The sequence below is a fragment of the Hydrogenophaga sp. genome (genome assembly GCF_031426985.1).
Taxonomy (GTDB): Bacteria; Pseudomonadota; Gammaproteobacteria; order Burkholderiales; family Burkholderiaceae_C; genus Hydrogenophaga.
On the sequence record NZ_JASJOY010000050.1, the window covers coordinates 1 to 96,675 of the forward strand.

90 protein-coding genes and 2 pseudogenes are annotated in these 96,675 nt (G+C 63.0%); 49 read left to right on the plus strand and 43 right to left on the minus strand.

Going from position 1 to position 96,675, the window contains the following annotated elements; genetic code table 11:
• From RMP09_RS06785 to RMP09_RS06905, 25 genes and pseudogenes are all read right to left on the minus strand, one after another.
• Window positions 1–385: pseudogene (locus RMP09_RS06785) on the minus strand (ATP-binding protein); the annotation flags it as partial.
• 76 nt (window positions 386–461) lie between these two features.
• Entirely contained in the window at window positions 462–1,679 is a 1,218-nt protein-coding gene (locus RMP09_RS06790; RefSeq protein WP_310565248.1) for a restriction endonuclease subunit S, read from the minus strand.
• A complete protein-coding gene (locus RMP09_RS06795) occupies window positions 1,670–4,087 on the minus strand; it encodes a type I restriction-modification system subunit M (protein WP_310565249.1) in 2,418 nt (805 codons plus the stop codon). The genes RMP09_RS06790 and RMP09_RS06795 overlap by 10 nt, the downstream gene beginning before the upstream one ends.
• A gap of 59 nt (window positions 4,088–4,146) precedes the next feature.
• Window positions 4,147–5,403 (minus strand): DUF1173 domain-containing protein, encoded by a 1,257-nt coding sequence (locus RMP09_RS06800; RefSeq protein ID WP_243721586.1) that lies wholly within the window; start codon window positions 5,401–5,403, stop codon window positions 4,147–4,149.
• Between the two features lie 10 nt (window positions 5,404–5,413).
• Window positions 5,414–6,583 (minus strand): LPD7 domain-containing protein, encoded by a 1,170-nt coding sequence (locus RMP09_RS06805; RefSeq protein ID WP_133156926.1) that lies wholly within the window; start codon window positions 6,581–6,583, stop codon window positions 5,414–5,416.
• Window positions 6,584–6,622: 39 nt separating this feature from the next.
• Window positions 6,623–7,270, minus strand: coding sequence for an OmpA family protein (locus tag RMP09_RS06810; RefSeq protein WP_133156925.1), 648 nt, complete (start codon window positions 7,268–7,270; stop codon window positions 6,623–6,625).
• Complete coding sequence (locus tag RMP09_RS06815) at window positions 7,267–9,327, minus strand: type IV secretory system conjugative DNA transfer family protein (protein ID WP_133156924.1); 2,061 nt, start codon at window positions 9,325–9,327, stop codon at window positions 7,267–7,269. The genes RMP09_RS06810 and RMP09_RS06815 overlap by 4 nt, the downstream gene beginning before the upstream one ends.
• Window positions 9,324–10,463, minus strand: a complete 1,140-nt coding sequence (gene virB11 / locus RMP09_RS06820; protein ID WP_226466619.1) for a P-type DNA transfer ATPase VirB11 — start codon at window positions 10,461–10,463, stop codon at window positions 9,324–9,326. Before virB11 ends, RMP09_RS06815 begins: the two co-directional genes overlap by 4 nt.
• Window positions 10,460–11,779, minus strand: a complete 1,320-nt coding sequence (virB10, locus tag RMP09_RS06825; RefSeq protein ID WP_226466620.1) for a type IV secretion system protein VirB10 — start codon at window positions 11,777–11,779, stop codon at window positions 10,460–10,462. Before virB10 ends, virB11 begins: the two co-directional genes overlap by 4 nt.
• Complete coding sequence (locus RMP09_RS06830; RefSeq protein ID WP_226466621.1) at window positions 11,776–12,696, minus strand: TrbG/VirB9 family P-type conjugative transfer protein; 921 nt, start codon at window positions 12,694–12,696, stop codon at window positions 11,776–11,778. The genes virB10 and RMP09_RS06830 overlap by 4 nt, the downstream gene beginning before the upstream one ends.
• Complete coding sequence (locus tag RMP09_RS06835; RefSeq protein WP_310565250.1) at window positions 12,693–13,463, minus strand: type IV secretion system protein; 771 nt, start codon at window positions 13,461–13,463, stop codon at window positions 12,693–12,695. Before RMP09_RS06835 ends, RMP09_RS06830 begins: the two co-directional genes overlap by 4 nt.
• 23 nt (window positions 13,464–13,486) lie before the next feature.
• On the minus strand, window positions 13,487–14,182 hold the full coding sequence (locus RMP09_RS06840) for a type IV secretion system protein (protein ID WP_310565251.1): 696 nt from the start codon (window positions 14,180–14,182) through the stop codon (window positions 13,487–13,489).
• A gap of 25 nt (window positions 14,183–14,207) precedes the next feature.
• Window positions 14,208–15,275, minus strand: coding sequence for a type IV secretion system protein (locus RMP09_RS06845; protein WP_310565252.1), 1,068 nt, complete (start codon window positions 15,273–15,275; stop codon window positions 14,208–14,210).
• Window positions 15,276–15,287: 12 nt separating this feature from the next.
• Window positions 15,288–15,716, minus strand: a complete 429-nt coding sequence (locus tag RMP09_RS06850; protein WP_310565253.1) for a hypothetical protein — start codon at window positions 15,714–15,716, stop codon at window positions 15,288–15,290.
• Window positions 15,713–18,223, minus strand: coding sequence for a VirB4 family type IV secretion/conjugal transfer ATPase (locus tag RMP09_RS06855; RefSeq protein ID WP_409559692.1), 2,511 nt, complete (start codon window positions 18,221–18,223; stop codon window positions 15,713–15,715). Before RMP09_RS06855 ends, RMP09_RS06850 begins: the two co-directional genes overlap by 4 nt.
• Window positions 18,207–18,539, minus strand: a complete 333-nt coding sequence (locus RMP09_RS06860; protein WP_310565255.1) for a VirB3 family type IV secretion system protein — start codon at window positions 18,537–18,539, stop codon at window positions 18,207–18,209. Before RMP09_RS06860 ends, RMP09_RS06855 begins: the two co-directional genes overlap by 17 nt.
• 18 nt (window positions 18,540–18,557) lie before the next feature.
• Window positions 18,558–18,842: a TrbC/VirB2 family protein gene (locus tag RMP09_RS06865; RefSeq protein WP_234265043.1), complete on the minus strand. Its 285-nt coding sequence runs from the start codon at window positions 18,840–18,842 to the stop codon at window positions 18,558–18,560.
• Window positions 18,839–19,348 carry a lytic transglycosylase domain-containing protein gene (locus tag RMP09_RS06870; protein ID WP_310565256.1) on the minus strand — a complete coding sequence of 170 codons (510 nt, stop codon included), beginning with the start codon at window positions 19,346–19,348 and terminating at the stop codon, window positions 18,839–18,841. Before RMP09_RS06870 ends, RMP09_RS06865 begins: the two co-directional genes overlap by 4 nt.
• Window positions 19,349–19,358: 10 nt before the next feature.
• Complete coding sequence (locus RMP09_RS06875; protein WP_310565257.1) at window positions 19,359–19,568, minus strand: hypothetical protein; 210 nt, start codon at window positions 19,566–19,568, stop codon at window positions 19,359–19,361.
• A 954-nt stretch (window positions 19,569–20,522) separates the two neighbouring features.
• Window positions 20,523–23,660, minus strand: coding sequence for an efflux RND transporter permease subunit (locus RMP09_RS06880; RefSeq protein WP_310565258.1), 3,138 nt, complete (start codon window positions 23,658–23,660; stop codon window positions 20,523–20,525).
• Complete coding sequence (locus RMP09_RS06885) at window positions 23,657–25,276, minus strand: efflux RND transporter periplasmic adaptor subunit (RefSeq protein ID WP_310565259.1); 1,620 nt, start codon at window positions 25,274–25,276, stop codon at window positions 23,657–23,659. The genes RMP09_RS06880 and RMP09_RS06885 overlap by 4 nt, the downstream gene beginning before the upstream one ends.
• Window positions 25,273–26,613, minus strand: coding sequence for a TolC family protein (locus tag RMP09_RS06890; protein WP_310565260.1), 1,341 nt, complete (start codon window positions 26,611–26,613; stop codon window positions 25,273–25,275). Before RMP09_RS06890 ends, RMP09_RS06885 begins: the two co-directional genes overlap by 4 nt.
• 111 nt (window positions 26,614–26,724) lie before the next feature.
• Window positions 26,725–27,081: a hypothetical protein gene (locus tag RMP09_RS06895; RefSeq protein WP_310565261.1), complete on the minus strand. Its 357-nt coding sequence runs from the start codon at window positions 27,079–27,081 to the stop codon at window positions 26,725–26,727.
• Between the two features lie 9 nt (window positions 27,082–27,090).
• Window positions 27,091–28,488 carry a heavy metal sensor histidine kinase gene (locus RMP09_RS06900; protein ID WP_133156911.1) on the minus strand — a complete coding sequence of 466 codons (1,398 nt, stop codon included), beginning with the start codon at window positions 28,486–28,488 and terminating at the stop codon, window positions 27,091–27,093.
• Window positions 28,488–29,174, minus strand: a complete 687-nt coding sequence (locus RMP09_RS06905) for a heavy metal response regulator transcription factor (RefSeq protein ID WP_133156910.1) — start codon at window positions 29,172–29,174, stop codon at window positions 28,488–28,490. Before RMP09_RS06905 ends, RMP09_RS06900 begins: the two co-directional genes overlap by 1 nt.
• A gap of 146 nt (window positions 29,175–29,320) precedes the next feature.
• Between RMP09_RS06905 and RMP09_RS06910 the strand changes: the two genes are divergently transcribed.
• The 10 genes from RMP09_RS06910 to RMP09_RS06955 all read left to right on the plus strand — a co-directional run bounded on the left by RMP09_RS06910 (window position 29,321) and on the right by RMP09_RS06955 (window position 38,752).
• Window positions 29,321–30,430 (plus strand): TolC family protein, encoded by a 1,110-nt coding sequence (locus tag RMP09_RS06910; RefSeq protein WP_133156909.1) that lies wholly within the window; start codon window positions 29,321–29,323, stop codon window positions 30,428–30,430.
• A gap of 13 nt (window positions 30,431–30,443) precedes the next feature.
• Window positions 30,444–31,832 carry a copper oxidase gene (locus tag RMP09_RS06915; protein ID WP_310565262.1) on the plus strand — a complete coding sequence of 463 codons (1,389 nt, stop codon included), beginning with the start codon at window positions 30,444–30,446 and terminating at the stop codon, window positions 31,830–31,832.
• Between the two features lie 70 nt (window positions 31,833–31,902).
• Entirely contained in the window at window positions 31,903–32,394 is a 492-nt protein-coding gene (locus RMP09_RS06920; protein ID WP_105730805.1) for a plastocyanin/azurin family copper-binding protein, read from the plus strand.
• Window positions 32,395–32,443: 49 nt separating this feature from the next.
• On the plus strand, window positions 32,444–32,782 hold the full coding sequence (locus RMP09_RS06925; protein WP_105730804.1) for a copper-binding protein: 339 nt from the start codon (window positions 32,444–32,446) through the stop codon (window positions 32,780–32,782).
• Window positions 32,779–33,282 (plus strand): cytochrome c, encoded by a 504-nt coding sequence (locus RMP09_RS06930; protein ID WP_310565263.1) that lies wholly within the window; start codon window positions 32,779–32,781, stop codon window positions 33,280–33,282. Before RMP09_RS06925 ends, RMP09_RS06930 begins: the two co-directional genes overlap by 4 nt.
• 104 nt (window positions 33,283–33,386) lie before the next feature.
• A complete protein-coding gene (locus RMP09_RS06935; protein ID WP_310565264.1) occupies window positions 33,387–33,887 on the plus strand; it encodes a hypothetical protein in 501 nt (166 codons plus the stop codon).
• A gap of 57 nt (window positions 33,888–33,944) precedes the next feature.
• Entirely contained in the window at window positions 33,945–35,585 is a 1,641-nt protein-coding gene (locus RMP09_RS06940) for a multicopper oxidase family protein (RefSeq protein WP_133156906.1), read from the plus strand.
• Between the two features lie 20 nt (window positions 35,586–35,605).
• Window positions 35,606–35,854 (plus strand): DUF2933 domain-containing protein, encoded by a 249-nt coding sequence (locus RMP09_RS06945; protein ID WP_133156905.1) that lies wholly within the window; start codon window positions 35,606–35,608, stop codon window positions 35,852–35,854.
• A 4-nt stretch (window positions 35,855–35,858) separates the two neighbouring features.
• The gene (locus RMP09_RS06950) at window positions 35,859–38,225 is read left to right on the plus strand and encodes a heavy metal translocating P-type ATPase (RefSeq protein WP_133156904.1); all 2,367 of its coding nucleotides are present in this window, start codon (window positions 35,859–35,861) and stop codon (window positions 38,223–38,225) included.
• A gap of 2 nt (window positions 38,226–38,227) precedes the next feature.
• On the plus strand, window positions 38,228–38,752 hold the full coding sequence (locus tag RMP09_RS06955; RefSeq protein WP_226466630.1) for a metal-dependent hydrolase: 525 nt from the start codon (window positions 38,228–38,230) through the stop codon (window positions 38,750–38,752).
• A 47-nt stretch (window positions 38,753–38,799) separates the two neighbouring features.
• On the opposite strand, the gene RMP09_RS06960 is transcribed toward RMP09_RS06955, so the two are convergent.
• The 3 genes from RMP09_RS06960 to RMP09_RS06970 form a co-directional block, all read right to left on the minus strand.
• Window positions 38,800–39,084 (minus strand): CopK family periplasmic copper-binding protein, encoded by a 285-nt coding sequence (locus RMP09_RS06960; protein WP_133156902.1) that lies wholly within the window; start codon window positions 39,082–39,084, stop codon window positions 38,800–38,802.
• A gap of 168 nt (window positions 39,085–39,252) precedes the next feature.
• Window positions 39,253–39,570, minus strand: coding sequence for a YnfA family protein (locus RMP09_RS06965; RefSeq protein ID WP_133156901.1), 318 nt, complete (start codon window positions 39,568–39,570; stop codon window positions 39,253–39,255).
• Window positions 39,571–39,576: 6 nt separating this feature from the next.
• On the minus strand, window positions 39,577–40,014 hold the full coding sequence (locus RMP09_RS06970) for a Cd(II)/Pb(II)-responsive transcriptional regulator (protein ID WP_133156900.1): 438 nt from the start codon (window positions 40,012–40,014) through the stop codon (window positions 39,577–39,579).
• Between the two features lie 90 nt (window positions 40,015–40,104).
• Between RMP09_RS06970 and RMP09_RS06975 the strand changes: the two genes are divergently transcribed.
• The 9 genes from RMP09_RS06975 (at window position 40,105) to RMP09_RS07015 (ending at window position 48,267) form a co-directional block, all read left to right on the plus strand.
• Window positions 40,105–42,390: a heavy metal translocating P-type ATPase gene (locus RMP09_RS06975; protein ID WP_133156899.1), complete on the plus strand. Its 2,286-nt coding sequence runs from the start codon at window positions 40,105–40,107 to the stop codon at window positions 42,388–42,390.
• A gap of 45 nt (window positions 42,391–42,435) precedes the next feature.
• Window positions 42,436–42,861 carry a DUF3703 domain-containing protein gene (locus tag RMP09_RS06980; protein WP_310565265.1) on the plus strand — a complete coding sequence of 142 codons (426 nt, stop codon included), beginning with the start codon at window positions 42,436–42,438 and terminating at the stop codon, window positions 42,859–42,861.
• A 65-nt stretch (window positions 42,862–42,926) separates the two neighbouring features.
• Window positions 42,927–43,265 carry a hypothetical protein gene (locus RMP09_RS06985; protein WP_133156898.1) on the plus strand — a complete coding sequence of 113 codons (339 nt, stop codon included), beginning with the start codon at window positions 42,927–42,929 and terminating at the stop codon, window positions 43,263–43,265.
• A gap of 105 nt (window positions 43,266–43,370) precedes the next feature.
• Window positions 43,371–43,877 carry a signal peptidase II gene (gene lspA, locus RMP09_RS06990; protein WP_133156897.1) on the plus strand — a complete coding sequence of 169 codons (507 nt, stop codon included), beginning with the start codon at window positions 43,371–43,373 and terminating at the stop codon, window positions 43,875–43,877.
• Entirely contained in the window at window positions 43,874–44,290 is a 417-nt protein-coding gene (locus tag RMP09_RS06995; protein WP_133156896.1) for a disulfide bond formation protein B, read from the plus strand. Before lspA ends, RMP09_RS06995 begins: the two co-directional genes overlap by 4 nt.
• Window positions 44,287–44,979, plus strand: a complete 693-nt coding sequence (locus RMP09_RS07000; protein WP_133156895.1) for a DsbA family protein — start codon at window positions 44,287–44,289, stop codon at window positions 44,977–44,979. The genes RMP09_RS06995 and RMP09_RS07000 overlap by 4 nt, the downstream gene beginning before the upstream one ends.
• A 1-nt stretch (window position 44,980) precedes the next feature.
• Window positions 44,981–45,619, plus strand: a complete 639-nt coding sequence (locus RMP09_RS07005) for an SCO family protein (RefSeq protein WP_409559693.1) — start codon at window positions 44,981–44,983, stop codon at window positions 45,617–45,619.
• Between the two features lie 54 nt (window positions 45,620–45,673).
• The gene (locus tag RMP09_RS07010; RefSeq protein WP_207959154.1) at window positions 45,674–46,987 is read left to right on the plus strand and encodes a M23 family metallopeptidase; all 1,314 of its coding nucleotides are present in this window, start codon (window positions 45,674–45,676) and stop codon (window positions 46,985–46,987) included.
• Window positions 46,988–47,127: 140 nt separating this feature from the next.
• Complete coding sequence (locus RMP09_RS07015) at window positions 47,128–48,267, plus strand: L,D-transpeptidase (protein ID WP_310565266.1); 1,140 nt, start codon at window positions 47,128–47,130, stop codon at window positions 48,265–48,267.
• Between the two features lie 112 nt (window positions 48,268–48,379).
• Here the strand turns inward: RMP09_RS07015 and RMP09_RS07020 are convergent, their stop codons facing one another.
• The 3 genes from RMP09_RS07020 to RMP09_RS07030 form a co-directional block, all read right to left on the minus strand.
• The gene (locus tag RMP09_RS07020) at window positions 48,380–49,102 is read right to left on the minus strand and encodes a helix-turn-helix transcriptional regulator (protein ID WP_165961704.1); all 723 of its coding nucleotides are present in this window, start codon (window positions 49,100–49,102) and stop codon (window positions 48,380–48,382) included.
• A 34-nt stretch (window positions 49,103–49,136) separates the two neighbouring features.
• On the minus strand, window positions 49,137–49,574 hold the full coding sequence (locus RMP09_RS07025) for a hypothetical protein (RefSeq protein ID WP_133156891.1): 438 nt from the start codon (window positions 49,572–49,574) through the stop codon (window positions 49,137–49,139).
• 200 nt (window positions 49,575–49,774) lie between these two features.
• Window positions 49,775–50,188 (minus strand): ACT domain-containing protein, encoded by a 414-nt coding sequence (locus tag RMP09_RS07030; RefSeq protein ID WP_133156890.1) that lies wholly within the window; start codon window positions 50,186–50,188, stop codon window positions 49,775–49,777.
• A gap of 266 nt (window positions 50,189–50,454) precedes the next feature.
• On the opposite strand from RMP09_RS07030, the gene RMP09_RS07035 reads away from it, so the two are divergent.
• Window positions 50,455–51,399, plus strand: coding sequence for a fatty acid desaturase family protein (locus RMP09_RS07035; RefSeq protein WP_133156889.1), 945 nt, complete (start codon window positions 50,455–50,457; stop codon window positions 51,397–51,399).
• Entirely contained in the window at window positions 51,399–52,661 is a 1,263-nt protein-coding gene (locus tag RMP09_RS07040; RefSeq protein ID WP_226466636.1) for a hypothetical protein, read from the plus strand. Before RMP09_RS07035 ends, RMP09_RS07040 begins: the two co-directional genes overlap by 1 nt.
• Here the strand turns inward: RMP09_RS07040 and RMP09_RS07045 are convergent.
• Complete coding sequence (locus RMP09_RS07045; protein ID WP_133156887.1) at window positions 52,587–53,597, minus strand: HTH-type transcriptional regulator ArgP; 1,011 nt, start codon at window positions 53,595–53,597, stop codon at window positions 52,587–52,589. The two genes, RMP09_RS07040 and RMP09_RS07045, sit on opposite strands and share 75 nt — an antisense overlap.
• A gap of 246 nt (window positions 53,598–53,843) precedes the next feature.
• On the opposite strand from RMP09_RS07045, the gene RMP09_RS07050 reads away from it, so the two are divergent.
• Window positions 53,844–54,143: a hypothetical protein gene (locus RMP09_RS07050; protein WP_133156886.1), complete on the plus strand. Its 300-nt coding sequence runs from the start codon at window positions 53,844–53,846 to the stop codon at window positions 54,141–54,143.
• 276 nt (window positions 54,144–54,419) lie between these two features.
• Here the strand turns inward: RMP09_RS07050 and RMP09_RS07055 are convergent, their stop codons facing one another.
• Both RMP09_RS07055 and RMP09_RS07060 read right to left on the minus strand, forming a co-directional pair.
• Window positions 54,420–54,650 carry a helix-turn-helix transcriptional regulator gene (locus RMP09_RS07055; protein WP_133156885.1) on the minus strand — a complete coding sequence of 77 codons (231 nt, stop codon included), beginning with the start codon at window positions 54,648–54,650 and terminating at the stop codon, window positions 54,420–54,422.
• 932 nt (window positions 54,651–55,582) lie between these two features.
• Complete coding sequence (locus RMP09_RS07060) at window positions 55,583–56,848, minus strand: Hsp70 family protein (RefSeq protein WP_310565267.1); 1,266 nt, start codon at window positions 56,846–56,848, stop codon at window positions 55,583–55,585.
• A gap of 372 nt (window positions 56,849–57,220) precedes the next feature.
• On the opposite strand from RMP09_RS07060, the gene RMP09_RS07065 reads away from it, so the two are divergent.
• The 8 genes from RMP09_RS07065 to RMP09_RS07100 are packed head-to-tail and all read left to right on the plus strand — an operon-like array spanning window position 57,221 to window position 67,198.
• Window positions 57,221–58,957: a DUF1302 domain-containing protein gene (locus RMP09_RS07065; RefSeq protein WP_310565268.1), complete on the plus strand. Its 1,737-nt coding sequence runs from the start codon at window positions 57,221–57,223 to the stop codon at window positions 58,955–58,957.
• An 18-nt stretch (window positions 58,958–58,975) separates the two neighbouring features.
• Complete coding sequence (locus RMP09_RS07070; protein WP_310565269.1) at window positions 58,976–60,340, plus strand: DUF1329 domain-containing protein; 1,365 nt, start codon at window positions 58,976–58,978, stop codon at window positions 60,338–60,340.
• 38 nt (window positions 60,341–60,378) lie between these two features.
• A complete protein-coding gene (locus RMP09_RS07075) occupies window positions 60,379–61,485 on the plus strand; it encodes a YCF48-related protein (RefSeq protein ID WP_310565270.1) in 1,107 nt (368 codons plus the stop codon).
• A 40-nt stretch (window positions 61,486–61,525) separates the two neighbouring features.
• Window positions 61,526–63,949 carry an efflux RND transporter permease subunit gene (locus RMP09_RS07080; RefSeq protein WP_310565271.1) on the plus strand — a complete coding sequence of 808 codons (2,424 nt, stop codon included), beginning with the start codon at window positions 61,526–61,528 and terminating at the stop codon, window positions 63,947–63,949.
• Window positions 63,950–64,009: 60 nt separating this feature from the next.
• Window positions 64,010–64,960: a lactoylglutathione lyase gene (locus RMP09_RS07085; protein WP_310565272.1), complete on the plus strand. Its 951-nt coding sequence runs from the start codon at window positions 64,010–64,012 to the stop codon at window positions 64,958–64,960.
• A gap of 7 nt (window positions 64,961–64,967) precedes the next feature.
• Window positions 64,968–65,804, plus strand: coding sequence for an enoyl-CoA hydratase/isomerase family protein (locus tag RMP09_RS07090; protein WP_310565273.1), 837 nt, complete (start codon window positions 64,968–64,970; stop codon window positions 65,802–65,804).
• A 32-nt stretch (window positions 65,805–65,836) separates the two neighbouring features.
• A complete protein-coding gene (locus RMP09_RS07095; RefSeq protein WP_310565274.1) occupies window positions 65,837–66,667 on the plus strand; it encodes an SDR family NAD(P)-dependent oxidoreductase in 831 nt (276 codons plus the stop codon).
• A gap of 18 nt (window positions 66,668–66,685) precedes the next feature.
• Complete coding sequence (locus tag RMP09_RS07100) at window positions 66,686–67,198, plus strand: DUF1993 domain-containing protein (protein ID WP_310565275.1); 513 nt, start codon at window positions 66,686–66,688, stop codon at window positions 67,196–67,198.
• A gap of 163 nt (window positions 67,199–67,361) precedes the next feature.
• Here the strand turns inward: RMP09_RS07100 and RMP09_RS07105 are convergent, their stop codons facing one another.
• From RMP09_RS07105 to RMP09_RS07120, 4 genes are all read right to left on the minus strand, one after another.
• The gene (locus RMP09_RS07105; protein WP_310565276.1) at window positions 67,362–68,600 is read right to left on the minus strand and encodes an NAD(P)/FAD-dependent oxidoreductase; all 1,239 of its coding nucleotides are present in this window, start codon (window positions 68,598–68,600) and stop codon (window positions 67,362–67,364) included.
• Window positions 68,601–68,606: 6 nt separating this feature from the next.
• Complete coding sequence (locus tag RMP09_RS07110; RefSeq protein WP_310565277.1) at window positions 68,607–69,869, minus strand: MFS transporter; 1,263 nt, start codon at window positions 69,867–69,869, stop codon at window positions 68,607–68,609.
• Between the two features lie 105 nt (window positions 69,870–69,974).
• A complete protein-coding gene (locus RMP09_RS07115; RefSeq protein ID WP_310565278.1) occupies window positions 69,975–71,081 on the minus strand; it encodes a thiolase family protein in 1,107 nt (368 codons plus the stop codon).
• Between the two features lie 83 nt (window positions 71,082–71,164).
• Window positions 71,165–71,611 (minus strand): Zn-ribbon domain-containing OB-fold protein, encoded by a 447-nt coding sequence (locus tag RMP09_RS07120; RefSeq protein ID WP_310565279.1) that lies wholly within the window; start codon window positions 71,609–71,611, stop codon window positions 71,165–71,167.
• 90 nt (window positions 71,612–71,701) lie between these two features.
• Here RMP09_RS07120 and RMP09_RS07125 point away from each other — a divergent pair, with 90 nt between their 5' ends.
• From RMP09_RS07125 to RMP09_RS07135, 3 genes are all read left to right on the plus strand, one after another.
• Window positions 71,702–72,397 (plus strand): SDR family oxidoreductase, encoded by a 696-nt coding sequence (locus RMP09_RS07125; protein ID WP_310565280.1) that lies wholly within the window; start codon window positions 71,702–71,704, stop codon window positions 72,395–72,397.
• Window positions 72,397–72,921, plus strand: a complete 525-nt coding sequence (locus tag RMP09_RS07130) for a hemerythrin domain-containing protein (protein WP_310565281.1) — start codon at window positions 72,397–72,399, stop codon at window positions 72,919–72,921. Before RMP09_RS07125 ends, RMP09_RS07130 begins: the two co-directional genes overlap by 1 nt.
• Window positions 72,922–72,983: 62 nt before the next feature.
• On the plus strand, window positions 72,984–73,994 hold the full coding sequence (locus RMP09_RS07135; RefSeq protein ID WP_310565282.1) for a fumarylacetoacetate hydrolase family protein: 1,011 nt from the start codon (window positions 72,984–72,986) through the stop codon (window positions 73,992–73,994).
• A gap of 34 nt (window positions 73,995–74,028) precedes the next feature.
• Here RMP09_RS07135 and RMP09_RS07140 read toward each other — a convergent pair whose 3' ends face one another.
• Entirely contained in the window at window positions 74,029–74,661 is a 633-nt protein-coding gene (locus RMP09_RS07140) for a TetR/AcrR family transcriptional regulator (protein WP_304834782.1), read from the minus strand.
• Between the two features lie 98 nt (window positions 74,662–74,759).
• On the opposite strand from RMP09_RS07140, the gene RMP09_RS07145 reads away from it, so the two are divergent.
• Genes RMP09_RS07145 through RMP09_RS07165 form a run of 5 tightly spaced genes read left to right on the plus strand, consistent with a single transcriptional unit; the run spans window position 74,760 to window position 80,301 of the window.
• Entirely contained in the window at window positions 74,760–75,509 is a 750-nt protein-coding gene (locus RMP09_RS07145) for an SDR family NAD(P)-dependent oxidoreductase (RefSeq protein WP_310565283.1), read from the plus strand.
• Between the two features lie 56 nt (window positions 75,510–75,565).
• Window positions 75,566–76,849: an acyl-CoA dehydrogenase family protein gene (locus RMP09_RS07150; RefSeq protein WP_310565284.1), complete on the plus strand. Its 1,284-nt coding sequence runs from the start codon at window positions 75,566–75,568 to the stop codon at window positions 76,847–76,849.
• Window positions 76,846–77,895 carry a phosphotransferase family protein gene (locus RMP09_RS07155; protein ID WP_310565285.1) on the plus strand — a complete coding sequence of 350 codons (1,050 nt, stop codon included), beginning with the start codon at window positions 76,846–76,848 and terminating at the stop codon, window positions 77,893–77,895. Before RMP09_RS07150 ends, RMP09_RS07155 begins: the two co-directional genes overlap by 4 nt.
• Before the next feature lie 8 nt (window positions 77,896–77,903).
• Window positions 77,904–79,520, plus strand: a complete 1,617-nt coding sequence (locus RMP09_RS07160; protein WP_310565286.1) for an AMP-binding protein — start codon at window positions 77,904–77,906, stop codon at window positions 79,518–79,520.
• 13 nt (window positions 79,521–79,533) lie between these two features.
• Window positions 79,534–80,301 carry an SDR family oxidoreductase gene (locus tag RMP09_RS07165; RefSeq protein ID WP_310565287.1) on the plus strand — a complete coding sequence of 256 codons (768 nt, stop codon included), beginning with the start codon at window positions 79,534–79,536 and terminating at the stop codon, window positions 80,299–80,301.
• A 15-nt stretch (window positions 80,302–80,316) separates the two neighbouring features.
• On the opposite strand, the gene RMP09_RS07170 is transcribed toward RMP09_RS07165, so the two are convergent.
• Window positions 80,317–81,429, minus strand: coding sequence for an aldo/keto reductase (locus RMP09_RS07170; protein WP_310565288.1), 1,113 nt, complete (start codon window positions 81,427–81,429; stop codon window positions 80,317–80,319).
• Window positions 81,430–81,569: 140 nt separating this feature from the next.
• Between RMP09_RS07170 and RMP09_RS07175 the strand changes: the two genes are divergently transcribed.
• The 8 genes from RMP09_RS07175 (at window position 81,570) to RMP09_RS07210 (ending at window position 90,917) form a co-directional block, all read left to right on the plus strand.
• Window positions 81,570–82,589, plus strand: a complete 1,020-nt coding sequence (locus RMP09_RS07175) for an amidohydrolase family protein (protein ID WP_310565289.1) — start codon at window positions 81,570–81,572, stop codon at window positions 82,587–82,589.
• 390 nt (window positions 82,590–82,979) lie between these two features.
• The gene (locus tag RMP09_RS07180) at window positions 82,980–84,380 is read left to right on the plus strand and encodes an aromatic ring-hydroxylating dioxygenase subunit alpha (protein WP_310565290.1); all 1,401 of its coding nucleotides are present in this window, start codon (window positions 82,980–82,982) and stop codon (window positions 84,378–84,380) included.
• A gap of 37 nt (window positions 84,381–84,417) precedes the next feature.
• Window positions 84,418–84,987, plus strand: coding sequence for an aromatic-ring-hydroxylating dioxygenase subunit beta (locus RMP09_RS07185; protein WP_304834766.1), 570 nt, complete (start codon window positions 84,418–84,420; stop codon window positions 84,985–84,987).
• 36 nt (window positions 84,988–85,023) lie between these two features.
• Window positions 85,024–86,304: a cytochrome P450 gene (locus tag RMP09_RS07190; RefSeq protein WP_310565291.1), complete on the plus strand. Its 1,281-nt coding sequence runs from the start codon at window positions 85,024–85,026 to the stop codon at window positions 86,302–86,304.
• A 129-nt stretch (window positions 86,305–86,433) separates the two neighbouring features.
• On the plus strand, window positions 86,434–87,744 hold the full coding sequence (locus tag RMP09_RS07195; RefSeq protein WP_310565292.1) for an amidohydrolase family protein: 1,311 nt from the start codon (window positions 86,434–86,436) through the stop codon (window positions 87,742–87,744).
• An 83-nt stretch (window positions 87,745–87,827) separates the two neighbouring features.
• Entirely contained in the window at window positions 87,828–88,754 is a 927-nt protein-coding gene (locus RMP09_RS07200; protein WP_310565293.1) for a zinc-binding dehydrogenase, read from the plus strand.
• Between the two features lie 175 nt (window positions 88,755–88,929).
• Window positions 88,930–90,330, plus strand: a complete 1,401-nt coding sequence (locus tag RMP09_RS07205) for an aromatic ring-hydroxylating dioxygenase subunit alpha (RefSeq protein WP_310565294.1) — start codon at window positions 88,930–88,932, stop codon at window positions 90,328–90,330.
• Between the two features lie 50 nt (window positions 90,331–90,380).
• Window positions 90,381–90,917 carry a 3-phenylpropionate/cinnamic acid dioxygenase subunit beta gene (locus RMP09_RS07210; RefSeq protein ID WP_310565295.1) on the plus strand — a complete coding sequence of 179 codons (537 nt, stop codon included), beginning with the start codon at window positions 90,381–90,383 and terminating at the stop codon, window positions 90,915–90,917.
• 15 nt (window positions 90,918–90,932) lie between these two features.
• On the opposite strand, the gene RMP09_RS07215 is transcribed toward RMP09_RS07210, so the two are convergent.
• The gene (locus tag RMP09_RS07215) at window positions 90,933–91,673 is read right to left on the minus strand and encodes a DUF2889 domain-containing protein (RefSeq protein ID WP_310565296.1); all 741 of its coding nucleotides are present in this window, start codon (window positions 91,671–91,673) and stop codon (window positions 90,933–90,935) included.
• A gap of 122 nt (window positions 91,674–91,795) precedes the next feature.
• On the opposite strand from RMP09_RS07215, the gene RMP09_RS07220 reads away from it, so the two are divergent.
• Window positions 91,796–92,596 carry an SDR family NAD(P)-dependent oxidoreductase gene (locus RMP09_RS07220; protein ID WP_310565297.1) on the plus strand — a complete coding sequence of 267 codons (801 nt, stop codon included), beginning with the start codon at window positions 91,796–91,798 and terminating at the stop codon, window positions 92,594–92,596.
• Between the two features lie 20 nt (window positions 92,597–92,616).
• On the opposite strand, the gene RMP09_RS07225 is transcribed toward RMP09_RS07220, so the two are convergent.
• On the minus strand, window positions 92,617–94,248 hold the full coding sequence (locus RMP09_RS07225) for an ATP-dependent acyl-CoA ligase (protein ID WP_310565298.1): 1,632 nt from the start codon (window positions 94,246–94,248) through the stop codon (window positions 92,617–92,619).
• Window positions 94,249–94,394: 146 nt separating this feature from the next.
• On the opposite strand from RMP09_RS07225, the gene RMP09_RS07230 reads away from it, so the two are divergent.
• Complete coding sequence (locus RMP09_RS07230) at window positions 94,395–95,189, plus strand: TetR/AcrR family transcriptional regulator (RefSeq protein ID WP_310565299.1); 795 nt, start codon at window positions 94,395–94,397, stop codon at window positions 95,187–95,189.
• Window positions 95,190–95,217: 28 nt separating this feature from the next.
• Here RMP09_RS07230 and RMP09_RS07235 read toward each other — a convergent pair whose 3' ends face one another.
• Complete coding sequence (locus RMP09_RS07235; protein WP_310565300.1) at window positions 95,218–96,264, minus strand: universal stress protein; 1,047 nt, start codon at window positions 96,262–96,264, stop codon at window positions 95,218–95,220.
• A 224-nt stretch (window positions 96,265–96,488) separates the two neighbouring features.
• On the opposite strand from RMP09_RS07235, the pseudogene RMP09_RS07240 reads away from it, so the two are divergent.
• Window positions 96,489–96,675, plus strand: a pseudogene (locus RMP09_RS07240) (amidohydrolase); the annotation flags it as partial.

Genomic DNA, 96,675 nt, shown 5'->3' on the forward strand with positions numbered 1-96,675 from the left:
GCAGGGCGTCCACCAGCGTCAGCCCGTCCAGCTTGCCGATGCGGCTGGTGTCCACGTCCAGCCAGCCGGCCAGGCTCACTTTGTTCAGGCCGGTCTTCTTGGCGGCGCGGGCGATCACGCCCAGGTGCGGCTGCAAGGCGCGGCCAATGGCGTCGGCAATCAGCACACCGGGGTCGCGCGTGGCGTCGGCCCAGAGGTCCACGTACACCACCACCACGCCCGCTTTCTCCAGCGCGGGGCACAGGTCGCCACGCAAGAAGGTGGTTTTGCCGGTGCGCCGGGGCGCGGCCAGAAACAGGCCGTTCTGGGCGTCGCCAAAGGCAGTCTTGCCCTGAAGCTGGTGCACCAGCTCGTCGGCCAGGGCGGTGCGGGGGTAGGCGATCATGTTTATCTCGTTTTATGCTGACTTGGATAATTTATCGAAATCAAGATAAAAGTCAATAAAAGAGTGCCTGGCGGCGTCACACCAGCCGGATGCGCCCGGTCAGCAGGGCCTGCGCCATGCCTTGCTTGAGCTGGCGTGCTTTGGTCAGGCGGGCTTCGAGGGCGGTGATCTCGGTGTCCATGTCGGACAGGATGGTGGCGATGGCGGCTTGTTCCAGAGCGTCCGGAGCCAGCACCTCCAAGGTCAACAATCTCGAAACTGCCAGCCCGGGCTGGGCAGAAGACTCCGAATACTGATTCAGCTCCAAGCTCGTCAGGACGTAGCCAAGCCAGCAGATGTCAGACCCAACTGACGATGTGACAACGACAGCGTGCTCTGAAGCAAAGAACTTTCCGCCAACGAAGGCTACGTTCCCGCATAGGGCTCCTTGGCGGCCCACCAGAACATGAGATCCGCTATGGGTAAATCGATCTGTGAACCCTCGGATGCCGTTTCCCCCGTAGCAAGGATATTGCGAATGTTCATCAATTCGTTCACTTGTTATGGGTTCCCCGCTCTTCATCTGGCAGATGTTACTGAGCTGCACGATGGACCAACTCTTTGAGAATCCTGGCAAACGCCGCTGGCCAGTGAGCAGCTCCTTTGTCACACCTTGTTTGATCTGGTGCTTCTTGGCCAGCAGTTGTTCCAGAGATTCGATCAGGGCATCTGCGTCGGTCAGGGCGTCGGATATGGCTTTCTGTTCTTCTGATGTTGGAGGCAAGGCTGCCTTCACAGAAAGAACCGTGTTGAGATTCATACCCGCTTTGGCACCCGAGTCAGCCAGCGCTCTCAGTGCTGACTGAGACGCCGATCCTGCCAAGAAATAGCTGAGGTATTTGGTGTCGAGTTTCTCGGGTGAAAACCGAACCAACGCAATGTGTTGATTCACAAAAGCTGGTGTCGGCACACTTTCCGATACGTACCCAACGATTCCCACATCTGCCGTGATCGAAATCAGGACATCACCGGGCACCAGTTTGGTCCGTTCACCTTCGCTGTCGTTCGCTGGGATGCTCACATAACGCAGGTCGCTGAGATCGGGATATATGGTGTCTCTTGACAGGTTGGTAATGCGAAGAAAGGTCGATCCAGTGTCCGAGTAGTAGCGTGCCCAACCGCGCGAGCCACTGGTCACGAACGGATCAAAATTGCCGAGCTGAATGACTTCCCAGTCAACGGGCAAGGTACCCAACTCGGTCTGCTTATACCCAGCCTGAACCAGGTACTTCGCACTGGGCTCGTTCAGTTCCATGCGAACCCCATACGGGTCAGGTGTCCGTCCACTCGGGCCTGCAGTTCGTCGGCCCGTTTCGCCACGGCGGGCAAGGGCACGTCGTAGCGATCGGCCAGCTCTTTCACCCTCTGCGTCAGGCGCTGGGTGATGCGGTCCAACTCGGCATGCGCAGCAACACCCATCGTGGCCAGCCATTGGTCGTCCACCACCAAAGACTGAATTTCGGCCTTGCTTAGGCGCGGGTAGTGGTTGTGGGCTAGCTGGTCCACATGAGCGTCCAGCTCCTTGAGGGTCTTCTTCAGCTGGACTTCCTGCTCACTGAGTTGCAACCATTGCCGGAGCACGGCGGCTTCGTCTTGCGCGTCGGCGTCGCGCTGTATCTCTTTCAGCCGCGCGCTCACCTGGGCCTTGTTCACCTTGTCCAGCTCGGCAAAGGCACCTTCGTCGCCGCCGTGTTCCTCTTCCAGCTCGGCGAGCTGGGCGGCCATGGCGTCGAGCTGGGTGCTCATCTCGTCCATGAGCGCCTGCTCTTTGGCGTAGTACCGGGCCACCAGCGTGGCCCTTGGAACGAGGTCGCAGGCCCAGCCCTTGTCCACCTGTTTGCCGGGTTTGCCGTCTTTACCCTTCTTGGTTTCGATCACGCGGTAGGTGGCGGCTTTCCAGCCATCGGCGGCCAGCAGGTAGGCGTCGTCCTGCCAGGTGCTGGCCCACAGGTCCATGAGGCGCTGGTACACGTCGTAGGCGTTGAGCAGCGGTTGGCCCTGGTAGTGCGCCAGCAGATCTTCTGCCAGCTCCACGATCAGCACCTTGGGCTTGAAGCCGGGCTTGAGCTTTTTCAGGCGCTGCCTGGTGCGGCTGCGCCAGGCGTCAAAGTGCGCGGCCATGCGCTGGGTGTAGGCCACGAACTCGGGGTGCTGGTTGATGCTGGTCTGGATGGCGGCTTTGTCCACCGCCAGGGCCAGGTAGCCGGGGCGCAGCGGTGCGAAGAGGGCGGCGCGCAGCTGCGGGCAGGTGGCCCAGTAGGCTTGCAGCGCGTCCACATCGGCCTGGGGAATGCCGCCGCGCAGGTGGCCTTCGATGTCTTGCCGGTCTTCGGTCTGGCGGCTTTGCAGGTAACGCGGCAGGTTGAGGTTGAATTCGTTCTTCTCGATCTCGGCCAGGGGCACGAGGCGGGCGTAGGTCGGGTCGCTGCCGTCTTGCTTGCTGTAGGCGTCCACGATGCGGTGGATGTCTTGCTCGCGCAAGCGGTTCTTGGGGCCGTCTTTCATGAAGGCGGCGCTGGCGTCCACCATGAAGATGCCGCGCCGGGCTTGTGCGTCTTGCTTGTCGATGACGACGATGCAGGCCGGGATGCCGGTGCCAAAGAACAGGTTGGCCGGCAGGCCGATGATGCCTTTGATGAGCCCGCGGCGAACGAGGTTCTTGCGGATCTCGGCCTCGGCATTGCCGCGGAACAGCACGCCGTGCGGCAGGATGCAGGCGGCTTTGCCCTGGGGCTTGAGCGAACGGATGATGTGCAGCAGGTAGGCGTAGTCGCCCTGTTTGGTGGGCGGGATGCCAAAGCCTTTGAAGCGCTCGAACTTGTCGTTGTCGGGCGTGAGGCCGGTGCTCCAGCGCTTGTCTGAAAACGGCGGGTTTGCGACGACGTAGTCGAAGGTTTTGAGCGCGGCGCCGTCGAGGTGCTTGGGGTTGGCCAGGGTGTTGCCCTGGGTGATGAGGGCGCTGGCGTTGTTGTGCAGCACCATGTTCATCTGTGCCAGGCCGCTGGTGGCTTCGTCCATCTCTTGCCCGTACAGCGTGACCGGTGTGGGCGCGGCGTCGGCCACTTTCAAAAGCAGCGATCCGGACCCGCAGGTCGGGTCGTACACGGTGGTGTCGGGCGTGGTCTTGGCCTGGTGGATGCCGATGACCTGCGCGAGGATGCGGCTGACTTCGGCCGGCGTGTAGAACTGGCCTTTGCTCTTGCCGCTCTCGGTGGCGAAGTGGCGCATGAGGTATTCGTACGCGTCGCCCAGGATGTCGTCACCGTCGGCCCGGTTCTTGGAGAAATCAAGCGCCGGGTTTTCAAAGATGGCGATCAGGTTGCCCAGCTTCTCGACCATTTCCTTGCCCTGGCCGAGCAGGGCGGTGTCGTTGAAGTCGGCCTTGAGGCGGATTTTGTTGGCTTTCTCCAGCGGCTGCAGGATGTGCTTGTTGATCTGGTCGCCAATGTCGGACTTGCCCTTCAGGGCCACCATGTCGGCAAAGCTGGCGCCAGCGGGAATCTGGATCGGTGCGAAGGGCTGGCCGGCGAATTTGTCGCTGATGTATTTGATGAACAGCAGGACCAGCACGTAGTCCTTGTACTGGCTGGCGTCCATGCCGCCGCGCAGCTCGTCGCACGAGGCCCAGAGGGAGGAATACAGCTCGGATTTCTTGATGGCCATGGGGAACGCAAAAAAGGTGCCTTCGGGCACCTGAAAAAACGGGGTTGAACCGGGGAATGTTACGGCAGTGGGGTGGTCAGTTGCCTGTGCTGTTGTGGCGGCAGGCCGGGCATGTCGCCATCGGCCGGGTTCCACTGCCAGAGGGGTGTGTCACCACGGATGGTTTGCGCCATGAAATCGGGCGGCATGTGTTCACTTTGGCCACGGTCGCGGGTGATGAGCAGGGGTCGTGGGGCATCGCCACAGTCCAGCAGGCTGGCGGCAACCAGGGGCTGGTCGGGCGCCTCGTTGTAGCGGAGCCCTTTGATGAAGCTGCGACCGCTCCTTACCAGCGCGCCAACGAGTTGTTTCTCCCAACCGTCCTCGACCGGCAGCCACTGGGCGGTGGCCAGCATCAGCGACAACTCGACGAGGCCCGGAACGGCTGCGTCGTCCACCCGGAAGGTGGCGATCATGAGCAGGTGCAGATCACCGTCTGTGCCCCAGGCCGAGAGTTCTTGCTCGAAACACCGGCCCAGCCGGCGGTACAGAGGCTCGTCCAGCGCAAAGGCCTGATCGGGGATGTGTTTGAGGATGGCTTTGTGCCCATACCGGGAGGGCACGATTTCTTTCACCTCGGCCACCAGCAGCATCAAGGGCTGTGGTTGCCCAGGTTTGGGCTGGGCGCGCGCCCATTGCCGCAGGCGCCGGGTGGTGATGGCCTCGCGCTGTTCGACCGAGAACACCTCGGGGATGTAGAGACTGGCCAGCAGGGCATGGCCGTGGGTGAACTTGTTTTCTGCAGCTTGCAGCAGGTGCTTGCGCACGGTGCCCCAGGTGCGCCGGCCGGCAAAGCCCGGTTTCCAGTGGGTCAGTTCGGCTTGATCCCACAGGTAGTGCAGCAGGGCGCGCAGGCCGAGCTTGGGTCCCTGGGAGGCCACACTGCTGCTGGCGCTGGCAGCCGCCGGGAGCGTGGACCGCCCGGGCAGCTTGGTCATGGGGAAGTCGAGTTTCAAGGCCGTTTCGCCCGTGGCCGGGTTTTCGACGATGGCTGTGCCCACCAACTGCCCGAGGCCCGAAAACTCGGCGGGTGGTTCGTAGGACGGGCAGCTGGTGGCGTGTTGGCTGCCGGTGTTGGGCATGCGTTTGACGGTGTAGCCCTCCATCAGCCGGGCCACATACATTTCGGCCCCCTCGTTGTCTGGCAGGCACAGGCAGCGGGGGCGCAAGTGGCGTGCGTGGGCTTCGGCTATGGCCTCGGCTAAGCCAGGAGTTCCCCTTGCCCAGCGTCGGCCACCGATCTCGTAAAGGATGGTCGGTTCGATTGGGCTGTTCACAGCGCAGACCTCAGCGCGCGGGTGTCGCCCGTTCGCGTGTGCGTTGCTGATCTTGCTGTGGAACGACCGCTGGACGCTGCGAAGGGGCGTTCTTGTCGTAAATGCGGACCTTGGGCATCTGGCCATCGCGGATGCGCTGGGCGAGCTTTTCGGCAGCTGCCACCATGACGGCTTCGCGCCGCTTCTCGGGCACGCGGTTGGCGACGAGGATGGCTTCAATGGCGGCCAGCACGGTCTTGCGGCCACCGCTGCCACGGCCTGATGGTTTGTCGGTGTTGGTGGCGGCCGTGGGTGCGCTGGCGTCCCGGTTGGGTTCGATCCGGTTGATCTGGCGCAGCTCGCGTTCCACCTTGAGGCGATCCAGGTCGGCCGGGTTGGGCTCGTAGCCCAGGGTCTTCACACCACGCGCTGCGGCTTCCAGCCAGACGAGGCGCCTGAAGTCTTCGCTGCCTGTGACCCGCAGGGACCGCCAGTTGCGGGCTTCGGCCACATCAACCATGGAGCGGGCCACCGAGGGGCTGTTGGTGTCGGTGGCCAGCCGGAAGGTGGATTCGGTGAAGGCGACGCGTGAGGTGTCGCCACGGAAGCGGTATTCGGTCAGGCCGAGGCTGACATCGCCCAGCGTGACCGGGGCGCGCTTGATGATGTAGCGGTCCACCAAAGCGGCTTCCAGTCGAGCGACGAGGGCTTCGCGTTCGGCCTGCGCGTCCATGCGGGCGCTGGCTGGCGGGCTGGGTGCGTCGGGTGTTTCCAACCCTTTGTCTTTGGCCGGCAAGGGGATGACATTCGACTCCGCCGTCTGGCGTGCTGGATCGGTCTTGGCCGGTTTCGCTTGCGGGGCGGTCGCGGGTGGCCGGGCATCACGGGATTCGTCCCGTTGCCATTGGCTGTCGATCTTGTGGACGAAGGACTTTCGCCCGCGCACATCCACGACGACGAACCGGTTGGCGCCGAGCTGGTCGGCCTTGGACACCATGTCCTGGTAGCGGTCGGTGCGGTAGGTGAGTTCGGCGAACGGGTCGCGCAGCTCGTACCGCTCACCCGGCTCTGGCTGGGGTGTCTGGAAGGTCCGGATGGCGATGGCGGCGCGATCCACGGGTTCCACCGTGCCGCCCAAGGTGGCGTTGGTGTTCGCCGTGGTTGTGTCCACGCGGCGGGCCGGTGCAGCTCGTTCGTCCATGGTGGTCTCCTTCGGTGGTTGATTCCGGCAGGCGGTTTGTCAGAGTTGGGGAGGGGCAGTGGCTTGAGCGGACGCGGGTGTCACCCGGTACACCTCGATCTCGACGCGGCGGTTGAGGTTTCTGCCCCGTTGGCTGCCGTTGTCGGCCAGGTGGTCACCGCTGGGCTGGTGGGTGGTGCGGATGCGAGTAGCGTCCACGCCGGCAGCGATCAGGTAGTCACGCACAGCGTTGGCCCGGGCCTGTGCAATACGGCTTTCAGCCGATGAATCGGTGGTGCCGTCGGTGCGCCCCCTCAACACCACGAGTGGCGCGGTCTTGGCTTCTTCCACCAGTGTCGATGCCTCCTCGGCGGGTATCGACACCCGGGTGCTGTTGAAACCGAAGTGGACGATGCGCACGCTGTTGGCTTGCGCCTTCTCCTGGATCGACGCCATCACCTGCTGTCGCACGGCCATGTGGGCCAGCGTGGCGGTGGTGGTCTCGGCGAGGCGGTTGGATTCGTTGGCCTGGATGCGGGTGTTTTGAAGATCGTTCTTGCACACCTGCAGGTCGATGGCCATCTGTGCATTGGCGGGCCGCTTCTGAGTTTCGTCCACGGTGGGGGGCTTGGGCGGTGAGCTGCAGGCGCCCAGCAGCGTAAGGCTCGCCAGGGTCAGCGCGATGCGCGGGGTCGGGTGGATGGTCATGGCTGTTCCTCCAGGGTTTCGAGCCGGATGGGTTCTGTGTTGCTGGTAGCGGACGGTGCGGAAGGAGTGTTTGGGGTGGACTCGACCTCATCGACCTCATCGACTTCATCGACCGGCTCGATGGACCCGCCTTCACCAACGGCTTCCAGCCTGTAGTCGAAGAAGCCGATGCAGGTTTCCGCCAGCTTGTCGGGTGGACCTTCCATCTGGTCTTTGGTCAGCTTGACGTCGTGATTCAGAACGCCGATGTCCATGCTGGTCTGCCCGGGGGGAAGCTCGTCCTCGGCGAAGCGCCAACGCTGCTGGACTTTGGCGAGGTGCTGATCCATGTTCATCTGCGGCACCTTGGGGGCGGGCAGCAGACGGTCGGTGAACGCCGAGTCCTGGAAGTAGCGGATCTTTTCGCCGAGGATGGGCTTGCAGTTCTCGAAGATCACCACCAGCCGTTCGGAACCCAGTTCCTTGAACTCTTGCGGCAAGAGCAGGGACCGGCGCTGCTCGCTTTCGTTGCGGCTGTAAGTGCTGTGCCCGTGTCCGCTGAATGAGCGGCTGCGGCCCCGGGTGGTGACCCGTTGGGTGAAGTGACCCAGCATGGCGCTGTACTCGTCGGCGTCGCGCTGTTCGCGCGGGGCGAAGAGGATCTGCAGGCCGTGGTTGGTGGCGAAGGTGCGGGCGTCCTTGTCGCCATAGACCGCGTCCAGCTGCGACATGGCCTGCACCACGGTGAGCAGGCGCAGGTTGTAGCCGGCGAGGAAGGCGGCAGAGTGGGTGATGATCCCAACACGCCCCATGGCGGTGAACTCGTCGTTGACCAGCAGGCACTGGTATTTGAGTGACTGGTCATGCTCCGGCAACTGCTGCGTGTTGAGGCTGACGAGCTGGGAGAAGAACAGGGTGAGCAACGGCCGGGCATTGGCCAGCCGGTGGGGCGGGATGCGCACGTAGACCGACATGCGTTGGCGGCGCAACTGGCTCAGGTCGAAGTCGTCGGCGCTGGTGGCGGCATCGACCACCGCATCCGCAAAGATCGTCAGCGGCGCGTGAAAGGTGGCCACCACGCTGGCGAGCGTGTTCTCCGAGTTGCACAGCAGGCGCTGCAGAGCATCCAGACATTCTTCGGAGAACGGTTTGCCGGCTTCCTTGCGTTGCTCGATCAGCCCACTGAGGTGTTCTTTCAACGGGCGCCCTTGCCCGGAAGACTGGCGCAGCATTTCACCCACCGTGCGGGGCAGATCGGGCGTTTCCAGCAACAGCAGGCCCAGGCCGAGAAAGAGGTTGCGTGCCTGGTCGTTGAAGAAGGCTTCTGACGAGGTGCCGCTGCCATCGTTGGGGTAGAAAACCTGGCCGATGCCCAGCAAGTCACCGACGCGGTGCAGTTGACTGGTGCGGACCGCGGTGAGCGGATTCCAGCGGTGACTGCGGGCCTCTTCGTCAAAGGGGGAGAAAGCGTAGACAGTCTGTTGGTGCTTGGACCGGTAGCCCGCCGTGATGGCGTGGTTTTCGCCCTTGATGTCGAGCACGACCACCGAATCCGGCCAGTTCAGCAGGTTGGGCACCACCACACCGACACCCTTGCCGCTGCGGGTGGGTGCTGACAGCATGACGGAGAGTTGTCCGGGCAAGGCCAGAAACTGGCCACGAAAGCGGCCGATCAGGATGCTCGGTGTGGCGGCTTGTTTGTCGTTCAGCAACAGGCCTGCCTTTTTCACCTCAGAGTTGGAGGCGAAACGGGCGTCACCATGGAGCGGACGACGCGGACGGCTGGCCGATATCAGGGCCACAGGCAAGAGCACCAGCGTGACAAGGTGGGCCGTGGCGATGGAAACCAGCAGCCGCTTGCGCAACGCGGGCTCATCGGCATAGATCAGCCAGTAGTCCACGATGCTGTTCCAGGTCGCCAGCCTGGGGTGTGTCTTGCTGAAGACCAGAAACAGCACGCCCGACAGGTAAAGGGCCGCGATCACCAACAAGGCCACGCCGAAGACGGCGATGATCCCCAGCGCCGCCCGGCGCACATCCAGCCTGGACACGGTGGGCCGGAGCAATTTGGCGTTCATGTCCGAAATCCGCCAAAAAGGGTGGCCTGGGCATCGGCCATGGCATCCCGTGTGGCGTCGTCGGTGTGTTGCTTTCGGCGCGGCTCGTAGGCAATCTCGGAAATGAAGCGGCCCCGTTCATCCCGGTTGAACTGCACGATGACATCGATCACGATGCCCAGAAGGCCCTTGATTTCGTCCAGTCGCAGGCCGCCCCCGGCGCTGCTCTCGCGGATCATGAGCGACATCTGTTCCAGCGCCAGGGCACAGCTGCCCGCGTGCACGCTGGTGATGCTGCCGGGGTGGCCGGAAGCGGCCAAGCGAATGAAGGAGAAACATTCTTCGCCACGCAGCTCGGCCAGAAAGATGCGGTCGGGCTTCATGCGCAGACAGGCTTCCAGCAACGACTTGGCCGTCACGCGAGCCGTGCCCTGTGCATCCTTGCTGTAGAACAAATGCACCACGTTCGGGTGATGAGGGATGGTGAGTTCGGCCGTGTCCTGGATGGTGATCAGGCGCTCATGGAGCGGGACTTCCTCGATCAGTGCTTTCATGAAGGTGGTCTTGCCCGATCCGGTCCTCCCACTGACCACGATGGTCTGGTGCTTCTGTACCGCGAGGCGCAGGAACTCGGCGTACCGGCCCGCGGCCTTCAGTGCGAGCAGTTCTCTCTGGAAGGGCTGCAGACCGTCGTCTTCGGCGCCCAGTGCCGCGCACTCGTCGATTCGGTCGAACAGACCCTCGCATTCGAAGCTGAGCAGGCGCCTGATCAGTTCCGATGGCTTGCGCACCGTGATGGATACGGTGCCGCGCGTCACAGCCGGGGGAATGACGAACTGGATGCGCTCGCCGCTGGGCAGTGTGGCCGACAGCAGGGGGCGCTCCTGGTTGATCTGCTGGTCGCAGTAAGTGGCCACGGCCGTGGCCAGCGAGAGACAGCGTTCCAACGTCATGGCTGGCGCTTCCACCTGCTGCCAACCGTGAAAGGTCTCCACCTGCAGTTCGCCGGGGCGATTCACACAAACCTCCAACACGCCCGGTGCATCCAGCTGTTCGCGCAGCGGGCGCAGGAACTCGACCACCGAGGTGGCGTCGCCACACCAGCCGTCAGGCTGTGGGTCTTCGAAGAAGGACATGAGGTCAATCGCGGGGTTCATCGCGCCACCGGCTGAAGTGCGTAGACCGATGAGAAGTCCACGTCGCGCGCGACGTAGATGCCGACGATGCCGCCCTGGTTCTGGTAGATCAGGGGCGGGATGTTGATGGTGCTGTCCAGCACCTTTTCGGCCAGTTTGCTGGTGTTCTCGGTGGTGGATGGCAGGACGATGGTGTCTGCATCCCGGTCCTGCATCTGGTTCTGGATGACCAGCTTGACCGAGTCGTCGATCAGTGAGAGCAGCATGGCGGCGCCGATGCGGTCGCCCCACCGGTTGTCCACGTGGCCATCAATGCCCGACTCGCCCAGCTGCCCGGTGCCGGGCGACTCAACGTCCACCGTGACGCCATTCGGCGTTCGGATGCGGGTCCACAGCACGGGAATGCGGACGGTGCCGGGCCGTACCGATGCGATGCGGTATTCGCCGTCCAGGTGCGAGCCACGCTCGATCAGCAGTACCCGGCCGTTGTCGCTGTACACGTCGCGCTGCACCTGGCAGCCGACCAGGCCCGAGGTGGCGCTGATGACTCGGGTCTTGAGTGCACAAGTGAAGGCTGTGCCCTTGGGCAGGGTGAGGCTGCGGTCGCCCAGCGTGGTGGCCTTCACACTGGGTGTGGCGGAGCCCTGCAACTCGCCGCCGAACAGGCCGGCCGCCGCGGAGCGAAGGCTCGACCCGATGTCCGGTGATGGCGTGGACTCGGTGGTTGAACCACCCAGACCTGCTGGCAGGGCATTGCCCTGGGTCAGGTTGTCCAGAAGCCCTTGCAATCGGCGTTGGTAGTCCTGCAGTTGCCTGGAAGTGGACGCCGCCGGATCGTTGGACGACTGCGTTGGGTCGCCGTTGGCGCCAGCGATGCCGCCCGGGCGGGACGACACCACCACTACCGGGGCGTCATCCGGGGACAAGGTTTTGGGTCCGGATGGCGTGGCCGTGCCTGTGTTCCGCAGTCCGATGGGGTCGACGGCTTCCGCAGGGGAGGGAATCAAGGCCGGGACGCGAGGTGTGGCGGGCGGGGTCATGTCCAGCTGCCGGGTACCCGCACCAGCCGCCGATGGACGGTCCCGCAGCATGGACTTGTCCTTCTCTGAATCGCCGCTTTCTGCGAAGTATCGGTACAGGTAAGAGGCAGTGATGCCTCCGACCATGAACAACACCAGGCCAATGATTCCGATGTTCTTCCAGGACAGGTTGACAGTCTGCCGTCGGGCCACATTGGGAATCCCTGCCTCACCCGGCAGGGGGCTGATGGTGTTGCCGCTGTCCTGCGGCGATGGCTCGTCGTTTGGCGCTGGTGAACCTGGGGCTTGATTGGTCATGGCTGTGCTCCTGCCGTTGATGAGGAGGAAATGGAGGGGGCGGGCTTCAGAACCCGCTGCACACCCGGCACCGTGGTGGAGCCTTTGGCTGGTGATCCCTCCAGATCAAACGCTTCGTTCCAGATGCCCACCACCGCCGATCCCGCGCGCAGCATCAGGCGGCGGCTGACCCGGTCCACAACCAGGGTGTCGTCCTCCATGCGGGCGTTGACCAAGGTTTCGCTGCCGTCGCCCAGCACGTGGAAGACGGCGGGCACCTCGCGGTTGCCTGGGAAGCGCAGGTAGGTGAACCGACCGTCGTCGTAGACCAGCGTGGGAACGATGTCTACCGAACCGGCACCTTCGGCCAGCGCGTACTGGGTGTTGAGCACGGTGGGCTTGGCCGCCAGACGCTCCGCCACGATCTGCTGGGCCGTCGGTGGGGGCGGGATCGGCGGCAAGCTCGCCAGCGCATCCAGTTCCATCTCTGCCAGACTGGGCGGGGCTGCTGCGGGTTTGGGGGACCGGATGGCCATGCGAAAGACAGGCGTCTGGCGGTCGCCGTCCGGCAACACCACAAAACGCAGGGCGTGCGAGCGCCGGTCGGTGATGACCGCCAGGTTGTTGGGAGCATCGGCGGCGCTCTTGGCTTTGACATAGAGGTGACGCCCACCCGGTTGGGCGGCCACGCACCAGACGGCATCGGGCTTGGTGCAGTCGCCTCCCTGACCGACCGCCACCTCGGTGATGGCCTCTCCCTTGTCGAACTCCACCAGCGTCACCATGCCGCGCTTGACCGGGACGGTGACCACCGCGTTGGCGTCGTACATCACCTCGCGCAGGCGCGGATCGGACCTATCGCTGGGCTGAGCCGCAGAAGCCAGCATGAGAGGCATGGACAACAAAACCAGCGCCAAGGGCAGCACAAGGACGTTCATGGCTTCGCTCCAGTGGTAGGGGTGTTGATCTCGGGGTCTGACCGGTAGGCCGTGACCACGAAGCCGAAGGGGTTCTCCAACCGGTCCGACTCTTTGGCCAGCACCTTGGGCTGGTACTGGTAGACCACGCTGGCCACGTGCCGAGTGGTCACATCGGGCAAGTTTCGGTCGGTCATGCGGACGACCTTGTCGTAGGTGACCGTGGCGTCGCTCTGGTTGCCGCTGCGGCCCGATGCGCGCAGCCGCACACCGACGATGTTGATGCGCCACTCTTCGGTGGAGCCCACTTTCTTCTGCAGTGCCCCATCGCCCTCGAACTGCCGGTTGTATTCCGCGAAGACGGCGGGCACCGCCATGCGTGCCACCTGGTCAAAGTCCCGCTGCAGGAACATCCAGCTGTAGGCCTCGCGGGAACGCACAAAGGTGGCCAGGTTGTGCTTGTCCAGCGCCTCCATGGCGGGAATGGTTTCTTCGCTCAGGCGCTGCTGGATGGTCGTTTCACCGGTGACCCGGTCCACCACGATGGGGATCTCCACCACCTTGCGCAGTGGCCCCTGCACAAAGACAGCGGCGATGCCGATCAGGCCAATAGCCAGACCCGCAGCTGCGGCGGCCCAAGCCCGGCGCTCGGAGCGCTCCAGCATCAGGGCGCGGTCGATTTCCCAGTCTCGGTTGGCCTGCAGCGATGGGACTTCAGGCGCAGAAGGCGGTGTTTTCGGCTGTTTGGGCCATGCGGCGGCCTCACCTGACATCAGGATGGCACTCATGGGGGACTCCGGTGGGGTGGTGGTTACGGCAGGAAGTCGGAGACCTTGCCGGTGCGGCCCAGCATCTGGTACTGGCGCTCGCGCTCACGGGATCGGGCGATGCGCTCCTCGCTGTCGGCCATGCCTTGCAGCATCTGGATTTGCGAGGACTCGTGTGCCAACAGGGCGTTTTCAGCGCCAATACGGGCCTGAATCTCTTGCACTGACTTCTGGTCGGTGGTGGCGTTGATCTGGGTCATCAGCGACTGGATCTGGTCCAGCCGGTGGGCCGCCGACTTCATGGCGTCCTGCAGCAACCCTTTCTGCTGGTATGGCTGCGCCAGGGTGGCCTGGCACTCGGTGCGTGCGTCGCCTGTGCGGTCCATGCAGTTGTAGAGCATCCCGACATCTCGCAGCACCTTGGCCGTGGCGTTGAGGCCGCTGTAACCCGAGGTGTTGATGGCGTTGAGGTAGGTGTAGGCCTCGGCCGGGATGTAGTTCTTGAGCAGCGGGTTGTTGAATACGTCGCCCAGGCTTCGCATGCCGTTGATGCTGTCGATCTGGGTCTGCAGATGTTTGATCTGCTGGATCTGGTTGTTGATCTGCGTGATGTCATTGACCACCTGCTGCACCGCCTGAAACAGGTTGGCAACATCGATCACGGGAATGCCACCGGCCCGCGCGTGGCTGGCACCCAGAGAAATCAAAACGGCGGCGGCGACCTTGAGGCGGTAGTTCATGGTGTGCTCCTTGGCAAGTGGGAGATCAAGACCGGCCGCGCAGGGCGGCGAGTCGGTATGCCGCAGACCGTGCGGCTCCGTAGCCCTTGCGGGCCATGTTTCCGGCGTATCGACCTGTGGCTGCTGCGGCGGCACCCGCCGTGGCTGACGCACCAGCGCCTGAACGGATCACGCCCCCAGCGCCTGTGCCGGTGGCGGTCGAACGTGCCGAGGACGCTGAGCGCAGGCCCGAGACCATCATCGCGTTCTGGATCATCTGAACGCCTTGTTGAATGGCTGCGCCACCCGTCAGGGCCGAGGCGAGGCTGGGCGCCTGGAAGCAGAGGATGGCCATGAGGAACATGAGCACGCAGTAGCGGGTGGCTTCACCCAGCACGTTGAAGGTGCTGCCGAGGAAGCCGCCACCGTCGTTGATGGCCTTGAACATGGCAGCGCCCATGTAGGTGCTCAGGCCCAGCGCGAAGAAGGCAAACCAGGTGAGCACCACGGCGTTCAGCACCATCGACAACCAGCTGTCAAAGAAACGCGCGGTGGGACGCCAGGCCAGGCACAGGATGAACAGCGGACCGATGGCGATCACGAAGGTCAGGAACAGCTTGGCTAACGTGACAACGAAGAGGGCGATGCAGAGAAAGAAGACGGTTCCGATGGAGAAGATGCCGCCGGCCAGCAGCAGGTCCAGCCTGAGCACGCTCGCTTCTTTCATGATGTCGGCCACCTGGGCGCTGGCGTCGTCGTTGAACTTGTCGAGCAGCGCATAGGGCGAGCTGATCGTGGCGGGATCCACGCCAGAAGGCAGAAAGGTGCTGGCCACGCCCATGGCCAGCGCGTTGGCGGTGTCCGACACGTTGCTGATGTAGAACCCTGACTGCAAGGCAAAGGCCAGCACCAGCCCGATCTTGAACACCTTCCAGACGAAGGTGGGCACGGTTTCGGACACCTCATTGCGCAGCACGGCCCAACCGTAGAGCGCCACCCACACCGTCATGGCCGACAAGGCAATCGGTGTGATCGCGGACATGAGCGAAGACACCACACCGATTACGTAGGTGCTCAGAATCGCGTCGAAGTTGGAACCGACCCAGGCGAACATGACATCGCTCCCTTATTGCACGGCCGGGTAGGGCAGGTTGGTCGGGGGCGGCGCGAAGACTTTGACGCACTTGCTGCCCAGATCAGGGTACTGGCACTGCAGCCACTGGCCGCCGGCCTTCACTACCCAGATGCGGGAGAGTTTGGTGGTGCCGTAGCTGGAGGGCCTGCAGGTGCCTTCACGTGCATAGACCTCGGTGCACTCCACCAGACCTTCTCGCGTCTCCACCATGTGCCAGGGGCCTGCGTGGCATCCTGCTTGAGCCAGGCAGGGCTTGGTCTTTCGGATGGGACCGGAGCTGGGCATTGGTGCCAACTCGACCAACCGTTCACCGGTGGTTGAGGTGCGAACCGCCTCGTTGCCTTTCACGAATTGGGCGCTGGCGCTCGTGCTGAAAACGACAAGCGTCAACACAATGGGAAGGGTGTGAAACCGGGTCATGTCGCTCTCCTGGAGTTGCGGGATTTGCGATCCTGAACCTCGCGCAGCAGCACGGGAAGCCAGAGAAACGGATCGTTACCGTGTTGTTCACGAACGGTGTCCAGCAGGGCGACGTTGTCGGTGGTGGCCGACAGCACGGTCACGAAGTCTTGTAAACCGCTGAGGTCCAACTCGCAGATCGCGCTGCTGTGCCCTTGTTTGACCAGGAAGCGCCGGCCACCCTGCGCGCCCAGGCTGCGCACGATGCCGAACTCGGCTTCGCTGAGACCAAAACCTTCGACGTATTCTTCGCGCACCGCCTCTGGGTTGGCCAGGAAGATCTTGGTGACGCTCTGTTCCACCATCGTGCGGCCGATGGGGTGGCGCAGCACGTCGGATGGGCTCTGGGTGTCGAAGATGCCCAGGCCGTTCTGCTTGCGGATCGTCTTCTGTTTCTGTTTGGCGAAGTCGCTGAAGATGTCGTGGTCCAGTGCTTTCCAGAACTCCGAGATCACGTAGATCAGCCGCTCGCCGTTGACCAGCTCCTCCATCACCTGGAGCAGGTACAGCATGACCGGCGTGCGGACCTCTGGCAGGTCCAGGAACTCGGTGGTGTCGAAAGCGATGACCGAGGCGGACTGCAGGTTCATCAGCTGGTCGTTGGCCTGGTCGAACACCCAGCCCAAGGCGCCGCCCTCGCACCAGCGGCCCAGCCGTTCGTACAGACTGTTCTCGCCGGACTTGGGCAGGTTCTGGCGGATGGTCGAGAAGCGGCGCAGGGCGGTCGGCATCATCGCTACCGTCTTGACGGCATCAGCGATGGCGCGCTCGTCGGCCGGTAGCAGGGGCAGGGCGGGGGTGGCGATGCAGGTGCGCATCAACTGTTCCCAGAACTGGATGCGGGCCGGCGTGGGGTCGCGCTGCAGCGGGTTGAGGTGGGTGGGCTTGCCAGCTTCGAGCGTGAAGTACCGGCCGTTCATGGCCCGGATGGCGATCTCGCAACCCCGGTCCAGATCGAACAACACCAGTCGCGGTGCTGGGTCCCACTTACGCGTCAGCGTCAGCAGGAACATCTCCAGGGTGGTTTTTCCGACCCCGGTGGACCCGATGATGATGGTGTTGCCGGGCAGCTTCTTGTCGGCCGAGTCTTCGCCGTCGGGGCTGCTGTGGAAGTTCAGATAGAACGGCTGACCGGAAGGCGTCCTCAGCAGCGCCAGCGCTTCGCCCCACGGGTTGCCGTCGCGCTTGCCACGGGCGAAGTTATGCCCGCTGGCCAGCGCGGCGAAGGCGCGGGAAGACAACTTGGCATCGCGCGGGCGCCACTGCCAGTTGCCCGGCATCTGGGCGAACCAGGCGGCGTCGGCCACCAGGTCCACCGGCGACATCTGCAGGCTTGACGACTCACCCACGGCGCCGATGGCCTGCGCCGCACGGCGGCCGGCATCGGCCAGGGTGTCTTCACCCGGGTTGCCGAAGACCACCAGGCTGTAGTGGTACTCGCCCATGCAGAACTGGCCATCGCCCAGCTCGTTCAATGCCTCGTCCATGTCCGCGATCTGGCTGGAGACCACATCGTCGCTGGCGATCAGCTGATCGCGTTGCAGCTCCAGGGCTCGGGTGGCCTCGCGGCGCGGCAGGATCGAGAAACTCTGCGTCTCGATGAACTCGCTGTCTTCGTACAGCAGGGCGTTGAGGATGCCGGGTTCAACAGCATCGGCGTATTCCTTGATGTCCACCAGGGCCGCGCAGCGCCGCTGATCCCCATTTCTCAGCTCTAGCTTGTCGCCGCCAAATGAAAGACGGGTCGAGGGCAGGGTGCGGTGCAGTGGTCCAGCCGTGAAAGGCACTGGCTTCCAGTACCCGTTGACCAGGTAGCCCAGAAACTCGGCTACTTCCGAATAGAGGCGTCCCCGGTGTTCGCGCGCGCCCAGCAACTGCGGGCCAAACCCGCGCAGTACACGGTACACGAACGCCGTGCGCTCTTCCATCGTACGCAGCGCTTCGGCATGCGCTTCAGCGATGGCGGCCTTGGACCGCTGCGGCGATTGCAGCGCACGGCTGATGCGTGAGGCGGTGGGCCGGTAGACCAGGGTCAGGTACAGCTCGTTGCTCATCATCGCCCGCTGGTTCAGGTGCGCCTGATAAGCCTGTGACAGGTCTTTGGCAAACCCATCTTCCGCTGGGTCGCTCAGAGCATCCTGAATCTTGCGGTGCAGCCGGTGCGTCCAGACGGCCCACTGGCCACCCGAGAGGTTGCGCAGCAGGCTGCAGAGTGCTTCGTGTCGTTCCGTAACCAGGTAGTCGTCGGCGCACTCGAAAGCCACGCCATCGAGCCGCCACACCCGCAGGAAATCGCCACCACGGGTGATGACATCGTGGTCGCTCAGCAGCGAAGAGAAGGGTACGAACCTGGTCAATGGGTTCTCCGCCAGAGCCTGCGACCAGTGGCGAGGCTGCGGGCCACCTGCCACAGGGCGTCGCGTTGTGCGGCGTGCGGCCTTCCCCGAGCGGTCAAAGATGCCAGTCATCGGACGCTCCCCGAAAAAGGGTGGGTGAGTAGCTGCGCGCGCACCAGAACCGCCGGTTGCGGTCGTGCAATCGCAGCTTGAGTGCGATGAAGATTTGCCGAAACCGCTGGTCGTCTCGGGATGTCACCCATCGCATCCAGAACAGGGTGGGCACGAAGGACACCAGCACGCCCACTGCGATCCACCAGCTCACGAGGATGCCGCCCCACATCATCAGCAGCATCCCGCTACCGAAAAGCACCACCAGTGGCACCATCGGAATGCCCAGTTTCATGGCCGGGCGAGTCGCCCCCTTGTAGATGGTCTCGGCTTGCATGGTGGATGCCTGCAGAGGTCAGCTCACGATGTAGCTGGCAAACGCGGCTGCACCGCCGACCAGGGTGCCACCGATCAGGATGTTGGCTACATCGGCCAGCCGGGCGCCCTGGAAGATCATCTTGAAGCCGGCCCAGATGATGGCGATCGTCACCACGGCCACGGAGATCGTCACCAGGATCGCGTTGACGTTGGTGACCGTGGTGTTCACCTTGTCGAAGCCTTGCGCCCAGACCTGGGGTGGCAGCAACATCAACAGGCTGAGGGCACGGACTTGGCCTTGAGACAGTTTCTGGCGATTCATGACGGCTCCTTGGATGACGGGTTGGAACGAGGGCGGGGCAGTGAACGGGTTGCGGCGACAACCTTCTGCACATAGCCATGGCGAAAGCCGGTTGAGAAGTTGCCGCTGTAGTAGCAAGAGAGGGCTTTGCGCAGGGCGGACTGAAGGGGGTCCGCACCACTTTGTGACAGGCCTGCTCGGTCGAAGCATTCCGTCAACACGGACTGCATGGCCGACAGGTTCTGGCAGGGGTCGAAGGCACTGCTAGTGTTCAAACCCAGGCGCTGAAAGTTGCTCACGTTGATTTGCCCCAGGCCGACGCTGAAGTTGCGCCCGGCGGTGAGCAACTGATTGGCAGTGGCCAGTGCTTCATCCCGGTGGCTGGGCTGGCGGCGCAAAGCACCACCCACCACGCCGATGGCCCAGGGGTTGAAGGCGCTTTCGACGGAGACGAGCGCCTGAGCCGTGGACAAATGGACTTGTGGTGCACAGGCCAGGACCAGCGCTGCGAAGGTGGAGGCTTCCATGGCGTTGGCCTCAAGGACGTGAGCGAAGCCAGGCGGCCCGGTCGTCGTCGTACTGTGTGTCCCAAATGCCGAGCTGGGACTTCGCGACCGGACTGAAATCCGTCACCGTGTCGCCACCCATGTCCCACCAAGTGCGCGTGAACTGCTTTCCGTCGATGGTGACCGTGATCGCACCGGTGTAGTCACAGGTGTAAATCGGACCGCTTTCGGCCTCGTGCACACGGGTGTACTGGGGCGGGCAGTTGCCCGGTGCTCGGGCCCACGCATGCCTGGCCGAATGGCCAGCGCCGGACATCCCGCAAGTGGGGAACGCCTTACCCCGGGCCAGGTCCCGAAGTACCTGCCGAATCGGCGGCACACATTGAGGGATCGACTTCCAGCTGGGTGCCGCGAAGCACAGCAACACCAGGCAACCGTCTACGGCATGCGCGGCCGTGGGGGCGAGAAGACTCACCGAAAGCACCGCGGCAGACGCCACCGCCGCGCGTGACTTCCGGCTGGTGGCTGCTGCGCGCGTTGCTCCGGAGCGCGAGGCCAAGTGCCGAATTCTTGAAAGGATGAAGTCCACCAGACACCTCACAGTTTCCGCATCCGCTGGAGGTGAAGGTCACTTCATCTCGCTGGGTGCTGTGAGGTCAATGTAGGACTGAGAGGTGCCTGTTCCGCTGCTGGATTTGGGCTGTTTTCCAGCGCTTCCGCGTTGGGTGTGTCAGGGGTTCTGTGAGGCACACCCAAAAAAGGAAAGCTCGGCACAAGGGCCGGGCAAATCAAAGTCGCTGTCACGCGACTTTCAGTGAGGAGGGCCGACTGTTCAGGCCGACCCGCATTCAATATCGAGTCACACAGCTCCAAAAGTCCATCAGAAGCTCTGCGCAGTGCGTCGGTGACACGAACCTGAACGAGATGTGTGGTGCATAACGACTCAAATCTTGTCGACGAAGTCCGCTGTGCAGCGATGGCTGTCGGTGCGTACTGCCCTGCGTTTTCACGCGAACTGGCACACAGCGGCTGTTGGCCACAGAGTGAGTTGCTGAACTGAATGACGGACGTCCGAGGCACAGCGGACAAAGGGAATCATTGACCCGGCAAGTGCGACGTCACTAACGCCGCACTCATCGCCAGGTCGCAGGCAGCGGTCGAGCGTGTTCGCGACCGCCCCCTTTGTCTTGCAACGTCAGGACCGGATTTGATCGACGCATTGCCTCCTCATCAACCGATAGATGACCGGCACCACCAGCATGGACAGAATCGGCGCGCTCAGCATACCGCCCACCATCGGCGCAGCGATGCGTTGCATCACTTCGCTGCCCGCGCCCGCGCCCCAGAACAGGGGCAACAGACCAGCCACGATCACCGCCACCGTCATCGCCTTTGGGCGCACGCGCAGGACCGCGCCTTCGCGGATCGCGTCGAGCAGGTGGTCATCGCTGTCCAGCCCCTGGGCCAGCCGCGTGGCCCAGGCTTGCTTCAGGTACAGCAGCATGATCACGCCGAACTCGGCCGCAACACCCGCGAGCGCAATGAAGCCGACCACGCTGGCCACCGACAGGTTGTGCCCCAGCGCCCAGAGCAGCCAGATGCCGCCGATGAGGGCGAAGGGCAGCGTGGCCATGATGAGCAGGGCCTCGTCGAGGCGTCGAAAGGTTAGGTACAGCAAGAGGAAGATCACCAGCAGCGTGAACGGCACCACCAGCTTGAGTTGGGCGGTGGCCCGCTCCAGGAATTCGAACTGCCCGGACCACGACACCGAATAGCCGGGTGGCAGATCCACCTGCTCGGCTACCACGCGCTGCATCTCCTTCACTGCGCCACGCAGGTCGCGCCCACGGATGTCCACGTACACGAAACCGGCTAGCCGGGCGTTTTCGCTGCGCAACATGGGCGGGCCATCCGAGATGGCGATACGGGCGACATCCGACAACACCAGGCGCTGACCCTGTGGGCTCACGATGGGCAAGGCACGCAGTGCCTCCAGCGAATCACGCAGTTCGCGCGGATAGCGCAGATTGATGGCATAGCGCTGCAGGCCTTCGACAGTCTGTCCGACCTCCATACCACCCACCGCACCCGCCACCACGTCCTGTACGTCGGCGATGTTCAGTCCGTAGCGCGCCGCGTCATCCCGCCGGATGTCCACATCGATGTAGCGCCCGCCGGTCAGGCGCTCGGCCAGCGCGCTACTGACCCCGGGCACCTGTTTGATGGCCGTCTCGATCTGGCCCGTGAGGTGGTCGATGGTCGCCAAGTCGGCGCCGGCCACCTTCACGCCCACCGGGCTCTTGATGCCGGTGGCGAGCATGTCGATGCGGTTGCGGATCGGGGGCACCCAGATATTGGACAGGCCGGGCACGCGCACCGTGCGGTCCAGCTCCTCGACCAGCCTGTCGGGCGTCATGCCGGTGCGCCACTGGCTGCGCGGCTTGAACTGGATGGTGGTCTCGAACATCTCCAGCGGGGCCGGGTCGGTGGCGCTGTCAGACCTGCCGGCCTTGCCGTAGACGCTGAGCACCTCGGGCACGGTCTTGATCAGGCGGTCGGTCTGCTGCAACAACTCGGCGGCCTTGCCGGCCGACAGGCCGGGCAGTGCGGTCGGCATGTACAGCAGGTCCCCCTCGTCCAGCCTGGGCATGAACTCGGCGCCGATGTGCTTGAGCGGCCACAGGCTGGCCAACAGCAACACGGTGGCCACCACCAGCGTCAGCTTCGGTGCACGCAACACCGCGTTCAGGCAGGGGCGGTAGAGCGCGATCAGTAGCCGGTTCAACGGGTTGGCGTGTTCATCGGGGATGCGTCCCCGGATCAGGTAGCCCATCAGCACCGGGATCAGCGTGACGGCCAGCCCTGCCGCCGCCGCCATGGCATAGGTCTTGGTGTAGGCCAGGGGCGCGAACAACCGTCCCTCCTGTGCCTGCAGCGTGAACACCGGAATGAAGCTCAGTGTGATGATCAACAAAGAAAAAAACAGCGCGGGCCCGACCTCGGCGGCGGCCTCGCCAATGACGCGCCAGCGGGGTTCGCCTGAGAGGTTTTGCCCCGGATGCTCATGGCCCCATCGCTCCAGGTGCTTGTGCGCGTTCTCGATCATCACCACCGCAGCGTCCACCATCGCGCCAATGGCGATCGCGATGCCGCCCAGCGACATGATGTTGGCGTTGACGCCCTGCTGCTGCATGACGATGAACGCCATCAGAATGCCCAGCGGCAGCGAGACGATGGCCACCAGGGCGCTGCGCAGGTGGAACAGGAACAGCGCGCAGACCACGGCCACCACCAGAAACTCTTCCAGCAGCTTGAACCCCAGGTTGTCCACCGCGCGCTCGATCAGCCCGGAGCGGTCGTACACCGGTACGATCTCCACCCCCTCAGGCAAACCGCTTTGCAGCTCGGCCAGTTTGGCCTTGACGGCTCCGATGGTCTCTAGCGCGTTCTTGCCCGAACGCATCACGATCAGGCCACCGGCCGCTTCACCCTCGCCGTCGAGTTCGCCGATGCCGCGCCGCATCTCCGGCCCAAGCTGCACCCGGGCAACGTCGCCCAAGCGCACTGAAACACCCAGGTCGGTCGTCTTCAGTGGGATGGCCCGGAAATCGTCCAGGGTCTTGAGGTAACCGCTGGCGCGCACCGCGTATTCGGCCTCACCCAGTTCGAGCACCGATCCCCCGGCCTCCTGGTTGGCGCGGCCGATCGCCTCGCTCACCATCGTCTGCGTGATGCGGTAGGCGGCCAGCTTGTCGGGGTCGAGCACGATCTGGTACTGGCGCACCATGCCGCCCAGGCTGGCCACCTCGGCCACGTCCGGCACGGTCTTGAGCTCAAAGCGCAGGAACCAGTCCTGAAGTGAACGCAGCTGGTCCAGGCTCTGGCTGCCACTGCGGTCCACCAGCGCGTACTGGTAGATCCAGCCCACGCCGGTGGCGTCGGGCCCCAGGGAGGACTTGGCCGACGGCGGCAGCCGCGACTGCACCTGGTTGAGGTACTCCAGCACGCGGGAGCGCGCCCAGTACAGGTCCACGCCGTCGTCAAACAGCACGTAGACGAAGCTGTCCCCGAACATGGAGTAGCCGCGCACCGCCTTGGCACCGGGCACCGACAGCATGGTCGTGGTCAGCGGGTAGGTGACCTGGTTTTCGACGATCTGCGGCGCCTGGCCGGGCCAGCTGGTGCGGATGATGACCTGGGTGTCCGAGAGGTCGGGCAGCGCGTCCAGCGGTGTGCGCAGCATCGACACCGCGCCCCAGGCGGTGAGCATCACGGTGGCCAGCAGCACCAGGAAACGGTTGCCGATGCTCCAGTGGATAAGCCGCGCGATCATGGCTTGGCTCCTTGCGCACTCGGCGCCAACCGCTCGATCCGGGTGATCTGCGGTTCGGCCCCGTCCTGCGTGCGGAACTCGATGCGCACCGGATCTCCTTGGGACAGGCCACGTGGCCGCTGTTCGACCGGTGGCAGGTGGAACGCCATCGTCATCCCGGGCCACTTAAGCGCCGGGATGGCGGGGTGGGTGAGGGTCACGCTGTCTCCGTTCACGGCGTCGATCACGGCATCGGTGCGGTGCAGATCCGCTGCCGCCGCAGGGGCCTGGTTCAGGCGCGCCTCCAGCCCACGAAGGCTGGCTTCGGAATCGATCAGGAACTGGCCCGACAACACCACCCGCTGACCCGCCTGCAGACCTTGCACGATTTCGGTCTGGCCACCAGCCTCGCGCCCCGCATGTACCTCCACCGGCCGGAAATGCCCGCCGTCTTCGGCCAGCATCACCACGCTGCGGCGACCGGTGTGGATCACCGCGTCACTGGGCACCAGTAAGGCCGGCTGGCCTGCCGGTTCGGCGAACCGCATCTGCACGAACATGCCCGGCACCAGGCGTCCGCCGGGGTTGTTCAGCTCCAGCCGCGCCTTGAGCGTGCGCGTGGCGGGGTCCACCTCGGGCAGGATCGCCTGTACCTGGCCCTCGAAGGTCTGCCCCGGCGCCGCCGGGCTGGTGGCGCTGACCTTCGCGCCGGGTTGAAGCAGTGCCACCTGGCTCTCGGGCACCTGGCCCTCGGCCCACACCGTTGCCGTGCCTTGCAGGCGCATCAGCGGCATGCCCGGCATCACGGTCGCGCCCTCGCGCACCATCAGCTCGGTCAGAGTGCCACCGATCGGCGCGCGCAGCGTGAAACGGGATTGCACCGCACCGGTCCGAACCACCTGTTCGATCTGTGCCGCGTCCATACCGGCCTGTCGCATGCGCTGGGTCGCGGCGTCGCGCAGCGGCCCGAGGTCGGCGCCCGGCATGCGCGCGACCGCCAGGTACTCTTCCTGGGCCGCCACCCAGTCCGGGACGTAGATCTCGGCCAGCGGCGCACTGGCCGCCACGCGGTCCAGTGCAGCCCGGACGTGGAGCTTCTCCACGAAGCCCATGGACCTCGCGCTGAGCACCACCTGGTTGCGCTCGTTCCAGGCCACGTTGCCCGCCACCGAGAAGCCGCCATTCAGCGATCCTTGAACTACCTCCACCGTGCGAAGGCCCAGGCTTTGCTGGATGCGCGGACTCACCCCCACGGCGCCGGTGTCGGCACCTGCGCTGGCGCTCGCGCCGCCCGAGTAGCGCGGCACCAGCATCATGTCCATGAAGGGCGATTTGCCTGGGGCCTCGAAGTTTTTGCCGGGCACCATGGGGTCGTGGTAGTTCAGGATCATCCGGCCGGTCACGGGGTCCATGTCGCCCGCCTTGAGGCCGTCGCGCAGGTGGCGGGCGGTGGCTTCGCCGCCCTGAACCACCGTCCAGGCGTCCGGGTTTTGCGGGGCGCTGGTGGCGCTGGGTGATGACGGCGGCGAGCCCATCTCCATGCCCGAGCGCATGCCGGCGGTCCACGCACCGTAGCCCACCGCGCCCAGGACCGTCAAGGCCACGACACCCAGGCCGATGCTGGTTCGATTGTTCATGGTGTCACTCCTTGTGCAGCGGCCGGTTCGGCGGGGATGAGGTAGGCGAGTTGGGCCCACAGGCGGGCGGTCGAGAGGTGCAGGTCGATCCGCTCCATTCGCAGGTCCAGCGCCATGCGCCGTGCGGCCAGCACCTCGCTCAAGGGCGCTCTGCCGCCCCGGTAGGCGGCCAGCGTCGTCTGGATGCGCTGCTCGGCCAGCGGCAGCCGCTCGGCATCGATCAGAGCGAGTTGGGCCAGACCGGCTCGCCAGCCTTCCTCCCAGCGACGGATTTCAGCCAGGTGTTCCCGAGCTCGCTCCTCGCGTTCGGCCCGCAAGGCGTCCACTTGGGCGAGTCGGGCCGCGAGTTCGCGGTCCTGCCGCTGGGGGCGATCCCAGGGCAGTGGCACCGAAACCGCCAGCGAGACCATGTTCGGGTAACCCGGGCCGCGCAGGCTGAGCATGAGCTCGGTGCTCCAGTCGGGTTCTCGCTCCTGCCGTGCCACTTCCGCTTCAGCGGCCATGGCCGCCTCCTGCGCCGAGAGTCGCACCAGTTCGGGGTGGTGCGCCAGGCGCTCGGCCCCATCGCCCGCCCCCATTGGTGAAGAGGTCACATCGGGAGGGGTGGCCAACGGCTGTTCGGGGTCGCTGCCGGTCCAGCGGGCCAGGGTGAGGCGCGCGCTGCGGCGCTCGGCCTCGACGCCCAGCAGTGTTTGCTGCAACTGGGCGACCGACTCCCGAGCTGCAATCCAGTCGGCCGGGGACCCGCTGCCGCTGCGTGCGGCCGATTCGCTGGCCTGCACGAGCAGGCGGGCTTCGCCCAGTTGTTCTTGGAGCAACGCCAGACGCTGTTCCAAGGCCTGGCGCTCCAACCACGCCATGGCGGTATCTCGGCCAATGGTGGCGGTTTGCTCCAGGCGCCCGGCTTCCGCGGTTTGCGCTTCTCGTTCAAAGCGCGCCGTGCGTGCCTGGCGCTTGGCCGCGCTGGGCAAGGTCTGCATCAGCGAAACCGATTTGGCGGTCATGAAGTCGCGGGTGGTGCTGTACCGGTCGGGCCCGGACAGCGGGACGTTGTCCAGCGACAGACGCAAGACCGGGTCGGGGCGCTGGCCAGCCGCCACGGCCGTTTCTCTTGCCGAACGGGCTGCTGCGTCCTGGGCGACCAGAGCGGGTGAACGAGCCAGCGCCGCCTGGACGGCTTGCGGCAACGATAGCGGCTCTGCGGCCTGTGCGATGGGGGAGGTCGCAAGACCGATCAGGACTGCCATGTGTACAGGTGCGATCGCGGTGCGGCAGCGGGCGATGAACTGGCCGCGACGGCGGCCCAGCCCACCGAAGGCCGGTGAAAGGGGTTCCATGTTTCTGCTCCGAAAGAATGCACACGGGCTGAGCACGCGCAGGGACGCGCGGCTGCCACTGGCTGACCACCGACCCGGCTTCAGAGGCCGAGTGGTGTCAGGGTGGAAACGTCAGAGCAGGGAGGGCGGACGCCAGATGTTGGCGGGAGAGCCACGCAGTGGCTCGGGGAGCGCGGGTGCGTGCAGCTCGCTTACGGGAAGCGTTTGCGCCAAAGCCATGACCGGCGGCGCCACAAAGCCCGTGGGGGCCTGGCACTCCTGCCCGGTCTTGCACATCTTGCCGGTGAGTTGAAAGGTCTCAGCGTCGTTGCAGCAATCGTCCATCGCCATCTCCTGGCCGGCGTGGAACGAGTCGCCTTGCATGGTCATGGCTGCTTCCATTGGGCATGGCGGCTGCAGGCGCAAACCACCACCCCAACCCTGCAGAGGCAGGGCCAAGCACAACAGGAGAGCCAGGAGCAGGCGCATGGGCGGATTCTAGGACGATGCGTCCTGCGTGGGAAAGCTCAGGCAGAAGGTGGTCGTCTGTTCGGTGGACGCCACCGATGCCGACCCGCCGTGGGCTTGCATGATGGCTCTGGTAATGGACAGGCCCAGACCCGTGCCTTCTGAGTCGGGGTTGCTGCGCGACTTCTCGGCTCGGTAGAAGCGGTCGAACAGTCGCGGCAGGTCGGCTGCGGGGATTGCGGGACCGGCGTTGTGCACGCAAAGCTGGATCTGACCGTCGCCCTGAGTCACCAACACCCGCACGGGCGCGTTCGGCGGCGAGTACCGGATCGCGTTGGACAGGAGGTTGCTGATTGCGCGGCGGATCATCAGCCGGTCGCACACGATGTGCGCATTGCCATCCGCTTCGAGGGCAATGTGCTTTTCTTCTGCCAGCGCTTCGTAGAAGTCGAACAGGTCCAGCACTTCGTCGATCAGCGACACGGTCTCGCGGTGCGGCAGTTCGATCCCGTGTTCGGTCTTGGCGAGGAACAGCATGTCGGAGACCATGCGGGCCAGCCGCTGCAACTCCTCGGCGTTGGACGCCAGGATGTCCTGGTACACGCTCACGTCCCGCTTCTGCGCCAGCGACACCTGGGTCTGGGTCAGCAGGTTGTTGATGGGGGTTCGCAACTCGTGCGCCAGGTCGCTGGAGAATTCCTGCAGGCGCGCAAAGTCCGATTGCAGGCGTTCCAGCATGGTGTTCAAGCTCTGCGCCAGGTCGGCGAACTCCGCCGGGACTGCGTCCACTGGCATGCGCTGGTCCAGCTTATGGGCCGTGACCGTCATGGCGCGCGCTCTCATGACACGCAAGGGCTCCAGGCCACGGCGGGCGGCCAACCAGCCCAGCAGACCGCTGATCAGGATCGCGCCTACCAGGTAGAGCGCCAGGGTCTGCCTGAGCGACTGCATGAAATGGGTGTGGTGCGCTGTGTCCAGCGCGATCAAAAGTTCAAGTGATGCGCCGTCACTGGCTTGGCCCGTCCATCTGGAGGGAGGTCGAATGGCCGCCCTCAGACCGCGCAGCGTTTGGTCACCGGCCGTCCAGTCGAATGTGCGCCCATCTGTACCGATGGATGACGGCAAAACGGAAAACACCGACCCCTTTGCGCCATACACCCGCCCCGCGCTCTGGCGCAGCTCAATGAACAACCCGTGGTGACTGGTCAAAAGCTCATCCAGTCGAGGGACCAGCATCTCCGATGACGATGCCTCACCGACGATGGTTTGCACCAGGTCGATCTTGTCCTTCAGGAAATCCCTATCGAGTTCGACAAAGTGCCGACCTACGGCTATCGAGACCAGAAGACCCAGCCCGACCAGAACGCAGGCCGATACCAGGGTGTACAGCGCGGTCAAGCGCGCCGTCAGCGACAGCCGGCCGAGCATCAGTGGGCGTCCTCGGGTGCTTCGAGAACGTAGCCCATGCCGCGCACGGTCTGGATCAGGCGCGGTTCAAATGCATCGTCCACCTTGGCCCGCAAGCGCCGCATGGCCACTTCGATCACATTGGTGTCGCTGTCGAAGTTCACGTCCCACACCTGCGAGGCGATCAGGGAGCGCGGGAGCACCTCGCCATGTCGTCGCATCAGCAGCTCCAGCAGGCCGAATTCCTTGGCCGTCAGATCGATGCGTTTGCCGGACCGGGTCACCCGCCGGCGCAGCAGGTCGAGCTCCAGATCGGCTACTTTCATCGAAGTGGGTTCCATACCCGTGCGGCCACGCCGAAGGATCGTCCGGACCCTGGCCAGCAGCTCGGCGAACGAAAATGGCTTGACCAGGTAATCGTCGGCCCCCAGTTCCAGGCCCTTGACGCGGTCTTCAACCTGATCGCGTGCCGTAAGGAACAGCACCGGCATCTGGCGCCCCTGACTGCGCAGGTTCTTGAGCACCTGCCATCCGTCCATGCCTGGCAGCATGACATCCAGGATCACCAGATCGTGGTCCCCCTCCAGGCCATGGTGCAGACCGTCCACACCGTTGGTGACGAGGTCCACGGCAAAGCCGGCCTCGCGCAGGCCTTGTCTGAGGTAGTCACCCGCTTTGGGCTCATCTTCGACGATCAGAATTTTCACGTTCACGTTCTCCTGACCTCGAGTTTGCCCGTATCGAGGCGGGCGCGACAAAAGCTGACATTTTTGTAATCTGACCGACAGGGAAGTGACGAACTCGCCTCGCCAGAATCCGCACCACTTGATCCACATCAAAAGGAGCGATTGCAGTGAAACCTTTGTTCAGTTATGGAACCACGAGCCAGCTGCTGGCAGCGGGCCTGTTGGCCCTGCCAGTCGCGCTGGCTGCCCAGACGGCCAGCCCGACGCAGGAGGCCGACTGGCGCCGGGCCAACGACGCGGTGGGAGCGCTCAAGCGCGGCCATGCCGACGTGCTCAAGTGGGAGCAGGCCAACGTCAGTGCAGTCACCGCGACGCCAGGCAGCACCATGAGTGTTGCCATCCCCACCGCAGAGGCTGCGGTTCGCATGGCCTGGACGTTGCACCGCGATCTGGCCCGTGCGTTGGCTCGTTTGGGTCCGAAGAACGAGCAACTGATCGCAGAAGGTCGCTGGACGGAACTCGACCCCAGCCTGCAGCGCCGCGTCGAGGATGCCGGCGAGGTGCTGGAGGTGGCTGCGGCGGGGCGCAAAGCCTGGATTGACGCTGTGGCCGCCCAGCAGGTCCTGAAGCACCAGCGTGACATGCTGGAGGCGGCTCAGGCTGCCTATGAACTGGGGCAGCGCATGGTGACGGTGGGCAACTGGAGCAAGCTGCAACTGTCTCCCGTACAACTGGCTGCGTCCAACGCACGCATGAATCTGCGGCGAGCACAGCAAGCCGCCGCCCAGGCCCAGGCCAATCTGGTCAAGACGATGGGGCAAACAGGCCTTCAGGATGGCTTTGCGCTGCCGGACCAGCTGCCTGCTATCCCGGTGCAACCCATGACAGCGGCCGAACTGCAGAAACGGGCTGAAGCGGTTCGCAGTCATTTGCCAGATGCAGAAAGCCTGCGCAACCGTGCTCTGTCGAAGTCGGCCATGAACGTTTACTGGGCCGCCCATGCGTTGGCGCAGGACAGCCAGGGAGACATTCTGAAAACCCGTGAGTTCATCACCGAAGAGACGGTGCTGCACTACAACGGCATGCTCAAGAGCGTATGGGACCTGCTGGACGAGGTGCGCAACCAGTCCCAGGCCACCGTGGACGCCATCGGCGCTCAGCGCGACTTCTGGATCGCTGAAGCCGATCTGCAGTGGGTATTGCAAGGCGGAGAGCCCGACAGTTTTGTGAGCCTGGGGGGCGCCGGTGGCGATGCCCCGGCTGCAGCAGCGCATTGAAAGGACACAACACATGACCAACACCAATTCCAGACGCCAGTTTTTCGCCGGTGCAGCCGCCTCCGTGGCCGGCCTGGCCGTGGCCCGTTCCGCCCTGGCGGGTTTGCCGGAGCCCGTCATCCAAACGTCGGTCGACACCGCACCGCCGCTGATTCCGCAGACCGGCCGGCCCTACAACCCAGTGGTCACACTCAACGGCTGGACCTTGCCCTGGCGCATGAACAACGGCGTCAAGGAATTCCATCTGGTGGCCGAACCCGTGGTGCGTGAGGTCTCGCCAGGCTTCAAGGTCAACATGTGGGGTTACAACGGCCAGAGCCCGGGGCCGACCATCGAAGTGGTCGAAGGCGACCGCGTCCGCATCTTTGTGACCAACAAGCTGCCCGAGCACACCACCATCCACTGGCACGGTCAGCGTCTGCCCAGTGGCATGGACGGCGTCGGGGGTCTGAACCAACGCGCGATTCCCGTGGGCAAGACCTTTGTGTATGAATTTGAGGCGCGGCGACCCGGCACCTTCATGTACCACCCGCATGCGGACGAGATGGTGCAGATGGCCATGGGCATGATGGGCATGTGGGTGACCCACCCCAAGGCCAAGCACCCGCACATCAGCGCCGTGGACCGGGATTTCTGCTTCCTGCTCAATGCGTTTGACATGGAGCCCGGCAGCAAGACGCCGAAGATCAACACCATGACGGACTTCAACATCTGGTGCTGGAACAGCCGGGTGTTTCCGGCCATCGACACCCTGAACGTGCGCCTGAACGACCGGGTGCGCATCCGGGTGGGCAACCTCACCATGACCAACCACCCGATCCACCTGCATGGGCACGAGTTTCTGGTCACGGGTACGGACGGTGGACCGACCCCACCCAGCACGCGCTGGTACGAGGTCACCACCGATGTGGCCGTGGGCCAGATGCGCCAGATCGAGCTGATTGCCGACGAAGAAGGCGACTGGGCCATGCACTGCCACAAGAGCCACCACACCATGAACGCCATGGGGCACGACGTGCCCACCCTGATCGGCGTGGACCACCGGGGCCTGGTCAAGAAGATCCAGAAGGTCGCGCCCGACTACATGCTGATGGGCGAGCGCGGCATGGCCGACATGGGCGAGATGCAGATGCCCATTCCCGACAACACGGCGCCCATGATGACCGGCACCGGCCAGTTCGGCCCGCTGGAAATGGGCGGCATGTTCACGGTCTTCAAGGTGCGCAAGGACCAGAAACCGGGCGATTACAAGGACCCGGGGCCGTACCAGTTCCCCGAGGGAACCGTGGCCTACGAATGGAACGGCGCACTTCCCCCGACACCACGCCCTGCGGCCAGCGCTGACACGACACCGGCCGCCGCCACGGCGATCAAACCCACCGTCAAAGGCATGTCCCACTGAAATGGCCCATTGCCCGTCTCACCACTGTTTTTCCTCAACCGTTTCCCCAACCAAAACCCCAAGGACAACCATGAAATCCGTCAAGTTCAACTTCGCTTCCCGCGCTGGCTTTGTTTTCGCTGCTGCAGCATTGGCCGCATCGGCTGCTTTCGCTGGTGGCACCCATGGCGGTGGGCACGATGAATCGCCCATCGGCGAACCGGGTGTCGCAGCCAACGTCACGCGCACGATCGAGGTGGACGCGGCCGACAGCATGCGGTTCACGCCGTCGAACGTGTCGGTGAAGAAGGGCGAGACCATCCGTTTTGTCATCAAGAATTCCGGCAAGGTGCCGCACGAGTTCAGCCTCGGCACGGAAAAGGAGCTCAAGGAGCACTACGAGGTCATGAAGAAGTTCCCGACCATGGAGCACGAAGAAGCCAACAAGATCTCGCTCAAGCCTGGCAAACAGGGTGAAGTGATCTGGCGCTTCACCAAGCCCGGTGTGGTGAACTTCGCCTGCTTGCATGTGGGCCACTACGAGGCCGGCATGAAGGGCCAGGTCAAGGTGGCAGCCAAGTAAGCGGCTATCCGATCATCACAACCTCCACCCAACGACACAAGGATTCACGATGAAACTGCGACTGGTTCTGAGCGCAACCGCACTGGCCTTCACGGCCATTGCAGCCAACCCCGTGTTCGCTCAAATGAACATGGACCACAGCAAAATGGGCATGGCGGGCATGCCCAGCATGACCGATGGTGAAGTCCGCAAGATCGACAAGGACGCCGGCAAGATCACCATCAAGCACGGTGAAATCAAGCACATGGAAATGCCTGGCATGACCATGGTCTTCGTGGCCAAGGACAAGGCCTTGCTGGACAAGACCAGCGTCGGTGCCAAGATCCAGTTCATGGTCACGAACGAGAACGGGCAGATGACGGTGACGGACATCCAGCCAGTGAAGTGATCCTGCGTTTTCAGCGTCTCCGTTTGGCTGCGGCTGTTCTTGCTCTGGCAGGGATTGCCGCAGCTTTTTTCTGGGGGCCATCTGCGGACTTCTTCCGGTCAGATCCCATCGGGCTGCTTCGCCCGGATGACGCCGTGATGCTCAAGCAGGGTGCGCTGATCTACCAGGCCCGGTGCGCCAGTTGCCATGGCGTGACGCTGGAGGGGCAGGCCAACTGGCGAGAACGGGGTGCCGATGGTCGCTTGCCGGCGCCTCCCCACGACGGGAGCGGCCACACCTGGCACCACTCGGACGATGTGTTGATTCGCATCACCAAGGAAGGGGTAGCGAAGGCCGTTGGAATGCCCGACTACGCCACCAACATGCCCGCCTTTGGCGATTCGCTCAGCGAAGCCGACATCGTGGCGGTTCTGTCCTGGATCAAGTCGCAGTGGTCACCAGAGACCCGGCGCCACCACAACGACATCAATCTACAGGCCCAGCAGCAGTCGCCACGCTGAACCTGACTTTTTTGTCATGTCCGGGTCATCTTGGCGACCTGGGTCGATTCCTACAGTGACTCCATGGCATCTCGCCATGCGCTCCGTCACGAAAGGAAATCGATATGTCCACCTTGATCCGAACCCTTCTGGCCGTGGCTGTCGCTGGTGCGGCGTTCTCCACCGCAGCACAGCAAGCAGCAGACCACACCCAGCACCACCCATCCACCCCGGCAGCCAACGGCACGACCCGGCAGGCTACACCTCAGGCCGGTATGCCCATGGGCATGTCGTCGATGCCGCAGATGCAGGAACACATGCAGCAGCACATGACCATCATGCAGGCGCTGCGCGCCAAGATGGCGGCGGCCAAAACGCCGGCCGAACGCCAGTCTCTGATGGCAGAACACATGCAGGCGATGCAAGAAGGCATGGACATGATGAAAGGCGTGAAGTCCATGGGTGGCATGTCTGGAATGCAGGGAATGGGGGCTCCCGGCGCCGTTACACCGGACATGACCCAGCGGCATCAAATGATGGAGATGCGCATGGACATGATGCAGAACATGATGGAAATGATGATGCAGCGCATGCCGCAGTCGCCGTCCAGTACCGGTGCCCAGTGACCACGGCGACGTTCTGACGCTGTACCAGTTTTCATATCCAGTTCAGGAGATTGTGTGATGTCGATGTATTCCCGGCGGCAGTTTCTGAGCGGCGCGGGTGCTCTGGGTGCCGCGACAGCCTGCCCAGGCATCTGGGCGGCCACAGTTGCCCAGTCAGGCCTGTCTTCCGACGAGATCCTTCGCCTTGAAACACAGGCGGCGGGCTTCTCCAACCCCTTGCGACTTCCGGGAAGCAGCGGTCTTTTTGGTGTTCTACCCGCAACAGACTTCAAGGAAGTCCATGTGGTCCGCAGCGAGATCGAGGTGCTGCCGGGTCAGCGCACACCTATCCTAGCCTACGCCGTGGAATCGCGTGGCAAGAAGTTCCTCAACCCGGCGCTTCTGGCCCGCCGTGGCGACGAGATGCGGGTGAAGCTGATCAATCACATTGATCAACCGACGGTCATTCACTGGCATGGCCTGAGTGTCGATTCTCGCAACGACGGCAATGGCCTCAACGTCGTGGCGCCGGGTCAGAGCATGGACTACGCGTTCGCCTTGCAGGACCGGTCGTCGATGTACTGGTACCACCCCCACGCCCACGGATACATCCCTCAGCAGGCCTATCACGGCCTGGCCAGCCTGCTGTTCGTCGAGGACGACGACGAAGCCGCCCTGCGCAAGGAGCTGGCGCTGGCGTTGGGTGAATCCGAAATCCCGCTGGTGCTGCAGGACAAGGAGTTCGACGCACAAGGGCGCCTCCAGTACGCGCCCAGCGCCGCCCAGTCCTTCGGTGGCTGGGTGGGCAACCGGCTGATGGTCAACCTGACCGAACGCCCACGCCTGAAGGCCGGGCGTCGCATCGTTCGTTTTCGCATCCTCAACGGCAGCAACGCGCGCAGCTACCGGCTCGCGTTCCTGCAGGACGGCAAAGCGCTCGGCTTCTACCTGGCGGGCACGGATGGCGGCCTGCTTGCGCAGCCCTTGCGCATCGATCAGACCTTCCTTTCCCCGGGCCAGCGGCTTGATGTGCTGGTGGATTTTCGAGAAGCCAACCCCACCCGCCCGGTGACCCTGGCGTCCTTGCCCTTCGACCCGATGCACCAGGAGGGGGGACACGACATGGCCACGATGGACCACAGCCAGCATGGTGCGACACAGGGCGCAGCCGCGCTCGCAGCGATGGCCATGGAAGGCGATGCACGGGCGCTGATGCGTATCGACCTGGCGCCGTCCAGCACACCATACGACCGCCGTCTGCCTGCGCGCCTGTCTAGCCTCTCCGCTCCGGTTGAACCGGCGGGCGCGGCGCGGCGCATTCAACTGGGCCACGATGGCAAGGGCCACTGGACGATCAACGGTGGGGTGTACGACCATACCGCTGTCCCATTGACTGTCCAGCGGGGCGCGCGTGAAACCTGGCGGATCGAGAACGCCGAACGCAGCATGCCGCACCCCATGCACCTGCACGGTTTCTCGTTCCGGGTGCTCGAACGTCTGGGCAGTCCAGCGCCGGTTCGCTCCCTGGCCGGTGCACGCGGCCTGCTGCCTCAGGACCAGGGCGTGGTCGACACCCTGCAGGTGTGGCCGGGTGAATCCGTGCGGATCGCCATCGACTTTTCGCATCCGCACCAAGGCGATCAGGACTACGTCTTTCACTGTCACACGCTTGAACACGCCGAGGCGGGAATGATGATGCGGTACGCGGTCAAAGCCTAGCCAACGGAGCACCAGACACCATGAACCACGATGACAACGAACCCCATGTGCATTCCTTCTGGCGGCGCCCAGCCGGCATGGCGCTGGCGACGGCTGCATTGATCGCAGGGTTTTACATGCTGCGCGAGCACTGGGGCCATGTCCTGGGCTACTGGCCCTACCTGCTGTTGCTGGCCTGTCCGCTGATGCACCTGATGCATGGACACGGTCATGGAGGACATGGTCGGCACCCGCATCCACCCGGTCGCACCCAGGACGACAAGCAATAGGCCCATGAATATCACCACACACCAACACCACAGAAGCGGCACCCCGCCGACCGTGCCCGACTCGCCCACCGATCTCAAGGACCCGGTGTGCGGCATGAAGGTCACGGCGCAGTCGGCGCACACGCTGAAGCGCGAGGGGCGGCCCTACTACTTCTGCAGTGCCAAGTGCCAGGGGAAGTTCGCAGCCAACCCGCTGCAGTACCTTGTGTCCACGGCGACTGCAGTTTCAGCGCCAGCGGCCGCCGACACGGTCTACACCTGCCCGATGCACCCGGAGATTCGCCAGGACCATCCGGGCAATTGCCCCAAGTGCGGCATGACGCTGGAGCCCTTGCTGCCGGAACTTGATAACGACAACAACCCCGAATTGCGCGATTTCCAGCGCCGCTTCTGGTGGACGCTGCCGCTGACCGCCGGGGTCTTTGTGCTCGCCATGTTTGGCCACCGCCTCCAGTGGATGGACATGTCCGTGCAGAGCTGGGTCGAGCTGGTCTTGTCCATTCCCATTGTGCTGTGGGCCGGCTGGCCGTTCTTCTCGCGTGGCTGGCAATCGGTGATGAACCACAGTCCCAACATGTGGACCTTGATCGGGCTGGGCACGGGAGCCGCATTTGCCTACAGCGTGGTCGCGACGGTCACGCCACAGGTGTTCCCGGACTCGTTCATCTCCATGGGCCGCGTCGCCGTGTACTTCGAGGCTGCCGCCGTGATCATTTCGCTCACGCTGTTGGGCCAGGTGCTCGAACTCAAGGCCCGGTCGCAGACCTCGGCGGCCATCAAGTCGCTGTTGGGGTTGGCGCCCAAGACGGCCCGCCGCATCCGCGCCGACGGCACCGAAGAGGACGTGCCGCTGACCCATGTGCACGTAGGTGACGTGCTGCGCGTGCGGCCCGGCGAAAAGGTCCCGGTGGACGGCGAGGTGACGGAAGGCGGCAGTTCGGTCGATGAATCCATGCTCACGGGCGAGCCGATGCCAGTGGCAAAACAGGTGGGCGACAAGGTGGTTGGTGCCACGCTCAATACCAGCGGCGCGCTTGTGATGCGCAGTGAGCGTGTGGGCGCGGCCACCATGTTGTCGCAGATCGTGCAGATGGTGGCTCAGGCACAGCGTTCCCGGGCGCCGATGCAGCGCATGGCCGATGTGGTGGCGGGCTACTTCGTCGTCACGGTGGTGGGCATTGCTTTGCTGACTTTCTTCGGTTGGGGCCTGTTCGGCCCCGAGCCGCGCTGGGTGTTCGGCCTGATCAACGCGGTGTCGGTGCTGATCATTGCCTGTCCCTGCGCCCTGGGTCTGGCCACACCCATGTCCATCATGGTCGCGACCGGTCGGGGCGCCACGCACGGCGTGTTATTCCGGGACGCCGCGGCGATCGAGAACATGCGCAAGATCGACACCCTCATCATCGACAAAACCGGCACATTGACCGAGGGCCGTCCGAGTTTCGAGCGCGCCATTCCCGCGCCCGGTTTTGATGCCGACGAGGTGCTGCGCCTGGCCGCCAGCCTGGACCAGGGCAGCGAACACCCGCTGGCCGAAACCATCGTGCGCGCCGCGCGCGAACGTGGCATGGCGCTGGACAAGCCCGAGAACTTCGAATCCGGTTCAGGTATCGGCGTGCGTGGCCAGGTGGCTGGGCACCAGTTGGCGCTGGGCAACACCGCGCTGATGGAGCAGATCGGTGTCTCGGTCTCGGCGCTGGTGCCGCAGGCAGAGGCCTTGCGTGCAGAAGGTGCCAGTGTGATGTACCTGGCGATGGATGGCCAGTTGATGGGCCTGCTGGCGGTGTCCGATCCGGTCAAGGCCAGCACGCCGGAGGCCTTGGCGACCCTCAAGGCATCGGGGCTGCGTATCGTGATGGCGACCGGTGACGGCCTGACCACGGCCCAGGCTGTGGCCGCCCGCCTGGGCATCGACGAGGTGCATGGCGAGGTCAAACCGGCCGACAAGCTGCTGTTGGTCGAGCGCTTGCAAAAGGAAGGCCGCGTGGTGGCCATGGCCGGTGACGGCATCAACGATGCGCCCGCACTGGCCAAGGCCGATGTGGGCGTGGCCATGGGGACCGGGACCGACGTGGCGATGAACAGCGCGCAGGTGACGCTGGTCAAGGGCGATCTGCGCGGGATTGCAATCGCGCGGGCGCTGTCAGAAGCGACCGTCGGCAACATGAAGCAGAACCTGGTGTTTGCCTTTTTGTACAACGCCCTGGGCATCCCGGTGGCCGCCGGTGTGCTGTACCCGTTGACGGGTTGGCTGCTGTCGCCCTTGATTGCTGCGCTGGCCATGAGCCTGAGCTCGGTGTCGGTGATAGGCAATGCGCTTCGCCTCAGGTCGGCTCGGCTCCAACGAGGAACACCCTATAGAGAGGTCTGACCATGGACATTGTTGCGCACGGGGTGTGGGTAGGCCTTGGTGCTGTGTGGATGCATCGAAATCGGCGCCTGGACCGTCGCACCGCCGCCCTGGCGGTCGGTATGGCGGTGGTGCCTGACCTGATCCAGTTGCTGCCTCTGGGATACCTGGCACTGGTCACTTCCGATGGTTGGTCCGTCCTGCAGGCCTATGCCATTGCCCTGCCGGGCTACGAACCCCCGATGTCTCCCGTCCTCTCGGAGCTGACCCATCACCTGCATTGTGTGATGCACAGCGCCTTGGTGGCCGGTGTGGTCACTGCTGCCTGCTGGGTGTGGCTGAGGCGCCTCTGGCTACCTTTGCTGGGCTGGTGGACTCACATCCTGATCGATGTCTTCACCCACTCGGCTGATTTCTACCCATCACCGGTTCTTTATCCGGTGACCTATTGGGGGTTCGATGGAATCGCCTGGAACACACCTTGGTTCATGGTGGTCAACTATCTGGTCATGTTGGCTGTTGCCACAGTGATGTTCCGTCGCAAATAGAAAAGCCACCCCAAGACAGGGTGGCTGTTTCTGCGCAGAAGTCGCGATCAGTTGTGGTGACCCTTGCGCGCCAAGATATCAAGGCGAGCGACTTCGTTGCCCACCGTGCTGATCTTCTGACCATCCACCGATTGAACGACCTCTCCCTTGGCGAGATATGCAGTGCGTCCAAATTGGTTGGCTTTGGCCATGTTCCCGTCCTTGAAGACGTACAGGGTCTCACCATTGACCAGTGGGACTGTCTGCTTGGCCTCGGATTGAGCTGCATCCATGGCGAAAGCCGGGAGGGTTGCGGCGAGCGAAAGGACGACGATGTTGAATTTGCGAATCATGGTTTCTCCTGAAAGTTTCACGTTGATCGGGTGATGCAACGAGGTACCGTGTACAGGTCCAATGTAGTGACGCGCGGGTGACCGCAGGCTTGCCTTCCGGTGACAGTTTTGACTGCTATTTGACTGCGAACCTGCCGCCCCTGGCGATTGATGTGGCTGCTGAACTGGTCAGCGCGGCTGGAACGCAATGATCCCCATACCCAACAAGGCCACCGCCGCACCGGTCGCATCCCACACTGAAGGTCGGACACCATCGACTGCCCACAACCACGCGATGGCTGCACCGATGTACACCCCGCCGTAGGCCGCATACACGCGGCCCGAGGCCGCATCATGCAAAGTCAACAACCAAGCGAACAGTGCGAGACTGGCCGCTGCCGGCAGCAGCAACCATGCGGAACCGCCATGGCGAAGCCATAGCCAGGGCAGATAGCAGCCAACGATCTCGGCCAATGCGGTGGCGATGTAGAGAAAAAAGGTCTTCATGACCGGTCAATGCGCAAGATGAGCATGGCACGCACAGGCCTCGCCGTGCGCTGCAGCCACCAGTTCCTTGAGGATGCCGCAGTCTGACCCTTCGTCGTCACAACGGCCGCAGCTGGCCTTGAGCAGCAACAGCTGCTTTTCCAGTGCGCGCATGCTCTTGAGCCGCGCTCGTACCTTGTCGATCTGCTCCTGCACCAGCCGGTCCACATCCGGGTGCGGCTCGCCCGGTGCGTCCAGCGCGCCCAGCAGCCGGCGGATGTCGGCCAGCGGCATCTCCAGTGCGCGGCAGTGGCGGATGAAGGCCAGACGTTCCAGATGGGTGCTCGCGTAGTCGCGGTAGCCGTTGTCCTGCCGGGCCGGTTCCGGCAGGAGGCCTTGTTTTTCGTAGTAGCGGATGGTGTCCACGTCCACACCTGTGGCTTCGGCCAGTTCCTTGATGCGCATGGGGTTTCTCCGGTGGGTGGGACTCAGGGCTTGACTCTGGAGTCGCTCCAGGGTTTTCAATACCCCTATTCTGATCCTGTAGGAGTTTCCATGTCGGCCCCCTCTTCTGAACCCGACCACACCCCATCGACTCGCAAGTGCGGGAACGCGGAGCATCGCCATGAGCCATCTCAAGTTCGTGATCATCAACACGCCCAGGAACAGGACGGGGCTGCTGCTTGCTGTGCGCCCGCTCCAATCTCCCTCGAAGCACTCCGTGCTCCCCAGCTCACCTCCGACGGCGTGCGCACGGCCATCCGCATCCTGCAGATGGACTGTCCGACCGAAGAAGCGCTGATCCGCAAAAAGCTCGACCCGATGACCGAGGTTCGGCAAATGGACTTCAACCTTGTGCAGCGGGTTCTGACTGTGGTGCACGCACCCGGCGCGCTGGACCCGGTACTGGAAGCGGTGCGCTCGCTGGGGTTTCAGCCCGAGCTGGTTGAAGCAGGTGCCGCACGTACTCCTGCCCGCCAAACCCGAAAGCCCTGGTGGCCGCTGGCGCTGGCGGGCGCCGCAGCCATCGCCTCAGAAGCTGCGGACTGGGTCGGACTTCCTGACACCCTTGTGGCTGCGTTGGCCCTTGTGGCCGTATTGGGGTCAGGTCTAACCACTTACAAGAAGGGCTGGGTGGCCATTCGCAATGGCAATCTCAACATCAATGCGCTGATGAGTATCGCTGTCACAGGTGCGTTGGCGCTGGGTCAATGGCCTGAGGCGGCCATGGTGATGGTGCTGTTCACGATCGCTGAGCTCATCGAGGCAAAGTCCCTTGACCGGGCCCGCAACGCCATCGAAGGACTGATGCGTCTGACGCCGGAGCAGGCGACGGTGCAGCAGAACGACGGAAGCTGGCAGTCTGTCGAGGCCCAGTCTGTGGCGGTGGGCAGTTTGGTGCGGGTGCGACCGGGTGAACGCATCGCGCTGGATGGCAGCATCATCAGCGGACGTTCTACGGTCAACCAGGCGCCCATCACGGGCGAAAGCCTGCCTGTTGACAAGGCCGTTGGCGACGCTGTGTTTGCCGGCACCATCAATGAATCCGGCTCGTTCGAGTACCGCGTCACGGCCGCAGCAGGCAACAGCACGCTGGCGCGCATCATTCACGCGGTCGAAGAGGCGCAGGGCGCCCGGGCGCCCACACAGCGGTTTGTCGACCAGTTTGCCCGCATCTACACGCCCGTGGTGTTTGCCATCGCCTTGGCCGTGGCGGTGCTGCCCCCGCTGTTGATGGGCGGAGCCTGGCAGGACTGGATCTACAAGGCACTGGTGCTGCTTGTCATCGCCTGCCCCTGTGCCCTCGTGATCTCGACACCTGTGACCATCGTCAGTGGTCTGGCTGCCGCAGCCCGGCAAGGTGTGCTGATCAAGGGAGGGGTGTATCTGGAAGAAGGGCGCAAGCTGCGGTGGCTGGCCCTGGACAAGACCGGCACGATTACCCACGGCAAACCAGTACAGACCGATTTTGCGCGGCTTGACGACTTGGACGAGGCGCGGTGTCTGCAACTGGCTGCCAGCCTTGCGGGGCGCTCGGATCACCCGGTTTCCCAAGCCGTGGCGGCTTCGGCGAATGCCCAGGGTGTCGAACGAGAGGCTGTGGACAACTTTGAAGCCTTGCCCGGTCGCGGTGTGAAGGGTGTGATCGGTGGCACGGTTTACCGCTTGGGCAATCACAGACTGGTCCACGAACTGGGCTTGTGCACCCCGGACCTGGAAAATCGGCTCGATACGATGGAACGGCAAGGCAAGACAGTGGTCATGCTGGTCGACGAACAGAGGGAGCGGGTGATGGCCCTGTTCGCTGTGGCCGATACCGTGAAGGAAAGCAGTCGGGCCGCTATTGATCAACTGCATCGCCTGGGTGTACGGACCGTGATGTTGACCGGCGACAACGCGCACACCGCCGAGGCGATCGCCCGACAAGTGGGCATAGACCAGGCGCATGGCAACCAGTTGCCCGAAGACAAGCTGCGCGTGATCGAAAGTCTTGGCCGCGAAGGGGTGGTCGGCATGGTCGGCGACGGCATCAACGACGCTCCTGCGCTGGCCCGCTCAGACATTGGGTTCGCGATGGGCGCCATGGGCTCTGACACGGCCATCGAGACAGCCGACGTTGCCTTGATGGACGACGATCTGCGAAAGATCGCCACCTTTATCCGACTGTCCAAAACCACCCATACGGTGCTGGTGCAGAACATCACGCTGGCGTTGGGCATCAAAGCCGTGTTTCTTGTGCTCACCCTCATGGGGCTTGGCACCATGTGGATGGCCGTTTTCGCTGATGTGGGTGCCAGTCTGCTGGTTGTTGGCAATGGACTGCGCTTGCTGCGCCGCTGAAAGGAACCAACATGGGCATTTTCGACAATCCGTTTGGCGACCGCCATGGCCCACGTCGCCATGGGAACCGCAGACACGAATATGAACACCACGCCCACTGAACCCACTGCGACGGTGGCGTTCGACCCGGGCACCTTCGAGCGGCTGCACCGGGCGTACCGCCGGATCGACCGCAGTGACCCAGCCCAGGCCTGGCATCTGCTCGAAGCCCTGCATGTGCTCGGGCAGACGCGGCTGGTGTCGCATGCACGAACGCATGGGCTCATGCTCGCGCTGGCCTGGCGGACGCGAAACCTGACCGAGGTGAATGCTCAGCTGTTGCGGCTGCTGCTGGTGCCGCTTGGGCACCTCCTGGGCCGGCTACCTCTGGGCAACACCGGGCGTTCGCACGTGGGGGCGTTTCGGCCCATGCAGGTCGCTCCGGAATTGCTGGCCACCATTCGCGCACATCAGCGACCGCCGACTCTCTGAACAACCTGCGGGCTGTCCGGGTCAACCGATCTCTATTGCTGTCTTCACCCTACAATCTACCCTTGATGCGTGCCTGCCTGTTTGCCCTGTTGCTGATGTTCTGCCTGCCCCTGCAGTGGGCCGGCGCAGCCACGGGCGCGCCTTGTGCGCACGAACCCTGTGCGCCCCTGCACGCCAGCGCGGCCGGTGTCTCGTCGCAGGTTGACGCCGCCGACCACGCCGGTGAGTCCCATGCTCAGCACCCGCACTGCGGAAGCTGCCACGCTGGCGCCCTGGCCCTGCTGGCCAGCGTGCCCTTTTCCATGAGCGACACCCGTACCCGGACGCAAGCGAAGTCGCGTTCCTGGACCGAGGGCCTGTTCGTCGAGCGGCCCGAACGGCCGCAGTGGCCCACCCTGGCCTGACCAGGGTTCGGTTTCTTTGGCGGCGCCCATTGCCGCCCCTATCCGATCCCTGTAAAGCGTGCCAGCCCTTGCGGCTGGTGATGTCCGTTCTTTCAGGGTCTTTTCATGTCTGTATCTCCCTGGCGGGGCCGTCCTCGTCTGGCCTGGCTCACGGCCGTGGTCCTTCTTCTGGCGCTGGATCAGCTAAGCAAAGCCTGGTTCGCCAGCACCATCGCGCTGGGCACGGCCATCGAGGTCACGACCTGGTTCAACCTGGTCCATGTGCTCAACACCGGTGCCGCGTTTTCCCTTTTGGCTGAAGCGGGCGGCTGGCAGCGGGTGTTTTTCATCGCCATCGGCTTCGCAGTGGTCGTTCCCATCACATTCGTCTGTCTGGCTCGCCAGGTGGAGCCGCTCGAACGCGTGGCGGGTGCGCTGCTGGTGGCCGGCGGCAGCGGCAACCTGATTGATCGCATCGCCAGCGGCGCGGTTACCGACTTCCTTGACCTGCACTGGCGCGGTCTGCATTGGCCGGCCTTCAACCTGGCCGATGTGTTCATCGTGCTGGCGGCGGGCGCCTGGATCCTGATGTCCCTGCGTCCTGCCGTGGCCTCTTCGAAAGGCGCGTCATGAACCGCCCCTGGACCTGGCTGCTGATGGCCTGGCTGGTGGCCACGGCCGCCACCTCGGGCGCGCTGTTTCTGGGCGAGGTTATGGGCATGACGCCCTGCGTCCTGTGCTGGTACCAGCGCATCTTTATGTTCCCCCTCGCCATCATCCTCGGGATCGCCTGCTTCACCGATGACCGTCGGGGCGCCGTCTACGGCCTCGCCCTGGCACTGGGCGGGGTGGCCATGGCCGGGTACCACACCCTGCTGGTCGCCGGCCTGATTCCCAAGGCCTGGGTGCCTTGCAGCGCCGGTGTGTCCTGCGCGGACCAAAAGCTCGACATCCTCAACGGCGTCCAGATCCCCTGGCTGTCGCTGGCCGCGTTCATGGCGCTGGCATTCCTTCTCATCGTTTACCTCAGAAAGTCCTCCCGATGAACTCCAAAAAAATTACTGTTGCCGCCCTGGTCGCCATCGTCCTGGTGTTCTTCTTCCTCGGCATGAACGCTTACCAGAAGCGGGTGCAGAACTCGCAGGCCGAGAAGGTCAGCCAGGTGGTCCAGCAGTCCGGCAGCGAACCCGCCATTCAGACGGACAACCGGCTGGTCCGCTTCCATTCACCGGTCTTTGGTCCCAGCAATGCGCCGGTCACCATCGTCGAATTCTTTGACCCTGCGTGCGAGACCTGCCGGGCGTTCTATCCCATCGTCAAGGACATCCTCAAGCAATACCCGAACGATGTGCGCCTGGTGATCCGCTATGCCCCGTTCCATGCCGGCTCCGATCAGGTGGTCAAACTGCTCGAAGCCGCCAAACGCCAGAACAAGTACCAACCCGTGCTGGAGATGATTCTGGCCACCCAGCCGCAGTGGGCGGACCACGGTAAACCCAACATCGAGCTGGCGTTCCGGGCGGCGCAGGAAGCCGGTCTGGACATTGCCAAAGCACAGGCCGACGCCCAAGGCTCGGACATCGCAGCGGTGCTGAAACAAGACATCGAAGACCTGACCGCACTGGAAGTGACCAAGACGCCCACGTTCTTTGTCAATGGTCGCGGTCTGCCGTCCTTCGGTGACCAGCAACTGCTGTCACTCGTGGCCGAAGAAGTGGCTAAAGCCAGGAAGTGATATGGACCCGCGTTTTTCATCCACACCTGGCCACCCGTCCATGGGCCGTCGGCGCTTTGTCCGGGTCGCCCTGGCCAGTGCAGTCGGCATGCCTGCGCTGATGGCCTGCTCACCCGAGGTTACGCCGTTTAAAAGCACCGATGTGACCGGCGCCACCTTTGCCCAGGATTTCCGGCTCAAGGATCACCTCGGCAACTTGAGAACGCTGGCGGACTTCAAGGGCAAGATCACGGTCGTTTTCTTCGGATTCACACAGTGTCCGGACGTCTGCCCCACCTCGATGACCACCATGGCAGAGGTCAAGCGCTTGCTGGGTGCCCAGGGTGATCGACTGCAGGTGCTTTTCATTACGGTGGACCCCGAGCGGGACACGCAGGCGCTGCTCAAGGAGTACATGGCGAACTTCGACCCGAGCTTCATCGCGCTGCGGCCCGAGCCAGACGAACTCAAAGACGTCGCGGCGGGCTTCAAGATTTACTACAAGAAGGTCTCGGGCTCGACCCCGACCTCCTACACCATGGACCACTCGGCAGGGAAGTACATCTTCGACTCCGAAGCCCGGGTCCGCCTGTTTTCCGCCTACGGAACCGATGCCGCCACGATCGCATCGGACATCCAGATCCTTTTGTCCGCGGCCTGAGGCGTTTGAAGCCGTGGTCAAGCCATCGAGTGACCTGACATGCACCCAGCCAACATGCTCCGTTTGACAGTACTGATCCAACACCACCGGCGGTCCGTGCTGGCGGTCTTGGGCACCTTGATGCTGGGCACAGGCGTCGTGGCTTTTGGTGTCTCCCCGGCTTTGCCCGACGCGGCGCAGTGGCCCGTCCGGCAAGTGATGGAGACCATGAATGCGCCACTGGTGGTGTCTGAGCCGACGACATCGAACCCCGAGTTTCTGATCCATCAATCGCAGCTCACCCGCCGCGACGACTCCCTTCAGGCCCTGCTCAAAAGGCTGGGTGTCGATGACCGCGAGGCACAGACCTTTCTCGCGCACGACGCCACATCGCGCATGCTGTTGACCGGTGCGTCCGGCAAGCTGGCCACCGTCACCCGAGCGTCGGCAGGGCGCCTGAAGACCCTGTCTGTGCGCTGGGTGGACACGAACAGCCAGCGCATCAGCCGGCTGGTGGTGGAGCAACAAGAAGGTGGCTACCAATCTCGGATTGAACAGCCGACGCCACGGCGCCTAGAGCAGTTCGGTTCGCTCACCATCCGCTCCTCGTTCTATGCCGCCACCGACCAGGCCGGCATTCCGGATGCCGTCGCCGCGCAGACGGTCGAGGCCTTTTCCGGGGACATCGATTTCCAGCGCGACTTGAAGCGCGGTGCGCGTGTCAGCCTCGTGTATGAGGTATTCGAGCTGGATGGTGAAATCCTGTTCACAGGCCAGTTGCTGGGTGCCGAGATTCAGAACGGCAAAGACACGCACCAGGCCATGTGGTTCCAGGCGGCAGGTCAGACCGGCGAGTTCGTCAGCCTCGATGGGGCGAGTCAGCGTCGTGCATACCTGGCCTCACCCCTGGCGTTTTCCAGGGTCACCAGCTCCTACGGGCCTCGTATCCACCCGGTGTTCGGGGGTCAGAGAGCGCACAAAGGAACGGACTACGGCGCTCCGGCCGGAACCCCGATTCGAACCGTGGCCGACGGCGTGGTGAGCTTTGCGGGTCGCAAGGGTGGGTACGGCAATTACGTCGTGATCCAACACCCCGATAAGGCCGCCACCGCCTATGCGCATCTGGGCCGCATCGATGTCCGGATGGGCCAACGCGTGCAGCAAGGTCAGACCATTGGCACAGTCGGCTCCACCGGAACGGCGACGGGCCCGAATCTGCACTTTGAATACCTCGTCAAGGGAGTGCAGACCAACCCGTCGCGGATCGCCAGCGATTCGTCGGTCTCGACCGTTGCGGTTGCCCAGTTGCCCGGCTTCAAGCAGGAGGCCAAGGCCATGCGGGAACAGCTCGACATGGCCGCTTCCGTTGCCCTGGCCGACGCGCAATGACCTTTGGACAGAACGACTCCATGTCAGTACCACCTGATCGGGTCACCACCCGACGAAAGTTGCTCTCCCGAGCTGCGCTCGCAGGTGCGTCTCTGGTTTTGCCATTCGGACAGGCCAGCGGCCAGACCACCAGAAGCAGCTTGAACGATGGCGCTGTTCTGGCCGGCTCATTGAGTTCGTCGCCGGAAGCGCGCCTCATCGCGGTCTACCGCGCCATCGCGGCCGGGGACCGGCATGCCCTGCCATTGGCCGCGGCGCTGGTGCGTGACGTGCCGGGTTTCCAGTTGGGACAACTCGTCTACGGGGACCTTCTGATGGCCCAGAGTGGAACGCTGCCCAGCTTCGCCACGGTGAAGGATGGCCCTCCGGCCGTTCGGGAGCAACTGCAAAAACTGCGCGCCGAGGCCACCCGGCGCCTGGGTTCGCTCAGAGAGATGCCACCGCCCGGCACCGTGCCGGAGCAGGTGCTGGAGCTCGCCCGCAACGTTCGGCATGTGGTCGTCGTAGACGCCAGCCATTCACGGGTCTACGTGTTCGAGCAGAAGTCCAGCGGCCTGCAGCTGGTTCGCAGTTTCTATGCGTCCATTGGTCGGGCGGGTTTTGACAAAGAGGTGGAAGGTGATCTGCGCACGCCGTTGGGCATCTACCACATCACCAGCAGGCTGGACGACCAGCAGGTGGAAGAGCTGTACGGAATCGGCGCGCTGCCTCTGAACTATCCGAACGAGCACGACCGTCGCATGGGCCGAACGGGCAGCGGCATCTGGTTGCATGGCGTCCCTCGCGTCTCTTACGCCCGCAGCCCCTACGCCACAGAAGGTTGTGTCGCCTTGGCCAACGACGACATGGCTTACCTCATGGAGGTGCTGCAAACCCGGCGCACACCTGTTGTCGTTGCGAACGAGGTGAACTGGGTTCGACCCGCCGACCAGGCGGCCGAACGGCGCAGTTTCGAAACTCTGCTCACCAAGTGGCAAGAGGCACGTGCCCGCGGCGATGCTCGCACTTTGTTGGCCCTGCAAACGGCGGACTTCAATGCGCGCGTTGACAACCCGCTGCGCAAGGCGTCCCTTGATGCCGAGCCCCTGGGCGCCAGCGGGGAACTCGATCCGCAGGCCGATTGGCGTCAGGTTTCCGTCTTTCGCTGGAAGCGAGGGGCCGAGGTGACCATCGTCAACTACACCGTGGTGAGCACGAAGCCGTCACGCAGCGCCGACCGTCGCCAATACTGGGCACGGGAGCAAGGGCGCTGGCGCCTGTTTTTCGATGGAGCCGTCTGAGCTGCCCTTTAAGCATCATTCAACCCCTGCTCAGGGCACTGTATGCGCCGTACTTTGTTGCAAAGGACGTCGGTCCACGCGCGAAGTGCGATGACCAAGGACATGCGCTGCACTACAGGAGTCCATAGAGGCGCGCGATACGCACCGCAGTGCGCCGATCAGGCGCCCCCAACTTGGCATTGAGCCGCTGGAACCGGCAGTCGATGGTTTTGGCTTCCAGATTCATGGCCGCGCCGATGAGCTTGCTGCTGTGACCGGCGGCCTCATGGCGTAGGAGTTGCAGGTCGGCGTCTGTGAGGCGCACCCCTTGAAGCAGCTCTTCGCGCATGGATTGCGCGATCCAGTGATGCAACTCCATGGCGAGCGCGCGTGCCAGCACACGCAACTTAGGGAAATTTTCGCCGTCAAACCTACTGGGGTCGGCTGATCCCAGGCACAGGACGCCCACCCGGGAGAGGCCAACCGGGCTGGGAGCAGGCGCAATCAGAGCAGAGGTGAAACCATGCTGTGCCGCTGTGCGGGTGAAGTCGATTTCTTCGTTCGATGAGCAGGCCAAGTCGCTGGCGCGGATGGGCTCCGCGTTGCTCGATGCATACCGCAACCAGGGGTCGTATTCGAACCATTGGTGAGACGCGTATTCAGCCGCCCATGCCGGGTCGCACGCCCACATCGACCGAAAGGAGGTTCGGGTTGCATCATCCCGGAGGCAACTCAGGAAGACGCCCGCGTCAGCACCCAGACCGGCAACAACCTCGTGAAAGAGCGATAGCACTTTCCCAGAAGAGCTGACGTCTGCGATCAGGGGCAGCAGCTGCAAAACACGCACATCGTCCATGCTGTCGCACCCGTGCGCAGCGTGCCTGTTGGATTCAGCACCTGGCAGTAAATGCTGCATGGCCTTCGCGCACCAGCTTGCTGAACAGCAGGCCATCTCCAAACCGCAGTGGCTCAACCGCGCACCACAAGTCGAAGCTCTTCACGTCACGAAACACCATCGTCTGTACCAGCCGCGTACCCGCACCTTGACGTTGGGTGCGCTCCATCAGCAGACCGAAGTTGGTGGCGCGCAGCAGGAAGGTTACAGCGCCATCGGCTGAGACTAGCAACGAGTCGCCCGCCGCAGCAAGTCCAGTTTTGTGACCTGCAGACAACGCAGCCGAGTCAGCGCGTTTGACGACAAGCGCCGAACGCTTTGAGCCCAAAGGGCGAGCAGGCGCGTCGATAGGGTCTATGCGTCGTTTGACCGAGGATTGGGTCAACACGGAGCGTGCTGACTGCATCACCACGGGAGTCTGAAAGTTGCTCATCCCCACTCCTACAGGTCGGGTTGACCGACAGGCCACGCGGTGCTGGCACCGAGTGACCCACTCTTCAAGTCTCAACTGATTGGATAGAGGGGAGGGTAGACAAACGCGTCGTGCGATGTCAAAGGAAATCCGGTCAGGGCGACCAAATCTGCAGCTAGGTCAGTCGCGCTAAACGACGACGACCCGATGCACGCGGTTCCTCAAATCACTGCTGGCGCGCTGCTTTGGCTCAAAGCCTCCAGCAACGAAAACGCATCGTCGGCCCGATTCACCGGGATGAACAGGTGATCGTGGTGGAAGGCTGCGACCGCGTTGCAGGGGATGCCCGCTTTGGCCAATGCAGAGGAGATCATGGCCAGGAAGCCGATGGCCTCCAGCGAAGAGTGCACGGTGAGCGTGATGAGTTTGGCCTCGAAGATGTAGGGTACTTTGGCTTGAACGGCTTGAGAGCGCTCCACGATGGCCGTCAGTCCTTCTGACTCTCTGAACGTACAGATGGGGGAGAGGTCAACAGGAAGGCAATGGTCCTGGAAGGTGCAGTAGACGTAGGTCTCTGGCCTAAGGTCAGGGGCCATCATCTGCTGCAGCCGAACTTGGTCTTTTTCTCCGCTCATCCGATGTCCTCCTGTCAGGGCAATGGTGTTGGCTTTCGGCGCTGATTATGGGCGGCAGGCGTTCATCTGGCGCGTGCACAAGTGCGCAGGTGGACCGCTGAAAGCGGTCTGTTTAGCTGAATTGACACGAGGCCAAAGTTCCTAAACCACGACGTTCAAGCGGGATCTGCTGCTACCGTCTGGCGCAGCCCGGAACAGACTCCCGCCATCAACTGCTTTTGCCGCCGGGCGCCACACGGCAAAGCACAGTGAGAAGGAGTGTCCAAATGGCACCGACTTCCGAAGTCCTCGCGGACATGGCCGATCTTCGCAGCCAGCTGAGGGAACAGGGCAGTCCATACAGCGAGTTGTTCAAGCTGCGTCCCGCACGCGTGTTGCTCGATATTGCGTTCGACTGGACGCTCATGGTGGGAGCTGTTGCCGCCGTCGTGTGGCTCGATGTGATGCTCGCTCCCTTGTCCGTGCTAGTACTCGCCAATCGGCAACGGGCACTGGGCAACATCCTGCACGACGCGGGTCACCGAAACATTTTTCGAGACAAAGATCGGAACGATTTTGTAGCCCGTGGGCTGGTGGCGCCGTTGCTGTTCGCAAGCCTATCCCGATACCGGGAGACGCATTTCCAACACCACCTGGAGTTGGGCCGCACGCAAGGCGATCCCGACCTGATTCCGGGTCAGGATCATCTGCCATCTTCGTGGATGGTCAGCTACATAAAGTGCCTGCTTTCGTGGACCAATTGGCTCGGGTCACTGGGCGGCCATCTGTTCGACCAGAAGGTCAGCTTGAGGAGCAAAGCCTTCATCATGGGATGGTGGGCGAGCCTCGTCGGTGTGCTGGCCCTGTTGGGTGGCGGCGATTTTGCTTTGGCTTTTGTATCGCTGTGGTTGATCTCGCGGGCAACGCTGTTTCATTGCATCACCACATTTCGCGAGATGTGCGATCACTTCGGACTGCTACCGGGAGGGGTGTTTGGCTTCACCCGTGACATGGTCTGTCACGGACCCTGGCGCTGGATCATTCATCCGCGCAACAACGGCTACCACCTCACCCACCATCTGTTGCCAGCAGTTCCGTACTACCGACTTCCGGAAGCTCACACACTGCTGTGTCAGTTGCCTTTGTTCGAGGATCGATCACACATCTGTCGTGCCTACTTCACCACGCAAACGGCGGTGACGACCGAGTGGCAGAGCAAGGCGGCGACGTGATGGATCGCGTCCTGAGCAGCGTCCAGATCGCGGCGCTATTGGTGTCGGCCAGCTACGGCATCGGCTTCTTGTTCGGCTCCGGAGAACTGGCCCTGACACACGGGATGGCCGGAAGCATCTACGGCTTCGCCACAGGGTTGGGCATGCTGGCTCTCGCGGTGGTGGCAAAACCTCTGTGGCAGTCTGGTTTGTCGGTGTGGGACCTGTTTGGGCGTGCCTACGGCTCGCAACAGCGTGGCTTGGTGGCGGCTTTGTCCCTTGTATGGATGGCGGGTGTGCTCGCCGCGCAGATTCATGGCGGTGTGGCTGTCGCTCGCTTGCTGGGAGCACCCGATCCGTATGGACTGATCATCGTGCTGGTTCTGATCTACGCCGCAGCGCAAATGAGCCTTCGCATTGCTTCGGGTGTTTTCGCCGGCTGCCTTCTGTTGAGCGGGGTGGTTCTGGTGTACACCCTCGTTGCTGCAGATGGACTGGCACTCTATTGGCAGGCAGTGCCTAGGTTCGTGGAGGACCTGGATACCTTCAGTCCGACCCAAATGGGCACCATGTCCCTCGCCGTTTGCCTCCTTGTCGTCACTGGGGCCGACTACCACCAATTCGTGATGTCTGGTCGAACAGCCCAATGCGCCGTGGTCGGATGCGCCACGGCTGGGTTGGCGCTGATCCTGATTGGATTCTTGCCAACGGCTGTTGTGGTGGCGATGCAGACAACCGGCGTGCTGGTGGACATGCCAGATGGCAAGCAAGTCATTCCGTGGTTGCTGTCTCGCTCAGCCGGCCATCTTTCGGGGAGTCTGGGGGCTGCCATGTTGGTCGCACTGTCACTTGCTGCGTTGGGTTCCGGAGCGGCGATTTTGCGAGCGATGGCTTCAGCGATTAGCACGACTCTGCCAGGAATAGGGCGGCGAAGGCTTGCCTCAGCTTCGGCGCTCGTTATTGGGGCCATGCTTGCCGCGCGCGATCAGGGCATCGTGGAGACCATGGTGTCGGTCAACATCGTCTACTTGGCCAGCGTCGGCGTCTGCTTTTTTGCCTTGCTGGCAGACATCAACCTGACCCCTCAGCGTGCCAGGGCAACCATGGTCGCGGGGCTCATCGCGTCTGGCGGTGTCTACGCGGCCAGTTGGCTAGGCCTGCTGTCTACACAGGCTGACGCCAGTTCGCTGGTGGCTGGACTTGCGGCATCAATGGGTGTTGCAGTCGGCTTTGGTTTTGTTGCTGGCCACCGCCGGACTCGCATGACGAGGTCCTCTCGCTGAGTCGTCCGACCCAGCGACCACCAGCACTGGCTCTTCGACTGCTCGCGAAACCAGTTCACGTTGAGCCACCTTGACGATCAGCGCAGTGACGTCGTGAGCCAACGGCGGTTCGAGTTCCCAGTGGTGCCAGTACAGATCGACCATGACCCGGTGGTTTGGGCACAAGTCCACGAGCCGTCCGCTGTCGACCACCGGTTGTGCCTGGGTGCTCGGTATCAGGCCATAGCCTGCACCCATCGCCACGCCTTCCAGCAGGGCAACTGGTGACGGCAAAAAGTGTTTCGCGTACCGGTCTATCGGAAATCCGAAACGGCTTTTCAGGAAGTCGTCATGCAGGGAGTCTTTTCGATTGAAAAGGACGGCGGGTGTGGCCAGAACTGATGGAACAGTCAATCCGTCTGGAAATGCACTTACTGCGAAATCAGGCGTTGCGTAGCAGCGGTACTCCATGGCGCCGAGGCATTCGGCCACGAAACCATCGGCCGCTTTGGCACTGGTCGATATGCACCCAATGACTTCACCGCGAGACAGCAACTGAGATGTGTGGTCCTGATCGTCTGCAATCACTTCCAGTGCAACCAATTGGCTCAACAGGAGTTCCTTCAAGACCTCTGGAAACCAAGTAGCCAATGAATCCGCATTCACCGCAATGGAAAGCGGAACGGGCGCATGGAGTTTGGGCTGGGGCGCCAGTTCCTGCAAGGCAGACCCTTCCATGATTCTCAGCGCCTTCACGTATCGAAGCAGGACTTCTCCTGCCGGCGTGGGTGATACCGGTCGGTCTCGAAGCACCAGGACTGTGGACAGCGATTCTTCCAACGCCTTGATTCGCTGAGAGACGGCGCCCCTTGTGATACTCAATGCAGACGCCGCTTTTTCAAAGCTCTGCTGCTCAATCACAACGGCAAAAGTTTCCAACTGATCACGATCCAGCATGGGTATCTCCCGATGTCTGGCTGACGCGGTTGCCAACCTTCACCATTTAGTGGGGTAATCGGGAAATATGTCGATGGTTTTTAGGTGTCAAACGCTTCCGATAAGTTACGAGCAGTATCGGGTTTTGGCCGATTCAAGGCGGTGAGACAGATGGCTGTAAAACACAAATTACACATGGTTGCCATGCGAAATGAACCGATGGATGGGATGTGGCATTCTTGAAGAGACTAAAAAAGGAGGTATTCCATGTGGCTTCTGGTGGCTCGTGAACCGAGGCAAGATGCTCCCCAATGGGCGGGCAGGAAAAGTCTTGCTGTTTTGGACGCGGTGGCATGGCCGCTGGTCGGCGTTTCTTTGCTTTATCTGTCTCGCATGTCGCTCGGTGTCGTCGGCCCGGTGTTGATGGCGGCGGCTTTCGTGTTGTCAATTGCCCGACTTCGTCGCGCCATCTGGCTGAACCACCGGTACCGATTCACTACCTGGCGATGGGGTGGGATGGTTCTCGGTCTGGTGATGTTGGGAGCCGTCCTGGACATGAGCGCTTGAGGGTTGCGTCAGGCGTGGGACGGTGATCCCAAAACGCGCTGGATCGTGTAGCCACTCAACCGTATTGCGCCAGATCTTCCTGCGCCACGGTCTGGGCTGTGCCCAAGGGAATGCGTATCGCGTTCGAAAGAAACCTGAGGCATCGTCCCCCAGCACGATCATGAGCATGTCCACGCGCTTGGCGTCCGCATCGTGGATGACCAGGTCACCAGGCTTCCACAGAGTTGTGTTCGGATCGTGGATCAGACCCATGGCATACCCCACTCGGCGGTGCAATCAGTGAGCCGCTACCGGGCGGGTTTCGCTCCACGCTTCGATGTCGGTACTCCGCCAAGCGACAGCATGTGAGGTCAGACGTACCGGGCAGGGGAACTGTTTGCTTGCGATCAGCCTATAGATGGTTGACCGCCCAAGCCCCGTGATCTTCATGACCGACCGCATGCGCAGAAAGACAAGTGAGGACTGATCTCGATGATCAGGCTGCAGGTTGGTTTGAAGCTGTTGCATGGCGCACCTCTGGTAGAAGCAACACCACCACTGTGCCGTCGGAACGTTCCTCTCGGTTCGCTGGATTCACATCAATTTCGTGCTGCATTCGTACATTGACCGCAGAGAGCGGTGCAGAAGCGCCAGGCTGAGCAGCACGAGGCGCGTCAGATACTTTTTTGCAAGCGCCTTGATCATTCGATACGAGTTACCCGCACGAGAAAACCATACAGGGCTTCTGCATAATTGATCGCAAATGTTCAACAAGATATCGCGAGACTACACATGCGGACGCTGTTCCTGAAGGGACACAAGGCCAAGCTTCAGCGTTGGCATGTGGCCGCCTGGGCATGTGGGGTAGTTGCCGTATTGCTCACCGTGCTCGCACTGCTGGAAGAAGCGATTTCATGGCATGTGGCGTCCTTGTGGTTGCTTGCAGCTGCTGTGTTCGCAGGGCTAGCGATACTTGTCGGCCGCTGGGTGTACCGACGGCGCCTGCAGGACTCGACTCGGAGTCTGAAAGACTCTGCACTTTGGTAGTGTGGTCAAGTGCGACTCCTGGCTTTGGTTGTCGCCACTGTGGGAGGTGATTGCTTGCAGAGGCGCAGTCACTGGCAGGTAAGTCATGCCTGCACATGCCTTGGCGCCATAAAGGTGTAGCCCACTGAGTTTGATCATGGTGTTGTACTCAAGATACACACACCAAACCCCCTGGAAATTTCGGACACGTGTCGGACACGAGCCGCCCAGAAAGCAAAAAAGTCAGCAGGCGCTAACCTGCTGACTCTCATGTTTCTTGGCTCCCCGACCTGGACTCGAACCAGGGACCTGCGGATTAACAGTAAGTATAAACCGGTGACGTCACCCCAGAATTCCGGACTTTTCAAAACTAGAGGTACGGTTCGTCAGTTGCACTGATGCGTCTCAGTCAAGAACGGTTTGTGCAATGTGAATCAGCCCCGGCTGTAGGCCAGGCCGGAGGCCACGCCGCCGAACAGATCGCCCTCGACCACGGCCACGCCGGGAAATTCGGCCTGCAGGGCGCGCTGGAACGGCCGCAGGGCCGACGAACCGCCGGTGAGGTAGATCGCGTCCAGCGCGCTGTCGGACATGCCGGCGCGCTGCACACATTCGCGCGCGCAGGCCACGGTGCGCGCCAGCAGGGCCGCCAGGTGGCCCTGCAGATCGGCGGTCTCCAGCGGCGCCTGCAAGCCGGGCTCGACGATCGACAAGTCGATCTGCGTGCCGGCGTCGTGCTGCGAACAGCGGATCTTGGCCTGCTCCACCTCGTGCGCGATGTGGTGGCCGTGGCGGTGCCTGAGCACCTCCATCAGCCGCGCGTGCAGCCGCAGGTCGCTGTAGTTCACGCGCAGCGCCTGCGCCTGGCTGATCGCCCGCGGCAGGTACTGCCAGTGGATCAGGTGCCAGGTGGCGAGGTCAAAGAAGACACGGCTCGGCACCTCGCGCTGCTGCGGCCCGAGGTGGCGGTAGCCCAGCAGCGGCATGACCTGCTCCAGGCTCAGCTTCTGGTCAAAGTCGGTGCCACCGATGTGCACGCCGCTGGTGGCCAGCACGTCGCTGCTGCGGTCGGCCAGGGCCATGCGCTCGGGGCCCAGGCGCACCACGGTGAAGTCCGAGGTGCCACCGCCCAGGTCCACCACCAGCACCAGGCTCTCACGCGTGAGGCGGCGCTCGTGGTCCAGCGCGGCGGCGATCGGCTCCAGCTGGAAGCTCACCTGCTCGAAGCCCACGGCCTGCGCCGCCTCCAGCAGCGAGCGCTGCGCCAGCGCGTCGCGCTCGGGGTCGTCGTCCACAAAATGCACCGGCCGCCCCATCACCACGCGCGTGGGCGCCGCGCCCAGCGCCTGCGCCGCGCGCTCGCGCAGCTCGGCGAGAAAGGTGGCCACGATCTCCTGGTAGCTGATCTGCTGGTGGTTGACCTCGGTCTTCTCCCGCAGCAGCGGGCTGCCCAGCAGGCTCTTGAGCGAGCGCATCAGGCGGCCTTCGGTGCCCGCCAGGTACTGCGCCACCGCATCGCGGCCGAAGTGCGTGCGCCGGTCCTCGGCGTAGTAGAACACCGCGGTGGGCAAGGACAGCGCTTCGCCTTCGAGCGGGATCAGGCGCGCCAGCCCGCCTTCGGCGGCCCAGGAGACGGCGGAGCTGGAGGTGCCGAAATCGATGCCGAGCGTGGCGGTGTGGCTTGAAGGTCTTTCTTCCATAGCCTTCGGTCCTAGCTCGGGCAAAAAGGAAGACATGGCTGGATGAGCGGCCCTCTACGTACCCGAAATGCTCAGCAGTGGACCGTGCCAATCATGGCTTGACGACTGGAGCTGATGCATCTCGGAGAACACCTCTGAACACTGTCGACAAACGTCAGGCTCTTGGGTCATACTGAGACAGTATCAATAAATATGTTCAATATAAGTGAAAACCCGGGGTGGAAAAAAATATTCTAGATGCAGAATTTAAGGCGGCATACAGAATAACCATCCTGCGTTAATCGGACCTGAGAGATCAAGGCGGACGAATGTGGACGACGGCTGAACGATGTGCCAAGAACCAAGTAACCCCCGATCGATGGAGACATCCTTATGAACAACAGACAAACGAGAACGGGGCCTTCCGGGGCCGCAGTGCACATGATTGCCGCTGCTGCGGCATTGGTCGTCTCCAGTGGCGCGCATGCCGTGGAAATCGACACCGGTAATCCAGACCTCAAGGTGCGCGCCGACCTCACACTCCGCTACAACCTGGGTGTTCGTACAGAGAAGCAGGATCCCCGCTTGTTGAACTTTGCCACCACCGACGAGGGTGATGCCAAATTTGAACGTGGCGACATCGTCACCAACCGTTTGGATGCTTTGGGTGAACTCGACGTCAACTACAAGGGTGCTTTCGGCGCTCGTGTCAGCGCTGCTGCTTGGTATGACCATGCCTACCGCGACTCTACGGTGACGTCACCCGCTGGATATGCCACGTCGTACATCAACGACCAGTATTCCAACGAGGTCAATCGTTTTGTTCACGGTCCGTCGGGTGAAATCCTGGATGCGTTCGTATGGTCCAACTTTGACCTGGGCAACGTGCCCGTGAACGTCAAGTTGGGCAAGCACACGGTGGTGTGGGGTGAAGGCCTGCTCATCGGTGGGCATGCCATTTCCTACGGGCAGTCGCCGGTTGATGGTGTGAAGGCCGTGTCGAGCCCTGGTATTGAGACCAAGGAGGTCTTTCTTCCCATCAATCAACTGACGTTCAAGGCGCAGGTGACCGACAAGTTGTCTGTTGCGGGTCAGTACGCTCTGGACTGGAAGCCGACGCGAGTGCCTTACGCGGGCACGTACCTGATGGGTGCTGACAACGCGCCAGGTGTGGATCGTTTTGCCTTGACGCCTTGCAACCCGGCGCTGGGCCCCATGTCCTGCAGAACCATGGCCAACACAGCGGCCTTGACTTCGGGGGATAAAAACTGGGGTGTTTCCGCCCGTCTGGATGTGGACGCCATCGAATCGACGCTAGGTGCCTACTACCGAGTCTTTAATGATACCAATCCGGAAACCGGCATCCAGCTCGGGAATTTCTACCAAGCCATTCCTGGTGTGGCGGCAACAACCCTCCCGGGCACTTACCGCTTCGTTTACCCGGCCGCTACCAAGGTCGTCGGCGTGAGTCTTTCCAAGCCGGTGGGCCCAGTGAGCGTCGGCGCCGAACTGTCGTGGCGCAAGGATGCGCACCTCAACTCCGTCGCGAGCTACACCACCACCAGCACGGGCGCTACCGGTGACACCTTTCATGCGGTGGTGAACGGGGTGTATCTGCTGCCCAAGACAGGACTTTGGGATACCGGTTCGCTGATTGGTGAGTTGGCTTACAGCCGATTGAACAAGATCACGGCCAACGAGAAGCTGTTCCGAGGTGTGGGGTATGCAGGCTGCGTGAAGCTCGGTACCAGTGGCGCCACCGCCCAGCCGGGTGACATCACCGACACATGTTCCACCAAGAGCTACTGGGAGATGGCGGTTCGCTTCACACCCCAGTATCTGGGCATCATGCCTTCGTGGGATCTGTCGGTTCCGATGGCTGTCAACTACGGGTTGAAGGGCACGGCGGCGACCGGCGGTGGTGGTTTTGAGGGTCGTCTTTCCTGGTCGATCGGCCTCGCTGCCACTTACGCAGGCAAGCACGATTTCAACCTGACCTACGCAGACTCGGCGGTTCCCACCAAATACAACGTGGCCGGTACGGCTGCCATCGGTGGCAATGCACTCAACAGCGCTGTGGGCGCGACCGACCGTGGTCGCCTGCTCTTTACCTACAAGACCTCGTTCTGATCCTCAGGAGTCGCCATCATGAAACTTCAAAATATCCTTTCTCTGGCTGCCATCAGCCTCGCTGTACCGGCATTTGCAGCCGTGACCGCTGAGGAGGCCAAACAACTGGGCACCACGCTGACCGAGTTCGGCGCCATCAAGGCCGGCAATGCCGACGGCAGCATCCCGGCCTACGCCGGTGGCTTGACCAAGGCACCCGCAGGCTTCAAAGCAGACAGCGGCTTCTGGGTCGATCCGTTCAAGGATGAAAAGCCCGTGCTCCGCATTGACAGCAAAAACATGGCACAGCACGCCGCGCTGCTGAGCGAAGGACAGAAGCAATTGTTGTCCAAGAACCCGTCCTACTACCTCAATGTGTATCCCACGCACAGGACGGCGGCCTATCCCAAGAAGATTCTGGACGCGACGGTGCGCAATGCGACCACCTGCAAGACGACCAAAGAGGGCCTTGCCATCGACCGCAGCTGCCGTGGTGGCATGCCGTTTCCCATCCCAAAGACGGGATATGAGGTGATGTGGAACCAGATTCTTCGCTACCAGGGTGAGGCGATGACGAACACCACAGCATCGCGCTCTTGGGTCGTCGATTCCTCCGGCAAGGCCGTGATGACGGCTGAGCAGGCCACTGTCCAGGACTTCGTCTACTACCAGACCAATCAGGCTGATCGCGATCCCGACATGGTCTGGCGGACGTATTCGATCAGCAAGTCGCCGGCACGCCGCGCCGGTGAGATGACGGGACTCGCTGATTACCTGGATCCGGTGGCTCGCCCTCGCAGGGCATGGAGTTACACCCCGGGCCTGCGCCGCGTGAAACTCTCTCCAGAGTTTTCGTACGACACCCCTGTGGCCAGCATGGGCGGCGTGACGCTGTTTGACGAACTGTTCGTGTTCTCCGGGACCATGGATCGCTTCGATTTCAAGCTGGTCGGCAAGAAAGAGATGTACATCCAGTACAACGGCTACAAGAACCAGTATGACTGCCCGACGGCTGAAAAGGCCTTGCTGCCGGCACACGTCAATCCGGAGTGCGAGCGTTGGGAAAAGCACCGCGTCTGGGTGGTTGAAGCCACTCTCAAACCTGGTCAGCGTCACGCGTACTCCAAGCGCACCTATTACTTCGATGAAGACCTGAGTGGTGCGGCCAACTACGATGCCTTCGACCAAAGCGGTCAGTTGTATCGCTCTCTGTTCCAGACGACCTCGCCGATGTACGACAAGCAGATTCCCTTTTCTGCAAAGAACGTGGTCTACGACTTCAACAAGGGCATGTACGCCTATGTCAACGACGTGATGGTCGGCGGGTGGCAAGTGCTTTCATCGGTTCGCAGCGAGCGCGAGATGAATCCTGAAGCCGTCGTGTCTCGCGAGTCGGCTCGCTGAGCTTCGCAGTTGGCAGACATCAATCGGATCCCCGGACCATGACTTCATTGCGCGTTTCACTGGGTGCATTCTTCCTGCCGCGTTGGTGCGTTGCTGCGGTGGTCGGGGGTGCGCTGGTGATGACCACCTGGGTGATCGCAGCGCCTGGAGTCGCGTCCGTGGATCTGATGGATGTGCCGTCGCGAAAGCTTGCGACGGCGACGCAAACGATGGTCAGTGGGGTGGCCAGTCAGGGCGGGCGTACCGTCGCGGTGGGGCCGCGAGGTTTGATTCTGCTGTCTGAAGACGGTGGTGGATCGTGGCGCCAGGTCACCAGCCCGGTGTCCACCGATCTCGCCACGGTCCGCTTCGCCGGTCCCAACGTGGTCTGGGCTGTGGGTCACGATGCAGTGGCCCTGCGGTCTTCTGATGGGGGCGCCACATGGGAGCGCATGCTGGACGGTCGCAGTGTGCTGAAGCTGCTGCGTGAATCTGCCCAAGGTTCTGAACGGCTGGAAGCTGAAATCGAGCGAACGATGGGGCAATCGGCCACCGCTGACGTCTGGCCAGCCCCCTTGCTCGACATCCGGTTCGCCGCCGACGGCCTCGCGGGATTCGCCGTGGGGGGCTTCGGCTTGATCTTGAAGACCACCGATGGTGGAAAGACCTGGCAATCCTGGCAGAGCCAAACCGAGAACGATCAGCGATACCACCTGTATGCGCTGACGGGCAACGATAGCGCGGTGTTCGTGGCGGGTGAACAGGGGCTGGTGATGCGTTTGAACGCCGAGAGTCAGCGCTTCGAACGTGTCGAGACACCCTACAACGGCAGCTACTTCGGTATCGATCTGCTGGGCTCAAGACTGGTCGCCTATGGCCTTCGCGGCAACGCTTTCATGAGCGAGGACGCCGGGCAGGTGTGGCGAAAAATCGAGACCGGTACCGACGCCAACCTGGTGGGTGCGGTCGCTCATGGTGGTGCGGTGCTTCTGGTGTCGCAGAAGGGGGATGTGCTTACCGTGGATTTCGGTGAGTCGCGTGCCTCCATCTACAACCAGGCCCCGGGCGCCGAGGTGTATGGCGCGGCGATGACCAGCTCCCATCGGCTGGCGCTTGCCCGCTTGAATGGCGTCGGTGTGATCGCTGTTTCAGCGCAAGGTAAGTGAAGGTGGCCGATCTATTTGGTCCATGCCAGCGAAAGTTCTGATGTCTGCTCATTCCCAACAACCCGCCATGCCGGTCGTCAGCGATCCGGCCCACTTCGATCGCAAGTCGGGCAGCCGCCTGGAGCAGCTGGTGTTCAACAACCGGTTGCCGGTCTTGCTGATGTGCCTGATCGCTACCGTGGTGCTGGGCTTCTTCGCATTGAAGCTGGAAGTCAACGCCAGTTTCGAACGGATGATCCCGTCGTCCAGTCCGTACATTCAAAACTACTTTGCCTACCGCAAGGAATTGCCGGGGCTGGGCAACACCGTCCGCATCGTTGTCGAGAACAAGAGCGGTGATGTGTACGACGCAGCCCATCTGGAGAAGCTGCGCAAGATCAACGACACCCTCTACCTGATCCCGGGGGTGGACCGTTCCTGGATGAAGTCGCTCTGGATGCCCATCGTGCGTTGGCGGCAGGTGACGGAAGAGGGCGTGGTGGGTGGTCCTGTCATGCCGCCCGACTACAGCGGCACGCCGGAATCGATCGGCAAGCTCAAGGAGAACGTCGGGCGTTCCGGCATCGTGGGAAGCCTGGTCGCCAACGACTCGCGCTCGACGATGATCATCGCGCCGCTGCTGGACCGCCACCCACAGACGGGTGAGCCGCTGAACTACGGCGAATTCTCGCGGGCCCTGGAAGAGCAGATCCGTTCGTTCGAAGACGAGAGCACCGGCGTCTACATCGTCGGCTTCGCGAAGATCGTCGGCGATCTGATCGCGGGGCTTTATGAGGTGATGCTCTTTTTCGGGCTCTCGGTGGCGGTTGCCGCTCTGTTTGTGTACCTGTATACCCGTTGCATCCGCAGCACCTTGCTGCTGGTCAGCGTGGCTGTTGCCGGGGTGGTGTGGCTGCTGGGATTGATGAGCCTGCTGGGCTACGAACTGGATCCTTATTCGATCCTGGTGCCGTTCCTGATTTTTGCGATCGGGCTCTCGCACGGCGCCCAGAAGATGAACGGCATCCTGCAGGATGTGGGACGCGGCACGCACAAATACGTCGCCGCTCGATACACGTTCAGACGCCTGTTCATGGCAGGCCTCACGGCACTGCTGACCAATATTGTCGGCTTCGCCGTGCTGGTGATCATCGACATCCCGGTGATACGCGACCTGGCCCTGACCACCAGCATCGGCATCACGGTGCTGATCTTCACCAAGCTGGTGCTGATCCCGGTGACCTTGTCCTACATCGGCGTGAGCGAGGTGGCGGCGCGTCGGGCCCTGGCCGAAGACACCGGGCAGAAGCGGGGCATGCTGGGCCGTGCCTGGAACGCGCTGGACCGCCTGACGGAACGGCGTGCGGCCACGGTGACCGTGGGCGTGGCTGCGGTGATCACTGTGATTTGTACGGTGGTGATGTTTGACCTGCGCATCGGTGACCTGGATCCGGGGGCACCCGAGTTGCGACAGGACTCGCGCTACAACCGCGACAGCGCCTACATCACGGCCCACTACGGTTTGTCGAGCGACCAGTTCGTGGTCATCATGACCAATCCGGACGATGGCTGCCGCCTGTATGGCACCTTGCAACTGATGGACCAGTTGGCCCAGGCGCTGCGCCAGACGGAAGGCGTGCAGGCCACCAGTTCGCTGGCGGAATCCACGCGCTTCATCACCGCTGCTTTGAACGAGGGCAGTGGCAAGTGGCTCACCATCAGCCGGGACCAGGGCATCACCAACGCGGCGGTGGGTGCGGCCATGATCGCCACCCCGGACATCACCAACACATCGTGTGCCGTGTCGCCCTTGATCGCCTATCTGGCCGACCACAAAGCCGACACGCTCAATCGCGTGCTCAAAGTGAGTGAGGCCTTCGCTGCCGAACACAACAGCTCCAAAGCCGAAGACGGGCCGCGCTTTCTGTTGGCCGCAGGCTCAGCGGGCATCGAAGCGGCCACCAACATCGAGGTCGAACACGGCATCCTGCTGATGTACCTGGCGGTATACGGTGCTACGGCATTGCTGTGCCTGCTGACCTTTCGCAGCCTGCGCGCCACCCTCGTGGCCATGATTCCGCTGGTGATGACCACCATCATCTGCAAGGCGTTGATGGTCTGGATGGGCATCGGTCTCAAAGTGGCGACCTTGCCCGTGATCGCCGTGGGCGTCGGTGTCGGTGTCGACTACGCCCTGTACCTGCTGAGCGTTCAGATTGCCATGCAGCGCCGTGGTGCGACGCTCGCCCAGGCGTACCGAAAGTCACTCGATTTCACCGGTCGCGTCGTTGCGCTGGTGGGCCTGACCATGGCCGCAGGCGTGATCACCTGGGCTTTTTCTCCGATCAAGTTCCAGGCCGACATGGGCATTTTGCTGACCTTCATGTTTCTCTGGAACATGGTGGGCGCCTTGGTGCTGATTCCCGCCTTGTCCCATTTCCTGCTGAACCCGAAGCAGCCGACGTCTCACGTGCCAGCGGGCTGAACGCGTCCCCTTTTTCACTCTTCCCCTATTTCTGGAGCAACGCCTGTGTTTGATTTGTTGATGAGTGCCGACATGATGCTGTCCGATCCAGACGGCATGGCCGATATTCTGGTGAAGAAGCTGGGTGTGCACGGCCACCCCAAATGGCGCCAGGCCTTTGATGGGCACCCGTACATCGCTCATTTCTTGCGCGTTCACAAGTCGCTGGCCGTGGCGCCCACCCGCATCGAGCCGCAATGTCATCTGGACCAGCCCAATCCGGGTGACCCGATGTTTCACGACTTCCTGGAGAGCCTCAAGGCCTATCAGGGGCCGCACCGCCCCATGGTGACCCACTCCATCGTGCTCGCTGCGCGGGGCGACAAGTTCGACCAGCTGGTGGAGAAGCTCATGCGCCGGCGCTTGCGGTTCCGCATGGCGCAGCGCACCCCCGACATGCCCTTTGACCGCCTCTGGCTCGGCGCCACGCCCGAAGACCCCCACTACCACCCCTCGGTGGATGGCGGCTTGTGCATCGAGGTCATGCCGCTGGAGCCCTTGCAGATGCCGGCAGACACCTTCATGGTGCCGCCGCCCGAGCCGCGCGATTCCCAGCCGGGCGACATGGTGCGAGTCACCTCGCGTGGCTACATCGTTCGCAACCTCGACGAAACCCTGCGCACGGTGTCGAGCAACCTCGACTGGGAGCCGACCGGCCCGGTGGAGTCGCTGGGCAAAGAGGGCTACCGCCGTGCCCGCATGGGTTTCACGGTGCCGCACAGCGCCACCTTGGACGTGATTGAGGCCACCCGCTGGAACGGAGACGCCGGCGTGTACCTGAACTCTTGGGGCCCTGGCCCCTACTACATCCGCATTGCTGTCACCGGCCTCCAGGCCAAGGCCGAAGACCTGAAGGCCCGTGGCACCCGATTCACCTGGATCGACGAATGTGAAGCGGTGGGTGGCAAATCGCTGATTCGTGTCGACCCGGCCGATGTGCGCGGGCAGTTGTTTGAGTTCGAGGAGTATTGATCCGATCATGGAAACCACCCTGCACAAACCCGGCTCCAAAGTGCGAGATCAAGCCACAGCCTCCGGGCCCGCCGTCGAGGTGGAGCGTCGGGGGGCCATTGGCTGGATCGTGCTCAATCGCCCGGACCAGATCAATGCCATCAACGATGACATCCGTCGCGGTGTCCCGGCGGCTTTGGCCGAACTGGACGCGGACCCGTCGGTGCGCGTGATCGTGATTCGCGGTGCGGGTGCGCGGGGGTTTTGCGCCGGAGCCGACATCAAGGAGCGGCGGGCGGCCGAGTCATCGGTCCAGGTGCGTCGGCGCATGCAAAAGTCGCGCTGGATCGAAGCGCTGGACCGTACCGAGAAACCGGTCATCGCCGCTATTCATGGGTATTGCATGGGCGGGGGCATGGAGCTCGCCCTTGCCTGCGATCTGCGTTTCGCCGCACCCGATGCCGTATTCGCCCTGCCCGAGACCGGTCTGGGGTTGATCCCCGGCGGCGGCGGAACCCAGCGTCTGGGGTCCGTGGTCGGGCCGGGCCGGGCCTTGGACCTGTTGCTGACCGGCGACCGGATGGATGCTCCCCAAGCGTTGACCATCGGCCTGGTCACCCGGGTGGCCGGCAGCGCGGACGCTCTGGACGATGAGGTCACAGCGCTGGCCGAGCGCATTGCCGGCAAGCCGCCCACGGCCACCCTGTTCGTCAAGCAGGCCGCGCGTGCTGCCACGCAACTGGATCTTCGGAGCGGCCTGGACCTGGAACTGGACCTGTTCGCCATGCTGGTCCCGATGCACGATGTCAAAGAAGCTGCGCTCGCGTTTCGCGAAAAGCGCGCCCCGTGTTTCACCGGTGAATGACATCGTCACGCACATCTATTTCTGGAGACCCCATGAGTGAACGCAAACTGGATGGCAAGGTCGCCATCGTCACCGGCGCGGGTGCCGGCCTGGGCGCTGAATGTGCCCGCTCGCTGGCTTTGCATGGCGCCCGGGTCGCTGTGGTGGACATCCACCTGGCGGGGGCGCAGTCCGTGGTCGCAGAGATTGAAGCGGCCGGTGGCCATGCCCTGGCGGTTCAGACCGATCTGACCTCAGAGGCCGAGGTGATGGCGATGGTGGCTGCGGTGATCCAGCACTTTGGCCGTGTGGATGTGTTGCACAACAACGCTGCCGCCTTGGCCCCCGCCCAACGTGCCGGGGACCGCGATGTCTGCAATGTGGATATCGCTGCCTGGGACCAGGCCATGAATGTCAATGCGCGCGGCGCCATGCTGTGCTGCAAGCACACCATTCCCCACATGCTCAAAACCGGTGGGGGATCCATCATCTTTGCGACCTCGGGCTTCGGGTTGCTGGGCGACGTGACGCTGACGGCCTACGCCGCCTCCAAGGCGGCCTTGATGGCGCTGGCACGTTCGGTGGCCGCGCAATACGGCAAACAGGGCATCCGGTCCAACGCCATCATGATCGGCTTCGTGCTCAACGAGCACGCTCAGAAGGGCGTTCCTGAAGAGATCAAGCAGATCCTTCTGGACCAGCACCTGACACCCCAGCTGGGTTCGCCCCGGCAGATCGCCGATGTGGTGAGCTTCCTGGCCAGTGACGAGTCCTCGTTCGTCACCGGCGCGGTGATTCCGGTGGATGGTGGCTTCACCAGCCATTCCCCGTCCATGGTGCCCATGCGCGAGTTTTTCGCCCGCATGGGGTCCAACAAACTCTGACCCAATCTCCATTCGATCATGTCTTTTTCCATGTATGCCGCCAGCGCGGAAGTCTATGTCCGCATGCTGCGCAACCTGCTGACCTGGCTGGACAAAGCTGAAGGGCACGCCAAGGCCAGGGGCTTTGACAGCGGGGTGTTCCTGGGCACGAAGCTGGCGCCCGATATGCTTTCCTTTGGCAAGCAAGTGGCCATCGCCAGCGAGGTGGCGCGGCTGGCCGTTGCACGGCTGGGTGCCATCGATCTCCCTGCGGCTCAAGGTTCCGATGAAAGCTTTGACGGGTTGCGCGTTCGTGTGCGGGATGCCATTGCCTTTGTCGAAGGTGTGTCGCCGGAACAGCTCGCCGGGAGTGCCGAGCGAGCCGTGGTCCTGCCGCAGCGGCATGGCGATCCGCTGCACTTCACCGGTCAGACCTTCCTGCAGCAGTGGTCGTTGCCGAACTTCTTTTTTCACGTGACGACGGCCTATGCGCTGCTGCGTCAGGCCGGTGTGGAATTGGGCAAAGCCGACTACCTGGGGCCGATGACCTGACCTGGCCAAGGCCTGAACGTTTGTCTCCAAGGTGGCAAGTACCGGAACGAAGACCGGTGATTGACACTGCACCCCGTTGAAACCGGGGTGATTGAACACCCTGACAAGCCTTGCTGGTTTGTCAGGGTTTTTTTTGACCGGCGGAAGCGGGAGCGTGGCGTCCTCAGTTCGCCTCGCGCGTCGCGGCTTCAAAGGCTTTGAGCTCGAAGCCCTCAGCCGAAGCCTCGGCCGCACTGAGCGGTATGTGGCGTGCAATCAGCTTGCGTGCCGCCATGTGGTCGGCTGGCCGGTTGCAGGACTCCACCGCCACCAGACGACCGGCGCGAAAACACAGCACACTGATCTGCCTTTGCTCTACGGAGCCCAGCACGACGGTTTCATCGTGTCCATCGGAGAGGCCGGCAATCTGCAGCTTGAGCTCCCCTTGATCGGTCCAGAACCAGGGCAGGGCGGTGTAGCTGGCGGGTTTGCCCATGAGCCGGGCCGCCACGGTCTTGGCCTGATCGACGGCGTTCTGAACCGATTCGAGCCGGATGGGCTGCTGTGCCCAGGGGCTGGGGAAGCTGACCACGTCGCCAATGGCAGAGATGGCCGGATCGCTGGTGAGCAGCTGCGTGTCCACAACGATGCCGTTGTTGACCGCCAGTCCGGCTTCGCTGGCCAGTTCCGCGTTGGGCAGCACACCAATTCCATACACAACAAGATCGGCCGGCAGCGCTTCACCGCTGGCCAGCTGCACGCCGGTCACATGGCCATCAGCGCCAAGGATGGCCGCCAGACTTTGACCATAGTGAATCCGCACGCCCCAACTGGCGTGGGCCTGATCGAACACCCTGGACGTGACCGTGGAGACCGCCCGCGCCATGGGCCGTGTACCGAGCTCCAGGACATCCACCGAGATGCCGCGCGCGGCCGCGACGGCAGCGAACTCCAAGCCGATGAAGCCCGCGCCGATGACCACCGCGCGTTTTGCATGGCCCAGGCGTTGTGACAACCCGTCCGCATCGGCCAGGCTGCGCAACCCGAACACGCCGTCGAGCTCCATGCCTGGGACACTTGGCACGCGGTTGCGCGCGCCTGTGGCCAGCACCAGGTGCTCGTAGCTGAGCTTTTCGCCACTCGTGAGAAGCAGCTGGCGATGGTCACGATCGATGGCGGCCACGCTGCCCTGTATGCGTGCAATACGGTGTTCGTCAAAGTACTCAGGCGGACGAAAACGCAGTGCCGCCACGCCGACTTTTCCCAGCAGATAGGCCTTGGACAGTGGCGGGCGCTGGTAGGGCACGCCGGGTTCGTCGCCGACGAGCGTGATCGCTCCATCGAACCCCTCTTGCCGCAGTGATGCCGCAACCTGATAACCGGCTTGGCCGGCACCGACGATGACGATGGTGTTGATTGACATGGGAGTTCAGTCTGAATGGGTTGGGGCAGGGGCGGTGCTGTGGTCAAAGGTCGGGTAGCGACCCAGAACGAGCAAGGCCAGACCCCCGGTGAGAAACAGGGGACCGCAGACCATCAGCGTCGCCTGGTAGGTGCCGGTGCTCCGGTAGAGCTGTCCGAAAAGCCAGGGTGCCAGTGTGGAGGCCAGGGTGATCAGGCCGAGGTGAATGCCGAACAGGCGGCCGTAGTCGCGCATGCCGAAGTACCGCGACACGAGGAACGCCGCCAGGTCGAATTCAGCACCCGCGCCAATGCCCACGAGCATGACACCGACAACCAGCAAGATGGTGTCGTCTGCACCGCTGGTGCCCAGCAGCAGACATCCCAGGGCAGGCAAGCTCAAGGCCACGGCGGCCACGCCGGGCGCCCAGAGTCGGTCGACCAGGTAGCCGACAACCACCCGCCCCAGGATCAGTGAGAGGCCAAAGCTGCCGAAGATGCGCGCGGCATCCACGGCTTCGAGACCCTTGTCGCGCAGCAAGGGAACACCGTTCGTGACCAGGGTCACCACACAGGCCACCACCATGGACAGGGCGATGTTCAGGAGCCAGAAACGGGGATTTCGCACGCCCTCGCGCAACGAGACGCCTGCCACCCACTCTGACGAGGATGCCTGCTTGCTGGGCGTGCGAGCCGGTGCGCGAGTGGGCTCTTTCATCCATGCGAGAACCAGCGGCAACACCAAGGTGACAGGGAGGGCCGCGAGCAACCAGAAAGCCGCTTGCCAGTTCCATCGTGTGATCACCGCACTCACCGCAGAGGGAATCAGCATGGCGGCCAGTCCGGTGCCAGACAGCACCAGCGCCAGCGCGAGACCGCGATTGTGTTCAAACCACAGGTTCACCAGGTGGGTCCACGTGACGTGCATGGTGCCCATGCTGGCCATGGACATCAGGAAGAAGCTCAGATAAAGCGTCACGATGGACGGCCCCATGCGTGTCATGCCCATGAAGGTCAGGGACAGCACGCACAGCGAAATCACGGTGACGCGCTTCATGCCAAAGCGCAAATTGAGCCAGCCCACGATTTGGGAGGCCACCACCGACCCCAGAAACATGAAGCTCACCGCAGACTGGAGATCGGCGCGGGCCCAGTCAAACGTCTGTTGCAGTGGAACCATCATCGCACCGTACGCATACAGCATGGATGAGTTGGAATTGATCGCCAGTCCCAGCGTGGCCAGGACCACGATGCGCCAGGCGCGTTTGAACTCGGTCAGATCAATGCCCAACCCACGTGGGCCATGTGAGCTGCTGGAGTTGTGTTGTGTCATTCGGTCATACCGGGGAAGGTGAGGGGGTTCTGCTTTGCCGACGCAGGCGGAGGTACGAGCGGATCACTCGCGCACGAGCAGCAGTGAACCGGCGAGCGGTCCTCCACCGGCTGCCGCGATCGCGACCCGATGCGGTGCGATCTGGCGCAGCCCGGCGCGGCCCCAGAGTTGGGTACAGGCTTCATGCACATAGCCCAGGCCGTGGGTCCTGCCGCCCGAGAGCTGGCCACCGTTGGTGTTGATCGGCAGCACGCCGTCGCGGGCGATGCGCGCACCGCCTTCGACAAAGCGACCACTTTCACCCACCGGGCACAGTCCCAGGGCTTCCAGCCACAGCAGGGTGAGGATGGAGAAACCGTCGTACAGCTGGGCACTGCCCACATCGGCGGGTTTGAGGTCGGTTCGTTGCCACATCATGTGGGCGGCGTCGATGCTGGCCCCACCGGTCAGGGAAATCTGGTCCCAGGACCAGGGCTGGTGCAGGGCCGATCCGATCGCCTCCAGACGGATGGGGGGATTGGGCCCATCGCGCGCCGCATCCATGCGCGAGAGCACGATCGCGGTAGCCCCGTCACAGTGCACGTCGCAATCCAACATGCGCAGCGGCGTCGAGATCATGCGCGACGCCATGTAGTCGTCCATCGTCATGGGCGTGCGGTACACGGCTTTCGGGTTGACCACGGCATTGGCGCGACAGGTCAGGGCGATCAGGGCCAGTTGCTCCTCGGTGGTCCCGTATTCGTGGAAGTGCCGCTGTGCGTACATCGCCATCAGATTGATGGCCGAATGCACTTCGTAGGGGGTGTACCACTGCCAGAAGAAGCTGCTGTCTCGGCCGGCGGTCTTGTTGCTCAAGGCATTGGCGTTCTTGTCGACCCTCCGGGCGCTCGCTTCGGTGATCGTGCGAAACACCAGCACATGGCGGCACAGGCCTGCGGCAATCGCCATCGCGCCGTTGATCACGCCGGCCAAGGGTCCTGGTCCTTCATAGCCTCCGCCATACCAGTTGACCTTGAGCCCCATGGTGCCGATCAGGGCATTGGGTCCGACGGGTGAAAAACTGTTGCCGTTGTTGTTGTCGCCCGGCCAGCAGGCCACGCCATCGATGTCCTCCCGGGTGAGCCCAGCGTCGGCAATGGCTTCCAGGCAAGCGTCCAGGGTCAGGCGCATGGCGGATTTGTCGGAGGGGCGCGCCACCTCGGACTGGCCAACCCCCGCAATCGCCACGTTCTTTTCGTACAGGTGATCGAACATCATTCGGCTTTCTCGAACAGGGGAAGCCAGACGTCTTCGTGCTGCTCAAAGCGCACTTGAACCGGCATGTCGATCCGCACCTGTTCGGGCGGCATCCCCACCACATTGCTGAGCAGGCGCAAGCCGGGCTGATCATTGAGTTCGATGATGGCGACGACGTAATGTTCGGTCAGCTCGGGTTTCCAGGTCTGGTGATTCACGGTGAACGTGGCCACGTGGCCGCGACCACTTGTGGGCTCAGGGGCCACATCCATCGAACCGCAGCGAGGGCACATCGGTGCGGGTGGATGGAAGAAGCGCCTGCAGGCGCCGCAGCGATGGATCATCAGCCGACCAGATTCCCCGCCCTGCCAGAAGGCCGACGATTCGCTGGTGATCTGGGGCAGTTTTCGTGGCATGGACAGGTGGTGTGTGAAGCAGGCAGCGGGTGTGGTCAGGGTCGCCACGAATTGACGTGGAGGGTTCGAACGAGTTTAATAGCTGAACAGATTGCGTCAATATGTCTAACTACTGGTTTACACCAACTACCCGCACTTATGACTGAACTTTCTTTGGCGAACCGCCATATCGTGGTGACCGGTGGCCTGGGCGTGCTGGGCCGCGCGGTCGGGGCCGTGCTCGCCGAGCACGGCGCGCGCGTGGTCCTGCTCGATCGTGCCCCAGCTCACGATGTACCCGGAATGGCGGCTGTGATCGGTGGCGTTGATCTGACCGACCCGGACGCCACACGGTCTGCGTTCGACCAGGCCGGTGAGCGGCTCAATGGCTTCGACGGTCTGGTGAACGTGGCCGGAGGTTTCCGCTGGGAAACGCTGGAAACCGGGAGCCTGGAGTCCTGGGACGCACTCTACGCGATGAACCTGCGCAGCACCGTGGTGGCGTGCCGTGAGGCCTTGCCGCGTCTGCTGAATGCAGGCGGGTCGGGCATCGTCAACGTGGGGGCTCTGGCCGCTCAAAAGGCGGGTGTGGGCATGGGTGCCTATGCGGCGTCCAAGGCGGGCGTCGCCCGGCTGACCGAAGCACTGGCCGAAGAACTGAAAGACCGCGGTGTGCGTGTGAACGCCGTGTTGCCTAGCATTCTGGATACCCCCGCCAACCGGGCCGACATGCCCGACGCAGACGCCACGCGCTGGGTGCCTCCACGCTCGCTGGCTGCGGTCATCGCATTTCTGTTGTCGGACGACGCCAGTGCTGTCACCGGTGCCTGCATCCCTGTGGCGGGTCGGGTTTGATGATGGAGAACCTGAACGTGTCTTCCGAGTCTTCTTCATCCACGGCCGCCGGATCGACGGGCGGCAGCACCATGACATGGTCCGACCGCTACCTGCTCGGGCACAACGGCATGGACGACACCCACCGCGAATTTGTCGAGTGCGTGGCCGCTCTTCAATTCGCAGAAGATGCCGACCTCGCTGAATGCCTGGCCGCTTTCGAGGCACATGCCGTCGAGCATTTCGAGCAGGAACGGCGCTGGATGGACAGCACCGCATTTCCTGCCGCGCAGTGCCACGTGGACGAGCACACTGCGGTCCTCAACTCCGTGCACGAGGTGCAGGAGTTGCTGCGCAACGGAGGGTCCGGGCAGGTGGCCCGTGATCTCGCCCGTGCGCTCGCGGACTGGTTTCCCGGACACGCTGATTACATGGATGCCTCTCTCTCCCATTGGCTGATCAAACGCAGTCATGGTGGGAAACCCGTGGTGCTTCGCCGGCGGATGGACCCCGCTGACGCACCGGTTCCGCCCGAGGCCGATTGAATCCTCGCTCACGCCAGGTTCGCTGTTGACCCTGGTTTCCACTTTCCCCAAAGAGACACGCTATGAGACTTGTGACATTTCAGAAACCAGGTGAAGCGGCCCGCGCCGGCGCATTCATCGAGAGCGATCAGGCGGTGCTGGATTTGCGGCAGGCCGCACAGGCCGTGCACGGCGGCAGCGCCGATGCGCTGGCCAGCGTGCTGTCGCTGATCGAAGCGGGGCCTGCGGCTTCCGAGCTGGCGCGAGGCTTGATCGCGCGCGCGCCCAGCGTGGCGGTTCGGCAGCGGAGCGAGGTCAAGATCCTGGCGCCCATTCAACCCCCGCCACAGATGCGCGATGCCTCCTGCTTCGAGCTGCACCTGCGGCAAAGCTTTGCGGCGGCCCGAAGGGCCCGCGCAGCGCGCACACCGGACCCGGAAGCCACGCTGAAGGCCATGAACACCCGAGCCGACGACCGCGTGATCGAGACCTTTCAGCGTCAGCCGATCTACTACAAGTGCAACCGCTTCGCGACCATCGGCGCGGACGACGATGTGATCTGGCCCAGCTACAGCAAGCTGTTGGACTTTGAACTTGAGTTCGGCTTCTACATGGGTGCGCGGGCCACGGACGTGCCCAAAGAGAAAGCGCGGGAGTTCATTTTTGGCTACACGATCTTCAACGACATCAGCGCGCGCGATGCGCAGGCCGTGGAAATGGGCGGCATGCTCGGGCCGGCCAAGGGCAAGGACTTTGACACCGGCAATGTGATGGGCCCTTGCCTGGTCACGGCCGATGAGTTGCCCGATCCCTACAACCTGAACATGGTCGCCCGCGTCAATGGCGAGGAATGGGGGCGCGGCAATTCACGCGACATGTACTGGAAGTTCGAGGACGTGATCGCGCACATTTCGCGCTCCGAAACCCTGTACCCGGGCGAGTTCTTCGGGTCGGGCACGGTGGGCAATGGCTGCGGCCTGGAGCAGATGCGTTACCTCAAGCCCGGTGACATGGTGGAGCTGGAGGTCGAAGGCATTGGCCTGCTGCGCACGCGCATCACCCAGCCATCCACCCAGCCCATCCCCCAGCCCTGAGGAAGGGGCCGCTCGCGGGTCCTGAGCGCCGTCGTCATGAAGGGGAGGCGGCGCACAACATGCCTTCGAGCGCCGTGAGCAGGTTGCTTAACGTGCCCTCGGCCGACCAGAACGCATGGGTGGTTTCGGTGCGTTCCAGGCTCGCCTCACGGGCCGCCAGGATGGCGCGCAATGAAATGCTCATGAACACCAGGCGCTGTTCCAGCACCGCCGCAGGGACGGCCGTGACCAGCTGCCGGATGTGCGCCAGGCAACGCTGGTAGCCCGTGTTCAGGCCGCCCTCCAGCACCTCGTTGAGCAGCCCCCGGTTCTGCAGCGCGAGCAGGCTGATGAAGCGCAGGTAGGTGTCTTCCTCGCCGTTCGCCTCGCCCAGGTTGATCGAGGGAAACACCAGCACTTCCAGGACCTGGCGCAGGTGCCTGGGCCCACCCTCGGCCTCCATCTGGTCCAGTGCGGCGTTGCGCCGGTCGTCGATCAGTTTTGCGGTGTCTACGATCAGTTCACGGACGAGGGCGTCCTTGGTCCGGAAGTAGTAGTGCAGCGACCCGGAGTTCTTTTGCTCGCTCGCGGCCACGATTTCCCGCACGGTCACGCCGTCGATGCCGCGCTGGGCAAACAGCCGTCTGGCCGAGAGTTTGATGTGCTCACGGGTGTCGTTTCCGCTCATGGATGGCTTCTTTTCTTGGGGGGTTGCATGAATTAGGTCATTTGCTTTAACATGATGACCTAAATGCCCGAGGGCAGGCATTCATCCTACTGGACACCATGGACGACACCTTGCAAGAACTCAGTTTCGACCAGCGCCGCGTGCTGGTGGTGGGGGGCTCCAGTGGCATCGGCAATGGCATCGCCCAGGCCTTTCGGGGGCGCGGTGCCGAGGTGCATGTGTGGGGCACGCGTGCCAGCGCGGGGGACTACGCGGCAGAAAAGGGCTCCAACCTGGAGGGATTGCACTACGCGCAATGCGATGTGGCGAACAGCGCTGCCGTTGCCGCCCTCCAGCCCGGTTTTGATGCGCTGGACGTGCTGGTGCTGTGCCAGGGCATTGTTCGGTACGGGCGCGACGAGTTCGAGCCAGAAGGGTTCCGCAACGTGGTGGATGTCAATCTCAACAGCCTGATGGATTGCGCGCACAAGTTCCACGCCATGCTCAAGCAGCGTCGGGGGGCGCTGATCATCATCAGCTCGCTGGCGGGCTTTGCGGCCCGTATTGGCAACCCGGCCTATGCCGCGTCCAAGGCGGGCGCCATCTCGCTCACCAAATCCCTGGGCGAGGCATGGGCCCGGGACGGCATCCGTGTCAACGGCGTGGCCCCCGGCCTGGTGCCGTCCAAGCTCACCGGGGTCACCTTTGACGACCCCGATCGGGCCGCCAAGGTGCTGCGTGGTATCCCGGCCGGCCGCTTTGGCACGCCGCAGGACATCGCTGGCCCGGTGCTCTTTCTGGCCTCGCCCCTCGCGTCGTACGTGGTGGGGCAAACCATCCTGGCGGATGGCGGCAAGGGCCTGTCCTGACGGGCTTGGGCGTCACTCACCACCCCTTTCACGAACTTCAACGACGAGGCATCACCATGGGCTGGGATTTCGAGACCGAACCTGCTTTTCAGGCCAAACTGGACTGGATCACCACCTTCGTGCGCGAGGAGGTGGACCCGCTGGAATTCGTGCTGGGCAACTACTACGACGTCAAGCACCCCGACAACGTGCGCCTGATCCGGCCGCTGCAACAGCGGGTCAAGGACCAGGGTTTGTGGGCCTGTCACCTGGGCAAGGAGCTGGGCGGGCAGGGCTACGGCCAGGTGCAGCTGGCGCTGATGAATGAGATTCTGGGTGCCGCCCGGTTCGGCCCCATCGTCTTTGGTTGCCAGGCGCCCGACACCGGCAACGCCGAAATCCTGGCGCACTTCGGGACCCCCGACCAGAAGGTGCGCTACCTGCAGCCTTTGCTGGACAACCACATCGTGTCCTGCTTCTCCATGACCGAGCCGCAAGGCGGCGCCGACCCGCTGGAGATCAGCACCCGTGCGGTGCTGGAGGACGGTCATTGGGTGATCGATGGCGAAAAATGGTTCGCGTCCAACGCGAGTCTGGCGGAATTCTTCATCGTGATGGCGCAGAGCGAGCCTGATGCGCCGCCGCACCAGCGCATCTCGGCGTTCATCGTGCCCGCAGAAACCCCCGGCATCGAGATCGTGCGCGACTGCGGTTACGGCACGGGGCCCAAGACCCACGCCTATGTGCGTTTCCATCGGGTCCGTGTGCCGGCCGACCACATCCTGGGCCAGCGGGGCCAGGGCTTTCTGGTGGCACAAACCCGGCTCGGTGGCGGACGCATTCACCATGCCATGCGCACCATCGCCAAGGCCAAAAAGGCGCTGGATTACATGCTGCGGCGGGCCGTGTCCCGCCGCACCAAGGGCTCGTTGCTGTCGCAGAAACAGATGGTGCAGGAGCGCATTGCGGACTCGTGGATCCAGCTCGAACAGTTCCGGTTGCTGGTCATGCGCACGGCCTGGCTGATCGACAAGCACCAGGACTATCGCAAGGTGCGAAAAGACATCGCAGCGGTAAAAGCCGCCATGCCCAAGGTGTTGCACGACATAGCCAGCCATGCGCTGCAGGTGCACGGTTCGCTGGGCCTGTCCGACGAAATGCCGTTCATGCACTGGGTCACCGAGTCGTACTTCCTGGGCCTGGCGGACGGCCCGACCGAGGTGCACAAGGTGACCGTGGCAGAACAACTTACGCGGCATGTTGTGCCCGACGACAGCCCCTTTCCCGACTACCACCTGCCGCAGCGCGCACAGGCGGCGAGGGACCGGTATGCCGACATGCTGGAGGCCGATCTGCCATGAGCGATGCACAGGAGAGGCTCGCGTCCATTGACTTTCTGCGCCTGAATCGCTGGCTGCTGGCGCAGGGCCTGGCCGATGGGGAGCTGCAAGGGCCCACCTTGCTGGCGGGGGGCACCCAGAACCTGATCGTGCGTTTCCGCTGTGGTGGTCGGGAGTTTGTCTTGCGCAAGGCGGCTGGCACGGCCTACGCCAACGGCAGTGAAACCATGCGCCGTGAAGCCCGGATTCTGGCCGCACTGGCCGGCACCGATGTGCCCCATGCCCGCCTCATCGCAGCCTGCGAGGACGATGCGGTGCTGGGCGGCGCGTTTTACCTCATGGAGCCAGTGGAGGGTTTCAACGTGGGCATGGGCATGCCCGAGCCTCACGCCAGCCAGCCCGCGATGCGGCGCGCCATGGGCTTCGCTTTGATCGACGGGTTGGCCGCGCTGCGACGTGTGGACCCCGTGGCCGCGGGTCTTTCCGACTTCGGCCACCTCGATGGGTTTCTGGAGCGCCAGGTCGGCCGCTGGCGGACCCAGCTGGAGAGCTATGCCCGCTACGAGGGCTGGCCGGGCGCCAACGGGCTGCCGCAGGTGGAGGCCGTCGGGCGCTGGCTGGAGCAACACATGCCCAAAGGTTTCACGCCCGGCATTCTGCACGGCGATTACCACATCAAGAACGTGCTGTTCCGTCCAGACAGTCCGGCGCTGGCAGCCATCGTCGATTGGGAACTGAGCACGGTGGGTGACCCGATGATCGACCTCGGGTGGCTGATGGCCACCTGGCGGGGGCAGGGCGCGGACGACCCTGGATCGCCCATCGAAATCGAGCCCTGGTCGGGGTTCCCCACGGCGGTCGAGCTGGTGGACTGTTACGCCGAGCGCACCGGAGCCGATGTGTCTCAGGCGCGTTGGTACGGCGTGTTGGCCTGCTACAAGCTGGGCCTGTTGCTGGAAGGCACCTTTGCGAGGTCTTGCGCGGGCAAGGCCGATCCGGCGCTGGGCCAGCGCTTTCACCACAACGCCGTCAATTTGCTGCAACGCGCCACGAGGTGGACCGAATGAACTCACCCATGGACAACACACCGGGGTGGACCACTGGGCACCGCGACACCCCGGTCGCGGCCCTGGCGCGCGCCGTGGCCACACACCCGCACAAAGTGCTGTTCGATTTCAGCGGGGAAACCACCACCTACGCCGAATTCGACGCGCTCACCAACCGCATGGCCCATGCGCTGCGGGCGTTGGGGGTGAAGACCGGCGCCACGGTCACCTCCTTGTTCGACAACCACCTCGACGCGGTGGTGCTCTGGATCGCGCTCAACAAGCTGGGTGCCGTGAGCGTGCCGCTGAACACGGCGCTCAAGGGCGAGTTCCTGCGGCATCAGGTGGTGGACTCGGGGGCCGAGATCGTCGTGTGTGACGCGGTTTATGCGCCGCGCCTGTTCGAGGTCTCCGACCTGCTCGGCAACGTCCAACGCGTGCTGGTTCGCGGAGCGCTGGACACCCGTCCTGCGGTCGGCTTTGCCATCGAACACCTGGACGAGCACCGGGGGTTTGATGCCACGCCCATGGCCGAGCTGCCCGACCCCGCAGCGCTCAACGCCCTGATCTACACGTCCGGCACCACCGGCCCGTCCAAGGGCTGCATGATCAGCGGCAACCAGATGTGCCACGTGGCCCGCCTGCTTTTGCGGGCGGCGCCGTTCGGCCCGGACGATGTGCTCTGGACCCCGCTGCCGCTGTACCACATGAACGCGATCGCGACGGGTGTGGTGTCCACGTTGCTGGTCGGCGCGACGATCTCGATCGCCCCCAGGTTTTCGGTCAGCGGCTTCTGGCCCGCCGTGGAGGCCTCGGGCGCCACCGTGGTGTCGATCCTGGGCGCGCTCGGCACGCTGCTCGCTCAGGCGCCGGACAACGACGCCATGCAACGCTGCTTCGGCCAGATCCACACGGTCAAGGGCAATCCGTTCCCGGAGGAAATCAAGGCCATCTGGCGCACGCGTTTCGGTGCGCGCCAGATCGGGTCCAACGCTTATGGATTGACGGAGGCACTGATCACCTCGGTGCCCGCAGGTGAATCGGTGCCGCCGGGTTCGTCGGGGCGCTGTGCGCCCGAGTTTGATGTGCGCATTTTGGACGACCAAGACAATCCGCTGCCGCCGGGTCAGGCCGGTGAGGTGGTGTGTCGCCCCCTGCACCCCGACATCATGTTCAAGGGCTACTGGCGCCGCGCCGAGGACACGCAGAAGGTGATGGGAAACATGTGGTTCCACACGGGTGACATCGGCAAGTTCGACGAGGCCGGGTTCTTCTATTTTGTGGACCGCAAGAAGGACTACCTGCGCCGGCGCGGGGAAAACATTTCCAGCTTCGAAATGGAGTCGGCGATCTTGCTGCACCCCGAGGTCGAGCAGGTCGCGGTGCATGCCGTGCGGTCGAGCCTGGGCGAGGACGATCTCAAGGTCACTGCCTTGCTGGTGGCGCACGCCCAACTCACCGAGGAAGCCTTGTGCCGCTGGCTGGTGGACCGGGTGCCTTACTACGCTGTGCCCCGCTACATCGAGTTCCGGGCGGAGCTGCCCGTCAATCCCCAAGGGCGGGTGCTGAAGTACCAACTGCGCGACGAGGGCGTGACCCCCGCCACCTGGGACATTGAAACGTCCACCATCAAAGTCCAGCGATAGAGGAAAACCCAGCATGTCCATTTCAGAATTGACCAGTCGCCGCATCCTCATCACCGGCGGCGCGAGCGGCATGGGCGAAGGCCTGGTGCGGTCTTTGACCGCCATGGGCGCGCTGGTGGTGTCCATGGACCTGAACAGCCAGCGCGGCGAAGCCATCGTCGCGGAAGCGGGCGCAAAGGGTTTCGTTCAGGTCGATGTGGCCGACGAGGCCTCCGTGGCGCAAGCCGTGGACGCTGCTTGCGCCCGTCTGGGTGGCCTGGATGTGCTGATCCATGCCGCTGGCATCGCGCCGTCCTCGCCAGCGCAAGACACCAGCCTGGCGCTGTGGGAGAAGGTCTTCGCGGTCAACGCCACCGGCACTTTCCTGATGAACCGGGCTGTGTTCCCCCACCTGCGGGAACACGGCGGCAGCATCATCAACTTTGCGTCCGCAGCCGGTGCGCTGGGCCTGCCCAACAAATCGGCGTATTCGGCCGCCAAAGGGGCCGTGCTGGCCTGGACCCGCACGGTGGCGCAGGAATGGGCGCCCTACAACATCCGCGTGAACGCGATCGCCCCGGCCATCTGGACACCGATGTACGACAAGACCCGCGCCGAGATGAGCCCGGAACAACTGACCGCGCACGACGCCATGATGGCCAGGGTGATTCCGCTGGGGGGCCAGCTGGGCGACATGGAGCGCGACCTGGTGCCCGTGCTGGCCTTTCTGGCTTCTCCGGGCGCGCGCTTCATGACGGGGCAGACCTTCGCCGTGGACGGCGGTACCCTGATGGTTCGCTGATCGGGAGAAGGCGCATCAGCGCCAGCCGCCGCTGCGGGCTGCGGGGTGCTGATCAAAGTGCGGGGGGCGCACCGACACGCTGGCACCGCCATGCAGGCGCGGCTGCACGGCACCCAGGAAGTTGTACGGAAACAGCGCCGGCAGAGCACCCACCTGGTCCAGCCGGTCGCGCAGTTCGGGCGGCAATTCAAAGTCCAGGGCGCGCAGGCCGTCTTCCAGTTGTTCCAGCCGGGTGGCGCCGAGAATCACCGAGCTGAGGGCAGGGCGACCCGACAGCCAGTTGATGGCCACCCGTGCCATGGGTTGCCCCAAGGCCTTGGCGACGGACTCCAGCGCTGCCACGATCTCCCAGTTGCGCGGCGTCAGTTTGTTCAAGGCGGGCGTCGCCACCGCAGCGGTGGTCTTGATGCGGCCAGTCTGCTGGGCTTGCGCCTCGACGTTGGGCAGGTACTTGCCGGACAACAGCCCTCCGCCCAGGGGGCTCCAGGCCACCAGCCCGAGACCCAGCTCCTGGCACATGGCCGGAAACTCGTATTCGATGCCGCGCTGCACCAGCGAATACTCCAGCTGCACGGCGCATGGCCCTTCGAGGCCGTGACCCTGAGCCAGGGTGGTGATGCGGGCGGCGTACCAGGCGGGCACGTCCGAGAGCGCCCAGTGGCGCATCTTTCCGGCCCGCACCAGGTCGTCCATGCTGCGTAGCACCTCCTCTGCCGGCGTGATGCCATCCCACGCATGCAGGTAGTAGAGATCCACGTGGTCTGTTTTCAGCCGCGTCAGCGAGGCTTCGATGGAGCGCATCAGGTTCTTGCGGCCGTTGCCTGCGGCGTTCGGGTTGCCTTGCGGGTACTGGTGGTTGAAGCTGTATTTGGTGGCCAGGACCACGCGATCACGCGTGCCTGTTTCAGCGATGAACCCGCCCAGCCAGGTCTCGGCGGTCCCTTGGGTGTAGATGTCGGCGGTGTCGATGACATTGCCACCCGAGGCCAGGTAGGCGTCGAACATGGAGCGCGCGGTCGCCCGGTCGCAACCCCAGCCGTTTTCGGTGCCAAACGTCATGGTGCCCAGCGCAAGGCGCGAGACGCGCAAACCGGTGCGGCCCAGCAGGTGGTACGGGGTGGGTGTCATCGGATGCTCCTGATCTTGTTTTTTTATTAATACAAATTGACAAAAAGTGTTCAATCATTAGACTGTTCGAGCCCTGCTCATGTCAAGTGTGGGTGGCCGTTCGAGGGCCCTTTCCTCGTCTCATCCCACTGTTTCAAATCATGCTGATCGACGCCCACGCCCACCTGATCACCCCCGGAATGCTCAACCGCCATGTCTTCTGGGGACCGTTCATGAAGATGCGTGGCTTCACTGTCGGGGACTTTTCGCTGGGTACAAAACAGAAATCCAAGGCGGCCAGCGACGAAGAAGCGGAGGCGAACCTGTTGGCGAAGATGACGCACGCATCGCGTCGGGAATTGATGGCACAAAGGGGCGTGGATCAGATCGTGGTGTCCACCCCGTCGCATGCGTTCATGTATTGGGCGGACGAATTCGGCAGCGAGTACGCGCGCATCTGCAATGACGAACTGTCAGCCTATTGCGCTCAGGACCCGGCGCACTTTGCCTTCTGGGCTCATGCCAACCTGGCTGAGCCTGCTGAGGCTGCGCGCGAGATCGAGCGCGCGGTGACGCAACTCGGTGCCAAGGGCGTTTGCGTGGGTGGTGCCAACTTCAAGAGCTTGCAGGCCTACAGTGAGGAACTTTTCCCTGTCTGGGAAGCCGTCACCCGGCTGGACGTTCCGTTGATGGTGCATGGCTACAACCAGTCTGTGTGGTGGGGCGACAAGCACGCGGAAGACCGCTTTGAAACCACCTCGATCGTGGGCGATTGCGTCGATGAGACCTTGTTTTTCTGGTACCTGATCTGTGGTGGTGCACTGGACGTGTTTCCCACGCTGAAAACCTACATCAACCACGCCGGTGGCATGTCGGTGTTCCAGCTCGGGCGCCTGGCCGAGCTGAACAAGTCGATGGCACCCGACGCCCGCAACAAACGCCCGTTCATGGATTACCTGCCCAGTTTCTGGTTCGACCTGGATGTGCACCACCCGGCCCTGCGTCGCGCTGTGGTGGAGGTGGTGGGCGCTGATCAGGTCCTTTACGGCACCAACTTTGGCGGTGCCTACGACAACGGCGACCTGACCGCCGGGCTCGGCCTGTCGGACGACGACGTGGCCAAGATCCGCAGCGGGAATGCGCGCCGTCTGCTGAAACTCGACGCCCCCGTCGCGGGGTAACAGGCTTTGTCCTCAGCCGGCGCCAGGTCTGGCTGCTGGTGTGGATCACCCCGTTATAGGGGGGCACTGGCCCTTCATCAAGTTGGTTGTCAGAGCCTGCCCCGAGGTGCCGTTGCAGGCCTGTCCATGCTGCTGAGCCTGTCTTGTCTATGGGGTGGGCAAGTCAATGCATGAGCCTCTGCGTGTACCCCGGAGGCATCGCCTTGCGGTCAACTAGAACAGAATCCGATCAACTGCTCAAACAGCTGAAAAAGACCCTAAAAGTTTGAGGTAGATCAAGAGCGCACATGTTTCGATTCCGGGTAAACCCTTGGAAGTTATACACAAACAATAAAACTGTCTTAAATTAGTTTCCATGCCTGCAATGGTGCTGGCTCCAAGGAGACTGATATGTTGACGCGTAGCAATCCGGTGTTGGCCGATGGAACCAAGATCTCGGACCTCATCAACCTGGACACCCGTGAAGTGAAGATGCGGGTTTTGTCCGATACCGAGCTGTACCAGCTCGAGATGGAAAAAATCTTCGCCAAGACGTGGGTATTTCTGGCCCACGAGACGGAAATACCCAACTCGGGTGATTTTGTTCAGCGGGACATGGGATCGGACTCGGTCCTTGTCACGCGCGACCGCGAAGGCTCGGTGCATGTGGTGCTCAACGCCTGTACCCACCGGGGCATGAAGGTGTCCACCCTGGACATGGGCAATACGCAGGCCCACATGTGCATTTACCACGGCTGGGCCTTCAAGCCCAACGGTGACTTCATTGGTGCACCCGTCGATAAAGAGTGCATGCACGGGAAGATGATGAGCAAGGCAGAGCTCTCATTGACCAAAGCCCGTGTGGCGATCTATGGCGGCATGATCTTCGCCACCTGGAACATCGAAGGTCCGTCGTTTGACGAATTCCTGGGCGATGCCAAGTTTTACTACGACACCATGTGGTGCCGCACCACCAAGGGCATGGAAGTGCTGGGCCCGCCGCAACGCTTCATCATCAAGGCCAACTGGAAGACTGCGGCTGAGCAGGGGGCTTGCGACGGCTATCACACGCTGACCTTGCACCGCTGGCTGGGGGAGATCGGCCCTTACGCGAAGAAGCCCGGTGCGGAGGGCGGCGGTGCTGACCTGACCCCGGAGATGTACGGTGTTGAAGTCTGGACCGACCACGGCCACACCATGCGCTGCATCGATCTGGATCGCAAGGTGCGTCGCATCACCGGCCAGGACCCGTCCGAGCTGACACCCGAGCAGAAGCTGGCCGTGCTGCCACCCCCGGGTTTGACACCGGAGATGATTCCCGACGTGGTGAGCCGCCTCTCGCCCGAGCAGGTCCGGGTGATGAGCTCCAACCCGCCGCAGGTGGGCAACTTTTTCCCCAACGGCCTGTTCGAGTTCATCTACCTGCCCACGGCCGACGGCAAAGTGACCGGCGCGATGGCACTGCACACCTATGTGCCCTTGGGGCCGGACAAGTTCATGTTCATGAACTGGATCCTGGCGGAGAAAGACACACCGCCCGAACAGAAGGCCGCCATGCTGCGAATTTCCTGCCAGTTGCTGGGCACCTCCGGCATGGTCGAGCAGGACGACTCCGACACCTGGCCGCACCAGACCATCGTGTCCAAGGGCGCCATGAGCAGGAACATCACGCTGAAGTACCAGGCGAAATATGAGACCGGCAAGCCCGATGGTTGGCCCGGTCCCGGCCATGTGGGCAGCGGCTTTACCAAGGACGACACCAACTGGAGCTTCTGGCAGTACTGGCACGAACTGATGACTCAGGCGTCTTGAGTTGCCCATGCCAGCCCCACATCACCAGGAGATCACCATGCTTGCCCATTTGCTCGAACCCACACCCTTGCCACCTACCGTGCGCAGCAACCGCCTGCCCGTCGGCAGCCCGTTGTACAACGAATGCGTTGAGTTCCTCATTGATGAAGCCGAAATGCTCGATGAGCTTCGCTTTGCCGAATGGAGCCAACTTCTGGCGCAGGACATTGAATACAACGTTCCCCAGCGCTTGACACGGCCCGTGCGCATGCAGGACGGCACCATCATCCGCACGGTCCAGCACATGCACGACAACCACGCGTCGTTGATGCTGCGCGTGCGCCGCATCACGGAGACCCGCAGTGCTTGGTGCGAAGACCCGCCGTCGCGTACGCGCCGCTTGGTCAGCAACGTGCGTGTCTACAGAACCGAAAAGCCGAATGAATTCAAGGTGCAGAGCTACATGCTGCTCACCCGGAACCGGTTCGACTTCGACTACTTTGACCTCATCCCCTGTGACCGGCACGACGTGTTGCGCAAGGACGGAGACACCCTGCAGTTGGCGCGGCGCGAGGTCCTGATCGACCAATCCGTGCTCGGAACGCCCAACTTGGGCATCTTCCTTTGATCTGTCCTCCCACCCTCTGCTGATCAGGATCAAGAAATGACCACCACCTACCGCTCCGAAAAGCTCGAACAAGCGTTCGCAGCACTGTCGGCCAACTACCGTGGAACCGACATCGACCTGTATGCGGCGTGCCGCGACAGGCGCGCGAAAACGCCGGTCGCGACCGGCGACTTCATGAACAGCATCGGCGTGCCCACCCATGCGGGCGCCAACCACGGCCACCCGACCTTCACCCTGTTCAAGTACAACGATGTCAAGACCGTGCTGCAGGATTCCGCCACCTTCAACAGCCGCTTCATGGCCAAGGGCTTCGGTAGCTTTTTCAGTGCCGATGGGCTGGTCATCACGGCCATGGACGGTGAAGCGCACCGCAAGGCCCGCGGGCTTTTGCAGCCGGTGTTCGCACCCGACGCGGTGCTGCCATGGCGCACCGCCATCGAACACCAGATTCGCGACGAATTCATCCTGCCACTGGTGCCGGACAAGCGCGCCGACCTGATGGACTTTGCCCTGTACTTCCCGATCCGGGTCATCTACGGACTGATCGGTTTTCCGGACGAAGAGCTGGGCAACTTTTACGAGTACGCGGCGATGGGACTGACCGTGCTGGCCGGTCCCAAGCTCGACCCGACCGAAGAGGCGGCATCCCGCGAACGCGCCATGAAGGCCACCAACACCTTGTACGAGGCCGTGATGGCGCTGGTCAAACGCCGCCGCGCCGAAGGTGCGCCCGGTGACGACCTGGTTTGCCGCCTGTTGCGTGCCGAGTTCGAGGGTCGCAAGCTCGATGACCACGAGATCACGACCTTCGCTCGCTCGATGGTGGCCGCCGGCGGTGAAACCACCACCCGCACCTTCAGCTCGATCATGACGCTGCTGTTGCAGCGCCCTGCTTTGGTCGAGCGGGTTCGCAACGATCGCAGCCTGGTGGCCAAACTGATCGACGAGAGCGTGCGCTTCGAGCCGGTGTCCACGGTCAAGGTGCGCCAGGCTGTTCGCGATGTCGAGATCCGTGGTGTGCAGATTCCCAAGGATGCGATGGTGCAGTGCGTGGTCGCTTCGGCCAACCGCGACGAAGAGGTCTTCGACAACAGCGACACCTTTGACATCGATCGCCGCCAGAAGCCGTCCTTCACCTTCGGCTTCGGCCCGCACATGTGCATCGGCCAGTACCTGGCAAAGATGGAACTGTCCATCGCCATCAATGCGGTGCTCGACCTGTTCCCCAACGTTCGACTCGACCCGGATCGCCCCGCGCCCGTGATCGCCGGCAGCATGTTGCGCGGCGCTTCCTCGGTTCCCGTGATTTGGGACTGAAGACCCTGACCATGAAACGTGGCGTTCCAACGGTCGTCGACTTTGACGAACACGCCATCGACACCCTGATCGACCCACCGGTGATCAGGCCCCCACACCTCGGCACATTCCTTTGATCTGGAGACCCTCATGAAACTCGACGACCTCATTCTTGTCAGCGTGGACGACCACGCGATTGAACCGCGCGGTGCTTTTGACCGCCACATGCCAGCCAAATTCAAGGGTCGCGAGCCCAAGGTGGTGCAAAGCAAGGGCCGCGATGTCTGGGTCTTTGAAGGCCGTGCCACGGGCTATATGGGTCTGAACTCGGTGGTGGGTCGGCCCAAGGACGAATACGGCATGGAGCCTCTGGGTTATGAGCACATGCGCCGCGGTACCTGGGATATCAAAGCCCGTGTCGAGGACATGAACGCCAACGGCGTTCTCGGGTCGATCTGCTTTCCGACCTTTCCCGGTTTCGCGGGTCAACGCTTCCAGCAGTACAAGGACGCGCGGGAGGTCTCGTTTGCCGCCATCCAGGCGTACAACGACTGGCACCTGCACGATTGGTGCAATGCCGCACCGGGTCGGTTCATTCCACTGAGTCTGATTCCCTGGTGGGACGGTGCGTTGGCGGCTCAGGAAATCCGGCGCATGGCGAAACTAGGCGTTCACGCGATTTCGCTCTCGGACAACCCGGCACTGCACGGATTCCCGTCGATCCACTCTGACCACTGGGACCCGGTATGGCAGGCCTGCGCGGACAACGACGTCGTGATCTGCTGCCACATCGGTACCGGCGTCAAGGCCGAGCATGCCTCGGATCTCACGCCGATCGATGCCTGGATCACCTCGATGCCGATCTCGATCGCCAACTCGGCCGCCGACTGGATCTGGGCACCCATGTGGAAGAAATACCCCAACCTGCGCATGGCCTTGTCCGAGGGCAGCATCGGGTGGATTCCCTATCTGCTCGAGCGCGCCGACTTCACCTACCGGCACCACCACGAGTGGACCAACACCGACTTTGGCGGCGGAAAGCCCAGTGATGTTTTCAGAAAGCACATCATCACCTGCTTCATAGAAGACGAATTTGGTCTTCGCAATCTGGCCGACATCGGTGAAGACAAGGTGACCTGGGAATGCGACTACCCGCACTCCGACTGCACCTGGCCGGGTTCGCCGGAGATCTTCCATGCCCAGACCCAGCACCTGACCGATGTGCAGATCGACAAGATCGGCCACCTCAATGCCATGCGGGAGTTCTCCTACGACCCGTTCTCGATTCTGGGACGCGAGAACTGCACGGTGGGCGCGCTGCGGGCGCAGGCCCAGCACGTGAGTGTGGAACCCATGCTGGGCATGGGGGGCGCCAAGCCGGTGCGTGTGGCTGGCAAGCCGGTGACTTCGGGCGACATCAACAGGATGTTTGCCGATGCGGATGCCGAAACCGCGCTGTAACCCCAGGAGCACCCGATGAAACAAACCAACGATGGGCCGGGTCAGGTCGATGCCTGGCACCTTGAACCTCAGGAGGTCGCATGATGCGCGCCGCTGTCATCACCGAGCGCGGCCTGGGACCGGTCCTGCAGGACTTTCCTGCTCCGCAAGCACGCGAGGGCGCGACCTTGATCAAGGTCGACACCGCCGGACTGGGAGGCTGGGACGTTCTGGGCGCCTACCGTCTGGGGGTGCAGTTCCCGTGCGTCATTCGTGGCGAGGGAGTCGGCCGTGCGCCGGATGGGCGCCGGGTCTATTTTGGTGAGCGCTCGGTGGCGCCCTTTGGCGCCTGGGCCGAGCAAACCCTGGTGCCGACCGAAGAGGTGTGGGACGTGCCCGACGATGTGGACGATGTGCTCGCCATCACCATGGGCATCGCGGGCACGGGCGCGCTGCTGCCGCTGGAGCAGGCCGCTATCAAGCCCGGCGAGAACGTGTTGATCCTCGGCGCGACCGGAACGCTGGGGCAGATCGCGCTTCAGCTCGCGCGCATCCTGGGGGCGGGTCGTGTGGTGGGAGCGGCCCGAGATGCGGCCGCGCTGGAACGCCTGCGCGCGCGTGGCCTGGCCGATGCCGTGGTGGCGCTGGGCAGCGACGACGATGCCGCAGCCCTCAAGGCCGTGGCGGGGGAGGGCTTCGACGTGGTGCTCGATGGCGTCTGTGGACCGCCCCTGCTCGCCGCCCTGAAGGCCACACGCTGGGGGGCACGCATCCTCACCATCGGCACCGGTGCCGGGCGCGACATCCAGCTCAACATCGCCGATCTGCTGTTCAGAACGCTCAGCTGTGTGGGCACCGGCCAGCGTTCGCCGAGCGATCGCGAAGCCACCTGGCGCAGGCTCTTGCAGCTGGCGCGTGAGCACCAGATCACCTTCGACCATGTGGGTTACCGCTTCGATCAGATGCCTGATGCCTGGGCGGCACAGGTGGCGGGGCCACATGCCAAGATCACGGCTTCCTTTCGCGGCTGATGCGCATGCTGTGGATGGGCTGATCCAGCAGCAGGGCAATGAGTGGGGTAGAAGATTGGTGTTAACCCTTGTTTTTTGCCGCATTTTGCAAATACGAGGGGCTTTATATGTACACAGTTGGATGAATTGTTTATATTAAGTCTTCACCGCTGCTTAACAGATGAAGGAGACGCGCATGCTGAGCCCGACACACCTCACACTTTCCGATGGAACCAAGGTCTCTGACCTGGTCAATGTCGCCACCCGGGAGGTGCAGATGCGCGCGCTCTCGGATCCCGAGCTCTACGAGATGGAGATGGAACAGATCTTCGGCAAGATCTGGGTATTCCTCGGTCACGAATCGGAGATTCCGAACTCCGGCGATTTCATCACCCGCGACATGGGTTCCGACTCGGTGCTGGTCACGCGGGACAAGTCGGGCGAGGTCCACGTGCTGCTCAACCTGTGTTCGCACCGCGGCATGCGGGTTTCAACCCTGGATGCGGGCAACACCCAGATTCACACCTGCATCTACCACGGTTGGGCATTCCGCCCGAACGGTGCCTTTCTCGGTGCGCCGGTCGAGAAGGAGACGATGCACGGCAAGATGATGAGCAAGGAGCAACTGGGGTTGAAGAAAGCCCGGGTCACGCTGTATGGTGGGCTGATCTTTGCGACCTGGAACATCGACGGGCCTTCGTTTGATGACTTTCTCGGCGATGCCAAGTGGTACTACGACATTCTTTTCAAACGCACGGACAAAGGCATGGAAGTGCTGGGTCCGCCGCAACGCTTCACGGTTCGCGCCAACTGGAAGGCTGCCGGCGAGCAATCGGCCGCCGACGGGTACCACACGCTGACCCTGCACCGCTGGCTCGGCGAGGTCGGCAATTACTCCAAGAAGGGTGAGGGTGAGGGCGGCGGCGGTGATCTGAGCCCAGAGATGTACGGCGTGGAAGTGAGCTCTCCCCATGGCCATGCGTTGCGCTGCATCGATCTGGGGCGAAAGATCCGCCGCATGACGGGGCTGGACCCCGATGTGCTCAGCGTGGACGAAAAGCTCAACGCCTTGCCACCGGCCGGCATGACCAAGGACATGGTCGAGCAACTCAAACGCAACCTCACCCCTGAACAGCTGAAGGTGCAGACCAGCATGCCCCCGCAGGTCGGTGGCATTTTCCCGAACGTGCTGTTTGGCTTTGTCTACATCCCCCAGGCCGATGGCACGGTGGTCGGCTCGATGACCATGCACGCCTACGTGCCGAAGGGGCCCGACAAGCTGGAGTTCGTGAACTGGATCTTCGCGGAGAAGGATGCGCCGCAGGAACTTCGCGACAAGATGCTCAGGCAGACCATCCAGCTTTTTGGCACATCGGGCATGGTTGAGCAGGACGACTCCGATACCTGGCCTCACATGACCCTGGCTGCGAAGGGCGCACAGGGCAAGAAGGCGACGCTGAAGTACCAGGCGGTCTACGAAACCGGTGCCCCCGAAGGCTGGCCCGGCCCCGGCATCGTCAACGAGGGCTTCACCAAGGACGATACGCAGTGGCACTGGTGGATGTATTGGCGCCAGCTCATGGGCGGCACGGTCTGAGCCCCCTTTAAGCCTTCCTCGCAATTCGTACCCCATTTTCGGAGATTTCCATGAGTGAAGCCCAAGGCACCCTGGTGCCGATTGGATCGCCTGTTTACAACCAGATCCTCCAATTCCTGTACGTCGAAGCGCGGCTGCTGGACGAGATTCGCCTCAAGGAATGGGGCGATACGTTGGCCCAGGATCTGATCTACACCGCACCTTTGAGGGAAACCCGACCGGTGAATCAGCAGGCGGCGTCGGTGGTGCGCACCATGCAGCATTACCACGATGACTGGCGTTCCGTGATGGGACGCATTGTCCGCCTCACCGGTACCAAGAGCGCTTGGGCGGAAGACCCCCCATCGCGCACGCGGCGGCTGGTGACCAATGTCCTGGTTGAAGAGACCGACAAGCCCCAGGAATACAGCGTGCGCAGCTACCTGCTGGTGACGCGCAGCCGTTTCAACTTCGACGAGTTTGATCTGATCAGCGCCGAGCGCCGTGATGTGCTGCGGGTCGATGGCGAGAGCTTCAAGCTGGCGCGCCGTGAGATCCTGCTGGATCAGGCTGTGCTGGGAACCCCGAACCTGGCCATCTTTCTCTGAGCCTGTTGATCGCCTTCAGACCTTGAAGGCGATCCAGTCCTGGTCGTCCCGGCACAACTGGTCGGGCTGCCAGGTGAAGTTCCAGGTTGAACCCACCTGGCGCAGGGCCAGAGGGGCCCGTTCAGGCTGTTGTGCAAAGCAGGCGCCGCTCAGTTTTGCATGCCGTTGGGCATCGAGTGGGCGGTTCTTTCCCATGGAAATCACTGCACATCGCCGCAACACCAGGGCCGCCTCGGCCATGTCCTCGCTCAGGTGGCTCAGAGCCCAGCGCGCCATGCCCTGGCGCAAACCGATGCCGCTGTAGGGTGGCGGTCCTTCGATCTCAAGATCCTGGACATCCCAGGCCAGCAGCCGGGAGCCGTCTCGGTCCAGGGTGGCATGGGTGCGCCCGTCGACCCGCAAAGGTATCTCGATGTCATAGCGCCGTTGCTGCTTGCCGCGTGCCGCGGCCGCGGCCGTCAGACCACTGAGTTCCAGCATGTGGGTGCATTGCTGGCTGGCATCGACCTGGCGCATCACCGCGTGTGCACTGGTGGCTGGGACCGTACCCACCAGCTGCTGGAGCTGATCTGCCGCAGATGGGCACAGGCTGTAGGGGTGGCGTGGCGCTTGAGCGTGCAGTGAAGCGATGAGGCCATTCCGGACCACCAGTTCAACCCGGAAATGGTGGAAGTCGTCCTCGAGCGCAGCCCGGTACCTGGTGCCGATCTCCATGGGATCGGTCGCGATCAGAATGCGTCGTCGGAACAGGGGCATGCGGACTTTCTAGGGTTTTTACCGAGCAGGAAATCCACGATGTTCACGTCTTCCCGGCTGACACACCATGTCTTAAAGTGTACGATAAATAGAATTATGTTCAATATATATTTGGAGACCCGATGGATCTGCTGAAAGACAAAGTGGCCCTGATCACAGGTGCCGGTGGTGGCATTGGCAGGGGTGTCGCTCGCTGCTTTGCGCGAGAGGGCGCCGCGGTGCTGATTGCCGAGCTTGACCCGGTGACGGGGGCCGAGGCCGAGTTGGAACTCCGGCAGATGGGGGCCCGCGCCCTGTTCGTTCGAACCGACGTCCTGAGCAAAGAGAGTGTGGAGGCTTCAATCCAGGCCGCTGTGGACAGCTTTGGAGGTCTCGACATTCTTGTCAACAACGCCTTTGTGCCTTCGGAGAACGTGTTGCTGGAGGACAAGACGGACGCGATGCTGGAGCGCACCTTGACCTCGACCGTCTGGGCCAGCTGGTGGGCGATGCGTGCGGCCATGCCGCACATGCGCCAGCGCGGTGGAGGGCGCATCATCAATTTCACCTCCATCGATGTGGACATTGGCGCTTGGCAACACGCGGACTACAACACGGGCAAATCAGGTGTGGTCGGGTTGACCCGCAGCGCAGCCGCCGAATGGGGTCGCTTCAACATCACCTGCAACGCCATCGCGCCGACCGCTATGGGGGCCACCTTCCACAAGCTGGCCGCTGAAATCCCCGGTTTTGCCGAACGCTCAGCCGCCGCTCGGCCGCTGGGGCGGTCGGGTGACCCGGAGCTCGACATCGGGCCTGTGGTCGTTTTTCTGGGCTCGGAGATGGCCCGATTCGTGACCGGGATCACCATGCATGTGGACGGTGGCCTGCACCTGCCCGGCTACAACTCGCGCCCGGCCCATGTGCCGGTGCGTGAATACTGATGGACCATGAAGCGCTAGGTTCAGCGCTTCTTGACCTGGATGCCGCTGGTCTCCTGATCCCAGGTGGTCGGCGTGCAGCCCTGTTCACGCAGTTCGTACTTGAGAACCCGCCCCTGTGGGTTCTTCGGGAGGCTGTCGCGGAATTCGATGTAGCGCGGCAACGCGTAATAAGGCACCGCGTCAATGGCCCACCGGAAGAGGTCTTCGGGACTCAGCGTCATGTCGGGGCGCAGCATGGCCGTCACCTTGACGTCATCCTCACCCTTGTCGGACGGCACGGCGTGCACCGCGACTTCAGCGAGGGCCGGATGACGCGCAAACGCCGCCTCCATCTCGAAGCTGGAAATGTTCTCGCCGCGCCGGCGCAGGTAGTCCTTCTTGCGGTCCACGAAGTAGAAAAAACCTTGCTCGTCGAACTTGCCAATGTCCCCGGTGTGCAACCAGAGATTGCGCATGATCTTCAGCGTGTCTTCCGGACGGCGCCAGTAGCCCATGAACATGATGTCCGGGCGCAGTGGTCGCACCACGATCTCGCCAGAAGTCCCGGCCGGTACCTCGCGGTCGAGGTCGTCCACGATGCGCACGTCGAAGTCGGGAATGCGGGTGCCCGACGAGCCGGGCGCTGCGTATTCACCCCCGGCCAGCGAGGTGATAACCGCCGCCTCCGTGAGCCCGTAGCCATTGCCGCCCACCTGTTTGGCGCCAAAGCGTTCGCGCCAGATGGCTTTGACTTCTTCGGTGAACGGATTGCCACGCACCGTGTGGATCTGTCCCTTGCAGCGCTGTCCCGCTTCGGTGTCGGGCGCATTGGCCAGCATGGCGCCCATGCTGCCCAGGATGGAGGCGATGGTCGCACCGCTGCGCTCCACCTCGGGCCAGAAATTCGACACCGAAAAGCGCGGCACAAAGGCGACACGGGCGCCGACCAGGATCGACGCCAGCACGCCCACGCACATGGCATTCATGTGGAACAGTGGCAGCGGCGTGATCGTGACGTCGTTTTCGTTGGCCGGACCGGCGCGCAGTTGCAGGCGCGCCAGGTTGCACATGTAGTTGTAGCTGATCATGCAGCCCTTGGACGGCCCGGTGGTACCCGAGGTGTAAATCAGGCAAGCCAGTTCCCAAGGGTTGGGTTTGCGCTCGATCGCGCTGTCGTCATGGCCCTGGTGCTCGCTGAGAGGTGCCAGTGGCAGGGTGCCACACTGTCCGTTGCCGGGCTCACCCCGGGTCAGCACCTGCTTCACGTCCGGCAGCCCATCCGAGACCGCCGCGATGCGTTCGACGTAGTTCGCTTCGCAGACCACCAATGCTGCTCCGGCATCGGCGATCTGGTGGCGCAGAAATTCGCCCTTGAGGGCCGTGTTGATGGGGACGCTGACAGCGCAGAGCTTGTTGATGGCGAACCAGCAGAGCACCGCGTCGACGTTGTTGTCGAGCATCGTCACCACGGTTTGCCCAGCTTGCACACCGAGTGCTGCAAACGAATGGGCCAAGCGGGTCGATTGGCGATCCACCTCACCGTAAGTATGAAATTCACCCGAAAAGTCGAGCAGAACCCGGTCGGGGTGTTTCGCTACCGCGCGTTCAAGCGCTGCAATGACCGTATCCTGTTGACCGAGAGACCATGTGTCTGGGTTGCCGATGCCTGCCATGTGAAAAGCTCCAAACTGCGACGAAAGCCACAGATTATTCTGTATATAGATAAAGATTCTAAATGCAGATTTCACAGCGGATGTGCTGGTAAACCCTTGACTTTGCCCCGCTGCAGCAACTTCACCGACCTTCAGAAAGTATGGAAATGAGTCTCAAGAGTGCGAAGAAACAAACCTCAGTCGCTCTGGCTTTGGACGTAGAAGCCGAACCCGAAGCCCAACCCGAGGGCAAGCCCCGTCCCAGAGTGGCGAAAAAAGTCGTTGCTGCATCGGTGGCAAAAAAGCCCTTGGCCGCTGTCGCGGTGCCAGAAAAAAAGCCGGCGGCCGTGGTGCCGGAAGGTGTCCGGCGCGTGCGCAGCAATCGGCGATCCGAGCAGACCATTGCGAACATCCTGGCAGCCACCGAAAACATCGTGTTGGAATCCGGCGCTGAGCGCATCTCTATCCTGGATGTCTGCCGGGCGGCTGATGTTTCTCGGGGAACGTTCTACCGCTACTTTGCGTCCCAAGATGAGCTGCTGGATGCTTTCTCACGACACAAACGGGAACGGTTTCATGTGGCACTGGCCGAAGCCGTTGAGGCCTACGAAGACCCCGACGAACGCTTTGCAGCGCTGGTTCGCTATCTGGATCACTACCTGGAGCATGGCCGGGCGCGCCGGCTGCTCGTTGTGGCGCCCGAGTACGCCTTGGGGTTTTTTCGGCGCATCTTCCACGATTCGGTCGTCAGATTCCAGGATGTGTTGGCCGTGGTGTTTGACGCCTGGGAAGCGCGTCTTGGCGTCAAGCTCGACCGGGAGCTCGTGTGTGAACTGATGATCCGCTACGTGCTCAGCGAGCAACTGGTCCCGGGTGACACGGATCGAAAGACGGTGCCCCGGCGCATCGGACGGATGGTGGAGTCCTTGACGATGGGCGCTTCCCCGCGAGCCCGGCGCTGACCCGAACGGCATCCACCTTGCGTGGCCCTCACTCCGGTGAGGGATCTGACGGGTCCTGCCTCAAAGCGGTCGCAATGCGTGCGAACAACTGCTTGACTGGCACCTCGGACGGGTGGGTACGCAGCGGGTCCTCATGGGCCGAGAAAGCCTGGTAGACCGTTGACCATTCGGCGCTGGAGAGATGGCGACGGGCTGCCGGGAAAATGACGGACTCTTCAAGAGACATGTGTTCCCAGATGGCGCCACTGAGGCGCTGGACCGCTGCGCTGATGGCCGTCTGGGAGTCTGGCTGTCCGCGCTCCTGCCGGGACAGGGCGTCGGACAAGCTGTCGATCAACGCGTTTTCCAGGGTGTGCTGCCGCTCCAGTTCGTCCAGCACGGCGTTGTGCTCGCCCGTGTGTTGCCGGAGCAATCGAAAAATGAATGTCTCTTCCTTGGGGTGGTGCAACTTCGCCGGACACTGGCGCAGGTAGTCGACCATCAGGTGCATCAACCTCAGATCGGGCGCCTTGCCGTTGATGCGCCCGGCTTGGTCCAGTTGCTGAAGTCCATTCAGTACCGCAGCGATGGAGCGATGTTCTCCCAGCACGATGGCGAGTGCACGATTGGCGTCGGCCTCATCGTCATTCGACTCTATGCTGGCCACATGCACCGGCAGGTCGGCGATCTGCAGCAGGCGGTGGGTCACACTGCCGTGCAGCCAACCCCGCAAACCCGGCAAACGGCCGTGCGAACTGACAAAAAGAAGGTCGCAGGCATGCCGGTGTGCCGCGTCAAGGATGGCCTGGGCCGGGTGGTCGCTGATGCTGGCGTCTGTCGAGCACACCACGCCACCGATTCTCGCCGCGTTGCTCGCTTTGAGCAGCACCGCATGCCGGGGCATATCGCTCTCGTCGCTGAATGCCTGCCGGTCGAGGGAAAACAGCAGGGCACCTTCGCCGGTGGCGGTCAGGTCGGGTGCGGCGTAAAAAAAGGTGATTCGAGCTCCCAGGGCGCGCGCGAATTCAAGCGAACGGTTCACGGTGGTCACCCCGAGTGGGGTGTCGTCCAAGGCAACCAGCAGGTGTTTGTACATAAAAAATCTCCATGCAAGACAGTGTGCAGAGTACCTGCATCGGGTCAGATCGTGATCTCAGTGTTTTCGATAACTTGAACAGAATCGCATTTTCTGATTAATATCTCGTTGATGCAGCGCAAACCCATGTCGAATGTCTGGCATGTACCGCGACTGCTTCGGTGACACACGAAACGACATCCGCGTCGGCCCCTTTGGCCACGCCTGAACCTGAAAGAACCACCATGCTGATCGATCTCCACGCCCACGCACCGCTACCCGGTTACTACAACCAGCACCCGTTCTGGGGGCCGTTCTTCGAAAGGCATCCGGACGGCGATGTCAAACTTCGCGTCGGCCACTGGGTGCTGCGCCTCGGCTCGCCCGAGCGCAAGGCGGCTGTGCGCGCCGGCAATGGTCCGAGCGTCGAGG

Coding starts and splice junctions, on each gene's coding strand:
- RMP09_RS06790 (WP_310565248.1), bottom strand. CDS start 1,679: ATGGAACTGAACGAGCCCAGTGCGAAGTACCTGGTTCAGGCTGGGTAT.
- RMP09_RS06795 (WP_310565249.1), bottom strand. CDS start 4,087: ATGGCCATCAAGAAATCCGAGCTGTATTCCTCCCTCTGGGCCTCGTGC.
- RMP09_RS06805 (WP_133156926.1), bottom strand. CDS start 6,583: ATGGACGAACGAGCTGCACCGGCCCGCCGCGTGGACACAACCACGGCG.
- RMP09_RS06810 (WP_133156925.1), bottom strand. CDS start 7,270: ATGACCATCCACCCGACCCCGCGCATCGCGCTGACCCTGGCGAGCCTT.
- RMP09_RS06815 (WP_133156924.1), bottom strand. CDS start 9,327: ATGAACGCCAAATTGCTCCGGCCCACCGTGTCCAGGCTGGATGTGCGC.
- virB11 (WP_226466619.1), bottom strand. CDS start 10,463: ATGAACCCCGCGATTGACCTCATGTCCTTCTTCGAAGACCCACAGCCT.
- virB10 (WP_226466620.1), bottom strand. CDS start 11,779: ATGACCAATCAAGCCCCAGGTTCACCAGCGCCAAACGACGAGCCATCG.
- RMP09_RS06830 (WP_226466621.1), bottom strand. CDS start 12,696: ATGAACGTCCTTGTGCTGCCCTTGGCGCTGGTTTTGTTGTCCATGCCT.
- RMP09_RS06835 (WP_310565250.1), bottom strand. CDS start 13,463: ATGAGTGCCATCCTGATGTCAGGTGAGGCCGCCGCATGGCCCAAACAG.
- RMP09_RS06840 (WP_310565251.1), bottom strand. CDS start 14,182: ATGAACTACCGCCTCAAGGTCGCCGCCGCCGTTTTGATTTCTCTGGGT.
- RMP09_RS06845 (WP_310565252.1), bottom strand. CDS start 15,275: ATGTTCGCCTGGGTCGGTTCCAACTTCGACGCGATTCTGAGCACCTAC.
- RMP09_RS06850 (WP_310565253.1), bottom strand. CDS start 15,716: ATGACCCGGTTTCACACCCTTCCCATTGTGTTGACGCTTGTCGTTTTC.
- RMP09_RS06855 (WP_409559692.1), bottom strand. CDS start 18,223: ATGACTGGCATCTTTGACCGCTCGGGGAAGGCCGCACGCCGCACAACG.
- RMP09_RS06860 (WP_310565255.1), bottom strand. CDS start 18,539: ATGCAAGCCGAGACCATCTACAAGGGGGCGACTCGCCCGGCCATGAAA.
- RMP09_RS06865 (WP_234265043.1), bottom strand. CDS start 18,842: ATGAATCGCCAGAAACTGTCTCAAGGCCAAGTCCGTGCCCTCAGCCTG.
- RMP09_RS06870 (WP_310565256.1), bottom strand. CDS start 19,348: ATGGAAGCCTCCACCTTCGCAGCGCTGGTCCTGGCCTGTGCACCACAA.
- RMP09_RS06880 (WP_310565258.1), bottom strand. CDS start 23,660: ATGATCGCGCGGCTTATCCACTGGAGCATCGGCAACCGTTTCCTGGTG.
- RMP09_RS06885 (WP_310565259.1), bottom strand. CDS start 25,276: ATGAACAATCGAACCAGCATCGGCCTGGGTGTCGTGGCCTTGACGGTC.
- RMP09_RS06890 (WP_310565260.1), bottom strand. CDS start 26,613: ATGGAACCCCTTTCACCGGCCTTCGGTGGGCTGGGCCGCCGTCGCGGC.
- RMP09_RS06895 (WP_310565261.1), bottom strand. CDS start 27,081: ATGCGCCTGCTCCTGGCTCTCCTGTTGTGCTTGGCCCTGCCTCTGCAG.
- RMP09_RS06900 (WP_133156911.1), bottom strand. CDS start 28,488: ATGCTCGGCCGGCTGTCGCTGACGGCGCGCTTGACCGCGCTGTACACC.
- RMP09_RS06915 (WP_310565262.1), top strand. CDS start 30,444: ATGACCAACACCAATTCCAGACGCCAGTTTTTCGCCGGTGCAGCCGCC.
- RMP09_RS06920 (WP_105730805.1), top strand. CDS start 31,903: ATGAAATCCGTCAAGTTCAACTTCGCTTCCCGCGCTGGCTTTGTTTTC.
- RMP09_RS06925 (WP_105730804.1), top strand. CDS start 32,444: ATGAAACTGCGACTGGTTCTGAGCGCAACCGCACTGGCCTTCACGGCC.
- RMP09_RS06935 (WP_310565264.1), top strand. CDS start 33,387: ATGTCCACCTTGATCCGAACCCTTCTGGCCGTGGCTGTCGCTGGTGCG.
- RMP09_RS06940 (WP_133156906.1), top strand. CDS start 33,945: ATGTCGATGTATTCCCGGCGGCAGTTTCTGAGCGGCGCGGGTGCTCTG.
- RMP09_RS06945 (WP_133156905.1), top strand. CDS start 35,606: ATGAACCACGATGACAACGAACCCCATGTGCATTCCTTCTGGCGGCGC.
- RMP09_RS06950 (WP_133156904.1), top strand. CDS start 35,859: ATGAATATCACCACACACCAACACCACAGAAGCGGCACCCCGCCGACC.
- RMP09_RS06955 (WP_226466630.1), top strand. CDS start 38,228: ATGGACATTGTTGCGCACGGGGTGTGGGTAGGCCTTGGTGCTGTGTGG.
- RMP09_RS06960 (WP_133156902.1), bottom strand. CDS start 39,084: ATGATTCGCAAATTCAACATCGTCGTCCTTTCGCTCGCCGCAACCCTC.
- RMP09_RS06965 (WP_133156901.1), bottom strand. CDS start 39,570: ATGAAGACCTTTTTTCTCTACATCGCCACCGCATTGGCCGAGATCGTT.
- RMP09_RS06970 (WP_133156900.1), bottom strand. CDS start 40,014: ATGCGCATCAAGGAACTGGCCGAAGCCACAGGTGTGGACGTGGACACC.
- RMP09_RS06975 (WP_133156899.1), top strand. CDS start 40,105: ATGTCGGCCCCCTCTTCTGAACCCGACCACACCCCATCGACTCGCAAG.
- RMP09_RS06980 (WP_310565265.1), top strand. CDS start 42,436: ATGGCCCACGTCGCCATGGGAACCGCAGACACGAATATGAACACCACG.
- RMP09_RS06985 (WP_133156898.1), top strand. CDS start 42,927: ATGCGTGCCTGCCTGTTTGCCCTGTTGCTGATGTTCTGCCTGCCCCTG.
- lspA (WP_133156897.1), top strand. CDS start 43,371: ATGTCTGTATCTCCCTGGCGGGGCCGTCCTCGTCTGGCCTGGCTCACG.
- RMP09_RS06995 (WP_133156896.1), top strand. CDS start 43,874: ATGAACCGCCCCTGGACCTGGCTGCTGATGGCCTGGCTGGTGGCCACG.
- RMP09_RS07000 (WP_133156895.1), top strand. CDS start 44,287: ATGAACTCCAAAAAAATTACTGTTGCCGCCCTGGTCGCCATCGTCCTG.
- RMP09_RS07005 (WP_409559693.1), top strand. CDS start 44,981: ATGGACCCGCGTTTTTCATCCACACCTGGCCACCCGTCCATGGGCCGT.
- RMP09_RS07010 (WP_207959154.1), top strand. CDS start 45,674: ATGCTCCGTTTGACAGTACTGATCCAACACCACCGGCGGTCCGTGCTG.
- RMP09_RS07020 (WP_165961704.1), bottom strand. CDS start 49,102: ATGGACGATGTGCGTGTTTTGCAGCTGCTGCCCCTGATCGCAGACGTC.
- RMP09_RS07025 (WP_133156891.1), bottom strand. CDS start 49,574: ATGAGCAACTTTCAGACTCCCGTGGTGATGCAGTCAGCACGCTCCGTG.
- RMP09_RS07030 (WP_133156890.1), bottom strand. CDS start 50,188: ATGAGCGGAGAAAAAGACCAAGTTCGGCTGCAGCAGATGATGGCCCCT.
- RMP09_RS07035 (WP_133156889.1), top strand. CDS start 50,455: ATGGCACCGACTTCCGAAGTCCTCGCGGACATGGCCGATCTTCGCAGC.
- RMP09_RS07040 (WP_226466636.1), top strand. CDS start 51,399: ATGGATCGCGTCCTGAGCAGCGTCCAGATCGCGGCGCTATTGGTGTCG.
- RMP09_RS07045 (WP_133156887.1), bottom strand. CDS start 53,597: ATGCTGGATCGTGATCAGTTGGAAACTTTTGCCGTTGTGATTGAGCAG.
- RMP09_RS07050 (WP_133156886.1), top strand. CDS start 53,844: ATGTGGCTTCTGGTGGCTCGTGAACCGAGGCAAGATGCTCCCCAATGG.
- RMP09_RS07055 (WP_133156885.1), bottom strand. CDS start 54,650: ATGCAACAGCTTCAAACCAACCTGCAGCCTGATCATCGAGATCAGTCC.
- RMP09_RS07060 (WP_310565267.1), bottom strand. CDS start 56,848: ATGGAAGAAAGACCTTCAAGCCACACCGCCACGCTCGGCATCGATTTC.
- RMP09_RS07065 (WP_310565268.1), top strand. CDS start 57,221: ATGAACAACAGACAAACGAGAACGGGGCCTTCCGGGGCCGCAGTGCAC.
- RMP09_RS07070 (WP_310565269.1), top strand. CDS start 58,976: ATGAAACTTCAAAATATCCTTTCTCTGGCTGCCATCAGCCTCGCTGTA.
- RMP09_RS07075 (WP_310565270.1), top strand. CDS start 60,379: ATGACTTCATTGCGCGTTTCACTGGGTGCATTCTTCCTGCCGCGTTGG.
- RMP09_RS07080 (WP_310565271.1), top strand. CDS start 61,526: ATGTCTGCTCATTCCCAACAACCCGCCATGCCGGTCGTCAGCGATCCG.
- RMP09_RS07085 (WP_310565272.1), top strand. CDS start 64,010: ATGAGTGCCGACATGATGCTGTCCGATCCAGACGGCATGGCCGATATT.
- RMP09_RS07090 (WP_310565273.1), top strand. CDS start 64,968: ATGGAAACCACCCTGCACAAACCCGGCTCCAAAGTGCGAGATCAAGCC.
- RMP09_RS07095 (WP_310565274.1), top strand. CDS start 65,837: ATGAGTGAACGCAAACTGGATGGCAAGGTCGCCATCGTCACCGGCGCG.
- RMP09_RS07100 (WP_310565275.1), top strand. CDS start 66,686: ATGTCTTTTTCCATGTATGCCGCCAGCGCGGAAGTCTATGTCCGCATG.
- RMP09_RS07105 (WP_310565276.1), bottom strand. CDS start 68,600: ATGTCAATCAACACCATCGTCATCGTCGGTGCCGGCCAAGCCGGTTAT.
- RMP09_RS07115 (WP_310565278.1), bottom strand. CDS start 71,081: ATGCGCCTGACCCTGGACGCTTGCCTGGAAGCCATTGCCGACGCTGGG.
- RMP09_RS07125 (WP_310565280.1), top strand. CDS start 71,702: ATGACTGAACTTTCTTTGGCGAACCGCCATATCGTGGTGACCGGTGGC.
- RMP09_RS07130 (WP_310565281.1), top strand. CDS start 72,397: ATGATGGAGAACCTGAACGTGTCTTCCGAGTCTTCTTCATCCACGGCC.
- RMP09_RS07135 (WP_310565282.1), top strand. CDS start 72,984: ATGAGACTTGTGACATTTCAGAAACCAGGTGAAGCGGCCCGCGCCGGC.
- RMP09_RS07140 (WP_304834782.1), bottom strand. CDS start 74,661: ATGAGCGGAAACGACACCCGTGAGCACATCAAACTCTCGGCCAGACGG.
- RMP09_RS07145 (WP_310565283.1), top strand. CDS start 74,760: ATGGACGACACCTTGCAAGAACTCAGTTTCGACCAGCGCCGCGTGCTG.
- RMP09_RS07150 (WP_310565284.1), top strand. CDS start 75,566: ATGGGCTGGGATTTCGAGACCGAACCTGCTTTTCAGGCCAAACTGGAC.
- RMP09_RS07155 (WP_310565285.1), top strand. CDS start 76,846: ATGAGCGATGCACAGGAGAGGCTCGCGTCCATTGACTTTCTGCGCCTG.
- RMP09_RS07160 (WP_310565286.1), top strand. CDS start 77,904: ATGGACAACACACCGGGGTGGACCACTGGGCACCGCGACACCCCGGTC.
- RMP09_RS07165 (WP_310565287.1), top strand. CDS start 79,534: ATGTCCATTTCAGAATTGACCAGTCGCCGCATCCTCATCACCGGCGGC.
- RMP09_RS07170 (WP_310565288.1), bottom strand. CDS start 81,429: ATGACACCCACCCCGTACCACCTGCTGGGCCGCACCGGTTTGCGCGTC.
- RMP09_RS07175 (WP_310565289.1), top strand. CDS start 81,570: ATGCTGATCGACGCCCACGCCCACCTGATCACCCCCGGAATGCTCAAC.
- RMP09_RS07180 (WP_310565290.1), top strand. CDS start 82,980: ATGTTGACGCGTAGCAATCCGGTGTTGGCCGATGGAACCAAGATCTCG.
- RMP09_RS07185 (WP_304834766.1), top strand. CDS start 84,418: ATGCTTGCCCATTTGCTCGAACCCACACCCTTGCCACCTACCGTGCGC.
- RMP09_RS07190 (WP_310565291.1), top strand. CDS start 85,024: ATGACCACCACCTACCGCTCCGAAAAGCTCGAACAAGCGTTCGCAGCA.
- RMP09_RS07195 (WP_310565292.1), top strand. CDS start 86,434: ATGAAACTCGACGACCTCATTCTTGTCAGCGTGGACGACCACGCGATT.
- RMP09_RS07200 (WP_310565293.1), top strand. CDS start 87,828: ATGCGCGCCGCTGTCATCACCGAGCGCGGCCTGGGACCGGTCCTGCAG.
- RMP09_RS07205 (WP_310565294.1), top strand. CDS start 88,930: ATGCTGAGCCCGACACACCTCACACTTTCCGATGGAACCAAGGTCTCT.
- RMP09_RS07210 (WP_310565295.1), top strand. CDS start 90,381: ATGAGTGAAGCCCAAGGCACCCTGGTGCCGATTGGATCGCCTGTTTAC.
- RMP09_RS07215 (WP_310565296.1), bottom strand. CDS start 91,673: ATGCCCCTGTTCCGACGACGCATTCTGATCGCGACCGATCCCATGGAG.
- RMP09_RS07220 (WP_310565297.1), top strand. CDS start 91,796: ATGGATCTGCTGAAAGACAAAGTGGCCCTGATCACAGGTGCCGGTGGT.
- RMP09_RS07225 (WP_310565298.1), bottom strand. CDS start 94,248: ATGGCAGGCATCGGCAACCCAGACACATGGTCTCTCGGTCAACAGGAT.
- RMP09_RS07230 (WP_310565299.1), top strand. CDS start 94,395: ATGAGTCTCAAGAGTGCGAAGAAACAAACCTCAGTCGCTCTGGCTTTG.
- RMP09_RS07235 (WP_310565300.1), bottom strand. CDS start 96,264: ATGTACAAACACCTGCTGGTTGCCTTGGACGACACCCCACTCGGGGTG.